The organism is Nonomuraea candida (genome assembly GCF_000725485.1).
Classification (GTDB): domain Bacteria; phylum Actinomycetota; class Actinomycetes; order Streptosporangiales; family Streptosporangiaceae; genus Nonomuraea; species Nonomuraea candida.
This window is the reverse complement of record NZ_JOAG01000007.1, coordinates 1-113070: the sequence shown is the minus strand read 5'-3', so window position 1 is coordinate 113070 and position 113070 is coordinate 1. Positions and strand designations below refer to the sequence as shown.

Here is a 113070-nt window from a genome sequence, read left to right as displayed (position 1 = left end):
GTGCACCGCGTCCAGGCCGGGCAGCGCCGTGCCCGCGACGTCGCGCACGGCGCCGTGCGTGTCGTTGCGCCGGACCAGCATGCTCACCATGATCCCCGCCTCGTTCATCTTCCGCATGAACGCGGGCCGGTCCTCGGCCTTGACCGGGTACAGCCAGCAGGACGACTCCCGGTCCGGCTCCCGCGCGGTCAGCTCCAGCCCCGGCACGCCGGCCAGCTCCGCGTCGTAGAACGCGGCGTTGCGGCGGTGCTGCGCCACCCGCTCGTCGACCGTCTCCAGGTTCGCCAGCCCGATGGAGGCGCTGATCTGGTCCAGGTAGAAGTTGTAGCCCCACTCGGGCACGTCGTAGTCGCCGGTGACCCGGTCGGCCCGCCGGTCGATGCCGAAGAAGCGCAGCCTGCGGGCCCGCTCGTACGACCGCCGGTCCGGCAGGGTGATCAGGCCCCCGCAGCCGGTGCCGAGGTGCTTGGTCGCGTGGAAGCTGAACACGCAGATGTTCTCGCCCGCGCCGCCGATCGTCCGGCCGCGGAGGGTGCTCCCCCAGGCGTGCGCGCAGTCCTCGACGACCACCGGCCGGTGGCCGTGCGCGGCCTCGGCCGCGTCGAGGATCTCCCGCAGCCGGTCCAGGTCCACCGGATAGCCGGCCCAGTGCACGACGACGATGGCGCGGGTGGCCGGGGAGATCTTCTTCGCCAGGTCGTCGAGGTCGAGGTTGAGCGTGGCCGGGTCCACGTCGACCCAGCGCAGGCGCAGCCCGTTGGCCAGCACCGCCCAGTTGGTGGCCTCGAAGGTCAGCGGCGTGCTCAGCACCTCGTCCCTGACCACGTCCGGGCCGGGCCGCCGTCCGGCGTCCGCGCCGGACGTGGCCGCCAGCCGGAGCGCGAGGTGCAGGCCCGAGGTGCCGTTGTTGACCGTGGCCGCGTACGGGGTGCCGAGGCGCGCGCCGAGCGCCGCCTCGAACTCCTCGACCACCGGCCCGTGCCCGATCATGCCGGTGCTCAGCACGTCGGCGATCCGGTCCAGGGTGCCAGGGCCGATCGCGGCCTTGAGCAGCGGGATCATCGGTGGCGCGCTCCGTTCGGTCCGTTCAGTGCCTGACGCCGACGAAGAGCCCACGGCCGTCCCCGATGTCGCCGCTCTCGATGTACTCGACGTCGCAGCCGGCGCGCCGGAACGCGGCCGTGTAGTCGGCGGGCTCGAACAGGGTGAAGATCTGGACCTGGTCGAAGTGGCGCACGCCCGTCGCGTCCGCCACGGACCAGTGCGACTCCTGCCGGACGGTGGAGCCCGTGGTCCGCGCCATCCGCCCCACCCGCGCCACCGTGCGGTTCGCGCCGCGCACGAAGTCGCCGGCGATGTGGCCGTCGATGAACCTGGCGGGGAAGTACCACGGCTCGACGATCAGCACCCCGCCGGCCGGCAGGTGGGCGGCCATGCTGCTCACCGCCGCCGCCAGCTCCGCCGTGTCGGTCATGTAGCCGAGCGTGCCGAACAGGCTGCACACCGCGTCGTAGGTACGGCCGGTGTCGAAGCGCCGGATGTCCCCGTCGTGGATGGTCACGCCGGGCACCTTGCCGGCCGCCGCCGCGCGCATCGTCGGGGACAGCTCGACGCCCTCGACCTCGTCGAACATGAACCGGAACGTCCGCAGGTGCTCTCCCGTCCCGCAGGCCACGTCCAGCAGCGAGGCCGCCCCGGGGCGGCGGGCGCGCACCAGCTCGGTGACGACGGCGCACTCGTGCGCGTAGTTCTTGCCCCGGCCCTTGTAGACGAGGTCGTAGAGCTCGCTCACCTCGGCGCTGTAGACGTTGGCCGTCCTGGTCTCCTCGGTGTCCCGGACGGCCGTGGCCGATAGATCCGTGGTCATGGCGCCTCCACAGTGGATTCGATCACCCGGCAAGTCTCACATTCGCGATATTCGCCGGGCATCTTCCCGATTGCGGGGGCGGCTCGGACGGCGCCGCTGCGCAATCTTCGAGATGTTCCCGATAAGCGCGCGCGGCTAGCCTCGGGTCATGTCGAATGGTATCTGTAGGATTTGCGGCGGCACGGTCAAGGCAACCCTCGACCTGGGGCGGCAGCCATCGGGAAATGGTTTTCCGTTGCCTCACGAGATCGAGCACGAGAGGTCATTTCCGCTCAGCGCGGGCACCTGTGACTCCTGCACGATGTTCCAGCTGCTCGATGACGTTCCCTCCGACGCGAAATACCGCGACGAATATCCGTACCACGCGTCGGGTTCCGCGGTGCACCGCGCGCATTTCGCGGGGAACGCCCGCCGTTTCCTGGAGACCGAGCTGACCCGGCCGGACGCGTTCATCGTCGAGATCGGCAGCAACGACGGCGTCATGCTCGCCACGATCGCGCAGGCCGGCGTCCGGCACCTGGGCGTCGAGCCGTGCCGGGAGGTCGCCGACGTCGCGCGCAGCCGCGGGGTCCGCGTGCTCGGCGACTTCTTCGACGAGAACACCGCGGCGGCCATCCGGGCCGAGCACGGCCCGGCCGACATGGTGTTCGGGGCCAACTGCATCGCCCACATCGTCTATCTGCCGCGGCTGCTCCAGGGCGTCGACACGCTCCTGACGCCCGACGGGGTGTTCGTCTTCGAGGAGCCCTACCTCGGCTCGGTCATCGCGCAGAACGCCTTCGACATGATCTACGACGAGCACGTCCACGTCTTCGCGGTGCGCTCGGTCAAGGCCATGGCGGAGCTGTCCGGGTTCGAGCTCGTCAACGCCGAGCCCGTGCCGCTGCACGGCGGCACGATGCGCTACACGATCGCGCGGCCGGGCCGGCGCACCCCCGCCCCCGCCGTGGCGGAGTTCCTGGCCAGGGAGCGCGAGCAGGGGCTGGCGGAGCACGGCACGATCGAGAGGTTCGCCGCCTCGGTCAGGAAGATCCGCGAGGACCTCACCGCGCTGCTGCGCGACCTGCGCGCGCAGGGCAGGCGGGTGGCCGGCTACGGCGCGCCCGCCAAGGTCACGACGGTGACGAACTACTGCGGCATCGGCACCGACCTGATCCCGTTCGTGGTCGACTCGACCCCCTCCAAGCAGGGGCGGCTGGTCGCGGGCTCGCACATCCCCGTGCTGGAGCCCGGGGCGTTCGCCGCGGAGCGCCCCGACTACGCGGTGCTGTTCGCCTGGAACCACGCCGAGGAGATCATGGCGAAGGAGCAGGAGTTCCGCGAGCGGGGCGGCCGCTGGATCTACTACGTGCCCGACGTGCGCGTCGTGTGAGCCGCCGGGGCGTGCACCTCGCGTGAGACGTCCCGGTCCGCATCCCTGGTGAGACGTCCTGGCCCCATCTCCTGTGAGACATCCCGGCGCGCACATCTTGTGAGACGCCCCGGCGCGCATCGTGAGGACGACACCGGCCCGGCCCCGCCGTGCGGGGCCGGGCCGGAGCCGTGTGCGCGCCCGGTCAGGCGGTGACCTTCGAGACCGTCACCGGGACCGCGTTGAAGACGGCGTTGCCCGACACCGGGTCGATGACCGTCTCGTCGGTCAGGGCGTTGGCGCTGACCCCGGCGTGCCGCACCGCCACCGGCTGGTTCCCGCCCTCGTGACCCCACCCGTGCGGCAGGCTGACCACGCCCGGCATGATCGACTCGGTGGGCTCGACGGGCACGACGACCTCCCCGGCCGCCGAGCGGACGAGCGCGGTCTCGCCCAGCCCCAGCCCGGCCACGTCGTCGGGGTGCACGTGCAGGGTGCACCGGTTGGCCCCGCCGATCAGCACGGGCACGTTGTGCAGCCAGCTGTTGTTGGAGCGCAGCTGCCGCCGCCCGATCAGCAGGAGCTGCGAATCGGGCGTGGCGGGCCGGGCGCGCAGCCGGCGCACCTCCGCGACCATCGCCTCCGGCGCCAGCGCCACCCGCCCCGACGGCGTGCGGACCAGCTCGCCGAGGCGCGGCTCCAGCGGGCCCAGGTCGATGCCGTGCGGACGGGCGATCAGCTCCTTCAGCGACAGCTCGTACGCGCCGAGCCGCAGCAGCGCGTCGAGCATCAGCTCCGGCCCGCTGTCGCCGGACAGCTCGGCCCGCAGGCCGCTCGCCTCGCCGAGGACCTGCCCGACGATCATCTCGTCGAGCGCCGCCGGGTCCGCCTGCGCGCCCTGGCCGGCGGCGATGAGCGTGAGCCTGGCCAGGATCTCCGCCTCCGAGCGCTGGTCGGGGTCGAGCGGGAGGATGGCGGGCGAGAACCTGGCGTAGTTCCGCACGGTCACCGTGGACAGCAGGAAGTCGTAGTGCGGCATCTGCAACATCCGCGGCGGCGGCAGGATCACGTCGGCGTGCCTGGTCGTCTCGTTGAGGTACGGGTCCACGCACACCATGAAGTCCACGCCGGCCAGCGCCCGGTCCAGGCGCGGCCCGTTCGGCGCCGACAGCACGAGGTTGCCCGCCACCGTCACCATGGCCCTGACCTGGCCCTCGCCCGGCGTCTCCAGCTCGTCGGCGAGCGTGGCGACGGGCAGCTCGCCCATCACCTCCGGCAGGTTCCGCACCCGGCTGCGCCAGTTGCCCGTGGTGAACGGCTCGCGCGGCCGGAAGATCTCCGCGATGGCGGGCCGGGTGAACATGACGCCGCCGGGCCGGTCGAAGTTGCCGGTCAGCACGTTCACCACGTCCACCAGCCACTGGGTGAGCGTGCCGAACTCCGAGGTGCAGGTGCCGATCCGGGTGTAGACGGCCGCCGAGGGCGCCGCCGCCAGCTCGCGGGCCAGCGCGGCGATGCGGCCGGCCGGCACCCGGCAGATCTTCGCGGCGGCCTCCGGCGTGTGCGGGGCGACCGCCTCGCGCAGCTCGTCCAGCCCGTCGACAGGGATGTCGATCGAGGTCAGCTCCTCGGCCAGCAGCGTGTGCACGACGGCCAGCAGCAGGTGCGGGTCGGTGCCCGGGCGGACGAACAGGTGCTCGTCGGCCAGGGCGGCGGTCCTGGTGCGCCGCGGGTCGGCCACGACGAGCCGGCCGCCGCGCCGGCGCAGCGCCTTGAGCCTGCCGGGGAAGTCGGGGGCGGCGCACAGCGAGCCGTGCGACTCGGCCGGGTTGGCCCCGATGACCAGCAGGAAGTCGGTGCGGTCGAGGTCGGGCACGGCGATCGCGAAGGGGTCGCCGAGCATGAGCCCGCACGCCACCTGCTTGGGGGCCTGGTCGATGGTGCTGGCGGAGTAGACGTTGCGGGTGCCGAGCGACTGCGTGAGCGGCATCCGGTACATGAACCCGGCCATCGTGTGGAAGGTGGGGTTGCCGAAGTAGACGGCGACCGCGTCCCGGCCGTGCTCGGAGATCACCCGTCCCAGGCCGCGCTCGACCGCCTCGAACGCCTCCTCCCACGACGCCTCGCGCAGCTCGCCGTCCACCCGGACGAGAGGGCGGCGCAGGCGGGAGGGGTCCTCGTCGAGCGCGCCGAGGCTGGCGCCCTTGGGGCAGACGTAGCCCCGCGAGAACGGGTCGTCGGCGTCCCCCTTGACCGACAGGACGTGACCCGTGTCGTCAAGCTGGAGGCGCAGGCCGCAGACGGCGTCGCAAATGGGACAGGTTCGGTGCGCGATGGTCATGGGCACTCCCGATGCCGAGGGATCACAGGACGTCGAAGTCGATGCGCAGCCGGGCGGTCTCCGGCACCGCCTGGCACGTCAGGATGTCGCCCGCCGCGCGGTCGTCCGCGCTGAGCGCCCAGGTGCGCGCCATGCGCACCGAGCCCTCCACCACGCGGGCGCGGCAGGTGCCGCAGACGCCGGTCCGGCAGGAGTACGGCACGTCGGGGCGGGCGGCCATGACCGCGTCGAGCACCGTGCGCCCCGGCTCCAGGGGCACGGTCGTGACCCGCCCGTCCATGATCACGCTCACCTCGGCGGCCTCGCCGCCGGTGGCCGGGCCGCCTCCGGAGGCGGCGCCGGGCGGGTCCTGGCGGCGCCCGCCGGGGGAGTCGTCCAGGTGGAACAGCTCGGTGCGGACCGCCGCCGGGTCCACGTCGTGACCGGCCAGGGCGGCGAGCGTCTCCTCGACCATGCCGGCGGGCCCGCACACGAACCACTCGTCCACCTCGGCGGGCCGCAGCAGCCGGGCGAAGAGCGCCTCCAGCGTCGTGCGGTCCAGCCGGCCCCGGCGCAGGCCGACGCGCGGCTGCTCCCGGGAGAACACGTGCACCAGGTGCAGCCGGCCGGGGTGGCGGTCCTTCAGGTCGCCCAGCTCGTCGGCGAACATCGCCGAGCCGGCCGCGCGGTTGCCGTACAGGACGGTGAAGCGGCTGCCCGGCTCGGTCTCCAGCGCCGTGGCGACGAGCGACAGCACGGGCGTGATGCCCGAGCCGGCGGCCACGGCAGCGTAGCGGCGGCGGCGGGCGGGGTCGAAGCGCACGCCGAACGTCCCGACGGGCGACAGCAGTTCGAGCTGGTCGCCGGGCGCGAGCCGGCCGGCCGCGTACGTGGAGAAGGCCCCGCCGGGCACCACCCGCACGCCCAGCCGCAGCCGGCCCCGGCCGGTCAGCTCGCGCGGGGTGGAGCAGAGCGAGTACGACCGGCGGACCTGGGGCCCGTCCCCCGGCAGCCGCACCGTGACGTGCTGGCCGGGGGTGAAGGCGAAGGCGCCGGTCAGCTCGTCCGGCACCAGGCAGGTCACCTCGACCGCGCTGCCGTCCGCCGCGACCGGGGTGACCGACTCGACCCGGACCCGGTGGAAGCGCGGTCGGGCCATCAGTGCGCCTTCAGATGCTCGAACGGCTCGCCGCAGCCGGGGCAGAGCCGCAGCGCCATGCAGGCGGCGCCGCCGGCGCTGGCCAGCTCCGTGGTCTCGGGGAACGCGCAGCGCGGGCAGCCGGGCTGCAGCAGCGGCAGCGACACCCGTCCCGGCGGCGCGATGCCCGCGTCGGCGAGCTTGGCGCGCGCGCTCTCGCTCAGCCAGTCGGTCGTCCACGCCGGCGACATGGAGACCACCACCTCGACGTCCGCCGCCCCGGCCGCCCGGGCCGCCGCGGCCACGTCCGCCTTGATCAGCTCCAGGGCGGGGCAGCCCAGGTAGGTGGGGGTGACCGTGACGACGGCGTTGCCGTCGTCGTCCACGCTCACCTCGCGCAGCATGCCCAGCTCGCCGATGGACAGCATCTGCAGCTCGGGGTCGAGCACCGCCGCCACGGCCGCCTCGACTTCGGACTTCACCATCGTGCCCCCACATGTGCTCGGTGGACGTACTGCATCTCCGCCAGCAGCGGGCCGAACCACTCCGTGTGCCGGCCCGCCCGGCCGCCCGTCGCCGCCCAGCCGTCCGGCGGCCGGGTCAGCGTCGCCTCGCCGAGGACGCGGCCGACGACCTCCAGCCACGGCCCGCGCAGCGCCGCCGGGTCGAGGCCCGCCTCGGGCGCCGCCCACGGCTCGAACAGCTCGTGCGTGTACGGCCACACCTCCTCGACCGCGTCCCGCATCCGCCGGTGCGACAGCGGCGTGCCGTCGCCCAGCCGGACCGTCCAGACGGAGGCGTAGCTCACGTGGAACGCGCTCTCCTTGGCCGCCTTGGCCGCGATCCCGGCCAGCCGTGGCTCGGCCACCTGGGCCAGCCGGGTGTAGAGCAGGTTCTGGTACGCGGCCAGCAGCAGCGTCTTGGCCACGGTCGTCGCGAAGTCCCCGTTGGGCAACTCGACGAGCTGGACGTTGCGGAACTCGTGCTCGTCGCGCAGGAACGCCAGCGCGTCCTCGTCCCGGCCGGCCCCTTCGAGGTCGGCCGCGTAGGTCAGGAACGCGCGGGCCTGGCCGAGCTGGTCCAGCGCGACGTTGGCCAGCGCGACCTCCTCCTCCAGCTGCGGCGCCCGCGCGCACCACTCGGCGGTGCGCTGCGCGGCCACGAGCGCGTCGTCGCCGAGGCCGAGCAGGTAGTCGAACAGGGCGGTCACAGGCCCTCAACCCCTTCGGGCGGCGGGAAGGAGGAGGCGTGGCGGTACTGCTTGTCCGCGGCCGGGGCGAAGTAGGCGTCCTTGAGGTCGGGGTCGGAGGAGGTCATCGACCGCGACGGCACCACCCACAGGGACACGCCCTCCTCCCTGCGCGTGTAGAGGTCGCGGGCGCTGTGCAGGGCGACGGCCGCGTCGGGGGCGCGCAGGCTGCCGGCGTGGGTGTGGCCCAAGCCGCGGCGCGGGCGCACGAACACCTCCCACAGCGGCCACTCCTCCTCCACCGCGTCGATCTCCTGCGCGAGCGCCTCCTGCGCGGTGTCCTCCAGCGCGCCGGTCGCGGCGGACTGCCGGGCCGCCTGCTTGGCGGCGTGGGCGGCGGCGGCCTCGCGCACCCAGGCGCCCTCCTCGTGCGCGCGCCTGCGGTGCGCCAGCCGCTGCCTGTTGCGCGGCCCGTCCCCGGCCACCACCCGCATCAGCTCGTCGTAGTCCGGCGGGGTGAAGTCGTGGTGCCCCCGCTCGGCGTTCCAGCGCAGCGCCGGATCGGGCAGCCGGACGCCCAGCGCCTCGGCCTGCGGCACGCACAGGTCCACGAACCGCTGCCGCAGCTCGTCGTTGCTCGCCCGCTTGATCCGCCAGGCCATCGAGGAGGCGGAGTGCGTCGAGCGGGAGTCCGCCGGCCCGAACATCGCCAGCGCCGGCCACCACCAGCGCTCCACCGCCTCCTGCAGCTCCCGCCGCTGCTCGGGCGTGCCGCGCGACAGGGCGAGCAGCAGGTCGAAGCCCTGCCGGTGGTGGAAGGACTCCTCGCGGCAGATGCGCACCAGCGCCCTGGCGTACGGGCCGTACGACGTCCGGCACAGCGAGACCTGGTTGACCACCGCCGCCCCGTCGGTCAGCCACGCCAGCGCGCCGACGTCGGCCCAGGTGAGCGTCGGGTAGTTGATGAACGACAGGTATTTCTGCCGGCCCTCGTGCAGCGCGTCGAGCAGGTCCTCCCTGCGCGCGCCCAGCGTCTCGGCGACCGCGTACAGGTACAGCCCGTGACCGGCCTCGTCCTGCACCTTGGCGATGAGGACGGCCTTGCGCGCCAGGCTCGGCGCGCGGCCGATCCAGGCGGCCTCGGGCTGCATGCCCATGATCTCCGAGTGCGCGTGCTGCGCGATCTGCCTGATCAGGCTCTCGCGGTAGCCGTCAGGCATCTGGTCCTGGTGCTCGATCTTCTGATCCGCCGCGATCAGGGCATCGAACGCGCTGATGCTCACGACCCACCTCCTCCGCAGATCGACTTCAGCGTCGTTCGCGGGCCGCGCGCCGCGCATCTTCGTACGTGCGGCAATCTGCGAGATGTACGAAGGGGCGCGCGGCCCGACCATGGGCGCATGACGATACGCGCGAAGGACCTGCCGAGGGCGTTCAACATCGCCACCCACTTCCTCGACGGCAACGACCCCGGCAGGATCGCGCTGCTCACCTCCGCCGGCCCGGTGACCTACGGCCGCGTCCAGGCGCTGGCCAGCCAGGTGGGCCACGTGCTGCGCGGGCTGGGCGTGCGGCGCGGCGACCGGGTGCTGCTGGCGCTCGGCGACGGCGTCGAGTCGGTCGCCACCTGGTACGGCGTGCAGAAGATCGGCGCGGTCACCGCCGAGGTCTACACCTACCTCCAGCCCGAGGAGTACCGCTTCTTCGCCGAGTACGCCCGCCCCGCCGTGGTCGTGGCCGACGCGTACACCCTCGACCGGCTGCGCGCCGCCGGCATCCGGAACCTGCTGGTGGTCGGCGTGCCGGAGGAGGAGCTGCGCCCGGGCGAGCACCACTTCGCCTCGCTCACCGCCGACGCGCCCCCGGAGCTGCCGGCCGCGCCCACCACGCCCGACGACGTCGCCATGTGGCGCTTCACCACGGGCAGCACGGGCAAGCCGAAGGCCTGCGTGCTGGCCGCCCGCAGCGCCGCGCTGAGCATGGAGTACTTCGGCAGGGGAGTGCTCGACCTCGGGCCCGACGACATCGTGCTGCCGGTGCCCAAGCTCTTCTTCGGCTACGCCAACAACCTCACCGCGCTGTTCCCGTTCCGGGTGGGCGCGAAGGGCATCGTCTTCCCCGAGCGCAGCACGCCCGAGCGCATCTTCGAGCTGATCGCCGAGCACCGGCCGACGGTCCTGGTCAACGTGCCGACCATGATGGCCGCCATGCTCGCCCACCCCGACGCCGCCGGCCAGGACCTCAGCAGCGTGCGCGTGTGCATCTCGGCCGGCGAGGCGCTCCCGGTCGAGCTGCACCGCCGGTTCCTGCGGACGTTCGGCGTCGAGGTGATCGACGGCATCGGCTCGTCGGAGATGTTCCACGGGTACGTGTGCAACCGGCTGGGCCAGGTCAGGATGGGCACGCTCGGCCAGGCCGTCCCGGGCTACGACGTGCGGGTGGTGGACGAGCACGGCGCGCCGCTGCCCGACGGCGAGGTCGGCCGGCTGGAGATCACGGGGGAGACGGCGGCGCTGGAGTACTGGCAGGACCCGGCGAAGACGGCCACCACCTTCGTGGCCCCGAACACGGTGCGCTCGGCCGACCTGTTCTCCCGCGACGAGGACGGCTACTTCACCTTCCGGGGCCGGGCCGACGACCTGCTCAAGGTGGCCGGGAAGTGGATCGCGCCCGGCGAGATCGAGAACTGCCTGCTCACCCACCCCGCCGTGGCGGCGTGCGCGGTCGTGGGGGTCGAGCGGGAGGGGCTGACGGTGCTGCGCGCGTACGTGGTGACCGGCGGCACGGCGACCGCCACCGCGCAGGAGCTGCGCGACCACGTGCGCTCGCTGCTGTCGCCGCACAAGTGCCCCAAGGACGTGCGCCTGGTGGACGCGCTGCCCGAGACCGCCTCCGGCAAGATCAACCGCCGCGCCCTGACCTCCGCCGCCCACTGACCTCCGCCGCTCGCTGACGGCCGCGCGTCCGGCGCGCCAGGGTCCGGCGCGCCAGGGCCCGGCGCGCCGGCGGGCTCGGGTCTAACGGGTGGCGGGCGGCCGGCTCGTGACGGGCGGCAGGTCGGACAGCTCGACGCCGAAGCGGGCGCGGTAGGTCTCCCGCAGCTCGTCCTCGTCCTCGATCACCACGGTGCTCTTGTCGCCGTTCGCCCTGACGGTCAGCGTGTTCCCGCTCAGCGTGACCCGCCCGCCGTCCGGCGTCGGCAGCGTGCAGTACAGGTGACGCCGGTGCGGGGACTCGGGCGAGTGCCGCAGCCACCACCACATGGCCTCGAAGTCGGCCACCAGCCGCGGCCGGTCCTCCAGCCGGTACTGCAGCCGGCCGTCACGCAGCAGGTCCGTGTCGCCGTGCGGCGCGCGGGCCAGCTCGAAGGTGCCGTGCGGGTCCCGCTGCGGCAGGCCGGGCGTCCAGCGCAGCGGATGGCGGGCGCCCCGGCCGTACCCGACGTCGGCGAGCCACGGGTCGGGGGAGTCGGCGGTGTGCACGCGCAGCGCCATGTGGCCGATGATCGGCCCGAACGCGCCGTCGTCCGCCACCCGGCCCGCCAGCACCTCCGCGCGGAACCCGAGCGCGCGCAGCAGCTCGAAGAACGCGCCGTTCAGCTCGCAGCACACGCCGCCGCGCCGCCTGGTGACGATCTTGTCGACGGCGGCCGGGCCGATGCTCACCGGCTCGCGCAGATGGAAGTCCACGTTCTCGAACGGCACCGTCATGACGTGCCGGTGGTGCAGGTCGCGCAGCGCGGCCGAGGTCGGCGCGCCGGGCCGCTCGGCGCCGATGCGCCGCAAATAGGCGGCCACGGTCCGGTCGTCGAGTAATGGCCCGTGGATCAGCGTCATAGTACGGCTCCGCATTCTCGGAAAAATGGCGGTACCAGGACCATGCCATTCTGTGGCGGCCCGGACACCTTTTCCGTTGCGCACGTCTCTGGGCAATTCATGAGATGCGAGAAGCGCGTGCGCCCGGACACCATGAGGCGAATAAACGTAGCACCGGGAGGCAGAAATTGACCGGTTCGAGCTCCGCGACGGCGACTCGCCCGTTCGCCGTCGTTTCCGCGGGAGTGCGATGGTGGGCGCAGGTGCAGCCGGACCAGCATGCCGTGGTCAGTGGTGGCGAGGTGCTGACCTATTCCGATCTCGACGAGCGTTCCTCCCGGCTGGCGGGGGTGCTGCGGGCGCGTGGCGTGGGCAAGGGCGACCTGGTGGTCCTGGCGCTCGAACGCTCGCCCGACCTGGTGGTGGCGGCGCTGGCCGTGCTGCTGGCGGGCGGCGCGTACGTGGGCGTGGACGTCGATGACCCCGACGCGCGGCTGTCGGCCGTCATCGCCGACTCCGGCGCCCGCCTGGTGATCACCCGGGAGGCCGACACGGCGCGGTTCGACGCCGGCGTGCTCCCCATCGAGCAGGCCTGGGAGAGTGACGCGCCCGCGCTGCGCGAGGGCCCGGAGATCACGCCGGACGACCTCTGTTACGTCGTGTACACCTCGGGCTCGACCGGCATGCCCAAGGGGGTGCTCGTGCCGCACGAGGGCGTCGCCAACCTGGCCGCCTGGCACCAGCGCACCTTCGGCGTGCGCCCCGGCGACCGCGTCAGCCAGATCGCCCGGCCCTCCTTCGACGCCTGGGCGCTGGAGGTGTGGCCCTGCCTGGCGGCCGGCGCCACGCTGCACCTGATGGAGGGGCGGCTGCCCGGCTCGTCCGACGCGCTGGCCCGGTGGATCTCCACGCAGGGCATCACGGTCTGCTTCCTGACCACGGTGCTCGCGGTGGACCTGCTCGACCAGGAGGTCGGCGGGTCGCTGCGGGTGCTGCTGACCGGCGGGGAGAAGCTGCGCAGGCGCCCGCCGGCGGGGCTGCCGTACAAGCTGTACAACCTGTACGGCCCCACCGAGACGAGCGTCGTGGCCACCTACGCCGAGGTGGGGCCCGAGGGCGGGACGCCGCCCATCGGGCATCCGCTGCCCGGCATGCGGGCCTACCTGCTGGACGAGGAGCGCCGCCCGGTGCCGCCCGGCTCGGTCGGCGAGCTCTACATCGCCGGCACCGGCGTGGCCCACGGCTACCTCAACCGGCCCGAGCTGACGGCGCAGCGCTTCCTGGCCGACCCGGCCGACCTCGGCGCCCGCATGTACGCCACCGGCGACCTGGCCCGCGAGCTGCCCGAGGGCGGCCTGGCCTTCGCCGGCCGGGCGGACGACCAGGTCAAGGTGCGCGGCTTCCGCGTCGAGCCCGGCGAGGTCGAGGCGGCGCTGCGCCGGCTCGACGGGGTGCGCGAGGCCGTGGTCGTCAAGAGCGAGCAGGCCGACCAGCTCGTCGCCGCCGTGGTGCCGCAGGACCCGGCGGACCTGCCCGACCCCGCGCGCCTGCGCCGCGAGCTGGCCCGCGACCTGCCCGACTACCTGGTGCCGGCCGTGGTCACGCTGCTCGACGCGCTGCCGCTGACCCCCCACGGCAAGGTCGACAGGAAGTCCCTGGCCCGGCCCCAGGAGCCGGCGGAGCGGGCGGACGACAGCGGCGTCTTCCGCACCGACACCGAGCGGGTGCTGGCCGAGCTGTGGTGCGAGGTGCTCCAGGTCGGCTCCGTCACCCGGGAGGACAGCTTCTTCGAGAGCGGCGGCGACTCGCTGCTGGCCATCCGCCTGGCCTCGCGGGCCAGGCAGCGCGGGCTGCGCATGGTGGCCGACGACCTGTTCGAGTATGACGTGCTGCACGAGCTGGCGGCCTCCGTCAGCGCCGCGAGCCCGGGATCGTGAGGGTGATGAAGGCCTGCCTGGTCGAGCTGACGGTCTATCCCAACACACTGCCGCTGGCCTCGGGCTACCTGCAGGCGTACGCGCAGCAGGACCCCGACGTGGCCCGCGACTTCGAGTTCGCCATCCACGCGGTCGAGGTGAACACGCCCCTGGAGACGCTCGTGTCCGACCTGCTCGCGCAGGAGGCCGACGTCTACGGGCTGAGCTGCTACCTGTGGAACATGCGCCGCATGAAGGCGCTGTGCGACGAGCTCTCCCGGCTGCGCCCCGACGCCTACGTCATCCTCGGCGGGCCGCAGGTCATGCACCACGCCGCCGAGTACGTGCCGCCGTCGGCCCGCAACGTGCTGGTGTGCAACAGCGAGGGCGAGAAGCCGTTCACCGCGTTCCTGCGCCAGGTGGCGGGCGGGCGCGACTTCCGCGAGGTGCCGGGCATCAGCTTCTGGGACGACGCCGGCGAGCTGGTCACCACCCCGCAGCCCGAGCGCATCAAGGACCTGGACGAGATCCCCTCGCCGTTCGCGGCCGGCGTCTTCGACGGGGGCGAGTACACCTTCGCCGTCGTCGAGACCAACCGGGGCTGCCCGTACCGGTGCTCGTACTGCTACTGGGGGGCGGCCACCAACGACAAGGTGCACCGGTGGGAGCTGGACCGCGTCAAGTCCGACCTGTCGTGGATCAGCGAGCACGGCGTGGAGAGCATCTTCGTCGCCGACGCCAACTGGGGCGCGCTGCCGCGCGACGTCGAGCTGACCCGCCACCTGGTGGAGTGCAAGCAGCGCAACGGCTACCCGTCGATGGTGGCGATCCAGGCGGCCAAGAACCGGCCCGACCGGGTCACGGAGATCACCGAGATCCTGGTCGAGGGCGGCATGCTGACGAGCCAGCCCGTCTCCCTGCAGACGACCAGCCCGCAGGCGCTGGAGCTGGTGCAGCGCGCCAACATCAAGGAGTCCACGTACGTCGAGCTGCAGGTCAAGCTGCGGGAGAAGAAGATCAGCTCCTACACCGAGCTGATCTGGCCGCTGCCGGGCGAGACGCTGACCTCCTACCAGGAGGGCATCGGCAAGCTCTGCGCCTCCGGCGCCGACGCCGTCGTCTCCTACCCGCAGCTCCTGCTGCGCAACACGCCCATGTACCGCCAGCAGGAGGAGCTCGGCATCGTCACCGTGCGGGTGGACGACCCCGTCGCGGAGGCCGACGTGGTGGTCGGCACGAAGTGGGTGACCCGCGAGGACTTCCAGGAGGGCTCCTGGTTCTACTACGCGGTCATCAGCATCTACAACGCGCGGGCCGGCTTCTACGTCGCGCGCCTGCTCGACCGGCAGGGGGTGTGCTCCTACACCGACTTCCTGCGGGCGGCCGCCGACTACTTCAAGACCAGGACCGACACCGCGACCTGCGCCTTCTTCGCCGAGTCCGTGGCCACGCTGGGCAACTACGACATCAACAACATCGGCAAGGTGCTGCACTACGTCCTGCACTCCCACCGGGGCGAGATGGACGTGCTGCTGGAGGGGTTCCTGCGCGAGCGCGGCTGGCTGGACCTGCCCGGCGTGCGGCCGGCGTTCGAGCTGGACCTGCTGGCCCGGCCGTACGTCTACCGCGAGTCGGTGGCCGCGCCGAGCGTGCCGCTGACGCACCTGCGGGTGGTGGAGCAGGACCGCTACACCTTCGTCGCCGAGCTGCCGCGCGAGGCGGCCGCCCTGCTGGAGCTGCCCGACCTGCCCGACGCCGACCTGGTACGGGTGCGCGTGGACCACGTGGGCCGGCGCAAGATGCCCTACCCCAAGCACCGCAGCCTCGACTACAACGCGGGCTACTGCCAGGTCATGATGAACCGGATGCGGGACATCGTGCCCTCGTGGACGGTGCTGCCGGCGGTGCACCATGCGGCGTGACCTGTTCACCCCCGACCACGAGGCCTTCCGCGAGCTGGTGCGGGCCTTCATCGCCAAGGAGATCGAGCCGAACCACCGCGCCTGGGAGGAGCGGGGCGCGGCCGACCGGGACGTCTGGCGCAAGGCGGGCGAGCTGGGCCTGCTCGGCATGGACGTGCCCGCCGAGTACGGCGGCGGCGGCGACCCCGACTACCTGCACCACGTGATCGTCTCCGAGGAGCTGGGCCGGGCCGGCGTGCACGCGCCCGCGCTGTCCCTGCACAACGAGATCGCCGGGCTCTACCTGCGCACGCTCACCACCTCCGAGCAGCGCGCACGCTGGCTGCCCGGCTTCTGCAGCGGCGAGCTGGTCACCGCCGTGGCGATCACCGAGCCCGACGCGGGCAGCGACGTGGCGCGGCTGCGGTGCGGGGCCGTGCGGCGCGGCGACCACTACGTGATCAACGGGCAGAAGACGTTCATCACCAACGGCGCGGTCGCCGACCTGCTGCTGGTGGCCGTGCGCACCGGCGGCGCCGGCGCGCACGGCGGCGGGCTCAGCGTGATCGCCGTCGAGGCCGACCGGCCCGGACTGACCCGCGGGCAGGCGCTCGACAAGATCGGCATGCGCGCCATGGACACCGTCGAGCTCTTCTTCGACGACGTCGAGGTGCCCGCCGCCAACCTGCTGGGCCGCGAGGGCAAGGGCGTGGCCTACCTCATGCGCACGCTGCGCAGGGAACGCATGATGATCGCCGTCTCCGCGCTGGCCACCGCCGAGCGGGTGCTGGAGTACACGGTCGAGCACTGCCGCACCCGCCAGGTGTTCGGCCTGCCCGTCGGCGCCCACCAGCACAACCGCTTCGTGCTGGCCGAGCTGGCGACCGCCGTGGCCGTGGCCCGCGCCTTCACCGACCGGTGCGTGGCCGAGGAGGCGGCGGGCCGGCTGGAGGCCGAGGAGGCGGCGATGGCCAAGTGGTGGAACACCGAGCTGTGCCAGAAGGTCGTGGACCGCTGCCTGCAACTGCACGGCGGCTACGGCGTGGTGCGCGACTTCCCGGTGGCGCGGGCGTACGTCGACACCAGGGCCCAGACGATCTACGGCGGCACCACCGAGATCATGAAAGAGCTGATCGGGCACGCGCTGATATGAGAACACCTCCGTGGTACCTGGCCTTCGAGCCGCGGCCGTCGGCCCGGCTGCACCTGTACGCGCTGCCCTGCGCCGGCGGCGGCCCCTCGGCGTTCCGCCCCTGGACGCGCCACCTGCCGCCGTGGATCGAGCTGCGCGCCGTCACCCTGCCGGGCCGTCCCGGACGCCACCGCGAGCCCGCGCACACCGACTGCGACACCGCCGCCCGCGCCCTGGCCGCCGAGCTGGCGGAACAGCGCGTGCCGTACGCGATCTTCGGCCACAGCATGGGCGCCATGCTCGGCTACCGGGCGGTGCGCGAGCTGTGGTCGGCCGGCGGGCCGCTGCCCGAGCTGCTCGCGATCGCGGCCTGGCCGGTGCGCGGCGCGCTCTCCCGGCCCGACCCGCGCGCCGACGACGCGGGCTTCGCCGCCTGGCTGCGCGCGCTGGGCGGGCTGCCCGACGAGATCGCCGACGACCCCGGCGCGCTGGCCCGCACCCTGCCGGTGGCCAGGGCCGACTTCACGCTCTGCGCGTCGTACGCCTACCGGGCCGAGCCGCCGCTGCCCGTGCCCGTCGCCGCCTTCTGCGGCACGCGGGACCCGGTGGCGCCGGAGCACAGCATGACGGAGTGGGCCGCGCACACCACCGACTTCCGCGGCCTGCGCACCTTCGACGGGGACCACTTCTTCGTCAGGGAGCGCGTCCCCGAGCTGGCGGGCGCGATGACGGCAATTCTGGAGATGCGCGGGTCCGGCGCGCGGCACCAAGCTGAGAGGGCCGTTCAACTCCGAGGAGCGTCCCTATGACAGCCACCATTGTCGGCGATTCCCGGCCATCACATGAGACCAGAGGACAGTATTTTCCCGAGCTGCAGGGAATACGCGCACTCGCGGTGCTGGCCGTCATCACCGTTCACTCCGCCTTCGCCTCCGGGCAGATCGGCTACGGCGACCAGCCCGGCAACGGCTGGCTCGGTGTCGTGATCGAGCGGTTCACCCGCGAGTCGCTGCCGATCCTCTTCGCCCTGTCCGGCTTCCTGCTCTACCTGCCCTTCGCGCGCAGGACCGTCGAGGGCGCCCCGCAGCGCTACAACCTGGGCTCCTACGCCTGGCGGCGCGCGCTGCGCATCTTCCCCGCCTACTGGGTGCTGGCCCTGGTGGCGCTGTTCACCCCGCTGTTCCTGATGGGGCAGGAGCAGGTCAGCCACGGCTTCTGGGCCATCGTGCGGGTGCTGACGATGCAGCACGTCTACACGGCCGGCGGCATCCCGCTCGGCATGGAGTCGACGTGGAGCATGGCGACGGAGATCGCGTTCTACATCCTGCTGCCCGGGCTCGCCTGGCTGTTCCACCGGCTCGCCGCCGGCGCGGCGACGCCGCAGGCCAAGGCGCGCCGCGTGCTGGTGCCGATCTTCGCCATCATGCTCATCGGCTACGCCTTCAGCGCCTGGAGCCACCACCCGTCGCTGGGCCCGTACCCGGTGCAGGGCAACTGGCCCATCGGCTGGTTCGGCTACCTGGCCGTCGGCATGGCGGTGGCCACGCTGTCGGCCGCGGCCCACGCCGGGGGCTGGCTGGCGCCGTACCGGCTGATCGCCCGCCACCCCGGCCGCACCTGGCTGGTCGCGCTCGGCGTCATCATCCTGTACTGCTTCTCGCCGATGGGCGACCAGGGCACCTCCAACTTCCCGCCCACCCAGGTCGTGCTGTTCAACCAGCCGATCGACCTGCTGATCGTCTTCCTGCTGCTGGCCCCGCTGACGGTGCCCGACCTGCGCTCGCGCTTCCTCACCGGGGTGCTGACCGTCCGGCCGCTGCAGTACATCGGCAAGGTGTCGTACGCGATGTTCCTGTGGCACATCCCGTCCATCTACATCTGGAACCTGTGGGGCTCCACGAACTTCCCGCTGGCGCTCCTGCTCGTGCACGGCACCGCGTTCGTCGCGGCCGTGATCAGCTACTACGTGGTCGAGCAGCCCGCGCTGCGGCTGCGCAGCAAGCTCGGCAAGGGCTCGGCCCGGCCCAGCACGCCGGTGCCCGCGAGCTGACCCGCCGCCGGTTCGCCGCCGGTCCGCCGCCGGTCCGCCGCGCACGCTCCGCCGAAAGCCGATCCGAAGAAAGGTGATGATCGTGGCGAGTCTGACCCGAGTCAGGTCTGACGCCGATCTCGACGACGTGGTGGCCGTCCTGGAGAGGGACGGTGCCGTGATCGTCGAAGACTTCCTGGACAGCGAGACGCTCGCGGGGCTGTGGGCGGACCTGGAGCCGGCGCTGCAGGCCCAGTCCTACAGCGACAACTGGTACGACGGGCTGCGCACCCGGCGGGTGTCGTCGCTGTTCGCCCGCACCACGAGGCTGACCCCCGTGGTCACGCACCGCCTGTTCCTGGGGGCGGCCCGGGCGATCATGCAGAAGCCCGTCCCCATGTGGATCGGCAAGGTGCGCCAGGACATGGTGCCGAGCATCCAGATCAGCGCCACCCAGCTCGTGCAGATCCACAAGGGGCAGGGCAAGCAGCCGCTGCACCGCGACGACGCCCTGCACCTGCGCCCGCACCCGGGCCCCACCACCAGGGTCATGGTCATGCTGGCGATGAGCGAGTTCACCGCCGACAACGGCGGCACCCTGGTGATCCCCGGGAGCCACCACTGGGACGACGAGCGGGCGCCGGCCACCGAGGAGGCCATCCCCACCGAGATGCCGCCCGGCGGCGGGCTGATCTGGCTCGGGGGCGTCTACCACGGCGGCGGGCGCAACGTCACCGACTCGCCCCGCACCGGCATGACCATCGCCTACGACCTGGGCAACCTGCGCCAGGAGGAGAACCAGTACCTGGCGGTGCCGCGCGAGCGGGTGCTGGAATACCCCGAGGAGGTGCGCAGGCTCCTCGGGTACGACCGCTGCCCGCCCGGGGTGGGCTGGCTGGAGATGAACGACCCCTACATCTGGCTGGAGCCGGAGGAGGCCAGGCGCGCCGCGCTCGGCGACCTGGTCTCCTGACTCCCCAAGTGAGCATTTCTGAATAAGCACGAGACAGCCCGGCCGGACACAATGTTGATCCGGCTCACACGAAAGGATGACGCGATGAGTGGCAAGATCGAGATCACCCGCGTGCTCGAGGCCCCGCGCGACGTGGTTTATGCGGCCTGGACCCAGCCGGAGCACTTCACCCACTGGTGGGGCGCCCCCCTGGAGACCATCTCCATGGACGTCCGCCCCGGCGGCGAGTGGAAGGCCACGATCGTGGTCGACGAGGAGAACCAGGTCCCCTTCGCCGGCGTCTACCAGGAGATCGTCCCGAACGAGCGCCTGGTCTACACGCTGGTCGACCTCAGCGGCAGGGAGCCCGCCGAGCAGCAGGCCGCCGGCCCGGAGACCGTGACCGTCACGTTCTCCGACTCCGGCAGCGGCACCAAGATGGTCTTCGTGCAGGAGGGCAACCTCCCCGACGACGAGATCCCGCGCGCCGCCGAGGGCTGGGGCTTCTTCTTCGACGCCCTGGGCGAGTACGTCACGAAGATCAAGTAGCCTGGCGCGGGGAGATCACCGGTGATCGCCGGCGGCGGACGACGTGGGGACCGCCGGCCCGATCCGATCTCCTCCAGCTGCGGGATGTCCGGCCGCGCCGAGGGGCGGAGCCGTAACCGGCGACGAAGGCGAGGGGCCGTGCGCGACCTGCCCTGAGTGGCCGGACATCCGACGGCCGCCGGTGGCGGGAGGCACATCGCGCGATCGGGGCGGGGCGTGGCCGAGGCCGCGCCCCCGTCGCATGTCCGGAGCCTTTCCGGAATTTCGGCGTTCTGCGGATCGCGCGAATTCCGGGAAGCGCTCCGGGGCGGCATCGCGGAGGGAATTCGGGGGGAGCGGGGAATTCGAGGGAGCGCGGGGACCGGGGAGCCGGGGAATTCGCAAACGGGGATAAGCGATTCGGCGCCGGCGAATGTTAGCGTCATTTCATGGAGACTTCCTGCCGAATCTGCTCCGGGCCGGTCAAGGGCGCGATCGACCTCGGTGTCCAGCCGCGTGGCAACGCCTTCCCCAAGCCTGACCAGCTGGCCGGGGAATTTCGCTACCCGCTCGTCGTCGGGATGTGTGACTCGTGCGCGATGGTGCAGTTGATGGCCGACATCCCGCAGGAAGTCAGATACCACGACGAGTATCCGTACCGCGCCTCCAACTCCGCCGTGCACAGCGAGCACTTCGCCGGCGTCGCGCGCCGGCTGCTGCGCACCGAGCTGACCGGCCGCGACCCGTTCATCGTCGAGATCGGCTGCAACGACGGCGTCATGCTCGCCACGGTCGCCGACGCCGGCGTCCGGCACCTGGGCGTCGAGCCCTCCCAGGAGGTGGCCGCCCTGGCCAGGTCGCGGGGCGTGCGGGTGCTGCCGCGTTTCTTCGACGAGGAGACCGCGGGGGAGATCCGCGCCGAGCACGGCCCCGCCGACGTCCTCTTCGGCGCCAACGTCATCGCGCACATCTCCCACCTCGACTCCGTGCTCAAGGGCGCCGTGACGCTGCTCGGCCCCGACGGGGTGTTCGTCTTCGAGGAGCCCTACCTCGGCGCCGTCGTCGAGCAGACGGCCTTCGACCTGTTCTACGACGAGCACTCGTTCGTCTTCTCCGTCAGCTCCATCCGCGCCGCCGCCCGCCTGTTCGGCCTCGACCTGGTGGACGCCGAGCCGCTGGCCATCCACGGCGGCTCCATGCGCTACACGCTCGCCAAGCGCGGCGCCCGCCGTCCCGCCGCGGCCGTCGGCGAGCTGCTCGCCGCCGAGCGGGCCCGCCGCCTCGACCGGCCCGCCACGCTGGAGGAGCTCAACCGCCGCGCCGAGCGGGTCCGCGACGACCTGACCGCGCTGCTGACCTCGCTGCGCGCCGAGGGCAAGCGGGTGGCCGGGTACGGCGCGCCGGCCAAGATCACCACGGTGACCAACTACTGCGGGATCGGGACCGACCTGATCCCGTACGTGTGCGACTCGACGCCGTCCAAGCAGGACCGGGTGGTCGCCGGGTCGCACATCCCGGTGGTGGCGCCGTCGGCGTTCCGCGCGGACCGGCCCGACTACGCGGTGCTGTTCGCGTGGAACCACGCCGAGGAGATCATGGCGAAGGAGAGCGACTTCACCGGCCGCTGGATCCGCTACATCCCCGAGGTCCACATCCTGTGACCCCGTCACCGCCCGTCCCCTCCGACACGAGCGGCCCGCCACGACGTCGTGGCGGGCCGCTGCGGTTTCCGCGGTGCTCTGCGGTGTCTCCGCGGTGTCTCCGCGGTGTCCGGGTCAGCTCCGCGGTGTCCGGGTCAGCTCCGCGGCTCCGGGGCCGCCTCCGCGGCGTCCGGATACCTGCGGGTGGCGCCCCGCATGACGTCGCCGCGGAACAGGCCGTCCGGGTCCACCCGGGCGCGCACCGCGTCCACGGCGGCCACCGTGGCCGCGTCCAGGTGCCCCTGGGGCTGGTCGAAGCGCTCCACGAAGGTGGGCGCGGTCGTGCCGGCATCCCAGGGCGTCAGGGCGGACCTGACCACGGGGAGCCGGGCGAGGATGTCCTCCCGCGTCCCCGACAGGCCGGGCACGCCGCCGCCCGAGTAGCCGTAGCGGGCCGTCAGGTGGTTCAGGGCGCCGCCGGTGGGGTCGGGGTCGGCGTACGCGCCCCCGAGCTGGCGCAGGCCGGCGGCGATCAGCGGGGAGCGCGAGCCCGCGCCGATGACCTCCAGCAGCGCGTCCAGGCCCGCCTCCCCGAGCTCGTCCAGCAGCAGGTGGTCACCGATGACCTCGACGGGGTCGGACGGGTCCATGTGCGTGTCCAGGAGCCCCGCCGGTTCGGTCGTCTGCCAGGTGTCCAGCACCGGCGGCGCGATGCCGCGCAGCGTGTCCAGCAGCTCGCCGGCCCGCGCCTCGGCGGCCGCCACGTCGGCGTCCGTCCCGGCCAGCACGGCGCCGTCCACGCACAGGACGGGGCCCGCCGACAGCATGGGCGGCACGTCCGGCAGGTCGGGCAGGTTGAGCACGCGCACGCTGGTCGTCGCCTCGCGCGGCGCGCCCAGCGTCCACTCGCGCCAGGCCCGCAGCAGCTCGGGCGCGTGCCCGGCGGGCCAGCAGGCCGCCCCGGTGACCACCCTCGCCACCGGGAACAGCGCGACCTCCACGGTGGTGACGACGCCGAAGCCGCCCCCGCCGCCGCGCAGCGCCCACAGCAGCTCCTCGTCGCCGCCGGCGCCGGTGTCCGCGCCGAAGACCGCGCCCGGGCCCGACGCCCGGCGCAGCTCGCCGTCGGCCGTGACGATCTCCACCGCGCGCACGCCGTTGGCCGCCAGCCCCGTGTGCCGGCCGTAGAAGCTGAGCCCGCCCCCGAGGAGGTACCCGACCACGCCGACCGTCGGCGACGAGCCGTGCGCGACCGACAGGCCGTGCGCGGCGGCGGCCTTGACGACCGCGCCCCAGCGGGTCCCCGCCGGCACGCGGGCCACCCGCCGCTCGGGGTCGATCTCGACGGGGCCGGCCGGCTCCGTCCGCAGCAGCAGCCCGCCGCGTACGGGACGGGCCGCCTCGGCCCAGTGGCCGGTGGTGTGCACCCGGACGGTCAGGCCCGCCCGGCGCGCGTGGCCGACGGCCTCCCGCACCTCCTCCACCGTGCGCACCACGGCGGCGGCGGCCGGCCTCGGCACTGCGCCCAGCGCGAACACCGCGGTCGCCGCCTCGTAACCGGGCTCTCCGGGCCCGGCGACCCGCCCGGATCGCGCGGACCCGCCGGCGGCCGCGCCGGACCGCCCCGCCCCGGCGGCGGTCGTGGCGGGCTGAGCGGTCGCGGCGGCGGGTGTGACGGCGGGTGTGGCGGCGCCGGCCGGCTCGGGGCGGAGCACGCCGGGCTCTCCCGGCTCCCTGACGGCCATTCAGCTCTCCCGCCGCGCGGTGATGAAGGCGAACGACTCGGGGCCCCCGCTGTCCAGCACCGTCATGCCCGCGTCGGCGAGCCAGCGGTCCAGCTCCTCCCGCTCGAACAGCAGCATCCCGGCCGGCCGGCTCGGGAAGTAGTGCGCGGCCTGGAAGTGGCGGCAGACCGGGTCCTCGTCCCACACGAACGTCATCAGCGTGAACGTGCCGCCCGGCCGCAGCACCCGCCCCACCTCGGCGATCGCGGTGGCCGCGTCGTCGGGGACGGCCTGCAGCGCGTTCCAGCACACCACCGCGCCCATGCTGGCGTCGGCCAGCGGCAGGTCCAGGGCGCTGGCCCGCACGGCCGGCACGTCGGGCACGCGGCGGCGCAGCACGTTCAGCATCGGCAGGCCGAGGTCGAGGGCGAGCAGCCGGTCGGCGCCGACGGCCGCGGCGATGACGGCGGTCCAGCGGCCCGCGCCGGCCCCGAGGTCGAGCACCGGGCCGTCCACCGGGCGCACGCTGCGCGCGATGTAGGCGTCCTCGTCGGCCAGCGTGACGGCGCCGCCCCAGTTGCCGCCCGCCACGCGCAGGAACTCGGGGCGCAGCAGCGCCTCGTAGTACAGCCCCATGCTGGGCATCTCGGCCAGGCTCTTGAGCAGGTCGGCGGTGGCCTCGTCGGCATCGTCGCGCACGGCCCTGGTGAGGTCGAGGATGCCGCGGGAGGCCGGGTAGGCGACCGCGCAGGCCGGGCAGCGCACGGCCGCGCCGCTGATGTCGAGCGGGCCCCGGCAGGCCGGGCAGACCAGCGCGGACAGGTGCCGCGCGAACAGGCCGAGCCGCGGGTCGTCGCCCGTCGGGTCCGACTCGGGCGGCGCCTGCGGGCCGGGCACGTCCACCACCGCGCCGTGCCGGATCGCCCAGTACGCCTTCAGCCCCATGTACCCCCACACGGTCCGGCTGTCGTTGCGCCAGTTGACCTCGGCCTGCTCCTGGCTGAGCGCGCCGATCCACGCCTGGTCGAAGGCGCGCTCCTCGTCGGTGAGCCGCCAGATCTCGGGGGCGGGCCAGACCCGGCCGAGGCCGCTGCGCCGCTCGTCCATGAGGGTCAGGCACCGGTCGAGCCGGGAGCGGTCGCCGGAGTCCAGGCCGAGCCGCCCGGTGACGCCGAGCACCCGGTCGCGGTCGTGCGGGAAATGCGCGAGCAGGTAGGCCAGGGCCTGGCCGAGCTCGGGGCTCGCGCCGTCGGCCAGGGCCAGGTAGCGGTCGAGGCCGGCGCGCACGGCCTCCGTCTGCCCCGCCTCGGCGATCAGGCCCAGCAGGATCAGCAGCCGGCCGGCGCGCGCGTCGTCGAGCCCGCCGAGCGCGTCGATGAGCTCGGGGACCGCCGACGGCGCGCGCTCGGTGAGCGTGCCGCCGTCCCACAACGTCTGGTCCTGCACGGTGCCGGGCGACCAGAGCGCGCCGACGAGCCGGGCGTAGGCCGCGTCGAGATCGCCGGGCGCCGCGCCCGTGAACTCCTGGAGAAGGATTGCCGGCGCGTACGTGGTGTCAACGCTCATGTTAATTCCCTTCGCGCGAAACGCCTTTCAGCATCACACCGGCCCCGCGGCCGGGTCATCTCCGTGCGTGCGGGAAAGGACCCAGCGCAATAGCGGAGATGCGGCGGCGAAAAGACGGATAAACCATGGGTTCATGAAGAACAGGATTCCGATCGAAGTATGGGTCCCCGACCTGACGTTTCCCGGCTGGATGGATCGGTGGTATCAGCAGGCCGCCGATTTCGAGCGACTGCACCCCGAGTATCAGGTGGTGGTGCACGGCAAGGATTTCTGGCAGCTTCCCCGGCAGGTCGCGGAGGCCGCCGCGGAAGGGCACGTCCCGGCTCTGTCGGAGTACTACTTCTACATGACGCAGGTCGCCCGCGACTCGCGCCGGCAGGACGGCCGCCCGCTGTTCGCCTCGGTGGAGAAGGCCGTCGCCGGGCGCACCGAGGTGCTGGGCGAGCCGGTCGTGCTCGACGACATCATCGCGCCGCTGCGCGACTACTACACCCTGGCCGGCGACCTGACGTGCATGCCCACCGTGGGCACCACGAGCCTGCTGTACGCCAACACCGACCTGCTGCGGCGCGCGGGCGTGGAGAGCCTGCCGCGCACCTGGCAGGAGGTGGAGGAGGTGTGCGCCCGGGTGGCGGCGCTGCGTGACGGCCCCTCCCACGCCATCACGTGGTCCAACCACGGCACGTTCATCCAGCAGGCGCTGGCCACGCAGGGCGGCCTGCTCGTGAACGAGCACAACGGCCGGCTCGGGCGGGCCACGGTCGCCGACCTGGCCTCGCCGGAGATGCTGCGCTGGGTGGAGTGGTGGCGCGGGCTGCACGCCGACGGCCACTACCACTACACCGGCAAGATCCCCGACTGGGCGGGCACGCTCAAGGCCTTCGCCGACCAGGACGTGGCCATCAGGATCTCCTCCTCCAACGACGTCAACTACATGTTCCGGGCCGCCGAGGACAACGGCTTCGGCATCGAGGCGGGCATCTTCCCGTACGACGCGACCGTCCCGTACGTCGGCAACGCCATCGCCGGCACCGCCCTCTGGATGGCCGAGGGGCTGGACGAGGCGACGCAGGAGGGCGCGCTGGCGTTCCTCATGTACCTGCACAGCCCGCGCAACGCGGCCGAGCGCCACAAGGCCAACAGCTTCCTGCCGCTCACCCACGCCGCTCACGACCTGCTGGAGGAGGAGGGCTGGTACGCCGCCCACCCCCACCACCGGCTGGCCTACGACCACGTCATGCGCTTCCCGACGGGCCAGAGCGGCGTCCCGGCCTCCGAGGGCGCGCTGTTCGGCGACTTCGCCGGCAACCAGGACGTGATGACCCGGGCGATCGGCGACGTGCTCAACGGCGCCGACCCGGCCGAGCGCATGGCCTTCGCCACCGTGGAGGCGCAGGAGCTGCTCGACGCCTACAACGCCTACGCGCTGTCGTCCGGCTTCCGCGACCCGAAGAACAGCCCGCCGACCAGCCTCAGCGTGGAGGCGTTCAGGGAGATGCGGGCCGGGCGCGACTACTCGGCCGCCGACATGGAGGCCGTGGTCAAGCTGCACCGCTGACACTCCCGCGACGGCCGGAAGGGGCCGCGGACCCGATGGAGGTCCGCGGCCCCTTCTGCGTGCGGGCTGCCGGTGCTTCTTGTGGTGCGGGCTGCCAGTGCCTCCGCGCTGCGGCTGACGCTGCCTCCGCGCTGCGGGCTGACGGTGCGGCCAGGTGAGCGGTCAGCGGTGCATCGCGGTGAGCTTCTCCAGGGCGGGCACGATCTCGGCGGGGCCCGGCCGGTCCAGCCACTCCTGGTGCACGGCGGCGGCGCCCTCGCGGTAGCGGGGCTCCTCCAGCGCCGCGACGATCGCGGCCCTGATCTCCTCGACCGACTGCTTCTGGTGGTCGAGGCGGAGCCCGGCGCCGCGCGACTCCAGGTAGCCGATCGCGAGCTTGGACAGGATGTTCCGCTCGGCCATCTTGCTGTTCTCCCCGTCGACCACGACGACGCGCTGCGGCTCGTCGGTGTCGCCGATGAGCTGCGGCACCCCGGCGGCGACCGAGGCCCAGAACGTGCCGCTGGAGCCGTGGTTGATGCTGGCCGCGCAGGTCGGCAGCAGTTGCAGCAGCGGGACGTAGTCCACGGTGCGGACGTTGGAGGGGATCGAGGAGATGCCTTCGAGCTGGTCGGCGTTGAGCGTGGCGACCAGCTCGACGTCCAGGTCGGCGACCGCCTCGAAGACCTTCGGCGCGCGCCACTCGCCCTTGTGGTAGGTCCTGGTGGACAGCCCGACCGACATGGCCAGGCGCGGGCGGGCCGGCCGGTCGTACAGCCAGGAGGGCTTGACGCCGCCGCCGTTGTACGGGCTCCAGCGCACCGGCACCGCGGCCAGGTCCTGCGACAGGCGCATCTCCCGCGGCAGCGGGTCGATGGTGAACTGGCCGACCAGCAGCTCGCGGTCCACCTCGACGCCGTAGTGCTCGGCCAGCGGGCGCACCGCCCGCGCCAGCGGGTCCACCGGCGGCGTGGCCTGCCTGGCGTACAGCTCGACGGCCCAGCCGCTGTAGTCGGGGGCCATGAGGATCCGGCCGTGCGCGGCGCCCGCCACCTTGGCCGCCACGGCGCCGGCCGGGAACCACGGGTCCCACAGCACCAGGTCGGGCCGCCACGTGCGGGCGAACTCGACCAGCGCCTTGTTCTGCGCGCTCGGCACGGGCGGGAGCTGGAACCTGACGCCCATGAGGTAGTACTGGAAGAACACGTCCCAGATGTCGCGCTCGTCCTGCGTCACCCCCAGGGCGGTGGCCAGGCGCTCCATCTCCTCCGGGTCGGGCGGCAGGTCGTCGCGGACCCACCCGCCGGTGTCGGGCTCGCCGCACGTGACGGCCGTCAGGCCCGCGGCCACGATGTCGTCGGCCGCGCCGGGCGGGCAGGCCACGACGACCTCGTGCCCGGCGAGCTGCAGCGCCTGCGCGTACGGCACGGCGGGGTAGAGGTGGCACGCCTGTGGCCACACAGTCAGCATGATTCGCATGTAGCGCTCCCTCGCGAACTCCTCGATGGAGTGGAATTCCCTAACCAGCATCAATCGCCGGAATTGACGATGCATCTCCTGACGTGCCGGTTTCCGGCAATGCAGGAGATGCGGGCGGGCGGTGGCACGCGTTGTGCTTTTGTTCATCCACGCCATTTTTCCGAGGGAGAGTCTCATGTGTTTTTCCGCAGACCATTCGGGGACGGGCTGACATGGCGGGCGCACGCGCGGTCGTCACCGGCGGCTCCGGCTTCATCGGCAGGCATCTGGTGCGGGCGCTGCTCGCCCGCGGCGACGAGGTGACGGTCTTCGACCGCGAGCCCGGCCCGCCGGCGCACGCGGCCACCGGCGGCCGAGAGCCCGGCCCGCCGGTGCGCACCGTCACCGGCGACATCCGCGACCGGACGCGGCTGGCCCAGGCCGTCGGCCCGGGGGTGGACGTCGTCTACCACCTGGCCGCCGAGGTCGGGGTGGACCGCTACCTGGCCCGCCCGCTCGACGTGATCGACGTCAACTTCCAGGGCACCAGGAACGTGCTGGAGCGGGCCACCGAGGCCGGCGCGCGCGTGGTGGTCGCCAGCACCAGCGAGGTGTTCGGCAAGAACCCGGCCGTGCCGTGGGCGGAGGACGCCGACCGGGTGCTCGGCTCCACCGCCGCCGACCGCTGGACCTACTCCTCGGCCAAGGCCATGTCCGAGCACCTCACGCTGGCGTTCTGCCGGCAGCACGGGCTGGACGCGGCGATCGTGCGCTACTTCAACGCCTACGGCCCCGGCCAGCGGCCCGCCTTCGTCATCAGCCGCACCGTGCACCGGGCGCTCAACGGGCAGCCGCTGGCGCTCTACGACGGCGGCCGGCAGACCCGCTGCTTCACGTACGTGGCCGACGCGGTGGCCGGCACGCTGCTGGTCGCCGACAGGGGAGGCGCGGGCGAGGTGTTCAACCTGGGCAGCATGACCGAGAGCACCGTGCGCGAGGCGGTCACCACGGTCGCGGCGCTGACCGGGGCCAGGACGGTCGAGGTGGACGCGCGCGCCGCCCTGGGGCCCGCCTACGAGGACGTGCCGCGGCGCGTGCCCGACAGCACCAAGGCGCGCAGGCTGCTGGGCTGGGAGGCGACGACCTCGCTGGCCGAGGGCGTCGCGCGGACCATCGAGTGGGCCAGGGCGAACCCGTGGTGGCTGGCCGCCCCCGACTCCGGCGTCCCCGTGGCCGCCGCGAGCTGACCGCACGGCCCGGCCGTACCGTCCCCGGCCGGTCCACGGCCCGAACCGGCCACAGAACCCGCCCATAGAACCCGCCCATAGAACCCGGCCACAGAACCCGGCCACAGAACCCGGCCACAGAACCCGGCCACCTGACCCCACCCCATGAAAGAGCCTCCGCACCCGGACGGTGCGGAGGCTCTTCACGGGGGCTAGGACACCGCCGCGGGAACCGGGGCGGTCAGGCGCACCGGAAGCGCTCGGTGCCCGTTCATGATGAACGTCGGCAGCGGCACCAGGTCCTGCTTGTCCACCGCCAGGCTGAGCTCGGGGAACCGCTCGAACAGCGACGACAGCCCGATCGTGGCGACCGCCCTGGCGATGGAGGCGCCGAGGCAGTAGTGCGGGCCGTACCCGAACGACAGGTGCTCCTTGTTCGGCCGGGTGAGGTCGAAGGCGCCCGCGTCCGCGCCGTGCAGGGCCGGGTCGCGGCCCACCGCGGCGTAGTTGATCAGGATCGGGTCGCCCTGGGGGATGGTGACGCCGTCGAGGTGGATGTCCGTGACGGCGTACCGCAGCGGCAGGTGCGCCAGCGGCGACTCCACCCGCAGGACCTCGTCGATCACGTCGTCCCAGGTGGATCGGCCCGACCTGACCAGGTCGAGCTGCTCGGGGTGGGAGAGCAGCGCGGTGATCGCGTTGTCGAAGAAGTTGATCGTGGTCTCCGAGCCCGCGCCGAGGATCGCGAAGATCGTGTCGGTGAGCTCGACCTCCGACAACCGCGAGCCGTCGGTGTCGCGCGCGGTCACCAGGTCGGTGGTGATGTCCTCGCCCGGGTTGGCCCGCTTCTCCGCGATCAGCTCGGCCATGGCGCCGCGCCAGCCGGACAGGATCGCCTGTGCCTGCTCCGGCGTGACCGTGGTGTCCACCATCATGTCGATGACCTTGGCGGTGGCCGCGCGGGCTTCCTCCGACATGCCGATCAGGTCCGCGACCAGCATGGCCGGCAGCGGGTAGGCGAATCGCTCGCGCAGGTCGACCACCTCGCCGGGCCCCGTCGCCGCCAGCGCGTCCAGGAGGTGGTTCGTCAGCGCCGTGATGCGCGGCTTGATCGCCTCGGTCCTGCGCGGCGTGAAGGCCTTGCCGACCAGCCGGCGCAGCCGGACGTGGTCCTTGCCGTACGCGGTGACCATGTTGTCCATGGCGATCCAGCTGATCATCTCCCAGTCGGGCGGGATCTCGCCGTTGATGAACGCGGGCCAGTGGTTGCGCGCGCTCTTGGTGACGTTGGGCTCGGCGAGCAGCTGCCTGACCGCCTCGTGGGTGTTGACCGACCAGGCGAGCACCCCACCGGGCAGCTCCACCTGGACGGCGTGGCCCTGAGCGCGCAGGAAGTCGGTTTCCGCATGGATGTCACGGCCGGTGGTGTCGAGAACGGGGCAGCGTCTTTCCACTGTGGTCTCCCATAGAACTCAGCGATTCGGAACGGTGTCAGACCTTGGCCGACGTGGGCTCCTCGGTGGCGTCCTGGGAAGGCTCCTCGGAAGGCTCCGCGGGCGCCTCCCCCATGGCCTGCTCGGAGGCCGGCGGCACCTTCCTCAGCGTGATCAGCGCGACCACGGCCAGGCACAGGGCCAGCGCCGCGCTGACGCCGGTGGCGGCGTTGACCGACGTGGTGAAGGCCTCGCGCCCGGCGGCGAGCAGCTCGGCGGCCACGGGCGCGGCCACCTGCTGGGCGGCGTTGATGGCGCCCGCGATGCCCTCGCTCGCCGTGCCGGCGAGGGCGGGCGGCACGGACGCGGGCAGCGTGCCGGCGATCTGCACGCTGTAGACGGCGGTGCCGACGCTGCCCAGCGCGGCCACGCCGAGCGCGATGCCCAGCTCGCCGCCCGTCTCGGAGACCGCCGAGGCCGAGCCGGCCCGCTCGGGCGGGACGGAGCCGAAGATCAGCGAGTTGCCGAGCGCGCTCATCGGCCCCGCGCCGAGCGAGCCGATGATCAGGCCGGTCAGCACGATGCCGACGCCGGAGCCGACGTCGATCGTGCTCAGCACGAAGTAGCCGCCCGACATGACGACCAGGCCGGCCGCGATGACGTACCCGGGGCGCAGCTTGCGCGCGATCACGGGGGCCAGCAGCACGCTGGCGATGGTGGCCGCGGTCGAGGGCAGCACCCACAGGCCCGTCTCCAGCGGCGACAGGCCGACCACGGTCTGCAGGAACATGCTGACCAGGAAGAAGCTGCCGTTGACGATGCCGCCGAGAATCATGATCGACACCGCGGCCCGGAAGACCGGCAGCTTGAACAGCTTCAGGTCGAGCAGCGGCGAGTCCAGCCCGCGCTGCCGCCGCACGAACGCGAAGGCGAAGGCGAGGCCCACGACGATGGCGACGACGTACCAGAGCTGCCAGCCGTGCTTGGCCAGCTCCTTCAGCCCGTAGACGAAGGGCAGGATGGCCGCCAGCGACAGCGCCACGCTGGGCAGGTCGAGCCGGCCGCCCGCGGGGTCGCGGTGCTCGGGCAGCAGCGCGGGCCCGGCCGCGAGCAGCAGCACCATGACCGGCACCGCCAGCAGGAACACCGAGCCCCACCAGAAGTTCTCCAGCATGACGCCGCCGACCACGGGGCCGAGCGCGACGCCGCCCATGAAGCAGGCCATCCAGACCGAGATGGCGGTGCCCATCTGCGCGGGGTCCTTGAAGATGGTGGCGATCAGCGACATCGTCGACGGCATGATCGTCGCGCCCGCGATCCCGAGCAGCGCGCGGGAGACGATGAGCATCTCGGCGCTGGTGGAGTAGGCGGCCAGCACCGACGCGGCGGTGAAGGCGGCGGCGCCGATGAGCAGCAGCTTGCGCCGGCCGATCAGGTCACCGAGCCGGCCCATGGTGACCAGGAGGCCGCCGATGACGAAGCCGTAGATGTCGGTGATCCAGAGCTGCTGGGTGAGCGAGGCCCCCAGCTCGGAGCTGAGGTGGGGGAGCGCCAGGTAGAGCACGCTCATGTCGATCGAGAGCAGCAGCGTCGGCAGGGCCAGGATGGCCAGCGCCAGCCACTCGCGGGTGCCGGCCTTCGCCGGTGCGTTCATGTCCATCTAGTCCCTTCCTCTCACTTGGTCAGCGCGCCCACGGGCGCCTGCTCGGCGGGCTCCGGCTGGACCGGAGGCTTGCGGGATCTGCTCCAGTACTTCATGGCCGGGCGCTCCACCAGCGTGTAGAGCAGCCAGCCCGTCACGACGGTGGCGCCGGCCAGCGCTATCACGAGCAGCGTGCCGCCCACGGGCCCGTACTCGGCCTTGCCGAGCACCGCCTCGCGCAGCCAGTACAGGACGATGGACTGGGTCAGGTAGAAGCCGAAGGAGATCTGTCCCAGCCAGACCATCGGCCTGGTGCCGAAGAACGTCTTCCTGCCCTCCAGGTTGGCCTGGGCGAAGGTGCCGATGGCCAGCGCGAAGGGGATGGCGGTCACCAGGGAGACGCTGTAGGGCCAGGGGACGTACAGGGTGGCCGCGTAGCCGATCACCATCAGCGCCATCACCGGCAGCACCCCGATGCGCGGCCACCTGCCCGCGGCGACGATCCTGGCCAGGATCATGCCGAGCACGAACTCGAACAGCCGCACGGGCGGGAACAGGTAGATGAACCAGAACTGCGGCAGCGACAACGCCTCGCCCGGGTACGTGGGCGCGTCGGGCACCAGCGTCAGCGTCACCAGGCACATCAGGGCCATGCCGACGAGGGCCAGCCCCGCCCACAACCACAGCCGGTTGTCGGCGATCTTCCTGATCGGGATGATCAGCGCGGGGAAGAGCAGGTAGAACAGCATCTCCGCGCTCAGCGACCAGGCCGGCATGTTCGCGCCGCCCCAGATGGCGTTGTCGTTGACGAAGACGTTGAGCAGCAGCAGGTTCGGCAGGCCCCACAGGACCGTGTACGAGCCGGCGAACAGCAGCATGGCAAGCGCCCACGTCACCACGTGGTTGGGCATGATCTTCACGACGCGGCGCCGGTAGTAGGCGCGGATCCGGTCGCCCGGCTTGGCCGACCACGTGATCACGAAGCCGCTCAGGATGAAGAAGAACGACACTCCGATGGAACCGCCGGGATAGAACAGCCACATCAGCGTCTGGGTGATGCCGTCGTCCGCGTACGGGGTGGCCATATTCTGGTTCCCCTGGGTGAAGGGGAAGATGACGTGGCTCAGGAATACCAGTAACGCGGCGATGATGCGCATGCCGGTCAGCGCGGGCAGATCTCCGCGCACGGCAGGGGGGGTGGAGGTCACGTTGGGCTCCTTTCTCTCGGAATGCCCTGCTCCATCTTTCGTGCGGCCATCTGCCCGTCGCATCTCGCCACGTGCGGACTTGGGGGAAGGGGGAATTCTCCGGTTCAGAGCGGCACGGAGGTGGTCAGACCGCCGTCCACCCGCAGCTCCTGACCGGTGATGTACGACGAGCGCGCCGACAGCAGGAACGCCGCCGCGTCCGCCACGTCCTCGGCGGTGCCGAGCCGCCCGAGCGCCACCTGCGCCCGGCACGCCTCCTGCGCCTCCGGCGTGTTGGAGATCGCCTCGAACATCTCGGTGACGATGTAGCCGGGGCTGATCGCGTTGACCCGGATGCCACTGGGCGCCAGGTCGGCCGCCAGCGTGCGGACCAGGTTGATCACGGCGGCCTTGCTGGCGGCGTACACCGAGGTGAAGGCCAGGCCGCGGTGCGCCAGCCAGGAGCCGTTGATGACGATCGACCCGCCGCCGCTCATCAGCCGCACCGACTGCTGGATGGTGAAGTAGACGCCCTTGAGGTTGGTGGCGACGACCTCGTCGAAGGCCTGCTCGGTGACGTCGCCGCTGCGCGAGAAGCCGGCCACGCCCGCGTTGGCGAAGACGCCGTCGAGCCTGCCGAAGCTCTGCTCGATCCGCGACACCAGCGCGCCGACCTCGCCCGGCCGCGACACGTCGGTGGGCACGGCGAGCACCCGGTCGCCCGCGTCGAGCTCGCGCACCGCCTTGTCCAGGCGCTCGGGGCTGCGGCCGGCGAGCGCGACCCGCGCGCCCTCGGACAGTAGCCGCTGTGCGGTGGCCAGCCCCATGCCGCTGCCGCCGCCGGTGATGAGAAACGCATTGTCGGAAAACTCGTTCATGGGGTCAGAATCACACGGCGCCCTCGCCGGGATTTCCGAAGAATTGCGCTCTGCGGCGCCGCCGGGCACCGCGCATTTTTGAAGATGTTGCGCGCCGCCGCCGATGTGACCCTGTGGTGAATGCTAAATGCGCAGGAGGCGATCCGATGGGTGATGTGTCAAAGACCCGTGCGGTGGTGCTCGGCGGCAGTCTCGCGGGGCTCTTCGCCGCCAGAGTGCTCTCCGACGCCTACGACGAGGTGGTCATCGTCGACCGCGACGAGTTGATCGGTGTGCAAGGCCCGCGGCGCGGATGCCCGCAGAGCCGGCACATCAACGGCCTGCTGGCCCGCGGCCAGCAGGTGATGGAAGAACTGTATCCCGGCATCACCGAGGGGTTGTTCGCCGACGGCGTGCCGACCGGCGACCTGGCCGGTGACGTGCGCTGGTATTTCAACGGCAAGCCGCTCCAGCGCATCAACGCGGGCCTGGTCTGCGTGGCGGCCAGCCGCCCCAAGCTGGAGCACCACATCAGGGAGCGGACGAGGGTCCTGCCCGGCGTGGTCTTCGCCGAGCGTCACGACATCCTCGGTCTCGAGTTCACCCCCGACGGCAGCCGGGTCTCCGGGGCCAAGGTGCAGTCACTCGACGGTGAGAGCGAGCCGCACGTCATCCACGCCGACCTGGTGGTGGACGCCACCGGGCGCGGCTCCCGCACGCCGGTCTGGCTGGAGGCCCAGGGCTACCCCCGGGTCGAGGAGGAGCGGACGAAGATCGGCCTCGGCTACGTCACGCAGCACTACCGGCTCACCAAGGACCCGTACCACGGCGACCTGTCGATCAACCCGGTCGCCAACAAGGACATCCCGCGCGGCGCCATCTTCACCAAGACCGACGGCGACCGCGTCGAGCTGACCACGTACGGCATCCTCGGCGACCACCCGCCCACCGACCAGGAGGGCCTGTACGCGTGGCTGAAGACGCTGGCCACGCCCGACATCTACGACGCCGTGCAGAACGCCGAGCCGCTGGACGAGCCCGTCGCCTTCCGCTTCCCGACGACGCTGCGGCGCCGCTACGAGAAGATGGCGCGCTTCCCCGACGGCCTGCTCGTGACGGGTGACGCGGTGTGCTGCTTCAACCCCGTCTACGCGCAGGGCATGACCGTGGCGGCGCTGTCCGCCCTGGTCATCCGGCAGCACCTGCACACCGGCGCGCTGCCCGACCCGCTGCAGTACTTCGACGACCTGGCCAAGAGCGCCATCAACCAGCCGTGGGAGATGACGCACACCGTCGACATGGGCTTCCCCGGCGTCGAGGGCGAGCGCGGCCCGGCGACCCGGGCCGCCGGGGCCTTCCTGGGGCTCGTGCAGCAGGCCGCCACCAAGGACCCGGTCGTGGCCGGCGCGTACATGCGCGGCGCGGGCCTCATCGACGGGCCCGAGGAGCTCATGAAGCCGCAGATGCTGGCCCGCGTGCTGTGGAACTCGCTGCCCTGGGTCGGCACGCCGGCGCGCTCCAAGCACCGGCCCGCCGCGAGCAGGCCGCTGGCGAGGAGCGCGAAGCCGTGAGCATCGCCGGGCTGCTCCCGCTCTCGTGGAACCAGGGGTTCCTGCGCGCCTGGGACCAGGGCGACGAGGCCGGCCCCTTCGGGCCCCGCTACATCATCGTCTGCGGCTACCGGCTGACCGGCCCGGTGGACCCGGACGTGCTGCAGGAGGCGCTGGACGAGGTCGTGGCGCGGCACGAGGCGCTGCGCACCGAGATCGTCCGCGACGGTGACGGCCACCAGGTCGTGCACCCGCCGCGCCCCGTCCGGCTCACCGTGCGCGACCTGCCCGGCGACGACCGGGACAGGCGCGCGGAGGAGCTGCTCAACGAGGCCGAGGCGGAGGCGTACCCGATCAAGGAGCTGCCGCTGGTCCGCGCGGTGCTCGGCCGCTTCGGCGACGACGACGCGGTGCTGGGCCTCATCGCCCACCACACCGCCGTGGACGAGTGGTCGATCCGGCTGATCATGCGGGACGTGGCGCACGGCTACGCCACGCGCACCGGCCACCGGCCGCCCGACCTGCCCGAGGTGCTCCAGTACCGCGACTACGTGGACTGGGAGCGCGCCGGCGCGGGCGGGGACGACGCGGAGCGGGCGCTGGCGTACTGGCGGGAGAAGCTGGCGGGCGCCCAGGTGCTCGGCACCAGGACCGACCACCTGCGCTCCGCGGGCCTGCCCAAGACCACGGCCTGGCGGCGCTTCAGCCTGCCCGGCACGCTCACCGGGGCCGTCAGGGACATCGTGAAGGAGACGCGCAGCTCGCCGTTCATGGTGCTGCTCGCCGCCTACGCGGTCTACCTGGGGCGGCGCGAGGGCACCGCCGACGTCGTGGTGCCGAGCTTCTCGTCGGGACGCGGGCCCGCCCGCTTCCACGAGACGGTCGGGTCGTTCTTCAACTACCTGCCCTTCCGCATCGCACTGGAGGACTGCCGGACCTTCAAGGACGTCATCACCCGCACCCGGCAGACCTGTGTCGAGGCCTACGCCAACGACCTGCCCTTCGGGCAGATCCTCGGCGTCGCGCCCGCGCTGATGGCCCCCGTGGCGCAGGACGACTGCGCCGTGGTCGCCTTCCAGGTCTTCAAGTCGCCGCCCGGCACGGAGCGCGGGCGGGCGGGCGACCTGGCGTACGAGGTCATCCACCGCCGGCGGCTGTCGCAGTGGGACGGCGGCGACGTGCCCGACGGCGGCATGTGGCACCTGGAGATCGACTCCACGGGCGACATCGTGGGCTCGTTCGCCTTCAACACCAACCTCTACAGCGAGGAGAGGGTGGACGGGATGGTCGAGGACTTCAGCGCCGTGCTGAAGGAGCTGACCGCCGACCTCCACGGGCCCCTGCGGCCCTGAACCTCACGGGCCGGGCGGCGGATCGGGCGACACCTGACCCGCCGCCCGCCTCCCGCACCCCTGCGGCATACCCCGCCGCAGGGGTCCTCGGCATGCCCGGACGCCGGCAGGCCCGGCACCAGGCTCGCGGGACGCCGGCCGGCCGGCCAGCCTGACGTGCGAAACGTCCGGACATGCGAAAACGCCCGCCGGTGGTGGCGGGCGTGGCCTCCCCGGAGGGAAGCCGTGGGGGACGCACCCGCTCACGCGGAAGCGGTCCGGACGCGCTTCGTCATGGGGAAGCGGTACGGACGCCCGTCATGTGCGAGCGGTCCGGACGCCGGGGCGTGTTGCATGACGACCCGCCCCGGTGACGTCCCGTTCTCGCTGTCCCGGCCGCCGGGGGACGACGTGCCTCGGACGTGGCTCGCCCGGGGTCAGGCGCGGAAGTACTCGGCCACGGGCGGAGCCAGCGCCTCGGGGGCGATGTCGTGGCCGTGACCCTCCAGCACCTTGTACTCGCCGCCGGGCACCGTCTCGGCCACCGCCTTGGCCGCGCCCTGCATCCAGGGGCCGCTGGCGCCGCCGGCCAGGGCCAGCGTCGGAACCGTGATCTTCTTCAGCTCCTCGACCGGCAGCTGGTTGCCCGGCCCGCACACCGCGGCCTCGTACACCAGCGTGTGCGCCACCGCCGTCATGCCCTCCCAGTAGGGGGACTCCTTCATCTGCCCGACCATCTCGGCGGGCATCTCGGCGGCCTCGACCATGAAACGCTCGACGACCTCGCCCCGCTTGCCCTCGGCCACCAGGGCGGCGAGCTGCTCGCGGAAGTCCTCGACGATCGGCGGCCTGGAGTCGTCGACGATGAACGGCGGCTCGTACACCGCCAGCTTGGTGATCGGCAGGCCCGCGGCGGCCGCACGCAGCGCCAGCGCGCCGCCCGACGACCCCCCGAACACCGCCGCCGAGCCCCCGGCCGCCGTGATGATGGCGGCCAGGTCCTCGATCTCACGCTCCACCTCGTACGACTCGTTGTCGGAGCTGCCGCCCCGCCCCCGCCGGTCGTAGTTGAAGACCGTGAACTCCCCCGACAGCGCGGCCGCCAGCCCGGCCCAGATCGGGTGCGTACGGTCGCTGAACCCTCCCTGGACCAGTACCACAGCCGGGCCAGATCCTGTCTGGTCGTAGGCGATGGTGGTGCCGTCTGCCGACTTCACGTCCATGTGCTCTCCCCTTCGCTGAAGGCGTGCCACCCGGATCGGATGCCGGGTACAGATCCCTTCAAGATGCCGTAAGCGCGGCTGCCGGGCTTCTCCGAGCGTGCTTTCTCCGCACGTCGCGCACACCGCACGCAGGAAGGGGCGGTGCGCAATTCAGGAGGTGATTCACGGCGGGCGGCCAGGTGACCATACGAAAGCATCGACAATCCGGAGGCTTTGGTCATGGCTGTGGCTGGTCAGAACGACGAAGTGACGATCGAGGTTCCCACCCCTGAGGATTGGGAGGACATTTATGCGATGTTCTCCGCCGGCATCAACATCGACGGCGACCCGCAGAGCCTTGAGGCGGAGCGGCCGCTCTTCGAGCCGGGACGCTCGCTGATCGTGAAGTCCGGCGGCCGCGTCGTCGGCACCCTCGGCGCCAACACCCGCCAGATCGCCGTGCCCGGCGCGGTGGTGCCCGCCGCGCACGGCTGCCGGGGCGCGGTCTCGGCCACCCTGCGCCGCCAGGGCATCCTGACGCGCCTGATGCGCCGGCACTTCGAGGACGCGCGGGCGCTCGGCGAGCCCATCACGCTCTGCTGGGCCAGCGAGGGCCGCATCTACGGCCGCTTCGGCTACGGCCTGTCCGTGCGCCGGCTGGGCCTGAACGTCAACGCCCGCGAGGTCACCGTGCCCAAGGGCGAGGAGCCCGGCAGGATCGTCGAGGGCTCGGTCGCCGACCTGCGCGACGCGCTGGTCAAGGTCTACGACCAGGTGTACGCCGACCGCCCCGGCTGGTCCGAGCGCACCGCCGAGCACTGGGACTACCGCCTGTCCGACCACATGGCGGCCCGCCAGGGCGCCTCGGCGCTGCGCGTCGTGGTGCACGAGGGCGATGACGGCATCGACGGCTACGCCCTGTGGCGGGTCAGGGGCAACTGGACCGCCAACGGCCCCATCGGCGACGTCGTGGTGGTGGAGCAGGTCTCGACCACCCCCGAGGCGTACCGGGCGCTGTGGCGCTTCCTGCTCAACGTGGACCTCACCCGCTCGGCCTCGACCTGGGCCGTCGGCGTGGACGAGCCGCTGTTCTACTGGGTCGGCGAGCCGCGCCAGCTCGACGCGCACCTGTGCGACGCGCTGTGGATCCGCGTCGTCGACGTGCCCAAGGCGCTGGCCGCCCGCCGCTACGCCACGGCGATCGACGTCGTCATCGAGGTCACCGACGACTTCATGCCGGAGAACTCGGGCACGTACCGGCTGACCGGCTCCCCGGAGTCGGCCACCTGCACGCCCACCTCCGAGGAGCCCGAGCTGTGGCTCGACGTCCGCGCGCTCGGCGCGGTCTACATGGGCGGCACCTCGCTGTCGGCGCTGGTGAACGCGGGCCTGGCCAAGGAGGTGCGGCCCGGCGCGCTCGCGGCGGCCTCGGCCGCGTTCCGGTGGCACACGTCCCCCTACGCCTTCGAGCTCTTCTGATCGCGCCCGGCGAGCCGCTGCCACGCCCCGTCCGCCCGCCGGACCGGGTCCTGCGCTACGGCCCCCATCCCGACCAGGTCGTCGACCTGCTGGAGGGCGGGGAGCGCGGGGTCGTCATCCTGCTGCACGGAGGCTTCTGGCAGGCGGCGTACGACCGCCTGCACCTGCGCCCCATGGCCGACGCCCTGGCCGCCGGCGGGTACACGGTCGGCGTCGCCGAGTACCGGCGCGTGGGGCAGGAGGGCGGCGGCTTCCCCGGCACCTTCGACGACGTCACCGCCGCCGTCGCCACCGTCCTCACCCGGGCGCCCGGCCGCGGCCCGGCCGTCCTGGCGGGTCACTCGGCCGGCGGCCACCTCGCGCTCTGGCACGGCTGCGCCGGCGGGGCGATCAGCGGCGTCGTCGCCCTGGCGGCCCTGTCGGACCTGGGCCGGACGCTCGCCGACGGCCTCGGCGGGGGCGCGGCCGCCGCGCTGCTCGGCGACCGCGCCGCCGAGCTGCTGCCGCGGCTGGACCCCATGCGGCTGCCGTGGCGCGATGACGGCCGGCTGGTGCTGGTGCACGGGACCAGGGACCGCGTGGTGCCCGTCGAGATGAGCCGCGACTACGCCGCCCGCAACCCGGCCGCCAAGCTCGTCGAGCTGCCCGGCGCCGGCCACTTCAAGCTCATCGACCCCCTCTCCCGCGCCTGGCCCGCGGTCCGCGCCGCCATCGCCGAGGCCGCCGGGGAGGACCCGCGCCCGCCCGCGCCGGGCGCCGCCGGCGGCGAGCTCCACGCCTGAGCGCCGCACCCCGTTCGAGAGCGGCCTGTAGATCCGGCAGGTCCGGCGATCGTTCCTCATCACGCGACCGGTCCCTTGTCCCGAGGGGCCGGTCGCGTCTATGTGCCCGCTCCCATGCCGCATTCGGCAAGAAAATGGCACGAACCTGCCATCGCCCCCCATCTTGCTGCCTCCGTCACGCCTCCCCTCGCCACGGTTCGCCAGGCACCGTGAGAGGTGAAGGAGGCACCCATGAATTCCCTGAACATCGCGGAGCGGTTCCTCGACGGGAACGACGGCGACAGGACCGCCCTCATCACGCCTTCGGGCCCGCTCAGCTACGCGGCTCTGCGCTCGCTGGCCGCCAGGACCGGCAACGCGCTGCGGGCCCTGGGGGTTCGCCGCGGCGACCGCGTGCTGATCTGCCTCAGCGACGGCCCCGAGTTCGTGGCCACGTGGTACGGAGCCCAGCTCATCGGCGCCATCACCGCGGAGGTCTACACCTACCTGCAGCCCAAGGACTACCGCTACTTCCTCGACTACGCCGAGCCCCGCGTCGTCGTCACCGGCGCCGCCGCACTCGGCCCGCTGCGCGCCGCGGGGGCGCGCGGCCTGCTGGTCTCCGGCGTGGCCGAGCACGAGCTGCTCCCCGGCGAGCGCCACTTCGGCACGCTGACCGCCGCCCAGGACGACCGGCTGGACCCGGTCCCCGTGGCGGCCGGCGACGTCGCGCTGTGGAAGTTCACCACCGGCAGCACGGGCGCGCCGCGCGCCTGCGTCCTGCCCGCCAGGAGCCCCCACGTGAGCTTCGAGGGCTACGCCAGGGGCGTGCTCGGCATCCGGCCGGACGACGTGGTGCTGCCGGTGCCCAAGCTGTTCTTCGGCTATGCGCGCGACCTGACCGCGCTGTTCCCCTTCGGCGTGGGCGCGGCGGGGATCGTCTTCCCCGAGCGCAGCACGGCGGAGCGCATCTTCGGCCTGATCGCCGAGCACCGCCCGACGATCCTGGTCAACGTGCCGACCATGATGAGGGCGATGGTCGCCCACCCCGACGCCGCCCGCCAGGACCTCAGCAGCGTGCGCGTGTGCGTCTCGGCCGGCGAGGCCCTGCCCGCCGAGCTGTACCACCGGTGGACCGAGACCTTCGGCGTCGAGGTGGCCGACGGGCTGGGCTCGTCGGAGGCGTACCACATCTTCCTGTCCAACCGGCCCGGCAGGAGCCGCGCCGGCAGCCTCGGCACCGCGGTGCCCGGCTACCGCCTGAGGGTCGTGGACGAGCACGGCGCGGCCGTGCCGGACGGCGAGACCGGCCGGTTGGAGATCACGGGGGAGACGGTGGCGACGGAGTACTGGCGGGACCCGATCAAGTCGGCCGCCGTCTTCGTGGCCCCGGGCACCGTGCGCTCGGGTGATCTGGTGAGCAGGGACGCCGACGGCTTCTTCCACTACCGCGGCCGCGTCGACGACCTGCTGAAGGTGGGCGGCGTGTACGTGGCGCCCGTCGAGATCGAGAACTGCCTGCGCGGCCATCCGGCGGTGGCCGACTGCGCCGTGGTCGGTTACGAGGCGGGCGGGCTGGTGCTGCCCCGCGCGTACGTGGTGGCCACCGCGCCGTTGACGGCCCAGGAGGTGAAGGACTACGTGCGTGCGCGGTTGGCGCCGTACAAGTATCCGAGGGATGTGATGTTCGTGGACGCGTTGCCACAGACGGCTTCCGGCAAGGTGAACCGGCGAGCCCTGGAGGCGGTGGCATGAACGGCGCCGCGCTGGCCCAGGAGACCCGCCTGACCTACGCCTCCTACCTTGAGCTCGACCGGCTGCTCGACACGCAGCGGCCCCTCTCCCGGGGGCACGACGAGCTGATGTTCATCGTCGTGCACCAGGTCTACGAGTTGTGGTTCAAGCTGCTGCTGCACGAGCTGGGCGGGCTGCAGGAGCGCCTGGAGGCCGGCGACAGCGGCCCGGCGCTGCACACGCTGCACCGGTGCGTGACCGTGCTGCGGGTGGCCGTCGAGCAGATCGACGTGATGACCACGCTGACGCCCGCCCAGTTCGCCGGCTTCCGCGGCTGCCTGGGCTCCGCCAGCGGCGCGCAGTCGGCGCAGTTCCGCGAGCTGGAGGCGGTGCTGGGGTCGCGCGACCGCGACGCGCTCGAACGCTACGAGGAGGGCGGCGCGGAGCGGCTGCGCATCGAGGCCGCCATGAACCGGCGCTCCGTGCTCGACTCCTTCCTGTGCTACCTGTCGCTGCAGGGCTATCCGGTGCCCGCCGAGGTGCTGCGCCGCGACCCCGCCCGGCCCTTCGAGGCGACCGACCGGGTGCGCGAGGTGCTCGTCCAGGTCAACCGGGACGACCTGGTGCCCGCCCAGATCGGGGAGGGCCTGCTCGACCTCGACCAGCTCCTTCAGGAGTGGCGCTACCGGCACGGCAAGATGGTGCAGCGCATGATCGGCGGCCGGCGCGGCACCGGCGGCACCTCCGGCGCCGCCCACCTGCGCACCACCTGGGCCGCCTCGGCCTTCCCCGTGTTGTGGGAGGTGCGCGGCGCATGAACGGCGACCTGGCGGCGTACCTCGCGCCGCACTACACGATGTTCCGCGTCTCCGAGCGCCTGCTGCTCACCGGCCACTCCCACCAGGCCTGGCCGGACGTCGCGCTCGACGGCCAGATCGAGGCGTTCCAGGACGCCGCGCTCGGCGTGGACGGCAAGTGGGCGCGCGCCATGGACAAGGCGGAGGAGGTGCGGGCCGGCTTCCGCCGCGTGCTCGGCGACCCCGGCGCCGACCTGGCGCTCGGCGCCAGCACCCACGAGCTGGTGCTGCGCTTCCTGTCCGCGCTGCCGCTCGCCGCGCGGCCCCGGCTGGTCACCACCGACGGCGAGTTCCACACGCTGCGCCGCCAGCTCGGCCGGCTCGCGGAGGAGGGCCTGGAGCTGGTGCGCGTGCCCGCGGAGCCGGTCGGCTCCCTGCCGGAACGGCTGGCGGCGGCGGTGGACGACCGGACCGCCGCCGTGCTGGTCTCGGCCGTGCTGTACGAGAGCGCCGCCATCGTGCCCGACCTGGCCGTGCTGGCCGGGACGTGCGACCGCAGGGGCGCGGAGCTGCTCGTGGACGTCTACCACGCGCTCGGCGCCGTGCCCTTCTCCGCCGCGGCCATCCCCACGGCCTGGATCGTCGGCGGCGGGTACAAGTACCTCCAGCTCGGGGAAGGGAACTGTTTCCTGCGGGTCCCGCCGCACGCCGCGCGGCGCCGTCCCGTGATCACCGGCTGGTTCGCCGAGTTCGCCGGGCTGGACGCGGCGGCGGGGCCGGACCGGGTGGCCTATCCGGCGGGCGCGCAGGCGTTCGCCGGCGCGACGTACGACCCGACCAGCCACTACCGGGCGGCCCGCGTGTTCGGCTTCTTCGCCGAGCACGGCCTGACGCCCGGCCTGCTGCGCAGCGTCTCCCTGCGCCAGCTCGCCCGGCTGCGCGCCCGCTTCGACGCCATGGACACCGGCGGGCTGATCAGCAGGGACACCGGCACGCCGCCCGAGCGGCTCGGCGCCTTCCTCGCGCTGCGCTCGCCGCACGCGGCGCGGCTGCGCGAGGGGCTGGCCGCGCGGGGCGTGCTGGCCGACAGCCGCGGCACGACGCTGCGGCTCGGCCCCGCGCCGTACCTGTCGGACGCCCAGCTCGACGCCGCCATGGACGCCCTGGAAGCCGAACTGTCCGCCGTGCGGGCGAGCGGCGCGGTGGGAGCCGGGCCACGGCAGGCGTGAACGGAAAGGACCGCGCCGCGGATGAGCGAGAACGGAAGGAGCAGCGCTGCGGAAACGGAAGGGGCCGTCGCCGATCGGATCGGCGACGGCCCCTTCCGCGTCGTCGGGCGGCTCAGCGCCCGACGCCCACGTACTCGTAGCCCAGCCCGCGCAGCTCGGCGATCTTCTCCTTGCCGTAGTAGGCCCGCCCGTCCATCACCAGGCACGAGTCCGCCACCGGCAGCGTGGCGAAGTCGAGGGCGGCGAACTCCTGGTGCAGGGCCATGACGGCGACGCAGTCCGCGTCCCGCACGGCCTCCTCCAGGGTCTCGGTCGGCGCGATGCCGAACAGCGCCTCGGCCTGGAAGGGGTCCACCAGAGGGTCGTGCAGCCGCACCGTCGCGCCCGCCTTCTCCAGGGCCGTGACGACCCCTTCGACCGGGGTGGCGCGCAGGTCGCCGGTGTTGTTCTTGAACGCCGCCCCCAGCACGGCGACCGTGCACCGGGCCGGGTCCTTGCCGCCGCGCACCAGCGCGTCGATGATCAGCTGCGCGGTGTGCTCCGGCATGCCCAGGTTGACCTCGCGGCCGATGGCCGGCGTGAGCAGCTCCACCCCGCGCCGCCGGGCGGTGTCCCACACCATCCACGGGTCCTTGACCAGGCACGAGCCGCCGACGCCCACGCTGGGCAGCAGGATGTTCACCGACCCCTTGCCCTTGGGCACGGTGTTGGCGGCCGCGATCACGTCCAGCACGTCCACGCTGAAGGCGGCACAGAACTTGGCCAGCTCGTTGGCCAGCGCGATGTTGAGGTCGATCCACCAGTTGTCGGCCAGCTTGACGATCTCCGCGGCCTCCGGGGAGTCCTGCGTGATCACCTCGACGCCGAGCGCCTCCCGCCAGAACGCGGCCGCGTCCCGGGTGGCGCGCTCGTCCATGCCGCCGACCACCATGGGCAGCGAGCGCAGCTCGCGCAGCGCCGTGCCCTCGGCGAACCGCTCGGGCGTGAAGGCCAGGCGGAAGTCGGCGCCGCAGGTGAGCCCGCCGCGCTCCAGCAGCGGGCGCACGAGGTCACGCGTCGTGCCCGGCGGCACCGTGCTCTTGACCAGCACGAGCTGCCCGGCCCGCAGGTGGCGGCCCACCGCCTCGCACGCCTCGGTGAGCTGGTCCGCCATCAGCGAGCCGTCGGTGCGCACCGGCGTGCCGACCGCCAGCAGCACGACGTCGGCCGCCCGGATGGCGGAATAGTCGGTGGTCACGCGGAGCCGCCCCGTCACGATGCCGGCCTGGAGCAGCGGGGCCAGCCCATCCTCCTGATAGCGGCAATGGCCCTCCATCAGCTCTTCGATCAGCCGAGCGTTCGTGTCGACGCCCGTCACGTGCCAGCCGCGTTCGGCGAGGATGGCCGCGTAACAGGAGCCCACATAGCCCAGGCCGATGACCGCCACTTTTGGGCGCTCATTTTCGCGTGGACGTCGCATAAATGCTCCCCAGTAGTGCGTTCACAACCCGGTGGATTTCCTGATTGCCAGGACAACCCAATTTCCGGTGAGCCGCATCTTTTGCCTTGCGGGCCGCGCTGGGCAATACGGGAGATGCAGCGTGCCGGGCGGTGCCCGATCCTGTGGAGTGGTGCATCGACGAAGGGCCGACAAATGAATGAACACAAGGCGTTGATACTCGACGAGGTGCGCAAATACCACGACGACGTGGCGGCCGCCGCTGATTTCGAGCCGGGCGTCACCGAGATCTGGCCCACGGGGGCGGTGCATGACGTCGAGGACCGGGTGGCGCTGGTCGAGGCGGCCCTCGACCTGCGGGTCGCCGGCGGGAGCAGGGCGCGCAAGTTCGAGTCGGTCTTCGCCCGCAAGATGAAGCGACGCAAGGCGCTGCTGACGAACTCGGGCTCGTCGGCCAACCTGCTGGCCCTGTCGGCGCTGACGTCGCACCGCCTGGAGGACGCCCGGCTGCGGCCCGGCGACGAGGTGATCACGGTCGCGGCGGCCTTCCCGACGACGGTCAACCCGATCCTGCAGAACGGCCTGGTGCCGGTCTTCGTGGACGTGGAGCTCGGCACGTACAACCCCACCGTGGACATGGTGGCGCGGGCGATCGGGCCGAAGACCAGGGCGATCATGATCGCGCACACGGTCGGCAACCCGTTCCCGGTGGCCGAGATGGCCGAGCTGGCCGCCCGGCACGAGCTCTTCCTCGTCGAGGACAGCTGCGACGCCGTCGGCTCCACCTACGACGGGGAGCCGGTCGGCACCTTCGGCGACATCACCACCGTCAGCTTCTACCCCGCGCACCACATGACGATGGGGGAGGGCGGCTGCGTGCTGACCTCGAACCTCCTGCTGTCGCGCATCGTCGAGTCGCTGCGGGACTGGGGCCGGGACTGCTGGTGCGAGCCGGGCGAGAGCAACACCTGCCTCAAGCGCTTCAACTACCAGATGGGCTCGCTGCCGCACGGCTACGACCACAAGTACATCTACTCGCACGTCGGGTACAACCTCAAGATCACGGAGCTGCAGGCCGCGCTCGGCCTCAGCCAGCTCGACAAGCTCGACGACTTCTGCGCCGCCAGGCGGCGCAACTGGCGGCGGCTGCGCGAAGGGCTGGAGGGCGTGCCCCACCTGCTCCTGCCGGAGGCCACCCCGCGCAGCGACCCGAGCTGGTACGGCTTCGTCGTCACGGTCGACCCCGACGCGCCGTTCTCCTCCAAGGAGCTGGTGGACTTCCTGGAGGAGCGCAAGATCGGCACCCGCCGGCTCTTCGCGGGCAACCTGCTGCGCCACCCCGCCTACGCCGACCAGCCCCACCGGGTCGTCGGCGAGCTGACCAACACCGACATCATCATGACGCAGACGTTCCACGTCGGCGTCTACCCGGGCCTGTCCGACCAGATGATCGACTACGTCGTGGCCTCCTTCAAGGAATTCGTCGCGAACCGTGGCTGACCTGAGCGGATGACCTGAGATGAAGGCACTGGTCTTGGCCGGCGGGTCAGGCACCCGCCTGCGCCCCTTCAGCTACTCGATGCCGAAGCAGCTCATCCCGATCGCGGGCCGGCCCGTGCTGGAGCACGTGCTGGCGAACATCCGCGACCTGGGGGTGCGCGAGGTCGGCGTGATCGTCGGCTCCTGGGCCTCGGAGATCGCCGCGGTGATCGGGGACGGCTCGTCGCTCGGCGTGCGGGTCACCTACATCCCGCAGGGCGCCCCCCTGGGGCTGGCCCACGCCGTACGGCTGGCGCGCGGCTTCCTCGGCGGGGACGACTTCGTCATGTACCTCGGCGACATCATCCTGGCCGACGGGCTCGCCGGGATCGCCGCCGACTTCCGCGCCCGGCGGCCGGCCGCCCAGGTGGTGACGCAGCGGGTGGCCGACCCCCGGGCGTTCGGCGTCGTGGAGCTCGGCCGGGACGGCGCCGTGCGGCGGCTGACCGAGAAGCCGCGCCGCCCCCGCAGCGACCTGGCCATGGTGGGCGTCTACTTCTTCACCGCGGCCGTGCACGAGGCCGTGGCCGCCATCGCGCCCAGCCGGCGCGGCGAGCTGGAGATCACCGACGCCGTGCAGTGGCTGGTCTCCCGGGGGCTGCCGGTCAGGGCCACCGAGTACCGGGGGTTCTGGAAGGACACCGGCAGGCCCGACGACGTGCTCGAATGCAACCGGCGGCTGCTGGGCGGCCGGGTCGAGCTCGACCCCACCGCGCGGGTCGTGCGCTCCCGGATCGAGGGGCCGGCGATCGTGGGCGCGAACACGATCATCGAGGACTGCCTCATCGGGCCGAACGTCTCCATCGGCCGCGACTGCGTGCTGCGCGGCACCCGGCTGAGCGACTCCATCGTGCTGGACGGGGCCTCGATCCTGGAGGTGCCCGGGATGCACGGCTCGATCGTGGGGCGCTCGGCCGTCATCGAGCCGGCCGGCGTGGACGCGGTGCCGTACCGGCTGCTGGTCGGCGACAACACCCGCGTCGAGATCGCCCCCGCCGTCCGCTGACGTCCCGGGCCGCCGCAGGGTCCGCGGCGGCCCGGGACCGCGCTCATCGGCCGGCCCGCGACCACGCCGGCCGGCCCGCGACCACGCCGGCCGGCCGGTGGGCGCGCGGGCACGCGGTCCGGCCGGTGGCGGGCCCGGCAGGCACGCCGTCCGGCCGGTGGCGGGCCCGAAGGCACGCCGGCCGGCCGGTGATGGACCCCGTACACGACGACGACCGACCGGCCCTTCCGGCCGGTCGGTCGTCGTCGTGCCCGGGAGTGGGACGCCGGGTCAGGCGCCGATGGGGGTGTTCTGGTAGGCCGTGATGTACCAGCGGCCCTCCTGCTTGGCCAGCACCCAGGTGGCGCGGACGGCCCGCTCCGGCGCGACCTCGGTCTCCTCGCCCACGAGAACCCCGCCCTTGGTGACCAGCACCGCGGCCTCCGGCCCGAGGATCTTGGCCGAGATCGGCTCGCCGAACACCCGCGAGCCTTTGTAGGGGCCGGCGAAGGCGGCGCCCATGAACGAGGCGATGTTGTTGCGCCCGGTCGCGTAGATGCCGCCGGGCAGGATCATCGTGGCGTCCTCGGTGAACACGTCGGCGAAGGCGTCGCCGTCGTTCTGCGCCCACGCGCTCATGATGCGCGCGGGCACCTCGCGGATGGCGGTCGCGTCGTCGATGGTGGTTGTAGCGCTCATTCCTTCGTCCTCCACTCAGGGTGAAAGCAGGGGCCGCGCGGCGGCCGGGAAAACAGCCGGCCGCCGCCGGCCAGACCTTCCGCGACCTTAACTCCGCGTGCGCCGCGGGCTTTCTCCTGCCGTGCCCGATCGGCCATCCGGTTTTCCGCATTCTCAAAGATGTGAGCGCCCACCCGGCCTGTGACGATATCCGCAGGAACCGGTATTCAGGGCGGGTATCCGTTCGCGGGCCACGCGCCTACAAGTGGGATTTCGGGAGTGGAGGGCGCCGGATGGCTGATAATCGGGAAAGCGAGCTGAGTTTCTCCCTTATCGAGGAAAAGGTCGGCGAGATCTGGCGGTACGTGCTCGACGTGCCGGCCGACATGGCGGACGCGACGTTCTTCGATCTGGAGGGCGAGTCGATCTCCGCGATCCGCATCGTGTCGCGCATCGAGGAGGAGCTGGGCGTCGCCATCGAGGTGGGCGACATCTTCGAGGAGGACCCCAACCTGGAGGCTCTGGTGCTCAGGGTCGCCGCCGCGGCGAAGGTCACGTCCCCCGTCTGACCGCGTCGCCCGAGCGGGTCCGCGCACGACGCGCGAGCTTCGACCCGCTCGACCGCTGGGCCGCGGGGACACGCGGCCGCAGCGGCCCGTCCGAGGGACCACTGGAGCGTCCCGCAGGGAACATGAGGAGGAAATGGTGACGACGACGGAGGTTCCGGCCCGGGAGGAGTTCGTGCGGCGGGTGTCCGCGCTCGCACCGGTCCTGAAGGCCAACGCGGCCTGGGCCGAGCAGAACCGGCGCCTGCACGAGGAGACGATCGAGGCCCTGGCCGACGCCGGCGTCTTCAGGATGAGGGTGCCCGAGCGCTTCGGCGGCTACGAGTGCAACACCCGCACCCTGGTCGAGGTGGGGGCCGAGCTGGGACAGGCCGACGGATCCGCCGCGTGGACCGCCTCGGTCTACTGGATCCCGACGTGGATGGTGTGCCTGTTCCCCGACCACGTGCAGGCCGAGGTGTTCTCGACCCCCGACGTGCGGGTGTGCGGGACGCTGAGCCCCACCGCGATGGCCGCCCCGGTGGACGGCGGCGTCGTGGTCAACGGCAAGTGGGGCTTCGTCAGCGGCGCCTGGCACAGCCACTGGCAGGAGATCGTGGCCATCCAGGTCGGGCCCGACCAGCAGCCCATGCCGATCATGGCGCTGGTGCCCACCTCGGAGCTGCAGATCATCGACGACTGGCACACGACCGGGCTCCAGGGCACCGGCAGCGTCAGCACGGTCGCGCAGGACGTGTTCATCCCGGCCGACCGGGTGCTGCCGCTGCCCGCGGTGCTGCAGGAGCAGTACGCCTCCCGCCTGAACGCCGACATCCCGATCTACCGGGCCCCGCTGCTGCCCGTGGCCTCCGCCTCCTCGGTCGGCACCGTGCTCGGCCTGGCCAAGGCGGCGAAGACGGCGTTCCTGGAGCGCCTGCCGGGACGCAAGATCACCTACACGGCGTACGAGCAGCAGAGCCAGGCGCCTCTCACCCACCACCAGGTCGCCACGGCCACGCTCAAGATCGACCAGGCCCAGTTCCACGCCGAGCGGCTGGCCGACACCGTGGACGGCAAGAGCGAGCGCGGCGAGCAGTGGACCGTGGAGGAGCGGGCCCGGGTCCGCGCCGACATGGGCGCGGTGTGCTCGCTGGCCAAGGAGGCCGTGGACATCCTGGCCTCGGCGAGCGGCGGCTCGTCCATCTACTCCGACGTGCCGATCCAGCGCATCCTGCGCGACGTGCAGAGCGCCAACCTGCACGCGCTGATGCACCCCAACACCAACACCGAGCTGTACGGCCGGGTGCTGTGCGGCCTTGAGCCCAACACCCTCTACATCTGACGCCCCCTCCGCAGCTGCCCCGCGGCCCGCACGGCCGCGGGGCATCCGCGTGCCGGGACGACGGGGGCGGCCCGGCCGGTCGCGCCCCCGCGGACCCGGACGGGGCCGCGGGGCGCCTTCCGTCAGGCCGCCTCCAGGGTCTCGGGCAGGGTCTCGGGCAGGGTCTCGGGCAGGGTCTCGGGCAGGGTCTCGGGCAGGGTCTCGGGCAGGGGGTGGGCGGGGACCGGCTCGCCGCCGCCCGGCGCGTAGGAGTCGACGACGCGCTCCCGGCCGAGGTTCCCCCGCACCAGCAGGTCGGCCACCACGCCCCAGCGGCCGCCCCCGTCCGGCTGCCGCAGCGCCGCCCGGACCGCGGTCAGGTCGTCCACCACCTCCTCCAGCAGGTCGGCGACGGCCTCGGCGTTGTGCTCCAGGATGTCGATCCACAGGCCCGGAGGGCTGCCGGCGATCCGGGTCACCTCGTACAGCCCCCGGCCCGTCAGGGACAGCGACTCGGACCCCGCGCCCGCGTACGCGAACCTGGCGGCCAGCGCCGCCGACAGCACCAGCGGCGCGTGCGACACCGCCGCCACGGCCCGGTCGTGCGCGTCCGGGGGCAGCAGCCGCACCTGCGCCCCGCAGAGCCGCGCCAGTCCGGCCACGGCCCGCGTCGCGGCCGGCGAGGTGGCGGGGCCGGGGCACAGGGCCCACTTGCGGCCGGCGAACAGGTCGGCGCGGGCGGCGCGGGCCCCGGAGATCTCGCGCCCGGCCATGGGATGCCCGGGAACGTACGTGCGCAGCTCGCACCCCGCCGCCTCCGCGCTCTCCAGGATGCGCGCCTTGGTGCTGGCCACGTCGGTGTAGACGGCTCCCAGCCGCCGGGCCTGCGCCTCCCGCAGCACCTCGGCCACGGTGGACGGCGGGGTCGCGATGACCACCACGTCCGCCGGCGGCTCACCGGCCTCCGCCACGACGCCGGCCCCCATGCTCACGGCCTCCGACAACGAGCGCGGATCGTGGTCCGACAGCGTCACGCGGACCCCCTCGGCCCGCAGCGCGAGCGCCACGGAGGTGCCGATCAAACCACACCCGACCACCGCGACACGGCGGATCGCGGGCACGGACGGCGCGGTCCGGCTGGTCGTGGACGTCAAGACGGCCATGGTGATAGGTCCCTTCCTAGGCTCCTGCATCGCCTTCAATGCTGCGCCGCGGCCGGCCCGGAAAAGGGCGGAACGGCCGTCCGCTTACTGACGACCGGCAACAGGTTCCTGCCAGTCAATTCGCGCCGCACATGAGGAAAGGCCGCTTCCCGGGCCCGGGGAAGCGGCCTTTTCTCAAGGTGAATCTTCAGAAATCAGAATCGGGGTCAGTTGAAGGAGATCTGCTTGGAGCCGAGGAAGACGGAGGCGTTGCCCGCACTGACGTAGCAGGGGGTGGTCGCACAGTTCACGGTGCCCACGGCGGCGCCCTCAGGGGTGGAGGCCTGGAAGCTCTTGTGGACCGTGAACGGGGCGCTCACCGAGCCGCCGGCGTTCGCGGCGATCGTCTTGGCAGTCGCCGCGTTGCAGGCCAGCACGCCTCCCACCTCGGCACACTGGACGACGCTGAACTCCTCACCCGCAGCCGCGCCACTGATCGCCACCGTGACCGAGCTGCCGTCGGACAGGCCCGAGGCCGGCGTCACGGAGTAGCTGGGGACCGCGGCGGCGAAGGCTGCCGAGGGCTGGGCGGCAAGGGTCAGACCCCCGGCCACGACCGCGGCGGCGACACCGAACTTGGCGAGGAGACCGGACTTCTTCTGCATTTGACTACTTCCTTTTCTGTGGCGAGTGGTTCGCTCTGACAAGAACAATCTTGCGTTATTCGTGATCGCCGGACCAGAGAGATCGCCGTCCACAAGTTGTCTTCCGATTTCCACTTCCTGCCAAGCTTTGAGTCATCATTCCGGGCAAAGAGAAAGGCCGGCGGGGAATGCCCCGCCGGCCTCGGACCGGCCCGCCCGCTACGGCGTCAGGCCCACGGCGCCAGGGGATACCAGGGGATGATCTCGCGGCGCGCCAGCACGCGGACGTCCCAGTAGAGGATCATGAACACGCCCGCCGCGACGAAGGCGGCGGTGATGACGATCGCGGCCCTGCTCGGCCTGGCCAGCAGCCAGCGCTGCAGGCGGGCCCCCCACACCACGGCGACCAGCAGGAAGAGCACGGCGATCAGCACGATGTTGCCGATGGACTGCAGCATGAAGGCCGCCGCCCCGTACAGGACGTTGCCGCTCTCCGCCGCGTGCCGGAACATCTGGCGGAACAGCGGGAACGGCCGCCCGATCAGCAGCGCGCCGATGAGCACGCCCATGAGCACCATCGGCGCGTTCGGGTGGCGGGCGGAGATCCTGGCCAGCGGGTCCTTCACGATGCCGGCCGCGGCCAGCCCGATCCAGATCATGACGAGCCCGATGACGCCGTAGATGATCATCGTCTGCACGCTGCGGGCCGACAGCTGGCCCGCCACGGTGGGCGCCGTCGAGAACTGCGGCATGGAGGTGCCGACCAGCGCGACGAGCACCCCGTACGCGGCCGAGACCGTGAGCAGGCCCACCGAGAGCCAGCCGAGCGGCTTGAGCACCCGCACCGCCCGGTCCCGCGCCGAGGAGGTGCCCAGCAGCGGGGCCAGCGCGCCGAACGCGGCGATGTTGCAGGCGGTGAACGTGCCGGCGATGCCGGAGGCCAGGGCGAACGCGACGCCGGCGGCGACCCCGCCGATCGCCGACTCCGTGGCGTCGTGCCCGAGCAGGGTGTTGAGGACGTTGTGGCCGATGACCTGGTCCACGAACTCGGCCGACCAGACCACCGTCAGCAGGAACCCCGCCAGCGCGCTGAGCCCGACCACGAGGGCGCGGCGCCGGGGGAAGTGACCGTTGACGAACAGTGACGTGGCCGGGCGGTCCACCGGCTCGACCGGCGGCCTGCTGGATGGCGGCTTGCTGGATGTCTGTGCCATGCTCCCTCTTCCGTCCGAGGTGTCATCGGCCTCAATCTCGCATCCCGCGCCAGCCGCGTCAGCTCCCTGATTGCGTGAAAATCGATCTTTCCCGACCTGCCCCGACCCGCCCCGATCCGACCCACCCCGCCCCTGGCGGAACCCCGGCGTGAGGGCGTCCGCGCCTACCGGCCGCCGGCCGCGCCGGTCAGTCGGTCAGGGCCGTGCGGAGCTTGGTGAGGACGGCGCGCAGGATGCGGGAGACGTGCATCTGCGAGATGCCGAACTCCTTGGCGATCTCCGACTGGGTCATGTTCCCGTAGAAGCGCATCATCAGGATGTTCTTCTCGCGCGGCGGCAGGGCGTCGATGAGGGGCTTGACGGAGTACTTGTCGAGCATGGTGTCGAACGACTCGTCCTGCGCGGCCAGGAAGTCGCTCAGCTCGGCCGTGTCCTCGTCGCCGCCGTTGCCGACCGGCGCGTCCAGCGACAGCGTGCTGTAGGCGGTGGAGGCCTCCAGCGCGAGCAGCACCTCCTCCTCGGAGATGCCCATCTTCGCGGCCAGCTCGGCCACGGTCGGCGAGTGGCCGAGGGTCTGGGTCAGCTCGGCGGTCGCCTTGTTGAGCTCGATGCGCCGCTCCTGGTAGACCCGCGGCACCCTGATGGCCCAGGTGCGGTCGCGGAAGTGACGCTTGACCTCGCCCATCATCGTGATCATGGCGTAGCCCCTGAACTCGTGGCCGAGGTCGGGGTCGAAGCCGTTGATGGCCTTCATCAGCCCGACGTACGCGGCCTGGCGCAGGTCCTCCATGGGCTCGCCGCGGTAGCGGTAGCGGCGGGTGACCTCGGACACCAGCCCTTCGTGCATCTCCACCAGGCGCTCGCGAAGGCGGACGGCGTGCAGCTCGGAGATCTGCGGGTCGGCCAGTTCGGCCAGGAGTTCCTCGGCGGTGAGCTGCTCGATTGCGGTGTTCAGGACAGGCATTCTGCTGCTCCAAAAGGTGCCAGCGGCCCTGCCGGGGAACACAAGAAGCCCAGGCAGAGGCACGCCATGTTTCGCGTGAGATGAAGCCCTCTGCTGGACTTCGTGATCAAGAATGCCCGCGATTCGTCCTTTTTCACACGAAATTTGGTCACGAAAAGATTACAACTGGCCGTCCAGCTTCCGGGTGTCGCGCGGCTCCACGTACGGCTCCCGCTCCGGCGGCCGGCCCGCGTCGATGGCCCGCTCCCTGGCCAGCTCGGCGTCGAACTGCACCCCGAGCAGCACGGCCACGTTCGACAGCCAGAGCCAGATCATGAAGACGATGACGCCGCCCATGGCGGCGTACGTCCGGCCGTAGGAGGCGAAGTTCGCCACGTAGAACCCGAATGCGGCCGAGACCACCAGCCACACGACCACGGCCAGCGCGCTGCCCGGGGTGATCCAGCGGAAGCCGGGATGGCGCACGTTCGGCGCCGACCAGTACAGCAGGGCCAGCACGACGACGACCACGCCCACCAGGACCGGCCACTTGACGACGCCCCACACGGCCAGCGCCGTCCCGCCGATCCCGAGCAGTTGCCCGGCCTGGTGGGCGACGTTGCCGGTGAAGACCACGATGACCGCGCCGACCGCCATCAGGACCACCAGGACGGCGGTGATGCCCAGGCGCAGCGGCAGGGTCTTCCACACGGGGCGGCCCTCGGCCATCTCGTACATCACGTTGGAGGCCCGCATGAACGCGCCGACGTAGCCGGAGGCCGACCAGAGGGCCACGGCCACGCTGATCACCAGCGCGGCGCCGGCCGCCTGCTGGTTCTCCTGGAGGTTGCGCAGGAACTGCTGGAGGATCTGCCGCACCGGGCCGGGGGCCATGGGGCCCAGGTTCTCCATCAGCGGCCGGGTCGCCGACTGGCCGAAGACGCCGAGCAGGGACACCACGGCCAGCAGCGCCGGGAAGATCGACAACATCGCGTAGTAGGTCAGCGCCGCCGCCCAGTCGGTCAGCTTGTCGTCCTTGAACTCCGCGGCGGTCCGCTTGAGCACGTTCCACCAGGAGCGCGTGCGCAGCTCGGCGGGGCCGTCCGGGGCGCGCGAGGCGTCCGTCTCGTCCGTGGTTCTCGATCGGGGGTTCTCACTCATGGGGTCTGTCCTCGCCTGGGGTTTCCGACGTGGCCGATGTCGCTCCGGGCTACCCCGACAACCCACACCAAACCGGACGACTTGCGGTGATCCGGACGCCGCCGACGGCCGGATCACCCGGAAACGGCTGCTATGGTGATAGGCGTTTTCGATCCAGGTGAGGAGATCAGAACGTGGCAGGTGACGACGACATCTCCGGGTGATGCCCGGACCTGATCGGCCCTGGGCCGGCGCGGGAGCGCGCCGCCGCCGCAGAGGCCGCTTCGTCGTCCTCTTCTTCCTGTCACCTTCCGGGCCGCCGTGCCCGCGTGTCTTCGTGAGGTCCTCACATGTCCGAGGCGCATCTCGTCTGCTCCGACCTGTCCTTCTCCTGGCCCGACGACACCCCCGTCTTCGACGGCCTCTCCTTCACCGTGGGCGCCGGCCGCACCGGTCTCGTCGCGCCCAACGGCACGGGCAAGAGCACGCTGCTCAAGCTGATCGCCGGCGAACACCGCCCGCGCTCGGGGTCGGTGTCCGTGCGCGGCACGCTCGGCTACCTGCCGCAGACGCTGCCGCTGGCCGGCGACCTGACCGTGGCCGAGGTGCTGGGCATCGACGCCGTGATCAGGGCGCTCGACGCCATCGAGTCCGGCGACGCCTCCGAGGAGCACTTCGCCGCGATCGGCAACGACTGGGACATCGAGGAGCGCACCCGCGCCCAGCTCGACCGGCTCGGCCTGGCGGGGCTCGACTTCGGCCGTCCCCTCCACACGCTCAGCGGCGGCCAGGTCATCTCGCTCGGGCTGGCCGCCCAGCTGCTCAAGCGGCCCGACGTGCTGCTGCTCGACGAGCCGACCAACAACCTCGACCAGGACGCCCGCCGCAGGCTCTACTCCGTGCTCGAAGCCTGGAACGGCTGCCTGCTGCTGGTCAGCCACGACCGGGCGCTGCTCGACCGCATGGACCGCATCGCCGAGCTCGACCGGGGCGAGCTGCGCACGTACGGCGGCGACTTCACCGCCTACGAGGCCGCCGTGCGCGCCGAGCAGGAGGTCGCCGAGAAGAACGTGCGCAACGCCGAGCAGGAGCTCAAGCGCGAGAAGCGGGAGATGCAGCAGGCCCGCGAACGCGCCGAGCGCCGCGCGAGCAACGCCGCCCGCAACCTCAAGAACGCCGGTCTGCCGCGCATCTTCGCGGGCAACATGAAGCGCGGCGCGCAGGAGTCGGCCGGCAAGGCGGGCCAGACGCACGCCGCCCGCGTCAGCGACGCCAGGGCCCGGCTCGACGAGGCCGGGCGCGCCCTGCGCGACGACCAGCGGATCAGCCTGCAACTGCCCGGCACCAACGTGCCCGCAGGCCGCACGGTCTTCCTCGGCGAGCGGCTCCAGGCCCGCGGCCTGTTCGCCGAGCCCGGCATCGACCTGACCGTACGCGGCCCCGAGCGCATCGCGCTCACCGGCCCCAACGGCGCGGGAAAGTCCACGCTGCTCCGCCTGATCAGCGGCGAGCTGGAGCCCGACGGCGGCACGGCCCGGCGGGCCGACGGGCGGGTGGCCTACCTGTCGCAGCGGCTCGACCTGCTGGACCTGGAGCGCACCGTGGCGGAGAACCTCGCCGACTTCGCGCCCGCGCTGCCGCCGGCCGAGCGGATGAACCTGCTGGCCCGCTTCCTGTTCCGGGGCTCCAGGGCCCACCTGCCCGTCGGGGTGCTGTCCGGCGGCGAGCGGCTGCGCGCCACCCTGGCCTGCGTCCTGTGCGCCGAGCCCGCGCCCCAGCTCCTGCTGCTGGACGAGCCGACCAACAACCTCGACCTGGTCAGCGTGGGGCAGTTGGAGAGCGCGCTGGGCTCGTACGAAGGGGCGTTCGTGGTGGTCAGCCACGACGAGCGGTTCCTGGCCGAGATCGGGGTGGAGCGCTGGCTGCAGCTGTCGGAGGGCCGCCTGGTGGAGACCGCGGCCCCGGACGGCCACGACGGCTGAGCCCCCGGGCACGGTCGCGGCGGAGGCGGATCACCCGCCGCGACCCCGGCGCCGTCAGCGCCGTCAGCGCCGCCGTGACCTCAGCGCCGTGACCTCAGCGCCGTGACCTCAGCTCGGCGCCGTCGTGGCGTCCTCAGCGTGCGGTACGGGCGCCGTCGGCGATCGGCTCGCCGTTGGACAGGGCGGTGAACAGGCTCTCCCAGAGCGGCATCACGACCTGCGGGGTGTAGCCGTGGGCCGTCTCGGCGGCGGTGGCGCCCAGGCGCACCCGCAGCTCGCGATCGCCCATCACCCGGCTGAGCGCCTCGGACAGCGCCGGCACGTTGCGCGCCGGCACCAGCAGCCCGTCCTTGCCCGGCGTCAGCACGTCGGCCGGCCCGGTGGGGCAGTCGAAGGCCACGATGGGCAGGGCGTGGCCCATCGCCTCGATCATGGCCATCGGCAGGCCCTCGATGCGGGAGCTGAGCACGTAGACCGACGCCTTGGCCAGCTCCTCGTGGATGCGGTTGCTGCGGCCCATCAGCCGGATCCGGCCGCCCATGCCGGACTCGTCGATGCGCTTCTGCAGCCGCTCCTTCGACGGCCCGGTGCCGAAGATGCGCAGCTTCCACTCGGGATGCTCGTCCGCGATGGCGGCGAAGGCCGGGATGAGCATGTCGAAGCCCTTCTGCGGCACCAGCCTCCCCACGGCGATCACGATCGGGTTGCTCTGCTCGGAGTGCTTGCGCTCGTCCATGTGCACCGCGTTGGGGATGCGCACCACCGGCGTGCCCGACAGCAGCTTGCGGTATTCGCGGCGGCTGGTCTCGGTCAGCACCGCCACCGCGTCGAAGCGGCCGTAGTGGCGGGCGATCTGCTCGCGCACGGCCTCGTGGTAGGAGGCCAGGTTCATGTGCTCCTGGGCGACGCGGATGACGCTGGACGGGGTGCGGCGGGCGGAGATCAGATTGAGCGCCGGCCGGGTGGTGACCAGGATGCCGTCGCGCAGGCCGGAGACGTAGTCGATGACCGCGCCCTCGACCCGCTGGGTGAAGTACTCGGCGGCGAACTCGCCGTACGGGACGATCTTGCCGCGGGCGCGCCGCCACACCTTGCGCGCCAGGGAGTCGGGGACGACGCCGTCGCGCTGGTCCACCAGCGCCGACAGCCGCACCCGCGGGTCGATGGCGAACTGCGGGTCGTTCCTGCGGCGGACCACGCTGACGATCTCGACGTCGTGGCCCGCCTCCGCCATCGCGTTGGCCTGGTTGACCACGGTGCGGATGGTGCCGCCCATGCCGTAGGCGTGCAGCAGCATGTAGCGGATCTTCATGTGAGGTACTCCCAGGTCCTGCACATGTCCTTGAGCACGTCGGGGATCTGGTCGGGGCTGGGCAGGTCACGGCCGCGCTGCACCGTGCCCGAGCGGATCTTGTCCTTCCAGTCGCCCAGGCCCTTGGTCACGACGTCGGGCGTGCCGTAGGAGAGCAGCTCGGGCGCCCAGGGCACCTTGAGGAACTCGCAGATGCCGCGGCCGATCCGCTCGGGGTCGGCGGTCAGCTCCTCGTAGCGGACGGTCAGGCCGGGCAGGGCCGTACGGGCCCGTTGCACGGCCTTCATGTACCGCAGCGCGTCCGCGGCGGCCTCGGCCGGGGTGCGCTTGCCGGGGCTGGCCTCGTGCCAGGAGGCCGCGATCGAGGCGGGATGGCGCAGCAGGAACACGAAGCGCGCCCCGGGCCAGCACGCGGCCAGCCGCTCGTACGCGAACGCGTTGGCCGGTGTCTTCTCGACGATGAACCGTTTGCCGCTGCGTACCAGCTCGCGATGGAGCACCCGGTCCCACAGCAGGTGTTCGAGGTCGGCCCGGTTGTGGCCGAGTGCCTCCATCGCCTTCTCCGCCAGCGAGGTATCGAATTCCACTCGCAACCGGCGAACGTGCAGCTCGTGCGGAGCATGCAGGTCCGGGTGAGCGTTGAGCATCGCCCGCAGCAGCGTCGAGCCCGAGCGGACCGGCGAGATGATGAAGACCGGCTCCGGCACCAGGCGGTCGGTCGCCGGGTCGGCCGGGGGCCGGAAAGGCGTGTCCTGCCGCTTTTCCGGAGCCTTCGCCGCCGCCGGTTTCACCGAAGTCGCCGCTTGCCCTGCTTTACCTACTCGGTTGACCTGGAATCCTGTGTACCTGGCCAGCGCCCCGTTGATTGTGCGCTGCCACTTCATGCCCAGCGAGACTACCCGTCGTACCTGGAAATTGCCTGAAGATGGAGATCATCGTTGCCCGCTCTCGCCGGGGCGCGACGGGGGGCGTGACGGATGAGCCGGGGAGGACCCTCTGGTGCTGGACTGATCCTGCGCGGCAGCCCCGCCGCCGTCTCCTGAGGAGGCTGGGTGGCCGGGTGGTGATCAGGCGGTGGTCAGGCGGTGCAGGAGAGTGCGAACCAGACGAGCTTGCCGTTGTCGGCCCTCGTGACCCCCCAGTCGTCGGCGATGGCCGCGACGATCTGTAACCCCCGGCCCGACAGCGCCTCCACACCCGGCGAACGCCGGCAGGGCACGCCCTCGCCCGGGTCGAAGACCTCGCCGTGCAACCGGCCGGCCCGCTCCTCCAGCCGCAACGTGTAGGCCGAGCCGCCGTGGCGCACGGCGTTGGTGACCAGTTCGCTGACGATGAGCAGGCAGTCGTCCATGACGTGCGCCAGCCCCCAGCGGCCGAGCTCGGCCCTGACCAGGGAGCGCGCCTCGCCCACCCCGGACGGGGCGGACGGCAGCAGATATTCCACCGAGCGGACCGGCGGGGCGGACAAGGATCCGTGGTGGGGGGCCATACGCATCACGTCTCTCAGTTTTGGGAGCGCTCCCACACCCACGATAAGCGCTCGCCTTCACTCTTGTGAATGCACGGCTGAAAGTTTCCTCAGGGGATGCGGGCGACCGCTCCGTAGTTGCCCGACGAGGCGGGCTCCTCGCGGCAGGCGAGGTGGTCGTCGGCGGGCCGCCACTCCGGCACCCAGACCAGCCCCGGCGCCACCAGGTCGAGCCCCTCCAACAGGGCGGCCACCTCCTCTCTCGACCGGATCGCGAGGTGCGGCAGGCTCATGGCGAGCAGGTCGCGGATGGCGGGCAGCAACTCGGGCGGGATGCCGTCGAACGTGGTGTGCAGCAGGCCGAGGAAGCTGCCGCCCGCCGCGGTATGCCGCAGCCGCTTGATGACGTAGTGGGCGTATTCGTCGTCGTTGAGGCTGTAGGACGACAGCAGCAGCACGGCCACGGGCCTGTCCCAGTCGATGAACGTCCTGACCACGTGGTGGCGGAGCATCTCGTCGATCTCGCGGACGTCGCCCTCGACCACGCGTACGAGGTCGGTGAAGGGCTCGATGGTGGCCTGGGCCATGGTCACCACCATCGGGTTGTTCTCGACGTACAGGACCCGGGGGTCGGGCGCCCCGGCGTGGCGGGCCATCTCGTGCAGCCCGTGCCCGGCGGCCGGGCCGGTGGGGATCCCGCTGCCCACGATGAGGAACTGATCGACGCCCTCGCCGGCGGACAGGTGGCGGATCATCCGGGAGAGGAACTCGAGCACGGCGCGGGCCGCCGTGGTGAGGGCCGGGGCCGCCTGATCGAACTGGCGTACCGTGTCCTTGTCGGCCAGGAAATGGTTCTTTCCACCGGCCGCCGCGTCGAAGATGCGGGTGATCCTGGCCTGGGTGGTTTCGAGCCTGGCCAAGTTTCGGACGGCACGCTGGTGCATGAGCGTTGCCCCTTTCCCTCGCCGCTACCCTCACGCGGGGTAAGCGATCTTCGGACCTCACTCGATGGCTCGAACCATATGTTCCAACAATTCCAGTCAATGACAACACGCTAGACCGGTTGTCTTGGAAATGTTTGTTCCTCAATCACCGTGGCAAGGAACCTCTGCCGGCCGTACCCGCCGATGGCGGTATGAATCGACGGCGGAGACGAGAGCCGGGCCCGGCTTGCGCGCGGGCCCGGATCGAGCGGGAGCCGGCGGGGGCCGCCGGAGGGTCGGGTCAGTCGGTGCCGAACTCCATCGCCGCGTTGTCGAGCAGCACGTCGTCCTCGGGGACCTCGCCGGGAGCGGCGACCTCGCCGCGGGCGGCGATCGCGTCGGCCCCGCCCTCGGGCATCTCGCCGATCAGGCCGCTCGCGGCGGCCTGCGGGGTGCCGAGCAGCGACTGGTGCGGGCTGCCGACCATGCCGAGCCCGGCGTACTGCTCCAGCTTGGCGCGCGAGTCGGCGATGTCGAGGTTGCGCATGGTGAGCTGGCCGATGCGGTCGAGCGGCCCGAAGGCGGCGTCCTCGGTGCGCTCCATGGACAGCTTGTCGGGGTGGTAGCTGAAGGCCGGGCCCGACGTGTCGAGGACCGAGTAGTCCTCGCCGCGGCGCAGCCTCAGGGTCACCTCGCCGGTGATCGCCATGCCGACCCAGCGCTGCAGCGACTCACGCAGCATGAGGGACTGCGGGTCGAGCCAGCGGCCCTCGTAGAGCAGCCGGCCCAGCCGCCGCCCCTCGGTGTGGTAGCTGGCCACGGTGTCCTCGTTGTGGATGGCGTTGACCAGCCGCTCGTAGGCCGCGTGCAGCAGCGCCATGCCCGGCGCCTCGTAGATGCCCCGGCTCTTGGCCTCGATGACGCGGTTCTCGATCTGGTCGGACATGCCCAGCCCGTGCCGGCCGCCGATCGCGTTGGCCTCCAGCACCAGATCGACGGCGGAGGGGAACTCCTTGCCGTTGATCGTCACCGGCCGGCCGCGCTCGAACCCGATCGTGACGTCCTCGGCCGGGATCTCGACCTCCGGGTCCCAGAACCGCACGCCCATGATCGGCTCGACGATCTCGATGCCCGCGTCGAGGTGCTCCAGCCTCTTGGCCTCGTGGGTGGCGCCCCAGATGTTCGCGTCGGTGGAGTAGGCCTTCTCCGTGCTGGCCCGGTAGGGCAGGTCACGGGCGAGCAGCCACTCCGACATCTCCTTGCGCCCGCCCAGCTCGCTGACGAAGTCGGCGTCGAGCCACGGCTTGTAGATGCGCAGGGACGGGTTGGCGAGCAGGCCGTACCGGTAGAACCGCTCGATGTCGTTGCCCTTGAAGGTCGAGCCGTCCCCCCAGATCAGCACGCCGTCGTCGAGCATCGCGCGCACCAGCAGGGTGCCGGTGACCGCGCGGCCGAGCGGGGTCGTGTTGAAGTAGGTGCGGCCGCCGGAGCGGATGTGGAACGCACCGCAGGCCAGGGCCGCGAGACCCTCCTCGACGAGGGCCTCCCGGCAGTCGACCAGCCGCGCGATCTCCGCGCCGTACGCCGTGGCACGGCCCGGTACGGAGCCGATGTCGGGCTCGTCGTACTGGCCGATGTCGGCGGTGTAGGTGCACGGCACGGCACCCTTCTCGCGCATCCACGCGACCGCAACGGAGGTGTCGAGGCCGCCGGAGAAGGCGATCCCGACGCGTTCGCCAACTGGGAGGGAGGTGAGCATCTTGGACACGAGTAGAAGTATATACACATCAATGCATGATCATTCAAAGCCCCGCCGCGCAAAGACACGTCAATGTCCCCGCAGCCCTCTTCCGGCCCCCGCCCTACGCAGGCATATCCCCCCAAAATCGGCTCCCGGCGACCCTCCCCGCCGATTCCCTTCCGCCATCCTCGCGACCGCCCCGCCGCCTCACCTCGCCGCCCCGTGCCGGGTGCGCGCGGACGCCGCCGGGGCCCGCGCCGGGCGTGGCTCGGGCGGCGGGTCGTTCGCCGCGGGTTCAGGCGGCGGACCAGCCGCCGTCCACGGGGACGATCGCGCCGTTGGCGAAGGAGGCGGCGTCCGAGGCGAGGAAGGGGGCCGCGTCGGCCATCTGCTCGGGCTGCGCCAGGCGCTCCCCGAGGGAGAGCGCGGGGCCGAGCCGGGCCGCGCCGGCCGGGTCGATGGTGGCGCCGGTGCGTGACCAGGAACGTCGAAATTAACCGGACAGTAGTGTCCGGTCGTTACGATAACCGCTATGCCTGCCGAGCGTCGACCCAACAGAGGGCCCAGTGCCGCGGCCGGGAACCGGGCCGCCCTGGTGGCGGCGGCCCGCGAGGTCTTCGCCACCGCCGGCTACGACGCGCCGCTCAGCGCGGTGGCCCGCCAGGCCGGGGTCGGGCAGGGCAGCCTCTACCGGCACTTCCCCGACCGGATCAGCCTGGCGCTGGCGGTGTTCGAGGACAGCATCGCCGAGCTGGAGGCGCTGGCCGCCGCGCCCGGCACCACGCTCGACGACCTGCTGGCGCTGATCACCGAGCAGACCGTGGCCTCGACGGCGTTCATCACGATGGTCAGCGTGCCGGCGCGGCCCGACCCGCGGCTGCTGGCGATGCGCGATCGGGTGGCGAAGCTGCTGGAGGGCGGGCTGGCGCGGGCGCGCGAGGCGGGGCTGGTGCGCGCCGACCTGACGGCCGACGACCTGGTCCTGGCCGTGGGGATGCTGGCCGGGGTGCTGTCGAAGGTGCCCGCCGCCGACCGCCTCCCGACCGCCGGACGGCTGTGGAGCCTGCTGCGCCAGGGCATCGAGGCCTGACCGCCGGACGACCATGGACCTGCTGCGGCAGGAATCGGCGCCTGACCGGTGGACGACTGTGGAGCCTGCTGCGGCGGGGCAGTGACGCCTGACCCCTGACGCGCGTCAGGGGTCAGGCGTCCTCACGGTCGCGGCGGGCGGAGGCCGCCGGATGGTCTAATGATCCCGATGAGCGATGCGACGACCGGCCCGCGACTGGTCGAACGGGTGCGCGCGCTGGCCGAGGGCGGCGGGCGGGTGCTGATCGGGGTCACGGGCTGCCCCGGCGCCGGCAAGTCCACGCTGGCCGGCTGGCTGGCCGGGGCGCTCACCGGCGGCGGGCTGCCCGCCGTCTGGGTGCCGATGGACGGCTTCCACCTGGCCGACGTCGAGCTCGAACGCCTCGGGCGGCTGGGCCGCAAGGGCGCCGTCGACACCTTCGACGGCCACGGCTACCTCGCGTTGCTGCACCGCCTCCGTACGGAGACCGCCGCCACCGTGTACGCCCCCTCCTTCGACCGCGAGATCGAGCAGCCGATCGCCGGCGCCATCCCGGTGCCGCCGGCGGCCAGGGTCGTCGTCAGCGAGGGCAACTACCTGCTCTTCGGCGACGAGCCCTGGAGCCGGGTGCGGGCGGCCATGACCGAGGTCTGGTACGTCGACCTCGACGACCGCGTCCGCCTGGACCGCCTGGTCCGGCGGCACGTCCGGTTCGGCAAGACCGCCGAAAGGGCCGCGCGCTGGGTGGCCGAGGTGGACGAGCCCAACGCCGCCGCCATCCGCGCCACCCGCTCCCGGGCCGACCTGCGGGTGGACTTCGACACCCTCGCCCTTCCGGCCTGAGCGGCCGGCTCCGTCAGTGGTGGTGGATGGCGGGCGCCACGACGTACTGGTAGATCTCGTACGCGGCGAAGGCGGCCACCGGCACGCCGAGTGCGATCAGCACGCGCCGCTCAAGAGGGCGGTCATGACACTTCCGGCCACATAAGGGTCACCCTCTGTCAGGTTAGGCCCGGTGGGGCCCGCTGCCCCTCCTCCCGCGACCGCGGCCGGAGGGGAGCGGGGACCGCCGCGGTGCCGGCTACAGGGGGCCGCGGTGCCAGGGGCCGCGGATGGCGTACGTGCGGCCCGGCGGCTCCGCGGAGGCCGTGTCGCCGAGCTGGTTGACGAACAGCACCGAGCCGTCCGGGCTGAAGCACGCCCCGGCGAACTCGCTGTCGTCGGCGATGTTGACCGCGAACTCGAACGGCTGCCCCCTGCGCGGGTCCAGCCCGATCAGCCGGTTGACGTTGGCCAGCCCGGGAGCCAGCGGGTGCTCGTCGGGGTCGGCCGAGCCCGCGTCGTCCTCGCACAGGACGATGCCGCCCCTGGGAGTGAAGGTCAGATTGTCGGGGGAGTCGAGCTCCTTGCGGCCGGGCGACTCGTACACCAGCACCAGCGTGCCGCCGTCGCGCCGCCCGGGGACGTACTGCCAGACCTGGCCGTAGCCCTCCAGGTAGCCGTCGGCGTTCGGCGGGTCGCCGTTCTTGGCGTCGCCGCCGCTGGTGGAGTTGAAGAAGACGCTGCCGTCGCCGTACCAGCAGCCTTCGAGGCGGTTGAACTTCGCGCCGCCCTTGGCCAGGCCCTGCCGGGTGCAGGTGGTGGCGCCGTTCTCCAGGTCGGGGTCGGGGTCGTCGATGGTGACCCACTCGACGGGGAGCCGGGCACCCATGGTCTGGCCCTCGCGGCAGTCGTAGCCGTCCGCGCCCTTGACCTTGAGCATCTCCAGTACGCCCCCCGCCGCCAGGTCGCGCGGGTCCCTGGGGCGGAAGCGGTAGAAGCCGTTGGGCTTGCCGGAGTCGTCCTCGGTCTCGTAGACGTACCCGGTGCGCGGGTCCACCGCCACGGCCTCGTGCGAGAAGCGGCCCATCGCGGTCAGCGGCTGGGAGGGCGCGGGCCTGCCGGGCACGGGGCCGTTCAGCGGCACCTCGAAGATGTAGCCGTGCTTGCGCCGCCAGCCCTGCGCCGGCCCGGCGGTCGTCTCCTCGCAGGTCAGCCAGCCGCGGCCGTGCAGCATCCGGCCGCCCGCGCAGTTGATGATCGTGCCGTTGAGGCTGACGAAGTGCCGCACCACCTCGCCGCCGCGCAGATCGACCTCCAGCGTGGTGGTGCCGCCCACGCCCAGCTCGTCGTAGCGCTCGGAGCCGGGGACGTGCACCCGGCCGAGCGGGTCGCCGGGCGGGGTGCGCACCTCGTGGTTGCGGATCAGCCGGACGGTGTGGCGGCGGGTGCCGGGGAAGGCGGCCATGCCGTCGTGGGCGATGGGGGTGGCGACGCCGTCGCTCATGATGGTGCCGGTCCTGCCCAGCACGACGTACGAGAAGCCCGCGGGGAGCGCGAGCAGTTCCTCGCCGGTGTTCTTCGCAGGGGTGCGCCGCAGGGGGCCGTAACCGGTCTCGCGCGGGTCGGCGGCGGGCCGCCCGGCGCCCGCCCAGGACGCGTGGGCGGTCAGGGTGTCGATGGCGATGCCGCTGGCCAGCACACCACCGGTGGTGGCCAGGCCGCGGCCGAGGAACGATCGTCGATCAAGCTCGGTCATGGTGCTCCCCTCGGGACGAGGCGCAGGGACGAAGGTCTCGATGACGCCTTCATGAACGAGTGTTGTCGTCAGCTTAAACTCGGAAATATCCGCTGAGGGGGCCCATTTCTCTATTCGTCATGACATCAGGTGTTTCTGTCGTATGCGGCCCCCTCGCGGCTGCGCTACCGTGTGGGCCGGAGTGCCGGGAAGTCCGGCCGGTGGGGTCCTCGGCCGTACCGAACCTGACGGAGGCACCGCTTGTGTGACGACGGGCGCTCGCCCGGCGACCGGGGAGTCCCATGATGCGCGCCCGTCCCGCCGTGACCAACCGCGGCCGGCATCCCACCGTGCTGATCGCCGCCGGGTTCGGCGCCGCCGTGCTGGCGGGCACGCTGCTGCTGACCACCCCGCTGGCCACCACCGACGGCGAGCCCGCGCCCTGGCTCACCGCGCTGTTCACCGCCACCTCCGCCGTCTGCGTGACCGGACTGGTGGTCGTCGACACCGAGACGCACTGGTCGGTGTTCGGCGAGGTGGTCATCATGCTGCTGATCAAGGCGGGCGGCCTGGGCATCATGACGCTCGCCACGCTGATCACCGTCATCGTCTCCGGCCGGCTGGGCCTGCGCGCCCGCCTGTCGGCGCAGTTCGAGACCAAGTCCGTGGTCGCCTCCGGCCTGCGACACGTGGTGGTCAAGGTGGTGGCGTTCAGCCTGGTCTGCGAGGCGGTCGTCGCCGTGGTGCTGACCACCCGCTTCGTCACCGGCTACGACGAGCCGCTCGGCCGCGCGGCCTACCTGGGCGTCTTCCACGCGGTGTCGGCCTTCAACAACGCCGGCTTCGCCCTGTGGTCCGACAACCTCATGCGCTTCGTCACCGACCCGTGGATCTGCCTGACCATCGCGGGGGCCGTGATCGTCGGCGGGCTCGGCTTCCCCGTCGTCTTCGAGCTGCTGCGCACCTGGCGGCACCCCCGCCGCTGGTCCCTGCTGACCCGGATCACCGTCGGCATGAGCACGGTGCTCATCGGCGGCGCCACGCTGGCGTTCCTGACGACCGAGTGGCGCAACCCCGCCACCATGGGGCCGCTCGACGACTCCGGCAAGCTGCTGGCCGCCTTCTTCACCGCCGTCATGCCGCGCTCCGGCGGCTTCAACACCCTCGACCTGTCCCAGATGAACCCGTCGTCGTGGCTGCTCACCGACGTGCTGATGTTCATCGGCGGGGGCAGCGCGGGCACGGCGGGCGGCATCAAGGTCACCACGTTCGGCTTCCTGCTGTTCATCGTCTGGTCCGAGCTGCGCGGGGAGAACCACGTCAACATCGGCCACCGCCGCCTGCCCGCCGCCACCCAGCGCCAGGCGCTGTCGATCAGCCTGCTCGGCGTCGCCCTGGTGACGGCCTCGTGCTGGCTCATGCTGATCATCACGCCGCACAGCTTCGACCGGGTGTTGTTCGAGGTCATCTCGGCCTTCGCCACCAACGGGCTGTCCACCGGCATCACCGCCGACACCTCGCTGGCCGGGCACGTCCTGCTCAGCCTGCTGATGTTCATCGGCCGCATCGGCCCGCTCACGCTGGGCTCGGCGCTCGCGCTCAAACAACGCACCCGCCGGTACGAACTGCCGGAGGAACGGGTCATCCTGGGCTGAGCCCGACAGGAACGGCGGCCGGCGGCTCCCCAGGCCGGCGGGGCCGGGCATCCGGCGGCGGGCACGTACGCGTCATGTCCGCGCCGTGACCCCGGTCATGCGCCGGACCATGACCAGCGACAGTCTGCCCCGGCGCGATCGGGATGGTTATGCTCCGCCTTATGCGGCAGGCGAGATCGATCCGCGACTTGACCGGCTGGGTGCGGTTCACCGACGACCGCCCGCCCGCCATGTTCACCTTCTTCTTCTGGAGCTCGGTCGCCCTCATCGCGCTGACCTACGTCAGCGCCCTGTCCTCGGTCGAGCGCGTGCAGTCCGAGTGGCCGCTGTTCGGGGTGCTCGTCTACGTGGCGTGCGGCGCGCTCGTGGTGGCCGCGATCCTGTGGCCGCTGCTGCCCTGGCGCCCCGGCGCGCCCGCCGCGCGCAAGGCGGTGAGCGTGGCGTTCCTGGTCATGACACTGTCGATCATGCCGGCGGGAGGGGTGCCGACCCTGCTGATGGCGGGCCTGGCGGTGGGGAACGCGCTGGTCGCGCTCGGGCTGCGCGGCGCCGTCGGATACGCCGCGCTCTCCGGCGTGACCGGCTTCGTGGTCGGCGTGCTCAACCCCGGCAGGAACCTGGTCGAGGCGATCATCGACGGCACCCTCATGGTGCTCCTGTGCGTGGTGCTGCTCATGGTCGTGGTGGCCATGTTCGAGTCCAGCAGGCAGGCCCAGGAGACCCACGGCCTGCTGGCCGACCTGGAGAAGGCCCACGCCGAGCTGGAGCGGTACGCCGCCCGCTCCCGCGAGCTGGCCGTCGCCGAGGAGCGCGGGCGCATCGCCCGTGACATGCACGACTCGGTGGGCCACTACCTGACCGTCATCAACGTGGGCCTGCAGAACGCCCTGCGCTACCGCGACGTACGCCCCGGGGCCGCCTGGGAGGAGGTGAGCCAGGCGCAGGCCCTCACGCTGGAGGCGCTGAACGACACCCGCCGCTGGGTGCGCGCGCTCAAGCCGCTGCGCATGGACGGACTCACCGGCCCCGACGCGCTGCGCGCCCTGGCCGAGTCGTTCGGCTCCGGCGACACCGGGGTCGCGTTCACGGTCACCGGCGACTGGCCGAAGGTGGACGAGAGCCGCGAGCTGGTCTGCTACCGCGTCGTCCAGGAGGGGCTGACCAACGCGGTACGGCATTCGGGGGCGCGCCACATCGAGGTCACGCTCGACTGCACGGCCGAGCGGGTCGAGGTGCGGGTCTCCGACGACGGCGCGGGCGCGGAGCCCGGGGCGACGGCGAACGGGTTCGGCCTGAGCGGCCTGCGCGAGCGCCTGCGGGGCGTCGGCGGGGAACTGGACGTGAGCGCCGGCTCCGGCCGCGGCTTCACCCTCCGCGCGACGGTGCCGGTCTGATGGGCGAGATGATCCGGGTCCTGCTGGTGGACGACCAGATCCTCATGCGCGAGGGGCTGCGCAAGCTGCTGGAGATCGAGCCGGGCATCGAGATCGCCGCCACCGCGGGCGGCGGCGAGGAGGCGCTGAGCTGGCTGGCCGGCCTGCCGGACGGCGAGCGGCCCCGGGTGGCCCTGGTCGACGCCCGCATGCCGCAGATGGACGGCGTGGAGCTGGTGGCCCGGCTGTGCGAGCGGTTCCCGGGGGTCGCGCCGGTGATCCTGACGACGTTCGACGACGACGACTACATCTTCGGCGGGCTGCGCGCCGGGGCGAAGGGGTACCTGCTGAAGGACACCCCGCCCGACGAGCTGGTCTCGGCGATCAGGCGGGCCGCGCGGGGAGAGACGGTGCTGGGCGGCGCGGCGAGCGAGCGCCTGGTGGGGCTGCTGCGCGAGGCGCCCGCCCCGGCGGAGCGGCCGCAGGAGCCGCCCGGCGGCCTGTCCGAGCGCGAGTACGAGATCGCCCTGCTCATCGGCTCCGGCGCGGCCAACCGCGAGATCGCGCGCCGCCTGCACATCACCGAGGGCACCGCCAAGAACCACATCTCCAGCTGCCTGCGCAAGCTCGGCCTGCGCGACCGCACCCAGCTCGCCGTCTGGGTCTCCAGGAACGCGCCCCGCCCCGGCGGGGACCGCTGAGCCGTCCCGTCCCGGCGGGAACCGCTGAGCCCACCGCGCCTCGGCCGGGACCGCTGGGCCCGCCGCGCCGCGCCGGGCCACCGGTAAGTATCGTGGTGGCATGCCTGACGCGATCTTCGCCCACCCCCGGCTGGCCGCCGTCTACGACCCTCTCGACCCCGACCGCGGCGATCTCGACGTCTACGCCGCCATCGCCGCCGAGCTGGGCGCGCGCAGCGTGGTCGACGTCGGCTGCGGCACCGGCACGTTCGCGCTGCTGCTGGCCGGCCGGGGCCTCGAGGTGACCGGCGTGGACCCGGCCGCGGCCTCGCTCGACGTGGCGCGGGCCAAGCCGGGCGCCGGAGCCGTGCGCTGGATCCACGGCGACGCCACGGCCCTGCCGCCGCTGCGCGCCGACCTGGCCACCATGACCGCGAACGTGGCCCAGGCGATCACCGATCCGCAGGACTGGCGGGCCACCCTCGACGGGGTGCGGCGGGCGCTGCGGCCGGGGGGACACCTGGTGTTCGAGACCCGCGACCCGGCCAGGCGGGCCTGGCTGGGCTGGACGAAGGAGGAGACGCGCCAGTCCGTCGAGCTGCCCGGGATCGGCCGGGTGACGCAGTGGCACGACCTGCTCGACGTCAGCGGGCCGCTGGTGACCTTCCGCACGACCGTCGTCTTCGCCTCCGACGGCGCGGAGCTGGTCTCGCACTCCACGCTGCGCTTCCGCGAGCGCGCCGAGGTCGAGGCGGACCTGGCGGCCCACGGCTACGAGGTCAGGGAGGTCAGGGACGCCCCCGACCGGCCGGGCAGGGAGTTCGTGTTCCTGGCCGTACGGCCCTGACCGTCCTGCCGAGCGAAGTACGGCCCTGACCGCCCCGCCCCGCGAAGTACGGACCCGACCGCGCCGCGGCTACGGCGCTGAAGGCACCGCCTTAAGGACGGCGGCGGGGGCCGTAAGAATATCGGCAGGATTCGGTAAGCGCCCCGGGCCATGCTGTACTCATCACCAGCAAGGAACGACCTGAGGAGACCACGATGAGGAAGCTCGTCGAATCCACCTTCGTCACCCTCGACGGCGTCATCAGCGACCCGCAGGTGTGGAGCCCGCCCTACTGGGACTCGGAGCACAGCGCCTACTCGATGAAGCTGATGGAGCGCTGCGACGCGCTGCTGCTGGGCCGGGAGACGTACGAGGCCTTCGCCGAGGCGTGGCCGGCGCAGTCCGGCGACCCCTACTCGGACAAGATCAACTCCATGCCCAAGCACGTCGCCTCCACCACGCTCAAGCAGGCCGACGCCTGGAACGGCCACCTGCTCGAAGGGGACGTCGCCACCGCGGTGGCCGAGCTGAAGCGGCAGCCCGGCCAGGACATCCTGAAGTTCGGCACCGGCTCGCTCGACCGCACGCTGATCGAGAACAAGCTGGTCGACGAGTTCCACTTCTGGATCTTCCCCGTCATCGTCGGCGAGGGCCAGCGGCTGCTCGGCGGCCAGGTGGACGTCACCCACCTGGACCTGCTGGAGACGACCACCTTCAAGTCGGGCATCGTCGTCCACACCTACGGGCCCAAGTCCTGACCGCGGCCACCTCCGCGGACGCTCACGCCCATGCCGCGGTCTTGCGGGTCCTGCCGGGACCCGGGGGCCGCTAGGGTGAGCCTCGAAGGGAGGGGGAGCGACATGCACACCAGGCTGTCGGCCACGCTGCTCCTTCTCCTGTCCTGGTTCCTGCCGGCCACCGCCCACGCGCAGTCCGTCCAGCAGGCAGCCGTCATCTCCCCCGCCACCTGGCGGGGCGAGCAGCATCCGTCCGGGGTGCGGCAGATCCCGCCCCCGGCTCCCGAAGTGCGCGCCTGGTCCGGTCCCGGCGGCACGACGGGCGCGGCGGCCGCGCTCGTCACCGAACGTCCCGGCGTGCGGCCCCCGTGGGCCGTCGTCCTCCCGGCGTCGCGCGACGACGCCCCCGCGGCCCGCCGCCCGACCGCGGCGGCGGCACGGGCGCCTCCCTCCACAGTGCGTTGACCTTTCCTTTCTCCTTGTCAAGCCTGTGGAGGCTGTCTTGTTCCGTGCGCCGTTCTGGCGTGCGCTGGCGGCGTGTGCCGTCATCGCGATCGCATTAATAGCCGCCTTCTCCACCGCGCCCCGTCTGGGCCTGGACCTGCGCGGCGGCACCCAGCTCGTCTTCGAGACGAAGGACTCCCCGACCGTCAAGGCCGACGCCGCGGCCACCGACCGCGCGCTCGGCGTGCTGCGCCAGCGGGCCGACGCGCTCGGCGTGGTCGATCCCACCCTGGTCCGCTCCGGCGAGCGGCGGATCATCGTCGAGCTGCCCGGCGTGCTCGACCCGCGTCAGGCCGCCGAGGTCATCGGCCGTACCGCGCAACTGGCCTTCCACCCCGTGCTCGGCGCGGCCGAGCAGGGGGAGAAGGACGCGGTGGCCGACGAGAACGGCGTGCCGCTCAAGCTCGGCCCCGCGGCCATCACCGGCGACGGCGTGAGCGACGCCGTCGAGCAGAGCGACCCCCAGCAGGGCCCCGGCTGGTGGGTCGGCCTCTACTTCCGCGAGGCGGCGGCCTGGCAGAAGCTGACGGGCGAGGCGGCCTGCCAGCCGCAGGGCGACCCCAAGCGCCGGATCGCCATCGTGCTGGACAAGGAGATCATCTCCTCGCCGCCGCTCGACCCGTCCATCGCCTGCGGGGCCGGCATCCCCGGCGGCAGCGCCCAGATCACCGGCTCGTTCACGCACGAGGAGGCGCGCGACCTGGCCGTGCTGATCAAGGGCGGCGCGCTGCCGGTGCCGCTCGACCTGATCGAGCAGCGCACGGTGGGCCCGACGCTCGGCGCGGCGGCCATCAAGGCCAGCGCCGAGGCGGCGATCGCCGGCGTGGTCCTCACCGCGGTGTTCATCGTGGCCGTCTACCGGCTGGTCGGGCTGCTGTCGGTGATCGCGCTGGCCTGTTACGGCCTGATCTCGTACGCGGCGCTGGTGGCGATGGGCGCGACGTTCACGCTGCCGGGACTGGCCGGGTTCGTGCTGGCCATCGGCATGGCCATCGACGCGAACGTGCTGGTCTTCGAGCGGGCCAGGGAGGAGTACCAGCACTCGCGCGGCCGCGGGCTGCGCGGGGCGCTCGACCGGGGGTTCAGGAACGCCCTGAGCGCGATCGCCGACTCCAACGTCACCACCCTGATCGCCGCCGGCCTGCTGTTCTGGCTGGCCTCCGGCCCGGTCAAGGGCTTCGGCGTGACGCTGGCCGTCGGCGTGCTGGCCTCGCTCGTCTCCGCCCTGCTCATCACCCGCGTGCTCACCCAGACCGTCATCGGCCGCATCGGGCCGCGCCTTTCCGGGCTCGGCTCGGCCGGTTCCGTCAGGACCTGGCTGACCCGCAGGAACCCGCAGCTCATGCGGCACGGCAGGCTCTGGCTGGGCATCGCGGGCGCGCTGGCGGCGGTGGCCGTCGCCGGGCTGGTGGCGCGCGGGCTCAACTTCGGAGTGGAGTTCACCGGCGGGCGGCTCGTCCAGTTCGCCACGGCCAAGCCGATCTCGGCCGAGGCCGCCGGGCAGGCGGTCGCGCAGGCCGGCTTCCCCACGGCGGTGGTGCAGACGGGCGACGACGGCGTCTCCGTACGCGCGGCCAACCTCGGCCTGGAAGAGGTGGCCAGGATCGAGCGGGAGCTGGAGGCCCACGCGGGCGAGGTGACCAAGCGGAGCGAGGAGTTCATCGGCCCCAGCCTGGGCGAGGAGCTGCGCCGCAACGCCCTCATCGCGCTCGGCGTGGCCGTGGCCATGCAGCTGCTGTACCTGGCGGTCAGGTTCCGCTGGACGTTCGGCGCGGCGGCCGTGCTGGCGCTGGTCGTGGACGTGACCGTGGTCGCGGGCCTGTTCGCCTGGCTGGGCAAGCCGATCGACGGGGTGTTCCTGGCCGCGATGCTGACGATCGTGGGCTATTCGGTCAACGACAAGGTGGTGGTCTTCGACCGGGTCAGGGAGTTGTGGGCGGCCCGCCGCCGTGAGCCGTTCGCGGCGGCGGTGAACGGCGCGATCCTGCAGACCATCCCGCGCACCGTCAACACCGGGCTGGGCGCGCTGTTCATCCTGGTCGCGCTGATGGTCTTCGGCGGCGACTCGCTGCGTGACTTCGCGATCGCGCTGGTCACCGGCATCGTGGTGGGCACGTTGTCGTCGGCCTTCGTGGCGGGGCCCGGGGCGATCGTGCTCGGCCGCTTCGACCGCCGCCCGCCGCCCGAGCCCGCCAAGCCGCGCGCCGCGCGGGCTCCCCGGGGCTCGGGAGCGGTGGTGTAGGCGACCCGCCTCCCGGCCGCGCGGCGCCCGCCCTCCCGGCCGCGCGGCACCCGTCTCCCCGGCCGCGCGGCGCCCGTCTCCCCTCAGGGACGTGGTTTCCGATCAGCGGGCTTTCCCGGTTCTCGCGCTTCCCGGGGCGGGGACCGGGGAAGAGGTCGGGCATGGAGGTGCTGAGCAGTCGCGTGTTGCTGCGTCCCGGTGACCCCGAGCGCAGCCGCCGCTTCTACGGGGAGACGCTCGGCCTGGCGATCTACCGCGAGTTCGGCCCGCCCGAGCATCCGGGCGTGGTCTTCTTCCTGGGCCAGGGGTTCCTGGAGCTCTCCGGGGCCTCGCAGGACGGGGCGGGGCAGGCGGTCTCGCTCTGGCTGCAGGTGCGCGACGTCGCGTACGAGGAGAAGCGGCTGCGCGAGCAGGGCGTCACCGTGCTGCGCGAGGCCCGCGAGGAGCCGTGGGGGCTGATCGAGGCGTGGATCGCCGACCCCGACGGCCATCGCATCGTCCTGGTGGAGATCCCGGCCGAGCATCCGCTCCGCCGGGACCCGCGCTGAGCACGGGGGTTCATGAGCGCGCGTCGCGCAGGAGGAGCACGGCGATGTCGTCCATGCGCCGCTCGATGGTGGCCGGCTCGATGACCGACTCCGCCAGGCTGTGCAGGGGCTGCCCCGGCTCGGGGCGGAAGCGGCCGGCCAGGGCGGCGATGGAGTCGCCCAGGTCCTGGCCGGGCTCCTCGATGAGCCCGTCGGTGTAGAGGGCCAGCACCGAGCCGGCCGGCAGGGGCAGCTCGGTGGTGACGTACTCGGCGCCGGGGTCGATGCCGAGCAGCAGGCCGGGCCGGGTGTCCACGACCTGGCCCGGGGCGCCGGGCCGGCCGAGCACCGGCGGCAGGTGCCCGGCGCCGGCCACGCACGCCGTGTGCCGGCGCAGGTCGATGGAGACGTACAGGCAACTGGTGAAGCGGTCGGGGGCCAGCTCGACGAGCAGCCGGTTGGTGTGCGCCAGCACCTCGCCCGGGGTGGCGCCGGCGGTGGCGTGGGCGCGGATGGCGGTGCGCACCTGCCCCATGAGCGCGGCGGCGGTCACGTCGTGGCCCTGCACGTCCCCGATCACGGCGGCGGCCACGGTGTCGCTGAGCCGGATCAGGTCGTAGAAGTCGCCGCCGATGTCCATGCCGGGGGTGGCGGGCACGTACCTGGCGGCCACGTCCAGGCCCGGCACGCGGGGGAGCGTGTGCGGCAGCAGGCTCGACTGCAGGCACTGGGCGAACTGGTGCTTGACGTCGTAGAGCCGGGCCCGCTCGAACGCCTGGGCGATCAGCCCGGTGAGCGCCGTCAGCGTCGCCCGCTCGTCGGTGCTGAACCGGTGCGGGCGGTCGTAGGCGAGGATGCAGGTGCCGACGGGCTGACCCGAGGTGACCAGCGGCAGGAACGCCCACGCGCACATCCCGTCGGAGCGGATCGCGTCCGGGTAGGTGGCGCGCAGCTCGGCCCAGGTGGAGAAGAAGGCCGGCTTGTCCGCGTCGAACGGGCGGCCCGACGGCATCGGCGGGATGACCGGGTGGCCGTCGAACTCGTCGATGGCCCGCCGGCTGTAACCGCGTGACGCGGCCACCCGCATCCGCCCGCCCGTGGAGGTGAGGATGACCAGCGCCTGCACGTTGTAGACGGGCATGACGTGGTCGGCCACCAGGTCGAGCACGTCCTGGGCGGTCACCGCCCGCGCGAGCGTGGTGGCCAGCTGCAGGATCTCGTGCACCGCGGTGACCCGCAGGGCCTGGTCCCCGCCGGTGACCGGGTCGGGGGAGGGCTCGCGTGAGGCCGTGCCGGGGGTGATGCGCACGGTGATGCCGCTCAGGCCGGGATACAGCCAGAACGACAACGCCCGCCCGCCCGGGCCGCGGGCGATGAAGTGGGTGACCTGCCGGCCGAGGACGGCGGCGCGGTGGCGGTCCTCGTACGCCGGGTCGCCCAGCCACGGCAGCACGTCCCGCAGCCGCCGGCCGCGCAGCTCGGTGGGGGAGACGCCGAGCAGGTCGGCGGCCGGCGCGCTGACGAGGGTGGCGCGCCCGTCCACGTCCAGCACGCAGTATCCCTCGGGCAGGCGGTTGAGGCATTCCAGCGCCACCAGGTCGGCCCGCGGGTCCGCCTCCCGCACCGGCCGCGGCCCGAGCACGCGGGGCCGGGGCCCGACGACGATCGGCCGGCCCCGCTCGGCCGCCTCGCGCACCAGCGCGCCGATCCCCGTGCAGGCCCCGTCGATGAGCTCGCGCTGGCGGCGGGTCAGCTCGGACACCCGGCCGGCGGGCCACAGCAGCATGAACCCGCCGCGGACGTCGTCACTGGCGCGGATGGGCGATAGGGCCGCGGCGAAGTGGTACGGCAGCGCCAGGGCGGCCCCGGGGAACTCGCGGGCCAGGTGCTCGCGCCCGGTGATCCAGATCAGCCGCCGCTCCTGCACCGCCACGGCGATCGGCACGGGGTCCTTCGTCCTGACCCTGGCCCACGCCCGGGCGATCGGCGCGGGCAGGCCGACCTCGGACTCCATCTGCAGCACCTGGCCGCTGTCGTCCAGCAGCCACACGGCGCCGATGTGCGCGCCGGTGCCCGAGACGGTTTCGACCAGCAGCTCGTCGAGGCGGGACGATGCGCTCGCCGCGCCGGCCGCCGAGACGTCCTCCTCCCGCACCGCCTCAGCACGCCCCGCTCACGTCACGTGAGCACGACAACCACTCGAAACCTCCCATACGGGCAGGTTACACGTGGAAAAGTAGGTAATTGGTGACGTTCTGTCAATGATGCGCTCAGGTGGCCCCGGCGGCGGGCTCGGGGAGGCGGAGCCCGCGCGACAGGAGCTGGTGCATGTGGGCGCGGAAGCGCCGCACCATCTCCGGGTCGTCGATGCCGCACCGGAGGCCGCCGCCGGTCAGCACGCCGCTCAGCGCGAAGCCGTGGATGCACCAGATCATCGTGTACGTCGTGTGCAGCGCGTCCGCGCCCGCCGGCTCGGCCAGCGTCGCGACGCTGTCCACGATGTGCGCCGTCAGCGGCTGCGCGCTCCTGGCCTCCAGGTCGCCGATGTCGCTGGCGTCGGAGAGCCAGCGGTGCATCCACAGGGCGGGCACCTCGGGACGCGCCGCGCACAGGTCGAGATAGCCGTCGATGAAGTCGTGCAACGCCTGCGCCCGCCGCTCGGGCGGGGCCGTCATCAGCGCCTCGGCGCGCTGGCTGATCACGTCCGCCAGGCTGTCGCGGGCGCGCCGCATGACCTCGATGTACAACTCGCGCTTGGTGGCGAAGCAGGCCGTGACCTCGGCCTGGTCCACCCCGGCCGCGTCGGCGACCTGCGCGATGGAGGAGCCGTCGTAGCCGAGTGCGGCGAACAGCCTGGTGGCCGCCCGGACGATCGCCGCCCGCCCGTCCTCTGCAGAGCCCATGCAGGTGACCCTAGGCGCGCGGGGCGGCCGGGCCCACGACCTGATCGGCAAGCGGGGGTAAAAACGGTACCCGGACGGCCGGAGGGCCGAAAGGTTCGCTATGGTGCCGAAAGTTTCGACTACCGAGTGGAGCCGTACCTGATGGGCGAGACGCCGAGCCTCCCGACGACCGCGACCGGGCACTGGGTCACCACGTGGACGGCGATGCCGCAGCTCACCGAGCCGGACAACATGCCGCCCCCGCCGTACGCGAAGGAAGGGCTGGTGCTGGCCGACACCACGCTGCGGCAGACCGTGCGCGTGTCCGCGGGCGGGCCGCGCGTGCGGCTGCGCCTGTCCAACGCGTTCGGCGGCGCGCCCCTGCCGATCACCCGCGCCGCCGTCGCCCTCCCCGGCCCGCGACCCGGTACGGCCGGGAGCGGCGGCCCCTTGGGCGCCCGTGCGAGCGCCGGAGCCGAGGGCGGGGCCCGGGCCGGGGGCGGGGCCGGCGGCGGGGGGCGCGCAGGGGCGGGGAGCAGCGCCGTCCGGGCCGGGACCTCCCGGCCCGTCACGTTCTCCGGGCGGCCGTCCGCCGTCGTGCCGACGGGCGCGCACGTCGTGTCCGACCCGCTGGACCTCGACCTGGTCCCCGGCTCGGTCCTGACCGTCACGCTGCACCTGGCGCAGGGGCAGGCCTCCTCCGACCTCACCTCCCACCCCGGCTCCCGGACCACCTCCCACCTGGCCGGCGGCGACCACGTGGACGCCCTCGACCTGCCCGACGCCACCCCCGTCGACCACTGGTACCTGCTCAGCGCCGTCGAGGTCTGGGCCGCGCCCGCCAGCGCGACGCTCGTCCTGCTGGGCGACTCGCTGACCGACGGCAGGGGGTCCACGACGAACGGCAACGACCGCTGGCCCGACCGGCTCTTCGACCGGCTCCCGCCCGGCGTCGCCATCGCCAACCAGGGGGCGGGCGGCAACCGGGTGCTCAACGACGGGCTCGGCCCGAGCGCCCTGGCCCGCCTGGACCGGGACGTGCTGGCGCAGAGCGGCGCGCGGTGGCTGGTCGTCTTCGAGGGCGTCAACGACCTCGGCACGGCCGAGGCCACCCGGCAGGCGCAGGAGCGGGTGGCCGAGGAGCTGATCGCCGCCTACGAGCAGATCATCGTCCGCGCCGCGGCGCGCGACCTCCTCGTGTACGGGGCCACGCTGACGCCGTTCGGCGGGCACGACCCGTACGACGACCCCGAGGGGCACCGGGAGGCGGCCAGGCAGAGGGTCAACGCGTGGATCCGCGGCGCGGGGCGGTTCGACGGCGTGATCGACTTCGACCGGGCGGTGCGCGACCCGGCCGCGCCCCGGCGGCTGGCGGCGGCGTACGACGAGGGCGACCACCTGCACCTGAACCCGGCCGGCTACCTGGCCCTGGCCGAGGCCGTCCCCGTCACCCTCTTCCGCTGACGACGCACCGCCTCCGGCCTGCGCCCGGCGGCCGCACCGGCCGGCCGCGCGCCCGGTGGAGGGGCACGCGGCCGGTCCGCTCGCGATCAGGCCGTCAGCGGGGCGGCGGAAGCGTGTGCAGGTTGCGCGGCGTGACCGACCGCGCCAGCCGGTAGGCCGCCTCGGCGTCGACCAGCCCCGCCCCGGTGGGCCCGTCGTGGCCGTCGCCGGCCACCTGCCCCATGAAGCTCTTGCCCTCGGTCACGTCCCGGGCCGACGCCTTGAGAATGGCCTTGACCAGGTCGGGCGAGAGCCCCGGCTGCGCCTGCTTGAGCAGCGCGCACACGCCGGCGACCTGCGGGGAGGCCGCGCTGGTGCCGCTGATCACGGCCCAGCCGTCGTCCGGCCCGGTGCCGTCCTTGGCCGGGTAACCGGCCCCGGCCAGGCCCGTGTCGATCTCGTCGCCCGGCTCGACGGGCAGCATGATGTAGATGGCCCTGGGCGCCTTGCCCACCAGGCCGCACACGTCGGGCACGTGCCGCCCGGCGTAGATCAGGCTGTCGAAGCTGCTGGCGTAGTCCGACGCCTCCAGCCTGAACTCCCCGTTGACCTGCACCTCGTCCACGAACACCCCGCCGACGGAGAGGACGTCGGGCATCATCCCGGGGAAGGCGACGTGGCCGTTGCCCGCGGAGAAGCAGACGGTGATGCCGCGCTGACGCACCGCCTCGATGACCGCCAGCTCCAGCGGGCGCAGGAAGTTCGGGAGCTTGGTCAGGCCGGGCAGGTGGTAGCCCCAGCTGTTGGTCATGACGGCCGGTGACAGGTCGGAGGCCGCCTTGAAGGCGAGCGTGGCGTTGGCGCCCATCTTGACGCCGACGAAGTCGACGTCGCGGGCGTTGGCGAAGATGTTCGCCGCCTCGGCCGTGCCGTGCCCGACCTCGTCGTGCTGCACGCGGGTGGCGTCGGGGGCGAGGGTGGCGTTGTAGTTGTAGCCGTGGTGGGCGTAGAAGGGGTGCCGGTAGAAGCCGGTGTCGGCCATGGCGACCAGCACGCCCCTGCCGGTCACGCCGCGGTCGTGCACCGGGTGCGCCCGCAGCAGCAGCGCGACGTCGTCGGGCACCCGCAGGTGGTGGTAGCCCACGCGGGGCGGGATGGGGGAGGCGAAGAAGCGCGGGGGCGGCTGCGGGTAGGCGCGCTCCACGTACGGCTCCAGGTCCTGCGGCATCGTGAACGGCTCGCCGCTGACGTGCGCCAGGTAGGGCACCTGCGCGCCGGCGGTGGCGGCCATGTCCGGCGGCCGGCCCGTCATGTCGGCCTGGCGCACCTCGAGACGCGTGCCGAACGTGCTCTCCCACAGCGTGCGCGGGCCCTCCGCGCTGACGGAGAACGTTCCGACGTGCCGCACCGTGAAGCCCTTGGCCTGGAGGAGGTTCGCGGCGCGCTCGGCGACGCCCGGGGCGGGCCTGAGCTGGTCGAGGTCGGCGCTCTGCGTCGCGGTGGAGTCGGCGAACATCGAGGTGCCGCTGTCCGGCCGCAGGGCCGCCTCGAAGTAGACGGTGTCCTCGCGTCGTTCGGTGATCGTGGTCATGTCGCTCCTTTGCGAGTCGAGACCGGGGAACGGACGTCAAAGGGGGTGGAAGTCGGGAGGCTCCTGGAAGTGGACGCCGGTGACCAGCTCGCCCAGCTCGCCCGGCACCTCCGCCCGGGGCAGGCCGAACGCCTGATCCCAGACCTGCCGGGGCGCGCTCACGCTGATCGTCGTCCCGATGTGGAGCACCTTGAAACCGAGGCGCGTCAGAGCGTCCGCCGCCTGCCGCTGCCGGCCGGGCGCCGCTTCGACCTCGGCGGAGAGAATGTCACCCTCAGCGGCCATGACCCCAGGGTCACCCTTCGGGGCGGGCCGCGACACAGGGAGCGACCCAGGGATTCCCCCGGTGACCGCGCCCCTGAACCGGGCACCGGGCCTGAGGGCCGTCCCGGCGGCCTTCACACGGTTTTTCGGGTGATCTTCCTAAGCTCGTCCCCGCAGGTCCTAGCTTCGGGGGAAGGAAGCTCGCCACTCATGCCCGACAAGTCCATCCGGCTCGTGGTGCCGATCGTCGTGATCAGCGGCGTCGCGCTCAGCGCCACCGCGGCCGAGCTCCTGTACGGCCGGCCGGCCCCGCCACCCGCGGCCGCCGCCCCCGCGCAGACCCAGCCGCCTCAGGCGTCCCGGTCGTCGCAGCCGTCCGCGCGGCCGGGGCGGACGGCGGAGTCGCTCGGGCTCGTCCGCGTGGACTACCGGCTCACCCGGCTGCCGCAACACGCCAGCAACCAGCTCGCCGTCTGGATCGAGGACGCCGGCGGCCGCTACGTCCGCACGCTCTTCGCCACCAGCTACACCGCCAACGGCGGCTACGTGCGGCGGCCCATGTCGCTGCCGCGCTGGCGGGAGAGCGCAAACTGGGAGTCCGCCACGGAGGCGGAGATCCAGAGCGCCAGCCGGCCCGCCCAGGAGAGCGGGCGGCACTCCCTCTACTGGGACGGCACCGACGCCGCCGGCCGGCCTGTGCCCGCCGGGACCTACGTGTACCGGATCGAGGGCAACCTGCTGTGGGAGAACCGCGTGCTGTTCACCGGCACGATCACGCTCGGCGCCGACGGGAACTCCTCGCGGGCGCGCGCCGAGTACCTGCCCGAGTCGGCCCGGTCGCAGGAGACGATGCAGGAGACGATGCAGGAGAGGATGATCGAGGACGTCGGGGCCGAGTTCCTGCCCGGCGAGCCGCTGGACCCGGCTCTGGTGACGACGTTCACCCGGGGGTCCTGATGCGCGAGCGGATCATGGGCACGGAGGTGCTGGTGGCCGGGCTCGCACCGGGGGACGCGGCGACGGTCCTCACCTGGCTGCGGCGGGTGGAGCGCACCTTCAGCCGCTTCCTGCCGGAGAGCGACATGGGGCGGGTCAACGCGGGCGGGGAGACGGAGGTCTCCGAGCTGTTCCTGGTCGCGCTGGGGGAGGCGATGCGGTGGGCGGAGACGACGGGCGGGCTGTTCTCGCCGTGGCTGGCCACGGAGCTGTGCCGCGCCGGCTACGCGTCCGACTTCGCCGGCCTCACCCGCGCCACGCCCGCCGATGCCGGACGCGCCGATGCCGGACGCGCCGGCGTCCCGCAGGACGGGCGCGTGGTCGCCGGAGGCGGCGGGGTGCGGGCGAGGAGCGGGCCCGATGCGGGCGCTGGGCGGGCGGACGGTCCTCGGGCCGGGGAAGGGCGCGTGGAGGTCGACTTCGAACGTCGTACCGTGCGGGTGCGGGGCGGGGTGGGCGTGGACCTCGGCGGGTTCGTCAAGGGGTGGAGCGTGCAGCAGGCCGCCGACGCGCTGCGCTCGCGCGGCGTGCGTCGGGGGCTGATCGACGCGGGCGGCGACCTGGTCTGCTGGCGCGCCCCGCTGGACCCGCCGTGGGGGATCGGCGTCGAGCACCCGCTCGGCGGCGTGGTGACCACCCTGGAGCCGCCCCCGGGAGCGACCGCCGTCGCCACCAGCAGCGTGGTGCGCCGGAGCTGGCCGGACGCCGCAGGCAACCGCCTGCACCACCTCATCGACCCCCGAACCGGCCGCCCCGCCGGCTCGGACTGCCTCCAGGCCACGGTCATCACCGGCGACCTTGGCGCGGCCGAGGTCTACGCCAAGTGCCTGGTCATCCTCGGCACCCGGGAGGGCCCCCGCTGGCTCGCCACCCACGCCCCCACGGCCCGCGGCATCCTCGTGCACCGCGACGGCACGATCACCACGACACCCGGGAGCACCGCCCCTTCCGGGGGATGCGTGGAGGCGGGGCGATGACGGGGGCTGCGGCGGGGGAGCGGGCCGGGCGGGCGCGGATGGGCGGGCAGACGCGGATGGGCGGACAGACGCGGATCGGCGGGCGGGCCGGGCGGGTGCGGGCGGGCGGGCGGCGGCGCGGGCCCAGGGCGCGGCCGCTGCGGTTGCGCCGGCTGGTCGTCGCGATCGTGCTCTCCGCCCTCCCGTTCGCCTACCCCCTCCTCCACCTGGACCTGGTCGGCGGCCCCCTGCCGGGCGTGGCGGGCGTGGCCGGCCTGCTGGGCGCCGTCGCCATGTGGTGGCAGGTGCTGCTCGGCGCGCGCCACCTGTCCCGGTGGTTCAGCGCCGACCGGGGCACGATCGTGACGGCCCACGCCTGGCTGGGCGCGACCGGGGGCTTCCTCGTGCTGCTCCACCCGCTCCTGGAGATGATCACCGACCGCCACGGCCCGGCGTACCTCGTCCTGGTGGACTTCACCTGGGTGGAGTCGAGCTACACGTCCCTGGGCCGGCTGGCGCTGCTGATGTTCGTCCTGCTCTGGCTGAGCAGCACGCTGCTGCGCGCCGTCACCCGGCACCGCCTCTGGCGCCGCGTGCACTACCTGTCCTATCCCATCGTCGCCCTGGTCTTCCTGCACGCCCACGGGATCGGCACGTTCCTGGCCGGGCTGCCCTGGTTGCGGGCGTACTGGCTGGCGCTGGCGGCGGTGTTCGCGGGGGTGACGGCGTGGCGGCTGGTCAGCCCGCTGCTGGCCAGGCCGTACCGGCTGGCGGAGGTCACGCGGGTCTCCCCGGACGTGACCGTCTACCGCCTGCGCGGGCGGGGGATCCGCCCGCTGCCCGGCCAGTTCTGCCACCTGCGCACCGCGCGCCTGTCCAGGTCACACCCCTTCAGCGTGGTACGCGCCGACGAGGCGACCGGCGACCTCGTCTTCGCGGTCAAGGACGCGGGCCCGTTCACCGCCCGCCTGCGCCGCCTGCCCGTGGGCGCGACGGTGCTGGTGGACGGCCCGTACGGCACGTTCACCCGCCAGGCGCAACTGGACGCCGGGCCGGCCGTGCTGGTGGCGGGCGGGATCGGCGTCACGCCGTTCGTGGAGCTGGCGATGCGCCACCCCGACGCCACCCTCTTCCACGCCGCCCGCCACCCCGGCGAGGCGATCTGCGCCCCGGAGCTGATCCGCCGCCTCGGCCCCCGCTACCACGTCGCCCACCCCGGCGCGGAACGGCTCACCGCGGCCCGCGTGACCAGGGACGCCCCGCCGGACGCGGCCTACTTCGTCTGCGGCAGCCCGGCCTTCGTGGCGTCCATGTCCGGCGACCTGCGCTCCCGCGGCGTGCCGCGGGAGCGCCTGTTCAGCGAACGCTTCGAGTGGTGACCGGCCGGGCCGGCTCCCGGGCCTGCCTGTGATCCCCATCTCAGCGCCGCGCCCCTGGCGGCCGGGGGCCCGCGCGCTTCCCTACGATGATCAACGATCTTTCGGAGGGGAGTCCGTTGTCAGGGCAAGAACGCGTGCGGGCCGTCCTGGAGAACCGTCTCGTGCAGCGGGCGGTCATCCTGGTCATCGTCGTCAACGCGATCACGATCGGCTGCGAGACCAGCGCGTACCTGATGGAGCGGGCCGGCGGCCTGCTGCACGCCATCGACCGGGTCGCGCTGGCCATCTTCACGGTGGAGCTGGCCGCCCGCCTGTACGCCTACCGCACGGCGTTCTTCAGGGACCCGTGGAACTGGTTCGACGCCGTCATCGTGGCCGTCGCGCTCATCCCCGCCTCGGGGCCGACGTCGGTGCTGCGCGCCCTGCGCATCCTGCGGGCGCTGCGCCTGGTCTCGGCCGTGCCCAGCATGCGCCGCGTGGTCGGCGCGCTGCTGGCCGCGGTGCCCGGGATGGCCTCGATCATCGGGCTGCTCGTCCTGATGATCTACATCGCGGCGGTCATCGCCACCAAGCTGTTCGGCGAGATCGTGCCCGAGCGCTTCGACGAGCTGCCGCGCTCGTTGTTCACGCTGTTCCAGATCATGACCGGGGACGACTGGGGAAACGTCGCCCAGGAGGTCATGGAGCACAAGCCGTGGGCCTGGATCTTCTTCATCGTCTACATCCTGATGTCCACGTTCGTGGCGCTGAACCTCTTCATCGCGGTCGTGGTCAACGCCATGAACGACGTCGACCCGGCGGAAACCTCCGAGCCTACCGAACTGGCGGCGGTGAAACAGGAGTTGGCCGCGGTCAACGCCAAGCTGGACCGACTTCTCATGCGCGAACGCCAGGAGGAACTCCGCTCACCGGCCGATCGTTGACGCGGGCGGTTACACCAATCGATCTTCGACCGAAACAACAGGGGAGAACAGAGCCGTGGTCTTCAAGAGGATGCTGGGTGCGTTCGGCGTCGGCGCGCCTTCGGTGGACACCGTCCTGTCCACACCACGCACCCGGCCGGGCGGCACGCTCGAAGGCGAGGTGCGGCTCAAGGGGGGCGACTTCGACGCCGAGATCGAGCACGTCACCCTCGGCCTGGTGGCGCGGGTGGAGATCGAGCACGGGGGCGGCGAGAGCGCCGGGCTCAGCCAGTTCTCCAGCTCCCAGGTCTCCGGCCCCTTCACCCTGCGCAAGGGCGAGGAGCGCACGATCGCCTTCCGGATCCCGGTGCCGTGGGAGGCGCCGATCAGCGAGATCTCCGGGCAGCCGCTGACCGGCATGGCGGTCGGCGTGCGCACCGAGCTGGCCATCGCCAAGGCCGTCGACAAGGGCGACCTCGACATGGTGGCGGTGGAGCCGCTGCCGTCGCAGCTGCGCATCCTGGAGTCGTTCCTGCAGCTCGGGTTCGGCTTCAAGTCGGCCGACCTGGAGGCCGGGCAGCTGTTCGGGGTGCGGCAGGAGCTGCCGTTCTACCAGGAGATCGAGTTCTACCCGACCGGACGCTACGCCGGGCAGGTGGGTGAGGTCGAGGTGACCTTCGTGGCCGACCCGCACCAGCTCGCCGTGGTCCTGGAGGCCGACAAGCGCACCGGCCGCTACTCCTCCAGCGACGCCATCGGCCGCTTCCACGTCTCCCACGAGGACGCGCTGCGCACCGACTGGGCGTCGGAGCTGGGCCGCTGGCTCGACAGCCTGTCCCAGCACGGCTCCTACGTCTCCCACGACAGCGGCTACGGCCCCCACGACCACTACGGCTCCCACGGCCACCACGGCGGTCACCACGGCGGCCACCACGGCGGTCACGGCGGCGCCGGCCTCGGCATGGTGGCCGCCGCCGGCGCCGCCGGCGTCGTGGGTGGCCTCGTGGCCGGCGAAGTCATCGAAGAGGTCGTGGAGGAGTTCTTCGAGGACGAGGGCGAGGAGTAACCCTCCCCAGCCCCACCCCACCCAGCTCCCGGCCCACCGGTTCGGGGTCCACGGGTTCGGGGTTCACGGGTTCGGGGTTCACGGGTTCGGTATGCGCGGTCCGGGTCCGCAGGGATCCGGGCCGCGACTCCGGTCGTGGCCCTGGTTCCGGTCCCTGCTGCTGCACGGGGGCGGTTCGGGGTGGGGCTTGCCCTGGGGTGGGGGTGTGGTTGAGGTGTAATTGGGCTGCAAGTCGCGATAAAGCGTCGGAAATAGGTTGACTTCCTGACCGATGGAGTCGACCTCAAGGAGCCGACGTCACCAGCACGACTGTGTGGAGTGAGCTGCGCCTGACCTCCACGCCCCAGCTGTCCATCTCGATCTCGCCGCACCTCACGGCCCTGGCCTGGGTCGCCGACGCCCTCGCGGGCCGCCGCCGTGGCCTGCCCGAGGGGTGGCGCGCGGCGCTCGCGGGGCACGTCGGCGCCGCCGGTCACCGTGCGGCCCGCCCGCTGGCCGCCCCGGACTCCTCCGTGGCCCCCGACTGCCTCGTCCCGCATGCCCCCGTGGGCGCGGACGTCTCCGTCCACGACCAGGTGGGCGCCCTGCACGACCTCCCGCCCGACCGGCTGATCGCCGACCTGGAGCAGGCGTTCGGCCAGGGCCCGGTGCCCGCGCACTGGCGCTCGGCCGCCGAACGCCCCGCCGCCTGGCTGCACGGCTACGCCGACGCGCTCACCGAGGTCTGGGAGGTCGGCGAGCCCCTGTGGCGGCGCGCCCGCGTCCTGCTGGACAGGGAGGTCATGCGGGTCGGCACGGCGGTCGTGCGCGGCGGCCCCGAGCTGCTGCTCGGCGCGCTCAGCGACCGCATCGTGCACACCGGCCGCGCCCTGCGCGTCGCCACGCCCGAACCGGCCGGGTACGACCTGGGCGACCGGCCGATCGTCCTCGTCCCGATGCTCGCCGGCAAGGACGCGGTCATCATGGGCCCCGACCACCGGGAGGCCGCGTGGATCGCCTACCCGGTGCCCGGCGCGCGGACGTTGTGGTCCGGCCCCGCCGCCCCGGCGTACGACGAGCTGTCGGCGCTGATGGGCCCGGTACGCGCCGACCTGCTCGGCGCGATCGGCCGGCCCAAGACCATGAGCATGCTGGCGGCCGACATGAAGATCGCGCCCAGCAGCATCACGTACCACTGCGACCGGCTGCGGGCCGCCCGGCTGATCACCAGGGAGCGGCGTGGCCGGGAGGTGTGGATCGCCCGCACCGAGCGCGCGGAGGAGCTGCTGGAGCTGTTCCGCCGCTGAAGACCGGGAAAGGGTCGTGGTGGCGGTGGCGGCCCCCGTGGCCGCCACGCCGGGGACGGCGCGGCAGCGGCGCCACCGCCGTCCCGAGCCGCCGGCCGGGCGTACGGCACGCGGCTCAGGACGTCGGCCACCGTAACAGGGCGCCGTCCGCCGCATCGAACGCTTCGACGAACCTGGAAGCGTCCGGCGGCTCAGAAGGTGACCAAGGGGTCGCCCACGAAGTCGGCGATGAAATTGAGAAAGAAGAAGCCGAAGAACAGGAAGTTGAGCACCAGGATGACGTAGTGCCAGGGGCGCGGCCGGGCCGGGCGCGGCAGCTTGCTGTTCAGGTACATCAGCAGGAACGGATAGAGCAGCGCGCCCAGGTTCGACATGTTCGCCGACCACTCCACCAGCCCCACCGGCAGCGACTGGAAGATGACGAACGAGATGACGACCAGCAGCAGGATCATGAACGGGTAGTAGAAGCGGCGCGGGTCGCCCTCGATCAGCCGGCGCAGGCGCGGGCTGGTGGCGTTGGCCGCGTCCGTCGTCACCCGCACCATGGCCTCGAAGATGCCGAGCTGCGTGGAGAACAGCACCAGCACCCCGATCACGAGCGCGATGGAGAAGACCACCTGCCCGTACTGGTCGCCGAGCGCGCCGGCCACGAACGTCGGCACGTTCGCGCGGGTCGGCCTCTCCCCGCCGGACAGCGTGACCGCGTGGGCCATGAGGATCGTGGGCAGCAGCATGCCGAGGATGGCGCCCACGAAGAACACGCCCCACATGTCCACCATGAGCAGCCGGTACCAGCGCCGCCACAGGGCCCGGTTGCGGTCGTCGTCGGGGAAGGTGACGCCACTGGCCATGACCGCGCGCCGCTCGCCGCGCAGCCCGGACAGGTACCCCACCCGGTAGCCCATGCCGTAGCCCTTGTCGCGGTAGTGGCCCATGACGTACCAGTTCAGGCCCGAGGCCAGCGCGGTGAACCCGGCCAGCGCGCCGAGCTGGGTGGCGGTGATCCCGGCGGGCGGGGCGGCGGGGGTGAGGAAGCCGCGGATGCCCTCCCACCACTGGCTGAACGGCACCACGAGCAGGTTCACCGCCAGCAGGGCGAGCAGGACGGTGCCGACCATCACCCAGTTGGCCAGCTCCAGGGCGCGGCTGATGCGGCGGGCGGCGGCGGTGATGAGGAACACCAGCACCAGCAGGCCGACGGCCCACCAGCGCGGCTCCAGGTCGGTGGCCGCCGGCGGCACGCCGTGGACGAGCGCGTACACGCCCTGTCCCGCCGAGGCGGCCCAGCCGCCCGCGATGAACGCGAAGATCACGATGAGCACCGACAGCGGCACCCACAACATCCAGCCCGGCGGCACCCGTCCCCAGCCGACCACCGGCGTCTCGCCGGTCGCCAGCACGTAGCGGGAGCACTCGACGTTGTAGAACGTCTGCAGCAGCGCCGAGACCACGATGACCCAGCCGACGCCGACGAACCCGTACTGCCCCACGCTGAGGGGGCCGAGCAGCCACTCGCCGCTGCCGATGGAGATGCCGAGGGCGATCAGGCTCGGGCCGACGGCGTACTTGAACAGTTCCTTGGGGCCGATCTTGGAGACCTTGAAGACCTCCTCCGGCGTGGGCAGGTCGGTGACTTCGAGGTCCGGACGGCTGACTCCGAGGGGGTGCGACATCTCTGCCTCCTGCCGTTCACAGTGATCCTGGAGGGCAAGGGCAGCAAGACCCAATTGCGGCCGGGCGGATCGGGCATGCCGGGCGCGGGATCAGCCGTACCGGGCGGCGGATCAGGCGCGCCGGGCGCGGGCGTGCCGGGCGGCTGGATCAGGCGTGCCGGGGGTGGGCGTGCCGGGCGGCCGGATCAGGCGTACTGGAGGTCGGCCCGGACGATGCGCCCGCCGCCGACCGTGAAGTCGTAGTGGGCCCGCCACCCGTCCGAACCCGCCGGGGCCCAGTGGACGAGCAGCTTCTGCCCGTCGGCCCGCCGCTCGGCGATCGAGACGACGCGCAGCGTGCCGCCGATCACCTCGTCGCCCGCCCATACGCGGATGGCGTCGTGCCCCTTGATGCTGCGGGCGACGTCGATGATCTCGGCGTCGCGGGCGAAGGAGGCGACGAGGGCGTCCAGGTCTCCGGCGTTCACCGCGTCCACGTAGGCCAGCGCCTCCCGCGCCACGTCCGCGGGAGCCCCCGGGGAGGCGGGGTCAGGGGACGCGCTGGCGGAGGGGGCGGGGCTCGGGGACGCGGGGCTTTGGGATGCGGGGCTTTGGGGTGCGAGGCTTTGGGATGCGGCGGCGGAGGGAGCGGGGCGCGGGGTGGTGGCGGGGGCCGGGCCGCACGCGGGCGCCGCCAGGAGCGGGACGGCGGCGAGCAGGACCGCCCGCCTTCGCGCGGCGCGGGCGAGGGCGGGCGGAAGGAGCCGGGTGTTCATGGCGACGAGGATGCGGCGCGCGGCGGACGCGCGTCCAAGACCTGTCGCCATAACCGCCGGCTATGGCTCTACGTCTCCCACATCCGGACGTGTACGGAAGGGAACCCGACATGCCGACGAGACGCTCCTGGCGTGGCGTTACACCGCGTAGCGGGATCGACTACTTACAGTAAGGAAGCGTTGTCACATAGTGACTACAGGGGGAGATATGAAAGTGAAGCTCATAGCGGCCGGCGGGGCACTCGCCACCGCTGCCGCACTCGTCGCGATGGCCGCGCCGGCCGGTGCCTACACCGACAAGTGCGACCTGAGCGTCGGCGAGGTCACCAAGACCCTCGGCATCGACGCCTGGGGCGTCTACGCCGGCCGTCGCGACGCCGACGCCTGCACCGAGCAGGACCACCACGACAACAAGTGGGACCACGACAACAAGTGGGACCACGACGACAAGTGGGACCACTACTACAAGTGGGACCGCCACAACAGGTGGGACCACGACAGCAAGTGGGACTACGGCTACCCGGACCACCAGTGGGACAAGGGTAGCTGGGGCACGCGCGGCAACTGGGGCCTGCGCCGGGGCCACGGCCACGATCACGGCTACGGTCACGGCTACGGTCACGGTCACGGCTACGGTCACGGCTACGGCCATGGCTACAACACGCACTGGGGCTCGCCGAGCACCCACTGGGGCGTGCGCAACTGGGCCAACGGCGGATACAACGGCCACGGCTGGCCTGGTTACTGGCTCGGCCGCTTCTAGCGACGGCCGGACACGACCTCTGGCGCGACCGTTCTGAACGGCAGGCCGGTTCGGTCCCGGGACACCATGAGGTGACCCGGGACCTCTTTCTTTCCCCCGAACACACCCTTGACCGGTCCCGGCGCGTCAGAACGCCCGGGGGCCGGCTCACAGCCCGGCCCGTGCGGGGCGGCCGGCTCGGTGCCGTCCCGCGCGGCGGCCGGTCAGCGGTCGACGATCTCGTTCTTGCCGATGACCACGACTCCGCCCCGGGTCAGCGCGAAGCGGGTGCGGTCGTATTCGAGGTCGAACCCGATCCGCGCCCCGTCCGGGATCACCACGTTCTTGTCGATGATCGCCTTGCGGACGATCGCCCCCCGCCCCACCTTGACGTTCTCCATCAGCACGGAGTCCTCCACCAGCGAGTGCGAGTGGAGCACCACCTTGGGCGACAGGATCGACCGGCACGCCGTGCCGCCGGAGACGATCACGCCGGGCGAGACCAGCGAGTCGATCGCCCGCCCCACCCGGTCGCCGTCGTTGTGCACGAACTTGGCCGGCGGCAGCGGGTCGTGCCCGGTGAAGATCGGCCACTTGTCGTTGTAGAGATTGAACACCGGATGCGCCGAGATGAGGTCCATGTGGGCCTCGTAGTAGGCGTCCAGCGTCCCCACGTCGCGCCAGTAGCCGCGGTCGCGCTCGCTGGAGCCGGGCACGATGTTGTTGGCGAAGTCGTAGACGTCAGCCCCGCCCGACTTGACGAGCATGGGGATGATGTTGCCGCCCAGGTCGTGCTTGCTCGTCGGGTCGAGCGCGTCCTCGCGCAGCGCGTCGATCATCGACTGCGTCTTGAACACGTAGTTGCCCATCGAGGCGAACACCTCGTCGGGGGAGTCGGCCAGCCCGACCGCGTCCTTGGGCTTCTCCCTGAACGCCACGATCCGGCGCCCTTCCGGGTCGGTCTCGATGACGCCGAACTGGTCGGCCAGCGACAGCGGCTGCCTGATCGCCGCCACCGTCACGTCGGCGCCGGAGTCCTCGTGCTGCTCGACCATCTGCCGCGGGTCCATGCGGTAGATGTGGTCGGCGCCGAACACGATCACGTGCTCGGGCATCTCGTCGTAGATCAGGTTCAGGTTCTGGAACAGCGCGTCGGCCGAGCCCGAGAACCAGCGCGGCCCGAGCCGCTGCTGCGCGGGCACGGGCGTGACGTAGTTGCCCAGCATCGCCGACAGCCGCCAGGTGCGGGAGACGTGCCGGTCGAGGCTGTGGTTCTTGTACTGCGTCAGTACGACGATCTTCAGGAATCCGCCGTTGGCCAGGTTGGACAGCACGAAGTCGATGAGCCGATACATCCCCCCGAACGGCACCGCCGGTTTGGCCCGATCCGCCGTGAGCGGCATGAGCCTCTTGCCCTCTCCACCTGCCAGCACAACCGCAAGCACCCTCCGGGACCTCATGCCCAGGACGCTACCCTCAAATGGCGGATCTATCGACGAAACCCGGCAGGGTGAACCTCCTCCGTGTCCGGTTTTGGCGGTCAATGTACGAACTGAGGGTGCCGACCACGGCTAACCGCGCGTCAGTCGATCGTTGGTGCAAAACTTGCGCCCCCGCGACCGACCCTCGCGCCTGACCGGCCGTATGGTCTTCTCATGCGTGTTGATCTGCTCAGCCGGGAGTATCCCCCCGAGGTGTACGGCGGGGCCGGGGTGCACATGGAGTATCTGGCCAGGGAACTGCGCGGCCTGGCGGAGGTGCGGGTGCGCTGCTTCGGCGCCGACCGCGACGAGCCGGGCGTGGCGGCCTACCGCGTGCCGGGCGAGCTGGCGGGCGCCAACGCCGCGCTGCAGGTGCTCGGCGTCGACCTGGAGATGGCCGCGGCCTGCGCCGGCGCGGACGTCGTGCACTCCCATACCTGGTACGCCAATTTCGCCGGGCATGTCGCCAAGCTGCTGCACGGCGTGCCCCACGTGGTCACCACGCACAGCCTGGAGCCGCTGCGGCCGTGGAAGGCCGAGCAGCTCGGCGGCGGCTACCGGATCTCCTCATGGGCCGAGCGCACCGCGCTGACGGCGGCCGACGCGGTGATCGCGGTCTCGGCGGGCATGCGGCGTGACGTCCTGGCCGCCTACCCGGAGATCCCGCCGGAGCGGGTCAGCGTGATCCACAACGGCATCGACACGGCCCAATACGCTCCCGACCGCGCCACCGACGTGCTGGAGAAGCAGGGCATCGACCCCGGCCGGCCCTACGTGATCTTCGTCGGCCGCATCACCCGCCAGAAGGGCCTGGTCCACCTCCTGCACGCGGCGCGCGCCTTCGACCCGGCGGCGCAGCTCGTGCTGTGCGCCGGCGCGCCCGACACGCCGGAGATCGCCGCCGAGGTGACCGGGCTGGTGCGCGGCCTCGACCGCGACGGGGTGTTCTGGATCCAGGAGATGCTGCCCAAGCCCGAGGTGATCCAGCTCCTGACGCACGCCACGGTGTTCGTGTGCCCGTCGGTCTACGAGCCGATGGGGATCGTCAACCTGGAGGCGATGGCCTGCGAGACGGCCGTGGTGGCGACCGCGACCGGCGGCATCCCCGAGGTGGTCTCCGACAGCGAGACCGGCCTGCTGGTGCCCATCGACCAGGGCGCGGACGGCACGCCCCACGACCCCGAGCGCTTCGCCGCCGACCTGGCCGAGCGGGTCAACGCCCTGCTCGGCGACCCGGCCAGGGCGCGCGCCATGGGCGAGGCGGGCCGGGCCCGCGCCATCGAGCACTTCTCCTGGTCCCGCATCGCCCGGCGCACCCTCGACCTCTACGCCACCCTGCGCGCCTGAGGCCGCCGCCCCACGAACGCCTCCCACGGGGAAGAAGCCTCCGGGGCGGGGGCCCCGCCGCGGCGGGGCCCCCGGTTATGCGCGTTCGAGCACGACGACCGGGATGTCCCGGTCGGTCTTCGTCTGGTAGTCGTCGTAGTCGGGCCAGGCCCGCGCCATGACCCGCCACATCCCGGGCTTCTCGGCCGGAGTCGCGGTGCGCGCCCTGGCCTTGAACTTCTCCCCCTTGACCTGCACCTCGACCTCGGGGTCCGCCAGCAGGTTCTTGTACCACTGAGGATGGTCGGGAGCCCCGCCGTAGGAGGCGACCACGAGGTGGTCGTCGCCGTGGCGCTGGTAGATGAGGGGCGTGGTGTAGGGCCTGCCCGAGTTGCGCCCCTTGGTGGTCAGCAGGAGGACGGTGGTGTCGTTCCAGTCGTGTCCTTCCGCGCCGTCGGTCTCCTGATAACGCCGTACGTGTTCCTCGCCATGCAGCATGAAGGCGACCTACCCGGCTGCGCCGTGACCTCACCGTTACCCGACGGGGTCTGGACGAGAAGTTGACGCGCCGCCGGCGCCCCCGGCCCGCTCACGCCGCCCGCCGCCGTCACCGGCCCCGCCCCCACCCTGACCTCCGGCCTGCCCATGCCGGGGCTGTCCTTCGTGGAGCCGACACGTTGAGTGACGTCCTGTACGCCGGGGTTCGCCGATGAGAGCCTGTGCCCATGACCGATCCGGCCGGGGCGCTGGCCGCCCGCATCGAGCGGTTCGAGCAGGCCGCGGACCCCGAGCTGATCCGGGATCCGGCGGCGCTGTCCGAGGCCGAGCAGGCGATGCGCGACCTGCACACCCGCCTGCGCCGAGGCGAGTCACCGGCCCACGCCCTGCGCGCCGCCGTACTGGAGCTGCGCGAGCTCTACGGCCCGGCCGAGCCCGACCTCTGGGCCTCGTACGTGCTCGCCGGCCTGCCGGAAGGAGCACCGCTCACCTCGTCAGGCGACGCCCCGGCCGGCTGACGCGAAGGGCGGGGCGGTGGGGGAGGCGCGAAGTGCGGCGGGCGCGGAGTGGCGGGCACGGAGATTGTCGGTGGCACATCCTACGATGAGGCTCCTCACGGAGGGATAGTCACATGCTCGACTCGCTGATCGTGCCCTTGTTCGTCACCACGGACCTGCCGCCCGAGGCGGAGCTGGCCGAGTTCGGGGAGTTGCTCGCGGGGACGGCCCGCGTGCTCGACTACCAGGCGTTCCTCACCGGCAAGGTGTTCTGGCTCGACCGCCCGGAGGCGCCCGAGCAGCACCCGGCCGCCGAGGGCGAGCTGCGCTTCGCCGGGATGCTCGGCTATCTCGCCGTCTCCGGCTCCGGCCGCAGCTCGCGCGAGGTGGTCCGCGACCTGCGGGCGGCCGCCGGCGCCGCCGTGGCGGGGCGTTACGGCGACGTGGGGGTGACGCCGGCGGTGTTCGCGATCCGCGACCAGGACGTACGCGAGCGCACTCCGGACTCGGCGCTCGCCATCGACACGCGCGACGCGGCGGCCGAGTTGGTCAGCGCGGCCAGCCCCTACCTGTGACCGTCATCCGTCCCGGGCCACCGCTCTTCCCCCCGTCTTGTGGCCGCGCGACCGCGTCTGCGGCGTCGCTCGCGTAAGATCACGGAGGTGGCGACGGCTCTTCTGATCACCGGTTCCGTGGGCGTAGGCAAGACGACCGTGGCCGACGTGGTGGGCGACCTGCTGGCCGAGGCGGGTGTGCCGCACGCGGTCATCGACGTCGACTGGTTGCGCCGTGCCTGGCCGGCGCCGCCGTCCGACCCGTTCCACGGCGAGCTGACCCTGCGCAACCTGCGCCCGGTCGCCGCCAACCACCTCGCCGCGGGCGCCGGGCGGCTGCTGCTGGCGGGCGTGATCGAGAGCCGTGCCGAGCGCGCCCGTTACGAGGAGGCGCTGGGCGTCCCTCTCACGGTCTGCCGGCTCCACGTCGCGCTTCCCGAGGTGCGCCGCAGGCTGACCTCCCGCCACGTGCACGACCCCCAAGGGCTCGACTGGCACCTCGACAGGGCGGGGGAGCTGGCGGCCGTGCTCGACGCGGCGCGGGTCGAGGACTTCACCGTGGACGGCACCGAAGGCGCCCCGCGGCAGGTCGCGGCCCGGGTCATCGAGGGCTGGCAGGCCGCCGGCGGGTAGGGGCGGTGGCCGGTGCCCGGTCAAGGACCCGCCGGCGAGGCGGGGCGGGATGGTGGCCGGGGTTCGAGCCAAGGGCAGGGGTCAGCGTTCGGTCCACTCGTCCTCCAGGGCCGAGTGCACGATCGAGTCGCGCCACCCGTGCGGCGTGTGCAGATGGTGCCGGATGCGCCCCTCCTCCACCATCCCCGCCGTCAGCATCGCGAGCTGGGCGGGCAGGTTGGCGGGGGAGCGGGCGCCCCAGATGCGGTGCAGGCCGAGCTGCTTGAACCCGAACGACAGCAGCAGCCGTACGAGATCGGTCCCGATGCCGCGCCCCCACTGGTCGCGATGCAGCCCGAACCCGATCTCGGCGCTGTGCGGCAGGTCGGGCTCGATCCGCAGGCGGGCCACCCCGATGACGTCGCGGCGCGCGGCGTCGATGACGGCCAGCACGTAGAGGCGGCGCGGTTCGGCGGCGGCCGCCTCCATGGCCTCCTCGACCAGCCGGGCGACCTCCTGCCGGGAGCGCGGCTCGAACGGCGCGTGCTGGGTGGCGGCCGGATCGCCGTAGACGGCGTGCAGGGCGGCGACGTCGGCCTCCGTGACGTCACGGAGGCCGAGTCGCTCGCCCTCGCAGACCACCCCGCGCATGCGCAGAACCTAACGCGAGTCCAGGGATCTTGACAAGCCCTGTCAAGTGGCGAGTTGACTACCGTAAGCTCGCGCGACAAGTTCGGCGACGGCGCTGTGGGCGCCGAGCGGCTCGGCGTGGCCGGCTTCGATGGCGGCCGCGGCCCGCTCGACGATGCCGTCGGGGGCCTCGTGGCCGATCAGGCAGGGCGCGATGGCCAGCCGCTCGGTGCCGGCGGCGCGCAGGCGCTGCGCCGCGACCGCGACGCCGGGCTCGCTGTCCAGCGAGGCGGCGACCACCGGCAGCGTGAGCCTGGAGGCCAGGAGCACCGCGGTGGCCTGCACGGCGCGCACGGCCTGGTCGCCGCCGACGGTGGCGAGGATGACGGCGTCGATGGGGCTGGAGACGTTCAGCAGGCGTACGCGGTCGGCCCGGGCCAGGCCGCGCTCCGCCAGCCGGATGTGCAGGGCCTCGGCCAGCAGCGGGTGCGGGCCGAGCGCCTCGGTCACGACGGCCTCCGAGCCGCTCGCCGCCACGGCCTTGCCGATCTCCGCCATGACGACGGGATCTTCCCAGGTGAGCAGTGGCACGACGACGGCTTCGCGGCCGGCGGGCAGGGAGTCTGCCAGGTCGTTGACGCTCGTCAGGCGCACCTCGATCTGCGGGTTGTCGACGCGTACCACGGCCGCGATCTCCTCGGCCACGCCGGCGGTGCCGCCGGGGGTGGCGAGCACGAGCATGGGGGCGTCGGGCGGCAAGGACGTGGGCACGGGACGGCGGTGACGACCGCCGCCCGGCCGGGGGGAACGTTCTCGTACAGGCAGGCTCACAGGCGCGCAGTTTATGCCGTTTCGGGGTTGGTTGTTCTAGGAATCGATGGCGATTAAGTCACAACACTGACGCGCGGGAGCCCGGCCGGGCCGCGACACTCGGACGCGGGGGCGCGGCTCATCGTGCGGGCACGACCACCGACTGCGGATTGCCCGGCGCGTACACGGTGATGCCCTGCGGCAGCGACTTCAGCTTCTCGATCTCCGCGCAGGCCGGGCACTTGTCGTAGCCGTCCTGCCTGGCCCGGTTCGCCTCCGCCTCGGCCTTGGCCTGGGCCACCTTCGCCTGGGCCTCGGAGACGGCCGCCGCGGCGGCCAGCGACCGGTCCACGGCCTTCTGCACCTCGCCCGGCAGCGTCACCTTGGCCAGCGTGAACCGCAGCCCGGTCAGGAAGTTCCCGCCGAGGGTGACGGGCAGGTCGCGGGCGAGGGAGGCGTTGACCGCGTTCTGGACCCTGGTGATGGTGGCGTTGCTGTCCTGCGGCTTGAGGTCGGAGCTCTCCAGCAGCGAGCAGGACGGCACCAGCTCGGCGCAGCGCATCGCGCCGATCTGGCCGCGCAGCGCGTTGTCGATCACCGGGCGGACGGCCTGGCCGAAGAAGGCGGTCCAGCCCTCGTCGCCGTCCCACGGGTAGAGCGAGCGGTTGTCCTGGGTGCGGAACGTACGGGTGCCGTAGCGGTCGTCGAACCGCTTCAGCGCCTCGTGGTCGAGGTTGAGCGTGAAGTAGAGGGTGCCCTCGATGCCCAGGTTCACGCCGTCGCTGCTCGGCACCGTGACCACGTCCACCCCGAGGTTGGTGGCCCGCCCGGCGTCGGCGGTGATCGTGTAGAAGCGCTGCTGCGCCGGATACAGGTGGGTGGAGGACCACAGGCCGGTCCAGGTGAGCCCCGAGCCGGGGTCGATCACCTGGCGCACCCTGTTGTCGTCGAGCGGCCCTCCGTCCCTGACGACGGCCACCTCGCCGCCGCCGGTGCTCTCCATGCCTCCCACGGCCCCGATGAGCAGGGGGAGCGCGACGAGGGCGGCGATGACGGCCAGGACGATTCTCATGGCGGACCCTTCCGCCGCGGGCGGCGTCGGCAGCCACCGCCCGCGGCTGTTCGCGGCATTCGGGCGTACGGGGGTTACCTGCGGTGCGAGAAGGCCGGGGGCCGGTTCAGGCGTACGGTCCCGCCTGTGGCGTCTTGGCGCGAGGGCGGTCGGCCAGGTCCACGTCCCGCGTCTCCGGGGCGATGGCCAGGCCCACGGCCGTCACGGCCAGGGCGATGACCACGTAGATCGAGACCGCGACCGTGGACCGATAGGTCTCGAAGAGCTGCAGGGCGATGATCGGGGCCAGCGCGCCGCCGACGATGCCGGCGACCTGGTAGCCCATGGACGCGCCGCTGTAGCGCAGCCGGGTGCTGAACAGCTCGGCGATGAAGGCCGCCTGCGGGCCGTACATGGCGGCGTGGGTGACCAGCGCCACCACGGCGGCCAGCGCGATCAGCGGGAAGGACCTGGTGTCGAGCAGCGGGAAGAACACGAACACCCACACCGCCGCGGCGACCACGCCGGCGAAGTAGACCGGGCGGCGGCCGTACCGGTCGGACAGCGCGCCGGCCAGCGGGATCAGCGCGAGCTGCAGCGCCGAGCCGATCAGCACGGCGTTCAGCGCGTACGAGCGCGGCAGGCCCAGCTCGCCGGTGATGTAGACGATGATGTACGCGGTGAAGGTGTAGAACGCCACGTCCACCCCGATCCGCGCGGTGAAGGCCGACAGCAGCGCCCTCGGGTGCGTCCGCAACACCTCGACCAGCGGCATCTTCGCCTTGGCGCCCCGCTGCTCCACCTCGGCGAAGAGCGGCGACTCGGTGACCTTCAAGCGCACCCACAGGCCCACGATCACCAGCGCCCCCGACAGCAGGAACGGCACCCGCCACCCCCACGACAGGAACGCCGCGTCCGACAGCGTGAAGGACAGGACGGTCAGCAGGCCGGTGGCCAGCACGTATCCGGCCGGCACGCCGACCTGCGGCCAGCTCGCGTTGAACCCGCGCCGCCGGCCGTCGCCGTGCTCCAGCGACATGATGACCGCGCCGCCCCACTCGCCGCCCAGCCCCAGGCCCTGGACGAACCGCAGCAGCGCGAGCAGGACCGGGGCCAGCACGCCCAGGGCCGCGTAGCCGGGCAGCACCCCGATGAGGAACGTCGAGACGCCCATCACCAGGAGCGTCACCACCAGCACGGTCTTGCGGCCCACGCGGTCGCCGAAGTGCCCGAAGACGATGCCGCCGAGCGGCCTGGCCACGAACGCCACGGCGTTGGTGGTCAGGGACGCCAGGGTCGCGGTGAACGGGTCGAGTGACGGGAAGAACAGCTGGGGGAAGACCAGGGTCGCGGCGGTGGTGTAGAGGAAGAAGTCATACCACTCCAGCGACGTGCCGATGAGGCTGGCGAGGATCACCCGCCGGGTCTGTTGGGTGGAGCCTGACATCGGATCGCTCCTTGAGTCGATGGGGGGATGCTCATCAACATATGAATCGTTGAACAATTCGACAAGAGGTTTGCTCCATGATTTGCTGTCAAATGTGGATAACGTGGTTGCTGATCTCTCCCAGGACCGCTCCCGGCTGGGACGCAGCAGCACGGCGGAGCGGGTGGCCGACATCCTGCGCGACCGCATCAGCGAGGGCTTCTTCCGGCCGGGCCAGCGGCTGTCGGAGGAGTCCATCTCCGAAGGGCTCGGCGTGTCGCGCAACACGCTGCGCGAGGCGTTCCGGCTGCTCGGTCACGAGCGGCTGCTGGAGCACCGGCTCAACCGGGGTGTCTTCGTCCGCCTCCCGTCCGTCGCCGACGTGTCGGACCTCTACCAGGTGCGCCGCGTGCTCGAAGGCGCGGCCGTGCGCCGCGAGCCCACCGAGCGGGCGCTGACCCTGATCAAGGAGGCCGTCTCCGACGCCGAGCGGGCCGCCGCGCAGGACGACTGGCAGGCCGTGGGCACCGCCAACATCCGCTTCCACCAGGCGCTGGTCTCGCTGAACGCCAGCCCCCGGATCGACGAGGCCATGCGCCAGCTACTGGCCGAGCTGCGGCTGGTCTTCCACGTGATGGAGAACCCGCGGGCCTTCCACGAGCCCTTCCTCGACCGCAACCGCGCCCTGCTCGGGCTGATCGAGTCCGGCCGGCCCGGCGAGGCCGCCGCCTACCTCGACGACTACCTCGACCATGCCGAGCGGCTGCTGATCCAGGCCTACGAGCCCAGCCGCTAACGTGTGCCCATGGATCGGATCTTCACCCTTGACGAGGCCCGCGCGCTGCTCCCCGCCGTCATCGAGGAGGCCGCCGAGCTGATCGCCGCGCGCGCCGACCTGACCGAGATCGACTTCGAGCGGCGCTCCGGCGGCCGGTCCGAGCTGGGCGGCCTGCCCGAGCTGAAGGGGCTGCAGGCCCGCATCGAGGAGATCCTGAGCGGCTGGAGCGAGCGCGGCATCGAGGTCAAGGGCATCGCGCCGGTGCTGGTCGACTTCCCCTCGGTGCGCGACGGCGCGTCCGTGCGGCTGTGCTGGATCGAGGGCGAGCGCGAGCTGTCCTGGTACCACCGTACGGAGCTGGGCTTCGCCGGCCGCCGCCCCCTGTGGTCACCGTCCACTCCTTGACGCCTCCTCGTCGTGCCGTGTATGCAACGGTTCCGGCGCGGGCAAGAGGATCGAGAAGGACGGGAAAGCGCTGACCACTCCCCGCACAAGCCCTCTGAGCTGGGAAGTCACCCAGGCCGGGGGATGGTCGGCCTGCACGGACTGCGTGCGTGCAGGCCGACCGGCTCAGGCGGAGCTGGTGATGACCGCGAAGCGGGCGCCGAACGGATCGGCGACGAACGCCATCCGCCCGACCCCCTCCGCCGTCATCGCCGGAGCCCGCACCGTGCCGCCGAGCTGCCGCGCCAGCGCCACCGTGGCGTCGCAGTCGGGCACCTCGAAGTACGGCAGCCAGTGCGCCCGCTCCCCGCTCTGGAGCTGGACGATGCCGGCCATCGCCGACGACTCGTCACCCTCGGCCGGGGAGATCACGGGATAGGACGTGTCGCCCATCGGCAGGTCCTCGATCCGCCAGCCGAAGACCGCCCGGTAGAAGGCGCGGATGGCGGCGGGGTCGGGCGCGTACAGCTCGACCCAGCCGAGCGAGCCCGCCTCGGTCACCAGGCCGAGCCCCTTGGTCGCGCCCGGCTGCCAGACCGCGAAGACGGCCCCCTCCGGGTCGGCGAACAGCGCCATCCCGCCCTGCCCGGCGATCTCGCGCGGCGCCGCCAGGACCGTGCCGCCCGCCTGCTCGATCGTCTTGGCGATGACGCCGGCGTCGGGGGCCTGGAAGTAGGTCAGCCACGCGGCGTCCTGCCTGGACGGCGTCAGCGGGCTGATCCCGGCGACCGTCCGGCCGGCGATCCGGCAGAAGCGGTAGTCCATGTGTTCGGGCCCGAGCGAGATCGAGTCCCAGCCGAACAGCCCCGTGTAGAAGGCGGCCGACGCCTGCGCGTCGGGGCTGCTGACGTCGATCCAGCAGGGGGAGCCCGGGAGGTAGCGGGTGGTGAGCATGGCCTGCTCCTTCGTCTGGACGAAGCGATGGGGTGCCTCTTCACCTCGGGGCGCGGGACTGAGGGCGACGCCACTCGTATCCGGTGCTCCCCAGCCTGACACGCTCGGCGCGCGGGCGGAGAGGCTTCCGGGAATCGAATGCGTGTTTGAACGATCACGTAGACTCGACGTCATGACAGCCGCGTACCAAGCCTCTCTGCTCGGTCTCGACGAGGAGCTCGCGGTCGGGCCGCTCGGCGGCACGGTCCGCCGCACCCCCCTCGACCACGGCGCCTGGATCGACCTGCGGCCCGGCTGGCTGACGGGGTCCGACACGCTCTTCGAACGGCTGGCCGAGCGGGTGCCGTGGCGGGCGGAGCGCCGCCGCATGTACGACAGGGTCGTGGACGTGCCGCGGCTGCTGAAGTTCTACGACGAGGGCGAGACCCTGCCCGACCCGGTGCTCGACGAGGCCAGGCGCGCCCTCGACGCCCATTACGGGCAGGAGCTGGGCGAGCCGTTCCGCACGGCCGGGCTCTGCTTCTACCGCGACGGCCGCGACAGCGTGGCCTGGCACGGCGACACGATCGGGCGGGGCGGCTCGCAGGACACCATGGTGGCCATCGTCTCGGTCGGCTGCCCGCGCCCGCTGCTGCTCCGGCCGCGCGGCGGCGGGCCCTCGATCCGCCGCGACCTCGGCCACGGCGACCTGATCGTCATGGGCGGCAGCTGCCAGCGCACGTGGGAGCACGCCGTCCCGAAGACCAGCCGCCCGGCCGGCCCCCGGATCAGCATCCAGTTCCGCCCCCGCGACGTCCGCTGACGATCACCTGAGGGTCAGGCGTGCCACGCGGCCCTGCTCGCCGGCCGCCCAGCACGAGCGGTCGCGCGTGCACGCCACCGTGTCGAACGAGCCGCCGTCGAACGTCTGCCAGCTCCGCCCGCCCGACCACGACACGTCGCTGCCCGACGGCCCCACCGCCAGGGCGGCGTGCGGCAGGTGCGGCAGCCAGGCGACCCCGGAGCGGTAGGCGGGCGGCGGCGCGCGGGGGGGGGGGGGGGGGGGGGGGGGGGGGCCCCCCCCCGCGGGGGGCCCCCGCCGTCCCCGCTCACCGCCCCCGCGCTGGGCGACTGCTGCTCGGGCCGGTAGTCGCCGCCGACCGCGATGCCGCGGTGCCGGTCGCGGAAGGCCAGGCCGAAGACGCCGCGCGCCGGGTCGCCGGCCGGGATGGGGGTGTCGGCCACGGTCCACGTGCGGCCCCGGTCGCGCGAGTGGAACACCCGCGCCCGCTCCGCCCCGCCCGAGGCCAGCCAGACGTCCCGGGGGCCCGCCGTGACCAGGCACTGCCCGCTCGCCGCGAACCCCGCCTCGCCGGGCAGCGCCGGCGGCATGCCGCCGGACGGCAGCACCCGCCAGCTCCGCCCCCCGTCCTCGGTGGCCAGGATGCGGAACCGGCCGTCCACCGGGTCGCTCATGGCCAGCCCGTGCCGCCGGTCGAAGAAGGCCATGCAGTCGTAGAACGCCCGGGGCTCGTCGTTCCGGAACGTCTCCGTCCAGGTGCGGCCGCCGTCCTCGGTCCGGTAGACGCGCGAGTCCGTGCCCTCGCCGATGGACAGCGCCACGGCCCGGCGGGCGTCGAACGCCTCGATGTCGCGGAACTGGAGCGCGGCCGTGTCGGGAGGCGAGACGTTCTGCCACGTACGCCCGCCGTCCACGGTGCGCAGCACGGTGCCGCCCGAGCCCGAGGCCCACGCCACGTCCCTGCTGACCGGCGACAGGCCGCGCAGGCGCGCGGTCACCCCGGTCTCCTGGAGCTCCCAGCCGAGCCGGGGCGTCCCGGCGTGAGCGGGCAGCGGGGCGGCGGGCAGCGGGGCGGCGAGCACGAGGGCCGCCGACAGCGCGCCTGACACGATTCGAAGCCTCATGCCGGGCAAATTAGCCCAACGGATCAACGCCGTCCATGGCCGTGGTCCGCAGCGAGGAATCCGGCGACGAGCGCGTTGACGCGCTCCGGGCACTGGCGGTTCGCCCAGTGGCCGACGCCTTCCAGCAGCTCCAGGCGGGCGCCGGGGATGAGCGCGGCGGCGGCCTTCGTACGGGCCGGATCGACCCCGACGTCCTTGTCGCCCTGCACGAGCAGCGTCGGGCAGGAGATCTCGGGCAGGCGCGGACGCAGGTCCACGCGCATGCGGAAGGGGCCGATGGAGGCGTTCTGCCAGTCGGACGAGCCCGCGCCCGCCTCCCGCACCTCCGCCAGGATCTCCGCCACCACGTCGTCGAAGTCCGGCACGGGCCCCGCGAACAGCGCCCTCCTGGCGAACGCCGCCACCTGCCGCCGCGTCCTGAGCAGCGCCCCCGGCAGCGTCCTGTTGAGCAGCGGCAGCTTCGCGGTCAGCCACAGGAGCTGGTGCACGACGGGCGGGAAGGACAGGATCCCGGCCGGGGCGAGCGCCACCAGCCGGTCCACCCGGCCGGGCCGCTCGATGGCGCAGGCGAGCGCGAGCGCGCCGCCCTGCGAGAGGCCGACCAGGGCGGCCGAGCCGAGGCCGAAGTGGTCGAGCACGTCGGTGACGCAGCGCAGCATGCGCTCGTGGGTGAGCCGGCCCTGCCACGGGCGGCTCCTGCCCTGCTTGGGCCAGTCGAGCGCGAGCACGTGATGGCCGGCGGCCAGGACGGGGATGAGATGCCGCCAGCTCAGCAGCGCGTTGTCGACCCCCGCGCCGCTCAGCAGCAGCACCGGGGGCGCGCCGGGGTCGCCCGCGGCGTAGACGTGCAGCCGCCCCTCCGGCTGGTTCAGGTACGTGCCGCGCAGCCCGCCGCCGGCCGTCACGCGTCACCGCCCGGGATGTCGCCGTCACCGTCCGGGGTGGCACTGTCACCGTCCGGGGTAGCGCTGTCATCGCCCGGGGCGTCGCCGCCGTCGCCCCGTCGGGTCGTCCGGGGTCGCGCCGCGCCGTCGCCCGTGATCCGCCGGGCGCGGTGGGCCTCCCAGCGCTGCCACAGGGCGGGCAGCTCCCGCTCCAGGAACCGGTAGAGCTCGTGCACGTTGTCCAGCCGCTCCCGGCGCTCGGGCGAGCTGCCGGCCAGCGCCCGCAGCCCGGCCTCGGTGATCTCCCGGAACGCGGCCGTCTTCGCGTAGCGGGCGGCCAGCATGCGGCTCCACCCGTCGGGGGCGATGCGGAAGTACTCCTGCCGCTCGCCCCGCCGCCGGACCCCCTCGACCAGCCCGCTGGGCGTCAGGAGCCTGGTGGCGCTGCTGATCGAGCTCCTGCTGACCCGCAGCACGTCCGCGAGCTGGGCGGCGCTCTGCTCGGGAGGGTCGCTGACGAGCAGCCAGCCGATCACCCGGCCGGCGATCAGCGGCATGCCCTCCCGCGCGAAGAAGACCGCGACGTCGTCGACGAACTCCAGCTCGGCATCCGTGGGGATCTCCATGACCGTCACATTACGGTCATTGCAGTCATTACTGCAACAACCGCACTAAGCGCCCGGTCAGGCCGACTGGCGGGCGGCGCCCCAGGACAGCAGGGCCTCGGCGGTGCCGAAGCGGCGGCCGGAGGCGGACTCGTCCAGCAGCACGCCGACCAGCACCCGCCCGTCCGACTCGCCGGCGAACGCCAGGCAGTAGCCCGCGGCCCGGGTGAACCCGGTCTTCAGCCCGATCGCGCCCGGCGTGCCGAGCAGCCGGTTGGTGTTGCGCCAGGTGTAGGAGCGGTGCTCGCCGGTGGCGTCGAGGTGGTGGCGGCGGGTCCCGGCCACCTCCTTGATCAGCGGCACCCGCAGCGCCCGGGCGGCCAGCACGGCCTGATCCCTGGCGGTGGAGTAGCCGTCGCCGCCCGGCATGGGCAGGCCGTCGGCGTTGACGTACTCGGTGTCGTTCATGCCCAGCGCGCGGGCGGTGGCGTTCATCCTGGCCACGAAACCCTCGACGCCGGGGCCGTACGTGCGGGCCAGGGCGTGCGCGGCGTCGGCGCCGGAGGGCAGCATCAGCCCGTACAGCAGCTCGCCGACCGTCAGGCGGTCGCCGGGGCGCAGGTTCGCGGTGGTGCCGCCGCCGTCCTCGGCGTACGCGACGTCCTCGCGCGTCACCCGCACCACGTCGGTGGGCCTGGCGATCTGCAGCACGACGTACGCGGTCATGGTCTTGGTCAGGCTGGCGATCGGCATCCGCTCGGTGCCGGCCTTGCTGAACAGCTCCGCGCCGGAGGTGGCGTCCATCAAATAGGCGGCGCGGCCGTACACCGCCGGGGCGTCGTTCCCGGTCGTCACGGAAACGGCGGCGGGCGGGTCGGTCACAGTGGCGTGCACAGTGGCGTGCACAGTGGCGTGCGCAGGCGCGGTCAGCCCTGCGACCAGGGCAAGTGCGCCCGCCGCGGCAGTCAGGAAAGGCTTCCGGATACGCATGCACTCCAGGGTGCCGCCCGGCTTTGCCTGCTTTTGCCGAAATGCGGGGTATTTCATGAGAAGCGGTGCGGAAACCCCTATATGGCCGATTGATAGGAAAAGGTAAAATTTCGCCAGAAATGTAAAGTTCCGCGATTCCGCCTGGTGCTCCCCGGGCGCGGCCCCCGCCGCAGCCGTCAGCGGCCGTGCCAGAAGGTGTCCGAGATCCGCTCCCCGGCGAGCAACTCCGAGAACAGGTCCTCCCACAACGGCATGATCTGGTCAGGGCCGTACGCCCGCGACGTCCTGAGCGCCGCCCTGCCCATGCGCACCCGCAGCTTCCGGTCCGCGATGACCCGGCTCAGGGCGGCGGCCAGCGCGTCCACGTCCCTCGGCGGCACCAGCACGCCGTCCACCCCGTCGGTCAGCACGTCCCCCGGCCCGGTCGGGCAGTCGAAGGCGACCACGGGCAGCGCGTGGGTCATGGCCTCGATCATCACCATGGGCAGGCCCTCGAAGCGGGAGCTGAGCGCGTACACGGAGGCGTCGGTCAGCTCCTCCTCCAGCCGGTCGGTACGCCCCCGCAGCGCCACGTGCCCGCCCAGCCCGTGCTGCTCGATCAGCCCCGCGAGCTGCCCCCTGCGCGGCCCGGTGCCGAAGATGCGCAGCCGCCACTCCGGATGCTCCCGCACCACCTGCGCGAACGCCGGGATCAGCAGGTCGAACCCCTTCTGCGGCACCAGCCGGCCGGCCGCGACGCACTCCCGGTCGCGCGGGACCGCCTTTGAGCTCCCGCTGCCCGATTCATGCAGCCGCAGAGCACTCCGCGTTCCTGGCAGTTGCCTGGCAGTCGCGCGGGCAAGGCCGGAGCCGGACGGCCGCCGCCCTGCCGGCCCTGCCGGCCCTGCCGCCCCTGCCGACGCCCCGGCGGGCCGCCCGGTGCGCCGCGCCCGCCCATTCGATGATCAAGACGGTTAGCCTGGCTGGTGCAGAGGCGGGCACGACCGAGGGGTGAGGCATGGACGGCGTACGGCCGGCGGACGACGTGGTTCTGGGCATGGTCGCAGGCCACCTGAGCACGGCGATGGGCGCGCCCTGGGAGGTGCGCGACGGCATGGCCAAGGGGCCGGGCACGCTCGCGGTCACGCTGGGCCCCGACCACACCGGCAGCCCCGCCCACCTCGACCTCGACTTCGTCCTCAACGTCGACCGCCCGCAGGACACCACGATCAGCGACTGCGTGGCCGGCTACGGCGCCACCGTCGAGCAGGCCGTCGAGCGGGCGATCCACGTGTGGCTGGGCACCACCGGCAGCGCCCTGCTCGAACTCCTCGTCCAGGACGGCACCCACGCCGCCCACTTCGCCCCCGGCGACCCCGACGGCCTGCCCGGCTGGCACGCCATCCACGGCGGCATCACCGGCTGGGGCACCGGCGACGACCACGACGCCGTCCAGCGGTGGGCGGTCCAGCACGTGCTGCTGCCCCATCTGGCCCCGGCGCTGAAGGGCACGATCGAGCGCGAGCGGCTGGTGGGCGTCAAGGCGTTCTTCGGCGGCGGCGAGGGCTCGGAGACCGCCGAGCTGCGCGTCGACGGCGTCTGCCACGAGGCGGGCTCGCGGGCGCTGGCCGAGCTCGACTGGCCGCGCCCGGCCGGCGGCGTGTCGTACGCCCGCACGTTCGTCCTGCTCGTCCACCAGCTCGTCCAGCAGGAGGACTGACGGCGAACGCGCGGGGAATGATCGCGCGTTCGCCCCTTCTGCCTGTTAGCGTTACCGCTGAGGGGGTGAGCCGCGGTGAAATCCAAACCCGGCCGGCCTGCGGTGCTCATGGACGTCGCCGTGCTCGCCGGAGTCTCCACCATGACCGTGTCGCGGGTGCTGAACTCGCCCGATCTCGTGCGCGCCGAGACCAGGGCCCGCGTGCTCGCGGCCGTGCGCGAGCTGGACTACCGGCCCAACCAGGCCGCCCGCCAGCTCGTCACCGGCCGCTCCGGCGTGCTGGGCGTGGTCAGCATCGACACCACGCTCTACGGCCCGGCCTCCACGCTCTACTGCATCGAGCAGGCCGCCAGGCACGCCGGCTACAACGTCAGCATCGCCAGCCTCAGCTCGCTCAACCGCAGGTCGATGGAGGAGGGCGTGCAGCGGCTGCGCACCCAGGCGGTCGACGGGGTGATCATCGTCGCGCCGCACGAGTCGGCCGCCGACGGGCTGCGCCACCTGCCGCCCGAGATGCCGGTGGTCGCGGTGGACGCCGGCGACGACATCCCCGTGCCGGTGGCCAAGGTCGACCAGCGGGCCGGGGCCGCCCGCGCCACCCGGCACCTGCTCAGCCTGGGCCACCGCAGCGTGTGGCACGTCGCCGGGCCGGCCGACTGGCTCGACGCCAACGGCCGCATCGAGGGCTGGCGCGGCGTGCTGGAGACGGCCGGGCGGCCGGTGCCCGAGGTGCTGCGGGGCGACTGGAGCGCCCGCTCCGGCTACCAGCTCGGCCGCCGCCTGGCCGCCGACCCCGAGGTCACGGCCGTGTTCGTGGCCAACGACCAGATGGCGCTCGGCGTGCTGCGGGCGCTGCGCGAGGCGGGCCGGCGGGTGCCGGAAGACGTGAGCGTGGCGGGCTTCGACGACATCCCCGAGTCCGCGTACTTCTGGCCGCCGCTGACGACCGTGCGCCAGGACTTCGGCGAGGTCGGCAGGCACGCCTTCCACATGCTGCTGGACCGGATGGCGGGCACGGAGCCGGAGGCCCGCCGCCTGGTCGAGCCCGAGCTGGTCGTCCGCGAGAGCACCGGCGCCGCCCCGCCGTCCTGAACCCGCCGCCCGCTCAGGCGAGCCGGATCACGTTCCAGGAGACCGGGGGCAGCAGCACGCGCAGCGGGTCGGCCTCGACGCCGGGGTTGGGCCGGGGCACGACCCGGGTGGGGTCGTCGGCCGTGTTGCGGGCGTACACGTCGGGGTCGCTCAGCGTGGTGGCCTCGACGACGCGCACGCCGCCCAGCGCCCTGGCGTCGATCTCCAGCGACAGCGGCGCGTCCGTCGCGCGGTTGACGGCGAACAGCGTCGTGCCGCCCGCCTCGGCGTGCGTGGCCACCGCCTCCAGCAGCGGCACCTCGCCGTACGCCTTCGTCTCGTACGACGGCGACACCGGCTCCACCCGCAGCACGTCGCCCGCCGCGTGCCTGGACGCCTGCGCGAACGGGTGGAAGGTGGTCTGCCGCCAGGCCCGCCCGCCGGGCTCGGTCATGATGGGCGCGATCACGTTCACGAGCTGGGCCAGGGAGGCGGCGGGCACGCGGTCGCTGTTGCGCAGCAGCGTGATCAGCAGGCCGCCGAAGGCCACCGCGTCGGCCAGGTGGTAGTGGTCCTCCAGCAGCGGCGGCGCGACCGGCCAGTCCTGGCGCGGCTCGGCGTTCTGGAAGCGTGACAGGTACCAGACGTTCCACTCGTCGAACGAGATGTTGATCTTCTTGCGGGACTTGAGCCGGGCCCCGACGTGGTCGGCGGTGGCCACGACGGAGGAGATGAAGTACTGCATGTCCGCCGAACTGGCCAGGAAGCTGCCGAGGTCGCCCTCCTTCTCCTCGTAGTAGGCGTGGCAGGAGATGTAGTCGACCAGCTCGTACGTCTCCTCCAGCACCTCGGCCTCCCACGCCCCGAAGGTGGGCATGCCCGAGCTGGAGCTGCCGCAGGCCACCAGCTCCAGGCCGGGGTCCAGCATGCGCATGGCGCGGGCGGTCTCGGCGGCCAGGCGGCCGTACTCGCGGGCGGTCTTGTGGCCGGTCTGCCAGGGGCCGTCCATCTCGTTGCCCAGGCACCACATCCTGATCCCGTGCGGCTCCTTGGCGCCGTTGGCGGCGCGCAGGTCCGACAGGGCCGTGCCGGAGGGATGGTTGCAGTATTCGAGCAGGTCCAGGGCCTCGGCGATGCCGCGCGTGCCGAGGTTGACGGCCATCATGGGCTCCACGCCGGCCTTGCCGCACCAGCGCACGAACTCGTCGACGCCGACCTCGTTCGTCTCGGTGCTGTGCCAGGCCAGGTCGAGCCGGCGGGGACGCTCGGCGACCGGGCCGACGCCGTCCTCCCAGCGGTAGCCGGAGACGAAGTTGCCGCCGGGGTAGCGGACCGTGGAGACGCCCAGCTCGCGCGTCAGGTCGAGCACGTCGCGGCGGAAGCCGTCGTCGTCGGCCCCCGGGTGGCCCGGCTCGTAGATGCCGGTGTAGACGCAGCGCCCGAGATGCTCCACGAACGAGCCGAAGGTGCGCCTGCTCACGGGGGCGACCTTGAAGGCGGGGTCGAGGGTCAGTTTGGCCTGGTGCACGAAGGCGTCTCCTGGTTCTGCAGGCGTCACGTGATCCCGATTGTTAGCGTTATCACAAGGCCGGGTCAAGAGGCGACCAGTGGGGCCGATGTTGCCGCAACCGGTTGCGGCAGGCCCCTTGACAGGCAGCTTGTTACCGCTAACACTCGGGTAACCCCGCAGAAACACCGGGGTGCGTACGGCGGCGCTCCGCGACCCGGCCGGCCCGCCCCCCTTGCCCGTCCCCAAGCCCGCCTCAGCCGGCCTTCGTCCCCGCGTGGGGAGAGGCCTGTTCGCGGCTGCCCTGAACCCTCCTGACATCAGCGAGAACCCGGCCCAGCGATAGCTCGGTGAAGGAAGAGGCCACAGTGCACGGACCCCCCGACATCACCCGCCGGCGGCTCCTGGCCGGCAGCCTCGCCCTGGTCGGCGCCGCCGCCACGGGCTGCGCGCTGCCCGTGGGGCTCGGCTCGTCCCAGACCCGCGTCCAGTACTGGCACTTCCTCGGCGCCAGCGACGGCATCGTCATGAACGCCATGGTCCGGGCCTTCGCCAAGGAGAACCCCGAAATCTTCGTCGAGGAGAACGTGCTCGCCTGGGGCGAGCCGTACTACACCAAGGTCGCCATGGCCGGCTCCGGCGGGCGCTCGCCCGACCTGGCCACCTTCCACCTGGCCCGGCTGGCCGGCATCGGCGCGGGCCGCATCCTCGACCCGATCGACGTCACGCTGCTGGAGGAGGCCGGCCTGCGCGCCGCCGACTTCAGCCCGCCCATCTGGGAGCGTGCCCACCTCGACGGCGTCCTGTACGCGATCCCCTTCGACGCCCACCCCATGGTCCTGTACTACAACACCGACCTCTGCGCGAAGGCCGGCCTGCTCGGCCCCGACGGCAAGCTCACCCCCACCACGAACGCCGACGAGCTCCTCGCCCAGCTCACCAAGGCCAAGGAGGCGATGGGCGGCGCGCCCCCGCTCACCTTCGACGCGCTCGGCCTGGGCACCGTGGGGCCGTGGCGGGTGTGGTGGTCCCTGTACGCCCAGAGCGGCGGCGCCCTGCTGTCACCCGACAACACCAAGGTCGCCATCGACGACGCCAAGGCCCTCGACGCGCTGCGACTCATGCGCCGCCTCGGCGAGGAGGAGCTGTGCGACCCGCGCACGGACTACGGCGCGTCCGTCGCCAAGTTCACCAACGGCGAGGCCGCGTTCCTGTGGAACGGCGACTGGGAGACCACCGGGCTCAAGGAGCGCGGGACTCCGTTCGGCATGACCCGCTTCCCCGCCGTCTTCGGCAGCGGCGCGGCGCAGGCCGACTGCCACGCGTTCGTGCTGCCGCACCAGCGCGACCGGGACCCCGAGGTGGCGCGGGCCACGTACCGGTTCATCGCCTACCTGGTCAAGAACAGCGCCGACTGGGCGGTGGCCGGGCACGTGCCCGCGTACCTGCCGGCCCTGGAGGAGCCCGAGTACCTGGCGCTGCAGCCGCAGTCGGAGTACCGCTCGGTCATCGACGAGGTCGCGCTCGACCCGCAGGTCTGGTTCGCCGGGTCGGCCTCGCGGATGTGGATCGAGTTCGGCGAGGCGTTCTCCCCGATCATCGGCGGCTCCCGCACGCCCGAGGAGGGCCTGGCCGCCGCCAAGGCCGCGCTGGAGCGGCTGCTGTCCGCCCCGAACCCCTTCCCCGACGAGGAGCGCTGATGACACCCCCTGTGTCAACCTCACGCTGGAACATGCTCGGTCGTTTGCTTGGTAAGGGCGGCTGCAGCGCCGTGTTGATGGGGGTTGTAGGGCCTGC

At 72.6% G+C, this 113070-nt stretch carries 101 protein-coding genes and 1 pseudogene (1 of these 102 only partly in view); 52 read left to right on the top strand and 50 right to left on the bottom strand.

Annotated features, from left to right (window positions below; translation table 11 throughout):
* Both IO39_RS06950 and IO39_RS06945 read right to left on the bottom strand, forming a co-directional pair.
* Positions 1 to 1062, bottom strand: the 5' portion of a protein-coding gene (locus tag IO39_RS06950) for a DegT/DnrJ/EryC1/StrS family aminotransferase (RefSeq protein WP_043617813.1). The gene continues 87 nt to the left of window position 1, outside the view; 1062 of the gene's 1149 nt are visible here — the first part of the coding sequence; the start codon lies at positions 1060 to 1062; its stop codon lies off the left edge, out of view.
* Positions 1063 to 1087: 25 nt separating this feature from the next.
* Positions 1088 to 1867 (bottom strand): class I SAM-dependent methyltransferase, encoded by a 780-nt coding sequence (locus IO39_RS06945; protein WP_084772409.1) that lies wholly within the window; start codon positions 1865 to 1867, stop codon positions 1088 to 1090.
* A gap of 148 nt (positions 1868 to 2015) precedes the next feature.
* Here IO39_RS06945 and IO39_RS06940 point away from each other — a divergent pair, with 148 nt between their 5' ends.
* Positions 2016 to 3239: a class I SAM-dependent methyltransferase gene (locus tag IO39_RS06940; protein ID WP_043617812.1), complete on the top strand. Its 1224-nt coding sequence runs from the start codon at positions 2016 to 2018 to the stop codon at positions 3237 to 3239.
* A gap of 184 nt (positions 3240 to 3423) precedes the next feature.
* Here the strand turns inward: IO39_RS06940 and IO39_RS06935 are convergent, their stop codons facing one another.
* From IO39_RS06935 to paaA, 6 genes and pseudogenes are all read right to left on the bottom strand, one after another.
* Positions 3424 to 5559 (bottom strand): molybdopterin-dependent oxidoreductase, encoded by a 2136-nt coding sequence (locus tag IO39_RS06935; protein ID WP_043617810.1) that lies wholly within the window; start codon positions 5557 to 5559, stop codon positions 3424 to 3426.
* A 22-nt stretch (positions 5560 to 5581) separates the two neighbouring features.
* Positions 5582 to 6697: a 2Fe-2S iron-sulfur cluster-binding protein gene (locus IO39_RS06930; RefSeq protein ID WP_043617808.1), complete on the bottom strand. Its 1116-nt coding sequence runs from the start codon at positions 6695 to 6697 to the stop codon at positions 5582 to 5584.
* Positions 6697 to 7161: a 1,2-phenylacetyl-CoA epoxidase subunit PaaD gene (paaD, locus tag IO39_RS06925; RefSeq protein ID WP_043617806.1), complete on the bottom strand. Its 465-nt coding sequence runs from the start codon at positions 7159 to 7161 to the stop codon at positions 6697 to 6699. Before paaD ends, IO39_RS06930 begins: the two co-directional genes overlap by 1 nt.
* Positions 7155 to 7886, bottom strand: coding sequence for a 1,2-phenylacetyl-CoA epoxidase subunit PaaC (gene paaC / locus IO39_RS06920; RefSeq protein ID WP_043617805.1), 732 nt, complete (start codon positions 7884 to 7886; stop codon positions 7155 to 7157). The genes paaD and paaC overlap by 7 nt, the downstream gene beginning before the upstream one ends.
* On the bottom strand, positions 7883 to 8176 hold the full coding sequence (gene paaB, locus IO39_RS56640; protein ID WP_211266925.1) for a 1,2-phenylacetyl-CoA epoxidase subunit PaaB: 294 nt from the start codon (positions 8174 to 8176) through the stop codon (positions 7883 to 7885). The genes paaC and paaB overlap by 4 nt, the downstream gene beginning before the upstream one ends.
* Before the next feature lie 45 nt (positions 8177 to 8221).
* Positions 8222 to 9205 (bottom strand): annotated as a pseudogene (paaA, locus tag IO39_RS06915) (1,2-phenylacetyl-CoA epoxidase subunit PaaA); the annotation flags it as partial.
* Between the two features lie 60 nt (positions 9206 to 9265).
* Between paaA and IO39_RS06910 the strand changes: the two are divergent.
* A complete protein-coding gene (locus IO39_RS06910) occupies positions 9266 to 10801 on the top strand; it encodes a benzoate-CoA ligase family protein (RefSeq protein WP_043617803.1) in 1536 nt (511 codons plus the stop codon).
* Positions 10802 to 10882: 81 nt separating this feature from the next.
* Here IO39_RS06910 and IO39_RS06905 read toward each other — a convergent pair whose 3' ends face one another.
* A complete protein-coding gene (locus tag IO39_RS06905; RefSeq protein WP_245641842.1) occupies positions 10883 to 11716 on the bottom strand; it encodes an arylamine N-acetyltransferase family protein in 834 nt (277 codons plus the stop codon).
* 89 nt (positions 11717 to 11805) lie between these two features.
* Here IO39_RS06905 and IO39_RS06900 point away from each other — a divergent pair, with 89 nt between their 5' ends.
* From IO39_RS06900 to IO39_RS06865, 8 genes are all read left to right on the top strand, one after another.
* Positions 11806 to 13617, top strand: coding sequence for a non-ribosomal peptide synthetase (locus IO39_RS06900; protein ID WP_084772408.1), 1812 nt, complete (start codon positions 11806 to 11808; stop codon positions 13615 to 13617).
* Positions 13618 to 13622: 5 nt separating this feature from the next.
* Positions 13623 to 15518, top strand: coding sequence for a B12-binding domain-containing radical SAM protein (locus IO39_RS06895; protein WP_245641850.1), 1896 nt, complete (start codon positions 13623 to 13625; stop codon positions 15516 to 15518).
* Entirely contained in the window at positions 15508 to 16650 is a 1143-nt protein-coding gene (locus IO39_RS06890) for an acyl-CoA dehydrogenase family protein (protein WP_043617797.1), read from the top strand. Before IO39_RS06895 ends, IO39_RS06890 begins: the two co-directional genes overlap by 11 nt.
* A complete protein-coding gene (locus IO39_RS06885) occupies positions 16647 to 17438 on the top strand; it encodes a thioesterase II family protein (protein ID WP_052422538.1) in 792 nt (263 codons plus the stop codon). Before IO39_RS06890 ends, IO39_RS06885 begins: the two co-directional genes overlap by 4 nt.
* Positions 17435 to 18679: an acyltransferase family protein gene (locus IO39_RS06880; RefSeq protein WP_084772406.1), complete on the top strand. Its 1245-nt coding sequence runs from the start codon at positions 17435 to 17437 to the stop codon at positions 18677 to 18679. Before IO39_RS06885 ends, IO39_RS06880 begins: the two co-directional genes overlap by 4 nt.
* Before the next feature lie 82 nt (positions 18680 to 18761).
* The gene (locus tag IO39_RS06875; protein WP_052422564.1) at positions 18762 to 19631 is read left to right on the top strand and encodes a phytanoyl-CoA dioxygenase family protein; all 870 of its coding nucleotides are present in this window, start codon (positions 18762 to 18764) and stop codon (positions 19629 to 19631) included.
* 84 nt (positions 19632 to 19715) lie between these two features.
* Positions 19716 to 20159 (top strand): SRPBCC family protein, encoded by a 444-nt coding sequence (locus IO39_RS06870; protein WP_043617791.1) that lies wholly within the window; start codon positions 19716 to 19718, stop codon positions 20157 to 20159.
* 428 nt (positions 20160 to 20587) lie between these two features.
* Complete coding sequence (locus tag IO39_RS06865; RefSeq protein ID WP_043617788.1) at positions 20588 to 21799, top strand: class I SAM-dependent methyltransferase; 1212 nt, start codon at positions 20588 to 20590, stop codon at positions 21797 to 21799.
* Positions 21800 to 21933: 134 nt separating this feature from the next.
* On the opposite strand, the gene IO39_RS06860 is transcribed toward IO39_RS06865, so the two are convergent.
* Positions 21934 to 23523 carry an FAD-binding protein gene (locus IO39_RS06860; protein ID WP_084772401.1) on the bottom strand — a complete coding sequence of 530 codons (1590 nt, stop codon included), beginning with the start codon at positions 23521 to 23523 and terminating at the stop codon, positions 21934 to 21936.
* Positions 23524 to 25068 carry a methyltransferase domain-containing protein gene (locus IO39_RS06855; protein WP_043617786.1) on the bottom strand — a complete coding sequence of 515 codons (1545 nt, stop codon included), beginning with the start codon at positions 25066 to 25068 and terminating at the stop codon, positions 23524 to 23526.
* A 133-nt stretch (positions 25069 to 25201) separates the two neighbouring features.
* Between IO39_RS06855 and IO39_RS06850 the strand changes: the two genes are divergently transcribed.
* Positions 25202 to 26626 carry an extracellular solute-binding protein gene (locus IO39_RS06850; protein ID WP_043617783.1) on the top strand — a complete coding sequence of 475 codons (1425 nt, stop codon included), beginning with the start codon at positions 25202 to 25204 and terminating at the stop codon, positions 26624 to 26626.
* Positions 26627 to 26788: 162 nt separating this feature from the next.
* Here IO39_RS06850 and IO39_RS06845 read toward each other — a convergent pair whose 3' ends face one another.
* Positions 26789 to 28084 (bottom strand): glycosyltransferase, encoded by a 1296-nt coding sequence (locus tag IO39_RS06845; protein WP_043618031.1) that lies wholly within the window; start codon positions 28082 to 28084, stop codon positions 26789 to 26791.
* A 212-nt stretch (positions 28085 to 28296) separates the two neighbouring features.
* On the opposite strand from IO39_RS06845, the gene IO39_RS06840 reads away from it, so the two are divergent.
* The gene (locus tag IO39_RS06840; protein ID WP_043617781.1) at positions 28297 to 29310 is read left to right on the top strand and encodes an NAD-dependent epimerase/dehydratase family protein; all 1014 of its coding nucleotides are present in this window, start codon (positions 28297 to 28299) and stop codon (positions 29308 to 29310) included.
* Positions 29311 to 29501: 191 nt separating this feature from the next.
* Here IO39_RS06840 and IO39_RS06835 read toward each other — a convergent pair whose 3' ends face one another.
* From IO39_RS06835 to IO39_RS06820, 4 genes are all read right to left on the bottom strand, one after another.
* On the bottom strand, positions 29502 to 30743 hold the full coding sequence (locus IO39_RS06835; protein WP_043617779.1) for a cytochrome P450 family protein: 1242 nt from the start codon (positions 30741 to 30743) through the stop codon (positions 29502 to 29504).
* 37 nt (positions 30744 to 30780) lie between these two features.
* The gene (locus IO39_RS06830) at positions 30781 to 32382 is read right to left on the bottom strand and encodes an MFS transporter (RefSeq protein ID WP_043617775.1); all 1602 of its coding nucleotides are present in this window, start codon (positions 32380 to 32382) and stop codon (positions 30781 to 30783) included.
* A 14-nt stretch (positions 32383 to 32396) separates the two neighbouring features.
* On the bottom strand, positions 32397 to 33572 hold the full coding sequence (locus IO39_RS06825; protein ID WP_043617772.1) for an acyltransferase family protein: 1176 nt from the start codon (positions 33570 to 33572) through the stop codon (positions 32397 to 32399).
* 104 nt (positions 33573 to 33676) lie between these two features.
* Complete coding sequence (locus IO39_RS06820) at positions 33677 to 34429, bottom strand: SDR family NAD(P)-dependent oxidoreductase (RefSeq protein WP_043617770.1); 753 nt, start codon at positions 34427 to 34429, stop codon at positions 33677 to 33679.
* Positions 34430 to 34575: 146 nt separating this feature from the next.
* Here IO39_RS06820 and IO39_RS06815 point away from each other — a divergent pair, with 146 nt between their 5' ends.
* Together IO39_RS06815 and IO39_RS06810 are read left to right on the top strand one after the other, a co-directional pair.
* On the top strand, positions 34576 to 35979 hold the full coding sequence (locus IO39_RS06815) for an FAD-dependent oxidoreductase (protein WP_043617768.1): 1404 nt from the start codon (positions 34576 to 34578) through the stop codon (positions 35977 to 35979).
* The gene (locus IO39_RS06810; RefSeq protein ID WP_043618028.1) at positions 35976 to 37310 is read left to right on the top strand and encodes a condensation domain-containing protein; all 1335 of its coding nucleotides are present in this window, start codon (positions 35976 to 35978) and stop codon (positions 37308 to 37310) included. The genes IO39_RS06815 and IO39_RS06810 overlap by 4 nt, the downstream gene beginning before the upstream one ends.
* 416 nt (positions 37311 to 37726) lie before the next feature.
* On the opposite strand, the gene IO39_RS06805 is transcribed toward IO39_RS06810, so the two are convergent.
* Positions 37727 to 38512, bottom strand: a complete 786-nt coding sequence (locus IO39_RS06805) for an alpha/beta fold hydrolase (protein WP_043617765.1) — start codon at positions 38510 to 38512, stop codon at positions 37727 to 37729.
* A gap of 219 nt (positions 38513 to 38731) precedes the next feature.
* Between IO39_RS06805 and IO39_RS06800 the strand changes: the two genes are divergently transcribed.
* The 5 genes from IO39_RS06800 to IO39_RS06780 all read left to right on the top strand — a co-directional run bounded on the left by IO39_RS06800 (position 38732) and on the right by IO39_RS06780 (position 44491).
* Entirely contained in the window at positions 38732 to 39970 is a 1239-nt protein-coding gene (locus IO39_RS06800) for a GNAT family N-acetyltransferase (protein WP_063765226.1), read from the top strand.
* Entirely contained in the window at positions 39934 to 40752 is an 819-nt protein-coding gene (locus IO39_RS06795) for an alpha/beta hydrolase family protein (protein ID WP_052422535.1), read from the top strand. Before IO39_RS06800 ends, IO39_RS06795 begins: the two co-directional genes overlap by 37 nt.
* A 231-nt stretch (positions 40753 to 40983) precedes the next feature.
* A complete protein-coding gene (locus IO39_RS06790) occupies positions 40984 to 42486 on the top strand; it encodes a benzoate-CoA ligase family protein (RefSeq protein ID WP_043617758.1) in 1503 nt (500 codons plus the stop codon).
* Positions 42483 to 43283, top strand: a complete 801-nt coding sequence (locus IO39_RS06785) for a tryptophan 2,3-dioxygenase (protein WP_043617755.1) — start codon at positions 42483 to 42485, stop codon at positions 43281 to 43283. Before IO39_RS06790 ends, IO39_RS06785 begins: the two co-directional genes overlap by 4 nt.
* Positions 43280 to 44491, top strand: coding sequence for a kynureninase/PvdN C-terminal domain-containing protein (locus tag IO39_RS06780; RefSeq protein WP_043617753.1), 1212 nt, complete (start codon positions 43280 to 43282; stop codon positions 44489 to 44491). Before IO39_RS06785 ends, IO39_RS06780 begins: the two co-directional genes overlap by 4 nt.
* A gap of 112 nt (positions 44492 to 44603) precedes the next feature.
* Here the strand turns inward: IO39_RS06780 and IO39_RS06775 are convergent, their stop codons facing one another.
* Entirely contained in the window at positions 44604 to 45917 is a 1314-nt protein-coding gene (locus tag IO39_RS06775; protein ID WP_245641841.1) for a nucleotide sugar dehydrogenase, read from the bottom strand.
* A 207-nt stretch (positions 45918 to 46124) separates the two neighbouring features.
* On the opposite strand from IO39_RS06775, the gene rfbH reads away from it, so the two are divergent.
* Positions 46125 to 47429 carry a lipopolysaccharide biosynthesis protein RfbH gene (gene rfbH, locus IO39_RS06770; protein WP_043617747.1) on the top strand — a complete coding sequence of 435 codons (1305 nt, stop codon included), beginning with the start codon at positions 46125 to 46127 and terminating at the stop codon, positions 47427 to 47429.
* Between the two features lie 19 nt (positions 47430 to 47448).
* Entirely contained in the window at positions 47449 to 48474 is a 1026-nt protein-coding gene (locus IO39_RS06765) for a glucose-1-phosphate thymidylyltransferase (RefSeq protein ID WP_043617746.1), read from the top strand.
* Positions 48475 to 48744: 270 nt separating this feature from the next.
* On the opposite strand, the gene IO39_RS06760 is transcribed toward IO39_RS06765, so the two are convergent.
* Positions 48745 to 49152 (bottom strand): SgcJ/EcaC family oxidoreductase, encoded by a 408-nt coding sequence (locus IO39_RS06760; protein ID WP_043617745.1) that lies wholly within the window; start codon positions 49150 to 49152, stop codon positions 48745 to 48747.
* A gap of 272 nt (positions 49153 to 49424) precedes the next feature.
* Between IO39_RS06760 and IO39_RS06755 the strand changes: the two genes are divergently transcribed.
* Complete coding sequence (locus IO39_RS06755; RefSeq protein WP_043617742.1) at positions 49425 to 49700, top strand: phosphopantetheine-binding protein; 276 nt, start codon at positions 49425 to 49427, stop codon at positions 49698 to 49700.
* Positions 49701 to 49836: 136 nt separating this feature from the next.
* Complete coding sequence (locus tag IO39_RS06750; protein ID WP_043618022.1) at positions 49837 to 51018, top strand: acyl-CoA dehydrogenase family protein; 1182 nt, start codon at positions 49837 to 49839, stop codon at positions 51016 to 51018.
* 122 nt (positions 51019 to 51140) lie between these two features.
* Here the strand turns inward: IO39_RS06750 and IO39_RS06745 are convergent, their stop codons facing one another.
* From IO39_RS06745 to IO39_RS06725, 5 genes are all read right to left on the bottom strand, one after another.
* Positions 51141 to 52151: a prephenate dehydrogenase gene (locus IO39_RS06745; protein WP_169789028.1), complete on the bottom strand. Its 1011-nt coding sequence runs from the start codon at positions 52149 to 52151 to the stop codon at positions 51141 to 51143.
* A gap of 215 nt (positions 52152 to 52366) precedes the next feature.
* Complete coding sequence (locus IO39_RS06740) at positions 52367 to 52804, bottom strand: enediyne antibiotic chromoprotein (RefSeq protein ID WP_043617738.1); 438 nt, start codon at positions 52802 to 52804, stop codon at positions 52367 to 52369.
* 206 nt (positions 52805 to 53010) lie between these two features.
* Entirely contained in the window at positions 53011 to 53997 is a 987-nt protein-coding gene (locus tag IO39_RS06735) for a hypothetical protein (RefSeq protein WP_043617736.1), read from the bottom strand.
* Positions 53998 to 54184: 187 nt separating this feature from the next.
* A complete protein-coding gene (locus IO39_RS06730) occupies positions 54185 to 54961 on the bottom strand; it encodes an RNA polymerase sigma factor SigF (protein WP_043617735.1) in 777 nt (258 codons plus the stop codon).
* A gap of 159 nt (positions 54962 to 55120) precedes the next feature.
* Positions 55121 to 56101 (bottom strand): YihY/virulence factor BrkB family protein, encoded by a 981-nt coding sequence (locus IO39_RS06725; RefSeq protein ID WP_043617731.1) that lies wholly within the window; start codon positions 56099 to 56101, stop codon positions 55121 to 55123.
* A 329-nt stretch (positions 56102 to 56430) separates the two neighbouring features.
* Here IO39_RS06725 and IO39_RS06720 point away from each other — a divergent pair, with 329 nt between their 5' ends.
* Positions 56431 to 58062, top strand: a complete 1632-nt coding sequence (locus tag IO39_RS06720) for an ABC-F family ATP-binding cassette domain-containing protein (RefSeq protein WP_043617727.1) — start codon at positions 56431 to 56433, stop codon at positions 58060 to 58062.
* A 133-nt stretch (positions 58063 to 58195) separates the two neighbouring features.
* On the opposite strand, the gene IO39_RS06715 is transcribed toward IO39_RS06720, so the two are convergent.
* From IO39_RS06715 to IO39_RS57490, 6 genes are all read right to left on the bottom strand, one after another.
* Complete coding sequence (locus IO39_RS06715) at positions 58196 to 59374, bottom strand: glycosyltransferase family 4 protein (protein WP_043617720.1); 1179 nt, start codon at positions 59372 to 59374, stop codon at positions 58196 to 58198.
* Entirely contained in the window at positions 59371 to 60081 is a 711-nt protein-coding gene (locus IO39_RS06710) for a sulfotransferase family protein (protein ID WP_245641840.1), read from the bottom strand. The genes IO39_RS06715 and IO39_RS06710 overlap by 4 nt, the downstream gene beginning before the upstream one ends.
* 371 nt (positions 60082 to 60452) lie before the next feature.
* Positions 60453 to 60842, bottom strand: coding sequence for an ATP-binding protein (locus IO39_RS06705; protein ID WP_043618016.1), 390 nt, complete (start codon positions 60840 to 60842; stop codon positions 60453 to 60455).
* A 110-nt stretch (positions 60843 to 60952) separates the two neighbouring features.
* Positions 60953 to 61762, bottom strand: a complete 810-nt coding sequence (locus IO39_RS06700) for an SAM-dependent methyltransferase (RefSeq protein ID WP_245641839.1) — start codon at positions 61760 to 61762, stop codon at positions 60953 to 60955.
* A 304-nt stretch (positions 61763 to 62066) separates the two neighbouring features.
* Entirely contained in the window at positions 62067 to 63533 is a 1467-nt protein-coding gene (gene argG, locus IO39_RS06695; protein WP_043617714.1) for an argininosuccinate synthase, read from the bottom strand.
* 268 nt (positions 63534 to 63801) lie between these two features.
* Complete coding sequence (locus IO39_RS57490) at positions 63802 to 63912, bottom strand: SDR family oxidoreductase (RefSeq protein WP_281200059.1); 111 nt, start codon at positions 63910 to 63912, stop codon at positions 63802 to 63804.
* 126 nt (positions 63913 to 64038) lie between these two features.
* Between IO39_RS57490 and IO39_RS58790 the strand changes: the two genes are divergently transcribed.
* Both IO39_RS58790 and IO39_RS06685 read left to right on the top strand, forming a co-directional pair.
* Positions 64039 to 64596 (top strand): TetR/AcrR family transcriptional regulator, encoded by a 558-nt coding sequence (locus IO39_RS58790; RefSeq protein ID WP_043617711.1) that lies wholly within the window; start codon positions 64039 to 64041, stop codon positions 64594 to 64596.
* A 168-nt stretch (positions 64597 to 64764) separates the two neighbouring features.
* Positions 64765 to 65418, top strand: a complete 654-nt coding sequence (locus IO39_RS06685) for a nucleoside/nucleotide kinase family protein (RefSeq protein ID WP_157547973.1) — start codon at positions 64765 to 64767, stop codon at positions 65416 to 65418.
* 238 nt (positions 65419 to 65656) lie between these two features.
* On the opposite strand, the gene IO39_RS06680 is transcribed toward IO39_RS06685, so the two are convergent.
* Positions 65657 to 67153 (bottom strand): PhoX family protein, encoded by a 1497-nt coding sequence (locus IO39_RS06680; protein ID WP_043617707.1) that lies wholly within the window; start codon positions 67151 to 67153, stop codon positions 65657 to 65659.
* Positions 67154 to 67437: 284 nt separating this feature from the next.
* Between IO39_RS06680 and IO39_RS06675 the strand changes: the two genes are divergently transcribed.
* The 8 genes from IO39_RS06675 to IO39_RS06640 all read left to right on the top strand — a co-directional run bounded on the left by IO39_RS06675 (position 67438) and on the right by IO39_RS06640 (position 75697).
* On the top strand, positions 67438 to 68787 hold the full coding sequence (locus IO39_RS06675) for a potassium transporter TrkG (RefSeq protein ID WP_043618007.1): 1350 nt from the start codon (positions 67438 to 67440) through the stop codon (positions 68785 to 68787).
* A gap of 161 nt (positions 68788 to 68948) precedes the next feature.
* Complete coding sequence (locus tag IO39_RS06670) at positions 68949 to 70181, top strand: sensor histidine kinase (protein ID WP_043618004.1); 1233 nt, start codon at positions 68949 to 68951, stop codon at positions 70179 to 70181.
* Positions 70181 to 70861 carry a response regulator gene (locus IO39_RS06665; RefSeq protein ID WP_043617704.1) on the top strand — a complete coding sequence of 227 codons (681 nt, stop codon included), beginning with the start codon at positions 70181 to 70183 and terminating at the stop codon, positions 70859 to 70861. Before IO39_RS06670 ends, IO39_RS06665 begins: the two co-directional genes overlap by 1 nt.
* A gap of 100 nt (positions 70862 to 70961) precedes the next feature.
* Positions 70962 to 71687: a class I SAM-dependent methyltransferase gene (locus IO39_RS06660; RefSeq protein ID WP_043617701.1), complete on the top strand. Its 726-nt coding sequence runs from the start codon at positions 70962 to 70964 to the stop codon at positions 71685 to 71687.
* A gap of 194 nt (positions 71688 to 71881) precedes the next feature.
* Positions 71882 to 72424 (top strand): dihydrofolate reductase family protein, encoded by a 543-nt coding sequence (locus tag IO39_RS06655; protein WP_043617698.1) that lies wholly within the window; start codon positions 71882 to 71884, stop codon positions 72422 to 72424.
* Positions 72425 to 72526: 102 nt separating this feature from the next.
* A complete protein-coding gene (locus tag IO39_RS06650) occupies positions 72527 to 72868 on the top strand; it encodes a hypothetical protein (RefSeq protein ID WP_043617695.1) in 342 nt (113 codons plus the stop codon).
* A gap of 37 nt (positions 72869 to 72905) precedes the next feature.
* Positions 72906 to 75149 carry a protein translocase subunit SecD gene (gene secD / locus IO39_RS06645; RefSeq protein ID WP_043617693.1) on the top strand — a complete coding sequence of 748 codons (2244 nt, stop codon included), beginning with the start codon at positions 72906 to 72908 and terminating at the stop codon, positions 75147 to 75149.
* A gap of 161 nt (positions 75150 to 75310) precedes the next feature.
* On the top strand, positions 75311 to 75697 hold the full coding sequence (locus IO39_RS06640; RefSeq protein ID WP_043617690.1) for a VOC family protein: 387 nt from the start codon (positions 75311 to 75313) through the stop codon (positions 75695 to 75697).
* Between the two features lie 10 nt (positions 75698 to 75707).
* On the opposite strand, the gene IO39_RS06635 is transcribed toward IO39_RS06640, so the two are convergent.
* The gene (locus tag IO39_RS06635) at positions 75708 to 77831 is read right to left on the bottom strand and encodes a SpoIIE family protein phosphatase (protein ID WP_043617687.1); all 2124 of its coding nucleotides are present in this window, start codon (positions 77829 to 77831) and stop codon (positions 75708 to 75710) included.
* A gap of 115 nt (positions 77832 to 77946) precedes the next feature.
* Positions 77947 to 78579, bottom strand: coding sequence for a TetR/AcrR family transcriptional regulator (locus tag IO39_RS06630; RefSeq protein ID WP_043617685.1), 633 nt, complete (start codon positions 78577 to 78579; stop codon positions 77947 to 77949).
* 141 nt (positions 78580 to 78720) lie between these two features.
* Here IO39_RS06630 and IO39_RS06625 point away from each other — a divergent pair, with 141 nt between their 5' ends.
* Positions 78721 to 80022 (top strand): SGNH/GDSL hydrolase family protein, encoded by a 1302-nt coding sequence (locus tag IO39_RS06625; protein WP_052422562.1) that lies wholly within the window; start codon positions 78721 to 78723, stop codon positions 80020 to 80022.
* Between the two features lie 94 nt (positions 80023 to 80116).
* Here IO39_RS06625 and IO39_RS06620 read toward each other — a convergent pair whose 3' ends face one another.
* Both IO39_RS06620 and IO39_RS06615 read right to left on the bottom strand, forming a co-directional pair.
* Entirely contained in the window at positions 80117 to 81592 is a 1476-nt protein-coding gene (locus IO39_RS06620) for a S8 family serine peptidase (protein ID WP_043617682.1), read from the bottom strand.
* 36 nt (positions 81593 to 81628) lie between these two features.
* Positions 81629 to 81877 carry a hypothetical protein gene (locus tag IO39_RS06615; protein ID WP_157547971.1) on the bottom strand — a complete coding sequence of 83 codons (249 nt, stop codon included), beginning with the start codon at positions 81875 to 81877 and terminating at the stop codon, positions 81629 to 81631.
* 189 nt (positions 81878 to 82066) lie between these two features.
* On the opposite strand from IO39_RS06615, the gene IO39_RS06610 reads away from it, so the two are divergent.
* The 6 genes from IO39_RS06610 (at position 82067) to IO39_RS06585 (ending at position 88441) form a co-directional block, all read left to right on the top strand.
* Positions 82067 to 82813, top strand: coding sequence for a DUF2271 domain-containing protein (locus tag IO39_RS06610; protein ID WP_052422529.1), 747 nt, complete (start codon positions 82067 to 82069; stop codon positions 82811 to 82813).
* Complete coding sequence (locus tag IO39_RS06605; RefSeq protein ID WP_043617674.1) at positions 82813 to 83829, top strand: FAD:protein FMN transferase; 1017 nt, start codon at positions 82813 to 82815, stop codon at positions 83827 to 83829. Before IO39_RS06610 ends, IO39_RS06605 begins: the two co-directional genes overlap by 1 nt.
* Positions 83826 to 85187 carry a ferredoxin reductase family protein gene (locus tag IO39_RS58785; RefSeq protein WP_157547969.1) on the top strand — a complete coding sequence of 454 codons (1362 nt, stop codon included), beginning with the start codon at positions 83826 to 83828 and terminating at the stop codon, positions 85185 to 85187. Before IO39_RS06605 ends, IO39_RS58785 begins: the two co-directional genes overlap by 4 nt.
* 116 nt (positions 85188 to 85303) lie before the next feature.
* Entirely contained in the window at positions 85304 to 86110 is an 807-nt protein-coding gene (locus tag IO39_RS06595; RefSeq protein ID WP_043617668.1) for an ion transporter, read from the top strand.
* A 55-nt stretch (positions 86111 to 86165) separates the two neighbouring features.
* Positions 86166 to 87155, top strand: a complete 990-nt coding sequence (locus tag IO39_RS06590) for a sporulation protein (RefSeq protein WP_043617666.1) — start codon at positions 86166 to 86168, stop codon at positions 87153 to 87155.
* 311 nt (positions 87156 to 87466) lie between these two features.
* Positions 87467 to 88441: an ArsR/SmtB family transcription factor gene (locus tag IO39_RS06585; RefSeq protein ID WP_043617663.1), complete on the top strand. Its 975-nt coding sequence runs from the start codon at positions 87467 to 87469 to the stop codon at positions 88439 to 88441.
* 191 nt (positions 88442 to 88632) lie between these two features.
* On the opposite strand, the gene IO39_RS06580 is transcribed toward IO39_RS06585, so the two are convergent.
* Together IO39_RS06580 and IO39_RS55935 are read right to left on the bottom strand one after the other, a co-directional pair.
* Complete coding sequence (locus IO39_RS06580; RefSeq protein ID WP_043617660.1) at positions 88633 to 90114, bottom strand: Nramp family divalent metal transporter; 1482 nt, start codon at positions 90112 to 90114, stop codon at positions 88633 to 88635.
* Between the two features lie 185 nt (positions 90115 to 90299).
* A complete protein-coding gene (locus IO39_RS55935; RefSeq protein ID WP_043617657.1) occupies positions 90300 to 90614 on the bottom strand; it encodes a nuclear transport factor 2 family protein in 315 nt (104 codons plus the stop codon).
* A gap of 469 nt (positions 90615 to 91083) precedes the next feature.
* Between IO39_RS55935 and IO39_RS06570 the strand changes: the two genes are divergently transcribed.
* On the top strand, positions 91084 to 91632 hold the full coding sequence (locus tag IO39_RS06570) for a hypothetical protein (protein ID WP_157547967.1): 549 nt from the start codon (positions 91084 to 91086) through the stop codon (positions 91630 to 91632).
* Between the two features lie 203 nt (positions 91633 to 91835).
* Here IO39_RS06570 and glgC read toward each other — a convergent pair whose 3' ends face one another.
* Complete coding sequence (gene glgC / locus IO39_RS06565; protein ID WP_043617651.1) at positions 91836 to 93071, bottom strand: glucose-1-phosphate adenylyltransferase; 1236 nt, start codon at positions 93069 to 93071, stop codon at positions 91836 to 91838.
* Positions 93072 to 93266: 195 nt separating this feature from the next.
* Here glgC and glgA point away from each other — a divergent pair, with 195 nt between their 5' ends.
* Positions 93267 to 94439 carry a glycogen synthase gene (glgA, locus tag IO39_RS06560; protein WP_043617649.1) on the top strand — a complete coding sequence of 391 codons (1173 nt, stop codon included), beginning with the start codon at positions 93267 to 93269 and terminating at the stop codon, positions 94437 to 94439.
* Between the two features lie 75 nt (positions 94440 to 94514).
* On the opposite strand, the gene IO39_RS06555 is transcribed toward glgA, so the two are convergent.
* Positions 94515 to 94916: a nitroreductase family deazaflavin-dependent oxidoreductase gene (locus IO39_RS06555; RefSeq protein ID WP_043617646.1), complete on the bottom strand. Its 402-nt coding sequence runs from the start codon at positions 94914 to 94916 to the stop codon at positions 94515 to 94517.
* A gap of 227 nt (positions 94917 to 95143) precedes the next feature.
* On the opposite strand from IO39_RS06555, the gene IO39_RS06550 reads away from it, so the two are divergent.
* The 3 genes from IO39_RS06550 to IO39_RS06540 all read left to right on the top strand — a co-directional run bounded on the left by IO39_RS06550 (position 95144) and on the right by IO39_RS06540 (position 96600).
* Positions 95144 to 95434: a hypothetical protein gene (locus IO39_RS06550; protein WP_043617643.1), complete on the top strand. Its 291-nt coding sequence runs from the start codon at positions 95144 to 95146 to the stop codon at positions 95432 to 95434.
* Positions 95435 to 95547: 113 nt separating this feature from the next.
* Complete coding sequence (locus IO39_RS06545) at positions 95548 to 95988, top strand: hypothetical protein (protein WP_043617640.1); 441 nt, start codon at positions 95548 to 95550, stop codon at positions 95986 to 95988.
* Between the two features lie 87 nt (positions 95989 to 96075).
* Entirely contained in the window at positions 96076 to 96600 is a 525-nt protein-coding gene (locus IO39_RS06540; RefSeq protein WP_043617637.1) for an adenylyl-sulfate kinase, read from the top strand.
* Positions 96601 to 96681: 81 nt separating this feature from the next.
* Here IO39_RS06540 and IO39_RS06535 read toward each other — a convergent pair whose 3' ends face one another.
* The 4 genes from IO39_RS06535 to IO39_RS06520 form a co-directional block, all read right to left on the bottom strand.
* The gene (locus IO39_RS06535) at positions 96682 to 97230 is read right to left on the bottom strand and encodes a GNAT family N-acetyltransferase (RefSeq protein ID WP_043617634.1); all 549 of its coding nucleotides are present in this window, start codon (positions 97228 to 97230) and stop codon (positions 96682 to 96684) included.
* Positions 97231 to 97272: 42 nt separating this feature from the next.
* A complete protein-coding gene (locus IO39_RS06530; protein WP_245641837.1) occupies positions 97273 to 97980 on the bottom strand; it encodes a sirohydrochlorin chelatase in 708 nt (235 codons plus the stop codon).
* A gap of 178 nt (positions 97981 to 98158) precedes the next feature.
* Positions 98159 to 99091, bottom strand: coding sequence for an SPFH domain-containing protein (locus IO39_RS06525; RefSeq protein WP_043617631.1), 933 nt, complete (start codon positions 99089 to 99091; stop codon positions 98159 to 98161).
* A gap of 106 nt (positions 99092 to 99197) precedes the next feature.
* A complete protein-coding gene (locus tag IO39_RS06520) occupies positions 99198 to 100517 on the bottom strand; it encodes an MFS transporter (RefSeq protein WP_043617628.1) in 1320 nt (439 codons plus the stop codon).
* Between the two features lie 103 nt (positions 100518 to 100620).
* On the opposite strand from IO39_RS06520, the gene IO39_RS06515 reads away from it, so the two are divergent.
* Together IO39_RS06515 and IO39_RS06510 are read left to right on the top strand one after the other, a co-directional pair.
* Positions 100621 to 101292 (top strand): GntR family transcriptional regulator, encoded by a 672-nt coding sequence (locus IO39_RS06515; protein ID WP_245641836.1) that lies wholly within the window; start codon positions 100621 to 100623, stop codon positions 101290 to 101292.
* Positions 101293 to 101301: 9 nt separating this feature from the next.
* Complete coding sequence (locus tag IO39_RS06510) at positions 101302 to 101679, top strand: DUF2203 domain-containing protein (RefSeq protein WP_043617622.1); 378 nt, start codon at positions 101302 to 101304, stop codon at positions 101677 to 101679.
* A 165-nt stretch (positions 101680 to 101844) separates the two neighbouring features.
* On the opposite strand, the gene IO39_RS06505 is transcribed toward IO39_RS06510, so the two are convergent.
* Positions 101845 to 102612 (bottom strand): VOC family protein, encoded by a 768-nt coding sequence (locus IO39_RS06505; protein ID WP_043617619.1) that lies wholly within the window; start codon positions 102610 to 102612, stop codon positions 101845 to 101847.
* Positions 102613 to 102784: 172 nt separating this feature from the next.
* On the opposite strand from IO39_RS06505, the gene IO39_RS06500 reads away from it, so the two are divergent.
* Positions 102785 to 103414, top strand: coding sequence for an alpha-ketoglutarate-dependent dioxygenase AlkB (locus tag IO39_RS06500; RefSeq protein ID WP_043617617.1), 630 nt, complete (start codon positions 102785 to 102787; stop codon positions 103412 to 103414).
* A gap of 14 nt (positions 103415 to 103428) precedes the next feature.
* Here IO39_RS06500 and IO39_RS06495 read toward each other — a convergent pair whose 3' ends face one another.
* The 5 genes from IO39_RS06495 to IO39_RS06475 all read right to left on the bottom strand — a co-directional run bounded on the left by IO39_RS06495 (position 103429) and on the right by IO39_RS06475 (position 107787).
* Positions 103429 to 104517: a WD40/YVTN/BNR-like repeat-containing protein gene (locus IO39_RS06495; protein ID WP_211266916.1), complete on the bottom strand. Its 1089-nt coding sequence runs from the start codon at positions 104515 to 104517 to the stop codon at positions 103429 to 103431.
* 23 nt (positions 104518 to 104540) lie between these two features.
* Positions 104541 to 105422 carry an alpha/beta fold hydrolase gene (locus IO39_RS06490; protein WP_052422527.1) on the bottom strand — a complete coding sequence of 294 codons (882 nt, stop codon included), beginning with the start codon at positions 105420 to 105422 and terminating at the stop codon, positions 104541 to 104543.
* Positions 105419 to 106027: a GbsR/MarR family transcriptional regulator gene (locus IO39_RS06485; RefSeq protein ID WP_157547965.1), complete on the bottom strand. Its 609-nt coding sequence runs from the start codon at positions 106025 to 106027 to the stop codon at positions 105419 to 105421. The genes IO39_RS06490 and IO39_RS06485 overlap by 4 nt, the downstream gene beginning before the upstream one ends.
* Before the next feature lie 57 nt (positions 106028 to 106084).
* The gene (locus tag IO39_RS06480) at positions 106085 to 106900 is read right to left on the bottom strand and encodes a D-alanyl-D-alanine carboxypeptidase family protein (RefSeq protein ID WP_245641835.1); all 816 of its coding nucleotides are present in this window, start codon (positions 106898 to 106900) and stop codon (positions 106085 to 106087) included.
* A 272-nt stretch (positions 106901 to 107172) separates the two neighbouring features.
* Complete coding sequence (locus IO39_RS06475) at positions 107173 to 107787, bottom strand: glycosyltransferase (protein ID WP_281200058.1); 615 nt, start codon at positions 107785 to 107787, stop codon at positions 107173 to 107175.
* A 206-nt stretch (positions 107788 to 107993) separates the two neighbouring features.
* Here IO39_RS06475 and IO39_RS06470 point away from each other — a divergent pair, with 206 nt between their 5' ends.
* Positions 107994 to 108695, top strand: a complete 702-nt coding sequence (locus tag IO39_RS06470) for a DUF6348 family protein (RefSeq protein ID WP_043617613.1) — start codon at positions 107994 to 107996, stop codon at positions 108693 to 108695.
* A 75-nt stretch (positions 108696 to 108770) separates the two neighbouring features.
* On the top strand, positions 108771 to 109787 hold the full coding sequence (locus IO39_RS06465) for a LacI family DNA-binding transcriptional regulator (protein ID WP_043617611.1): 1017 nt from the start codon (positions 108771 to 108773) through the stop codon (positions 109785 to 109787).
* A gap of 13 nt (positions 109788 to 109800) precedes the next feature.
* Here the strand turns inward: IO39_RS06465 and arfA are convergent, their stop codons facing one another.
* Positions 109801 to 111294: an arabinosylfuranosidase ArfA gene (gene arfA, locus IO39_RS06460; protein WP_043617608.1), complete on the bottom strand. Its 1494-nt coding sequence runs from the start codon at positions 111292 to 111294 to the stop codon at positions 109801 to 109803.
* Between the two features lie 347 nt (positions 111295 to 111641).
* Here arfA and IO39_RS06455 point away from each other — a divergent pair, with 347 nt between their 5' ends.
* Positions 111642 to 112973, top strand: coding sequence for an extracellular solute-binding protein (locus IO39_RS06455; RefSeq protein WP_043617607.1), 1332 nt, complete (start codon positions 111642 to 111644; stop codon positions 112971 to 112973).
* Positions 112974 to 113070: the final 97 nt, after the last annotated feature.

Excerpts from the sequence above, each read along its gene's own strand:
- IO39_RS06945 (WP_084772409.1), bottom strand. The coding sequence starts at position 1,867 with ATGACCACGGATCTATCGGCCACGGCCGTCCGGGACACCGAGGAGACC.
- IO39_RS06940 (WP_043617812.1), top strand. The coding sequence starts at position 2,016 with ATGTCGAATGGTATCTGTAGGATTTGCGGCGGCACGGTCAAGGCAACC.
- IO39_RS06935 (WP_043617810.1), bottom strand. The coding sequence starts at position 5,559 with ATGACCATCGCGCACCGAACCTGTCCCATTTGCGACGCCGTCTGCGGC.
- IO39_RS06930 (WP_043617808.1), bottom strand. The coding sequence starts at position 6,697 with ATGGCCCGACCGCGCTTCCACCGGGTCCGGGTCGAGTCGGTCACCCCG.
- paaD (WP_043617806.1), bottom strand. The coding sequence starts at position 7,161 with ATGGTGAAGTCCGAAGTCGAGGCGGCCGTGGCGGCGGTGCTCGACCCC.
- IO39_RS06910 (WP_043617803.1), top strand. The coding sequence starts at position 9,266 with ATGACGATACGCGCGAAGGACCTGCCGAGGGCGTTCAACATCGCCACC.
- IO39_RS06905 (WP_245641842.1), bottom strand. The coding sequence starts at position 11,716 with ATGCGGAGCCGTACTATGACGCTGATCCACGGGCCATTACTCGACGAC.
- IO39_RS06900 (WP_084772408.1), top strand. The coding sequence starts at position 11,806 with ATGCGAGAAGCGCGTGCGCCCGGACACCATGAGGCGAATAAACGTAGC.
- IO39_RS06895 (WP_245641850.1), top strand. The coding sequence starts at position 13,623 with ATGAAGGCCTGCCTGGTCGAGCTGACGGTCTATCCCAACACACTGCCG.
- IO39_RS06890 (WP_043617797.1), top strand. The coding sequence starts at position 15,508 with ATGCGGCGTGACCTGTTCACCCCCGACCACGAGGCCTTCCGCGAGCTG.
- IO39_RS06885 (WP_052422538.1), top strand. The coding sequence starts at position 16,647 with ATGAGAACACCTCCGTGGTACCTGGCCTTCGAGCCGCGGCCGTCGGCC.
- IO39_RS06880 (WP_084772406.1), top strand. The coding sequence starts at position 17,435 with ATGACAGCCACCATTGTCGGCGATTCCCGGCCATCACATGAGACCAGA.
- IO39_RS06870 (WP_043617791.1), top strand. The coding sequence starts at position 19,716 with ATGAGTGGCAAGATCGAGATCACCCGCGTGCTCGAGGCCCCGCGCGAC.
- IO39_RS06865 (WP_043617788.1), top strand. The coding sequence starts at position 20,588 with ATGGAGACTTCCTGCCGAATCTGCTCCGGGCCGGTCAAGGGCGCGATC.
- IO39_RS06860 (WP_084772401.1), bottom strand. The coding sequence starts at position 23,523 with ATGGCCGTCAGGGAGCCGGGAGAGCCCGGCGTGCTCCGCCCCGAGCCG.
- IO39_RS06855 (WP_043617786.1), bottom strand. The coding sequence starts at position 25,068 with ATGAGCGTTGACACCACGTACGCGCCGGCAATCCTTCTCCAGGAGTTC.
- IO39_RS06850 (WP_043617783.1), top strand. The coding sequence starts at position 25,202 with ATGAAGAACAGGATTCCGATCGAAGTATGGGTCCCCGACCTGACGTTT.
- IO39_RS06845 (WP_043618031.1), bottom strand. The coding sequence starts at position 28,084 with ATGCGAATCATGCTGACTGTGTGGCCACAGGCGTGCCACCTCTACCCC.
- IO39_RS06840 (WP_043617781.1), top strand. The coding sequence starts at position 28,297 with ATGGCGGGCGCACGCGCGGTCGTCACCGGCGGCTCCGGCTTCATCGGC.
- IO39_RS06830 (WP_043617775.1), bottom strand. The coding sequence starts at position 32,382 with ATGGACATGAACGCACCGGCGAAGGCCGGCACCCGCGAGTGGCTGGCG.
- IO39_RS06820 (WP_043617770.1), bottom strand. The coding sequence starts at position 34,429 with ATGAACGAGTTTTCCGACAATGCGTTTCTCATCACCGGCGGCGGCAGC.
- IO39_RS06815 (WP_043617768.1), top strand. The coding sequence starts at position 34,576 with ATGGGTGATGTGTCAAAGACCCGTGCGGTGGTGCTCGGCGGCAGTCTC.
- IO39_RS06805 (WP_043617765.1), bottom strand. The coding sequence starts at position 38,512 with ATGGACGTGAAGTCGGCAGACGGCACCACCATCGCCTACGACCAGACA.
- IO39_RS06800 (WP_063765226.1), top strand. The coding sequence starts at position 38,732 with ATGGCTGTGGCTGGTCAGAACGACGAAGTGACGATCGAGGTTCCCACC.
- IO39_RS06790 (WP_043617758.1), top strand. The coding sequence starts at position 40,984 with ATGAATTCCCTGAACATCGCGGAGCGGTTCCTCGACGGGAACGACGGC.
- IO39_RS06785 (WP_043617755.1), top strand. The coding sequence starts at position 42,483 with ATGAACGGCGCCGCGCTGGCCCAGGAGACCCGCCTGACCTACGCCTCC.
- IO39_RS06780 (WP_043617753.1), top strand. The coding sequence starts at position 43,280 with ATGAACGGCGACCTGGCGGCGTACCTCGCGCCGCACTACACGATGTTC.
- rfbH (WP_043617747.1), top strand. The coding sequence starts at position 46,125 with ATGAATGAACACAAGGCGTTGATACTCGACGAGGTGCGCAAATACCAC.
- IO39_RS06765 (WP_043617746.1), top strand. The coding sequence starts at position 47,449 with ATGAAGGCACTGGTCTTGGCCGGCGGGTCAGGCACCCGCCTGCGCCCC.
- IO39_RS06760 (WP_043617745.1), bottom strand. The coding sequence starts at position 49,152 with ATGAGCGCTACAACCACCATCGACGACGCGACCGCCATCCGCGAGGTG.
- IO39_RS06755 (WP_043617742.1), top strand. The coding sequence starts at position 49,425 with ATGGCTGATAATCGGGAAAGCGAGCTGAGTTTCTCCCTTATCGAGGAA.
- IO39_RS06740 (WP_043617738.1), bottom strand. The coding sequence starts at position 52,804 with ATGCAGAAGAAGTCCGGTCTCCTCGCCAAGTTCGGTGTCGCCGCCGCG.
- IO39_RS06735 (WP_043617736.1), bottom strand. The coding sequence starts at position 53,997 with ATGGCACAGACATCCAGCAAGCCGCCATCCAGCAGGCCGCCGGTCGAG.
- IO39_RS06730 (WP_043617735.1), bottom strand. The coding sequence starts at position 54,961 with ATGCCTGTCCTGAACACCGCAATCGAGCAGCTCACCGCCGAGGAACTC.
- IO39_RS06725 (WP_043617731.1), bottom strand. The coding sequence starts at position 56,101 with ATGAGTGAGAACCCCCGATCGAGAACCACGGACGAGACGGACGCCTCG.
- IO39_RS06720 (WP_043617727.1), top strand. The coding sequence starts at position 56,431 with ATGTCCGAGGCGCATCTCGTCTGCTCCGACCTGTCCTTCTCCTGGCCC.
- IO39_RS06715 (WP_043617720.1), bottom strand. The coding sequence starts at position 59,374 with ATGAAGATCCGCTACATGCTGCTGCACGCCTACGGCATGGGCGGCACC.
- IO39_RS58790 (WP_043617711.1), top strand. The coding sequence starts at position 64,039 with ATGCCTGCCGAGCGTCGACCCAACAGAGGGCCCAGTGCCGCGGCCGGG.
- IO39_RS06685 (WP_157547973.1), top strand. The coding sequence starts at position 64,765 with ATGAGCGATGCGACGACCGGCCCGCGACTGGTCGAACGGGTGCGCGCG.
- IO39_RS06680 (WP_043617707.1), bottom strand. The coding sequence starts at position 67,153 with ATGACCGAGCTTGATCGACGATCGTTCCTCGGCCGCGGCCTGGCCACC.
- IO39_RS06675 (WP_043618007.1), top strand. The coding sequence starts at position 67,438 with ATGCGCGCCCGTCCCGCCGTGACCAACCGCGGCCGGCATCCCACCGTG.
- IO39_RS06670 (WP_043618004.1), top strand. The coding sequence starts at position 68,949 with ATGCGGCAGGCGAGATCGATCCGCGACTTGACCGGCTGGGTGCGGTTC.
- IO39_RS06665 (WP_043617704.1), top strand. The coding sequence starts at position 70,181 with ATGGGCGAGATGATCCGGGTCCTGCTGGTGGACGACCAGATCCTCATG.
- IO39_RS06660 (WP_043617701.1), top strand. The coding sequence starts at position 70,962 with ATGCCTGACGCGATCTTCGCCCACCCCCGGCTGGCCGCCGTCTACGAC.
- IO39_RS06655 (WP_043617698.1), top strand. The coding sequence starts at position 71,882 with ATGAGGAAGCTCGTCGAATCCACCTTCGTCACCCTCGACGGCGTCATC.
- IO39_RS06650 (WP_043617695.1), top strand. The coding sequence starts at position 72,527 with ATGCACACCAGGCTGTCGGCCACGCTGCTCCTTCTCCTGTCCTGGTTC.
- IO39_RS06640 (WP_043617690.1), top strand. The coding sequence starts at position 75,311 with ATGGAGGTGCTGAGCAGTCGCGTGTTGCTGCGTCCCGGTGACCCCGAG.
- IO39_RS06630 (WP_043617685.1), bottom strand. The coding sequence starts at position 78,579 with ATGGGCTCTGCAGAGGACGGGCGGGCGGCGATCGTCCGGGCGGCCACC.
- IO39_RS06625 (WP_052422562.1), top strand. The coding sequence starts at position 78,721 with ATGGGCGAGACGCCGAGCCTCCCGACGACCGCGACCGGGCACTGGGTC.
- IO39_RS06620 (WP_043617682.1), bottom strand. The coding sequence starts at position 81,592 with ATGACCACGATCACCGAACGACGCGAGGACACCGTCTACTTCGAGGCG.
- IO39_RS06615 (WP_157547971.1), bottom strand. The coding sequence starts at position 81,877 with ATGGCCGCTGAGGGTGACATTCTCTCCGCCGAGGTCGAAGCGGCGCCC.
- IO39_RS06610 (WP_052422529.1), top strand. The coding sequence starts at position 82,067 with ATGCCCGACAAGTCCATCCGGCTCGTGGTGCCGATCGTCGTGATCAGC.
- IO39_RS06605 (WP_043617674.1), top strand. The coding sequence starts at position 82,813 with ATGCGCGAGCGGATCATGGGCACGGAGGTGCTGGTGGCCGGGCTCGCA.
- IO39_RS58785 (WP_157547969.1), top strand. The coding sequence starts at position 83,826 with ATGACGGGGGCTGCGGCGGGGGAGCGGGCCGGGCGGGCGCGGATGGGC.
- IO39_RS06580 (WP_043617660.1), bottom strand. The coding sequence starts at position 90,114 with ATGTCGCACCCCCTCGGAGTCAGCCGTCCGGACCTCGAAGTCACCGAC.
- glgC (WP_043617651.1), bottom strand. The coding sequence starts at position 93,071 with ATGAGGTCCCGGAGGGTGCTTGCGGTTGTGCTGGCAGGTGGAGAGGGC.
- glgA (WP_043617649.1), top strand. The coding sequence starts at position 93,267 with ATGCGTGTTGATCTGCTCAGCCGGGAGTATCCCCCCGAGGTGTACGGC.
- IO39_RS06555 (WP_043617646.1), bottom strand. The coding sequence starts at position 94,916 with ATGCTGCATGGCGAGGAACACGTACGGCGTTATCAGGAGACCGACGGC.
- IO39_RS06550 (WP_043617643.1), top strand. The coding sequence starts at position 95,144 with ATGACCGATCCGGCCGGGGCGCTGGCCGCCCGCATCGAGCGGTTCGAG.
- IO39_RS06545 (WP_043617640.1), top strand. The coding sequence starts at position 95,548 with ATGCTCGACTCGCTGATCGTGCCCTTGTTCGTCACCACGGACCTGCCG.
- IO39_RS06535 (WP_043617634.1), bottom strand. The coding sequence starts at position 97,230 with ATGCGCGGGGTGGTCTGCGAGGGCGAGCGACTCGGCCTCCGTGACGTC.
- IO39_RS06525 (WP_043617631.1), bottom strand. The coding sequence starts at position 99,091 with ATGAGAATCGTCCTGGCCGTCATCGCCGCCCTCGTCGCGCTCCCCCTG.
- IO39_RS06520 (WP_043617628.1), bottom strand. The coding sequence starts at position 100,517 with ATGTCAGGCTCCACCCAACAGACCCGGCGGGTGATCCTCGCCAGCCTC.
- IO39_RS06510 (WP_043617622.1), top strand. The coding sequence starts at position 101,302 with ATGGATCGGATCTTCACCCTTGACGAGGCCCGCGCGCTGCTCCCCGCC.
- IO39_RS06505 (WP_043617619.1), bottom strand. The coding sequence starts at position 102,612 with ATGCTCACCACCCGCTACCTCCCGGGCTCCCCCTGCTGGATCGACGTC.
- IO39_RS06500 (WP_043617617.1), top strand. The coding sequence starts at position 102,785 with ATGACAGCCGCGTACCAAGCCTCTCTGCTCGGTCTCGACGAGGAGCTC.
- IO39_RS06495 (WP_211266916.1), bottom strand. The coding sequence starts at position 104,517 with ATGAGGCTTCGAATCGTGTCAGGCGCGCTGTCGGCGGCCCTCGTGCTC.
- IO39_RS06485 (WP_157547965.1), bottom strand. The coding sequence starts at position 106,027 with ATGGAGATCCCCACGGATGCCGAGCTGGAGTTCGTCGACGACGTCGCG.
- IO39_RS06470 (WP_043617613.1), top strand. The coding sequence starts at position 107,994 with ATGGACGGCGTACGGCCGGCGGACGACGTGGTTCTGGGCATGGTCGCA.